Origin of the sequence: Streptomyces sp. JJ36, from assembly GCF_021696945.1 — a bacterium.
Classification (GTDB): Bacteria; Actinomycetota; Actinomycetes; order Streptomycetales; family Streptomycetaceae; genus Streptomyces.
This window is the reverse complement of record NZ_JACYHE010000001.1, coordinates 114535-208301: the sequence shown is the minus strand read 5'-3', so window position 1 is coordinate 208301 and position 93767 is coordinate 114535. Positions and strand designations below refer to the sequence as shown.

87 protein-coding genes, 1 tRNA gene and 2 pseudogenes (1 of these 90 running past the window's edge) are annotated in these 93767 nt (G+C 73.5%); 62 read left to right on the top strand and 28 right to left on the bottom strand.

From position 1 onward, the window contains the following. Window positions 1–97: 97 nt before the first annotated feature. The 3 genes from HOY81_RS00895 to HOY81_RS00885 all read left to right on the top strand — a co-directional run bounded on the left by HOY81_RS00895 (window position 98) and on the right by HOY81_RS00885 (window position 6420). Complete coding sequence (locus HOY81_RS00895) at window positions 98–2215, top strand: NHLP family bacteriocin export ABC transporter peptidase/permease/ATPase subunit (RefSeq protein ID WP_237316922.1); 2118 nt, start codon at window positions 98–100, stop codon at window positions 2213–2215. A gap of 298 nt (window positions 2216–2513) precedes the next feature. After that, window positions 2514–5402 (top strand): NHLP bacteriocin export ABC transporter permease/ATPase subunit, encoded by a 2889-nt coding sequence (locus HOY81_RS00890; RefSeq protein ID WP_237316920.1) that lies wholly within the window; start codon window positions 2514–2516, stop codon window positions 5400–5402. Window positions 5403–5436: 34 nt separating this feature from the next. Further along, a complete protein-coding gene (locus HOY81_RS00885) occupies window positions 5437–6420 on the top strand; it encodes an aldo/keto reductase (protein WP_237316884.1) in 984 nt (327 codons plus the stop codon). 160 nt (window positions 6421–6580) lie between these two features. Here HOY81_RS00885 and HOY81_RS00880 read toward each other — a convergent pair whose 3' ends face one another. Continuing rightward, entirely contained in the window at window positions 6581–7579 is a 999-nt protein-coding gene (locus HOY81_RS00880; RefSeq protein WP_237316883.1) for a TerC family protein, read from the bottom strand. A 121-nt stretch (window positions 7580–7700) separates the two neighbouring features. Then, a complete protein-coding gene (locus HOY81_RS00875) occupies window positions 7701–8222 on the bottom strand; it encodes a universal stress protein (RefSeq protein WP_237316882.1) in 522 nt (173 codons plus the stop codon). A gap of 148 nt (window positions 8223–8370) precedes the next feature. Between HOY81_RS00875 and HOY81_RS00870 the strand changes: the two genes are divergently transcribed. Next, complete coding sequence (locus HOY81_RS00870) at window positions 8371–8715, top strand: helix-turn-helix domain-containing protein (RefSeq protein ID WP_237316880.1); 345 nt, start codon at window positions 8371–8373, stop codon at window positions 8713–8715. A gap of 93 nt (window positions 8716–8808) precedes the next feature. Here HOY81_RS00870 and HOY81_RS00865 read toward each other — a convergent pair whose 3' ends face one another. Then, window positions 8809–10050 carry a glycoside hydrolase family 6 protein gene (locus tag HOY81_RS00865; protein ID WP_237316877.1) on the bottom strand — a complete coding sequence of 414 codons (1242 nt, stop codon included), beginning with the start codon at window positions 10048–10050 and terminating at the stop codon, window positions 8809–8811. A gap of 366 nt (window positions 10051–10416) precedes the next feature. Between HOY81_RS00865 and HOY81_RS00860 the strand changes: the two genes are divergently transcribed. Beyond that, on the top strand, window positions 10417–11628 hold the full coding sequence (locus HOY81_RS00860) for an FAD-dependent monooxygenase (protein WP_237316875.1): 1212 nt from the start codon (window positions 10417–10419) through the stop codon (window positions 11626–11628). A gap of 4 nt (window positions 11629–11632) precedes the next feature. Here the strand turns inward: HOY81_RS00860 and HOY81_RS00855 are convergent, their stop codons facing one another. Then, window positions 11633–12502, bottom strand: coding sequence for a hypothetical protein (locus tag HOY81_RS00855; protein ID WP_237316874.1), 870 nt, complete (start codon window positions 12500–12502; stop codon window positions 11633–11635). A 456-nt stretch (window positions 12503–12958) separates the two neighbouring features. On the opposite strand from HOY81_RS00855, the gene HOY81_RS27230 reads away from it, so the two are divergent. Continuing rightward, window positions 12959–16264: a LuxR C-terminal-related transcriptional regulator gene (locus tag HOY81_RS27230; protein WP_308340937.1), complete on the top strand. Its 3306-nt coding sequence runs from the start codon at window positions 12959–12961 to the stop codon at window positions 16262–16264. 163 nt (window positions 16265–16427) lie between these two features. On the opposite strand, the gene HOY81_RS00840 is transcribed toward HOY81_RS27230, so the two are convergent. After that, complete coding sequence (locus tag HOY81_RS00840) at window positions 16428–16985, bottom strand: hypothetical protein (RefSeq protein WP_237316872.1); 558 nt, start codon at window positions 16983–16985, stop codon at window positions 16428–16430. A 277-nt stretch (window positions 16986–17262) separates the two neighbouring features. On the opposite strand from HOY81_RS00840, the gene HOY81_RS00835 reads away from it, so the two are divergent. From HOY81_RS00835 to HOY81_RS00825, 3 genes are all read left to right on the top strand, one after another. Further along, a complete protein-coding gene (locus HOY81_RS00835) occupies window positions 17263–17697 on the top strand; it encodes a PPC domain-containing DNA-binding protein (RefSeq protein ID WP_237316870.1) in 435 nt (144 codons plus the stop codon). Window positions 17698–17806: 109 nt separating this feature from the next. Then, a complete protein-coding gene (locus tag HOY81_RS00830) occupies window positions 17807–18148 on the top strand; it encodes a hypothetical protein (RefSeq protein ID WP_237316867.1) in 342 nt (113 codons plus the stop codon). Window positions 18149–18490: 342 nt separating this feature from the next. Beyond that, the gene (locus tag HOY81_RS00825; protein WP_237316865.1) at window positions 18491–19528 is read left to right on the top strand and encodes a hypothetical protein; all 1038 of its coding nucleotides are present in this window, start codon (window positions 18491–18493) and stop codon (window positions 19526–19528) included. 267 nt (window positions 19529–19795) lie between these two features. Here HOY81_RS00825 and HOY81_RS00820 read toward each other — a convergent pair whose 3' ends face one another. Next, window positions 19796–20839, bottom strand: a complete 1044-nt coding sequence (locus tag HOY81_RS00820; protein WP_237316863.1) for a DUF6745 domain-containing protein — start codon at window positions 20837–20839, stop codon at window positions 19796–19798. Window positions 20840–20869: 30 nt separating this feature from the next. Continuing rightward, window positions 20870–21196, bottom strand: a complete 327-nt coding sequence (locus HOY81_RS00815; RefSeq protein ID WP_237316861.1) for a hypothetical protein — start codon at window positions 21194–21196, stop codon at window positions 20870–20872. A gap of 176 nt (window positions 21197–21372) precedes the next feature. Between HOY81_RS00815 and HOY81_RS00810 the strand changes: the two genes are divergently transcribed. From HOY81_RS00810 to HOY81_RS00770, 9 genes and pseudogenes are all read left to right on the top strand, one after another. Next, the gene (locus HOY81_RS00810; RefSeq protein ID WP_237316859.1) at window positions 21373–22329 is read left to right on the top strand and encodes an STM4015 family protein; all 957 of its coding nucleotides are present in this window, start codon (window positions 21373–21375) and stop codon (window positions 22327–22329) included. Window positions 22330–22336: 7 nt separating this feature from the next. Beyond that, window positions 22337–23301 (top strand): annotated as a pseudogene (locus HOY81_RS00805) (STM4015 family protein). Further along, window positions 23282–24463, top strand: a complete 1182-nt coding sequence (locus HOY81_RS00800; protein ID WP_237316857.1) for an STM4014 family protein — start codon at window positions 23282–23284, stop codon at window positions 24461–24463. The pseudogene HOY81_RS00805 and the gene HOY81_RS00800 overlap by 20 nt, the downstream one beginning before the upstream one ends. 1 nt (window position 24464) lies before the next feature. Then, entirely contained in the window at window positions 24465–25271 is an 807-nt protein-coding gene (locus HOY81_RS00795; protein WP_237316916.1) for an STM4013/SEN3800 family hydrolase, read from the top strand. Beyond that, the gene (locus HOY81_RS00790) at window positions 25268–26629 is read left to right on the top strand and encodes an STM4012 family radical SAM protein (protein WP_237316855.1); all 1362 of its coding nucleotides are present in this window, start codon (window positions 25268–25270) and stop codon (window positions 26627–26629) included. The genes HOY81_RS00795 and HOY81_RS00790 overlap by 4 nt, the downstream gene beginning before the upstream one ends. An 11-nt stretch (window positions 26630–26640) precedes the next feature. Beyond that, window positions 26641–27510, top strand: coding sequence for an STM4011 family radical SAM protein (locus tag HOY81_RS00785; protein WP_237316853.1), 870 nt, complete (start codon window positions 26641–26643; stop codon window positions 27508–27510). A gap of 116 nt (window positions 27511–27626) precedes the next feature. Then, window positions 27627–28739 carry an endonuclease NucS domain-containing protein gene (locus HOY81_RS00780; protein ID WP_237316851.1) on the top strand — a complete coding sequence of 371 codons (1113 nt, stop codon included), beginning with the start codon at window positions 27627–27629 and terminating at the stop codon, window positions 28737–28739. Between the two features lie 87 nt (window positions 28740–28826). Continuing rightward, complete coding sequence (locus tag HOY81_RS00775; RefSeq protein WP_237316848.1) at window positions 28827–29555, top strand: hypothetical protein; 729 nt, start codon at window positions 28827–28829, stop codon at window positions 29553–29555. Between the two features lie 101 nt (window positions 29556–29656). Further along, on the top strand, window positions 29657–30052 hold the full coding sequence (locus tag HOY81_RS00770) for an EVE domain-containing protein (protein WP_237316846.1): 396 nt from the start codon (window positions 29657–29659) through the stop codon (window positions 30050–30052). A gap of 85 nt (window positions 30053–30137) precedes the next feature. On the opposite strand, the gene HOY81_RS00765 is transcribed toward HOY81_RS00770, so the two are convergent. From HOY81_RS00765 to HOY81_RS00745, 5 genes are all read right to left on the bottom strand, one after another. After that, entirely contained in the window at window positions 30138–30752 is a 615-nt protein-coding gene (locus HOY81_RS00765; RefSeq protein WP_237316843.1) for a dihydrofolate reductase family protein, read from the bottom strand. A 199-nt stretch (window positions 30753–30951) separates the two neighbouring features. Continuing rightward, window positions 30952–31749 carry a carbohydrate ABC transporter permease gene (locus HOY81_RS00760; RefSeq protein WP_237316914.1) on the bottom strand — a complete coding sequence of 266 codons (798 nt, stop codon included), beginning with the start codon at window positions 31747–31749 and terminating at the stop codon, window positions 30952–30954. A gap of 155 nt (window positions 31750–31904) precedes the next feature. Beyond that, window positions 31905–32870: a carbohydrate ABC transporter permease gene (locus tag HOY81_RS00755; protein WP_237316841.1), complete on the bottom strand. Its 966-nt coding sequence runs from the start codon at window positions 32868–32870 to the stop codon at window positions 31905–31907. Then, window positions 32867–34213, bottom strand: coding sequence for an extracellular solute-binding protein (locus HOY81_RS00750; protein ID WP_237316839.1), 1347 nt, complete (start codon window positions 34211–34213; stop codon window positions 32867–32869). The genes HOY81_RS00755 and HOY81_RS00750 overlap by 4 nt, the downstream gene beginning before the upstream one ends. Before the next feature lie 28 nt (window positions 34214–34241). Beyond that, window positions 34242–35771: an alpha-N-arabinofuranosidase gene (locus HOY81_RS00745; RefSeq protein ID WP_237316837.1), complete on the bottom strand. Its 1530-nt coding sequence runs from the start codon at window positions 35769–35771 to the stop codon at window positions 34242–34244. A gap of 398 nt (window positions 35772–36169) precedes the next feature. Here HOY81_RS00745 and HOY81_RS27225 point away from each other — a divergent pair, with 398 nt between their 5' ends. The 5 genes from HOY81_RS27225 to HOY81_RS00725 all read left to right on the top strand — a co-directional run bounded on the left by HOY81_RS27225 (window position 36170) and on the right by HOY81_RS00725 (window position 40437). Next, entirely contained in the window at window positions 36170–36298 is a 129-nt protein-coding gene (locus tag HOY81_RS27225) for a hypothetical protein (protein ID WP_272892164.1), read from the top strand. After that, a complete protein-coding gene (locus tag HOY81_RS00740; protein WP_237316835.1) occupies window positions 36295–36876 on the top strand; it encodes an SRPBCC family protein in 582 nt (193 codons plus the stop codon). The genes HOY81_RS27225 and HOY81_RS00740 overlap by 4 nt, the downstream gene beginning before the upstream one ends. A gap of 213 nt (window positions 36877–37089) precedes the next feature. After that, complete coding sequence (locus HOY81_RS00735; RefSeq protein WP_237316833.1) at window positions 37090–38664, top strand: radical SAM protein; 1575 nt, start codon at window positions 37090–37092, stop codon at window positions 38662–38664. Then, a complete protein-coding gene (locus HOY81_RS00730) occupies window positions 38661–39506 on the top strand; it encodes a class I SAM-dependent methyltransferase (RefSeq protein ID WP_237316831.1) in 846 nt (281 codons plus the stop codon). The genes HOY81_RS00735 and HOY81_RS00730 overlap by 4 nt, the downstream gene beginning before the upstream one ends. A gap of 280 nt (window positions 39507–39786) precedes the next feature. Next, complete coding sequence (locus HOY81_RS00725) at window positions 39787–40437, top strand: DUF1707 domain-containing protein (protein WP_237316829.1); 651 nt, start codon at window positions 39787–39789, stop codon at window positions 40435–40437. 362 nt (window positions 40438–40799) lie between these two features. Here HOY81_RS00725 and HOY81_RS00720 read toward each other — a convergent pair. Together HOY81_RS00720 and HOY81_RS00715 are read right to left on the bottom strand one after the other, a co-directional pair. Then, window positions 40800–40871, bottom strand: a tRNA-Arg gene (locus HOY81_RS00720). Window positions 40872–41015: 144 nt separating this feature from the next. Next, the gene (locus HOY81_RS00715) at window positions 41016–41348 is read right to left on the bottom strand and encodes a hypothetical protein (protein ID WP_237316827.1); all 333 of its coding nucleotides are present in this window, start codon (window positions 41346–41348) and stop codon (window positions 41016–41018) included. Window positions 41349–41484: 136 nt separating this feature from the next. Here HOY81_RS00715 and HOY81_RS00710 point away from each other — a divergent pair, with 136 nt between their 5' ends. From HOY81_RS00710 to HOY81_RS00580, 27 genes and pseudogenes are all read left to right on the top strand, one after another. Then, window positions 41485–42336 carry a DUF5753 domain-containing protein gene (locus HOY81_RS00710; protein ID WP_237316825.1) on the top strand — a complete coding sequence of 284 codons (852 nt, stop codon included), beginning with the start codon at window positions 41485–41487 and terminating at the stop codon, window positions 42334–42336. Between the two features lie 12 nt (window positions 42337–42348). Then, entirely contained in the window at window positions 42349–42549 is a 201-nt protein-coding gene (locus HOY81_RS00705; RefSeq protein ID WP_237316822.1) for a DUF397 domain-containing protein, read from the top strand. Window positions 42550–42695: 146 nt separating this feature from the next. Continuing rightward, on the top strand, window positions 42696–43124 hold the full coding sequence (locus tag HOY81_RS00700) for a nuclear transport factor 2 family protein (protein ID WP_237316820.1): 429 nt from the start codon (window positions 42696–42698) through the stop codon (window positions 43122–43124). Between the two features lie 181 nt (window positions 43125–43305). After that, a pseudogene (locus HOY81_RS00695) lies at window positions 43306–43683 on the top strand (response regulator); the annotation flags it as partial. Between the two features lie 437 nt (window positions 43684–44120). Beyond that, the gene (locus tag HOY81_RS00690) at window positions 44121–45053 is read left to right on the top strand and encodes a DALR anticodon-binding domain-containing protein (protein ID WP_237316818.1); all 933 of its coding nucleotides are present in this window, start codon (window positions 44121–44123) and stop codon (window positions 45051–45053) included. A gap of 18 nt (window positions 45054–45071) precedes the next feature. Continuing rightward, entirely contained in the window at window positions 45072–46463 is a 1392-nt protein-coding gene (gene lysA, locus HOY81_RS00685; RefSeq protein WP_237316816.1) for a diaminopimelate decarboxylase, read from the top strand. Window positions 46464–46608: 145 nt separating this feature from the next. Further along, window positions 46609–47901: a homoserine dehydrogenase gene (locus tag HOY81_RS00680; RefSeq protein WP_237316814.1), complete on the top strand. Its 1293-nt coding sequence runs from the start codon at window positions 46609–46611 to the stop codon at window positions 47899–47901. 44 nt (window positions 47902–47945) lie between these two features. Next, entirely contained in the window at window positions 47946–49058 is a 1113-nt protein-coding gene (thrC, locus tag HOY81_RS00675; RefSeq protein ID WP_237316912.1) for a threonine synthase, read from the top strand. A gap of 590 nt (window positions 49059–49648) precedes the next feature. Next, complete coding sequence (thrB, locus tag HOY81_RS00670; RefSeq protein ID WP_237316812.1) at window positions 49649–50584, top strand: homoserine kinase; 936 nt, start codon at window positions 49649–49651, stop codon at window positions 50582–50584. 382 nt (window positions 50585–50966) lie between these two features. Further along, a complete protein-coding gene (rho, locus tag HOY81_RS00665) occupies window positions 50967–52979 on the top strand; it encodes a transcription termination factor Rho (RefSeq protein ID WP_237316810.1) in 2013 nt (670 codons plus the stop codon). A gap of 323 nt (window positions 52980–53302) precedes the next feature. Further along, the gene (locus HOY81_RS00660; protein ID WP_237316808.1) at window positions 53303–54403 is read left to right on the top strand and encodes an LCP family protein; all 1101 of its coding nucleotides are present in this window, start codon (window positions 53303–53305) and stop codon (window positions 54401–54403) included. Window positions 54404–54591: 188 nt separating this feature from the next. Continuing rightward, window positions 54592–54816 carry a 50S ribosomal protein L31 gene (rpmE, locus tag HOY81_RS00655; protein WP_237316806.1) on the top strand — a complete coding sequence of 75 codons (225 nt, stop codon included), beginning with the start codon at window positions 54592–54594 and terminating at the stop codon, window positions 54814–54816. 154 nt (window positions 54817–54970) lie between these two features. Then, the gene (gene prfA / locus HOY81_RS00650; protein ID WP_237316804.1) at window positions 54971–56041 is read left to right on the top strand and encodes a peptide chain release factor 1; all 1071 of its coding nucleotides are present in this window, start codon (window positions 54971–54973) and stop codon (window positions 56039–56041) included. A 66-nt stretch (window positions 56042–56107) separates the two neighbouring features. Continuing rightward, window positions 56108–56989 (top strand): peptide chain release factor N(5)-glutamine methyltransferase, encoded by an 882-nt coding sequence (gene prmC / locus HOY81_RS00645; protein WP_237316802.1) that lies wholly within the window; start codon window positions 56108–56110, stop codon window positions 56987–56989. Continuing rightward, window positions 56990–57637: an L-threonylcarbamoyladenylate synthase gene (locus tag HOY81_RS00640; RefSeq protein WP_237316800.1), complete on the top strand. Its 648-nt coding sequence runs from the start codon at window positions 56990–56992 to the stop codon at window positions 57635–57637. Next, complete coding sequence (locus HOY81_RS00635) at window positions 57634–58308, top strand: protein-tyrosine-phosphatase (protein ID WP_237316798.1); 675 nt, start codon at window positions 57634–57636, stop codon at window positions 58306–58308. The genes HOY81_RS00640 and HOY81_RS00635 overlap by 4 nt, the downstream gene beginning before the upstream one ends. A 153-nt stretch (window positions 58309–58461) precedes the next feature. Beyond that, complete coding sequence (locus tag HOY81_RS00630; RefSeq protein ID WP_237316796.1) at window positions 58462–59934, top strand: MraY family glycosyltransferase; 1473 nt, start codon at window positions 58462–58464, stop codon at window positions 59932–59934. A gap of 267 nt (window positions 59935–60201) precedes the next feature. Next, a complete protein-coding gene (locus tag HOY81_RS00625) occupies window positions 60202–60648 on the top strand; it encodes a hypothetical protein (RefSeq protein WP_237316794.1) in 447 nt (148 codons plus the stop codon). A gap of 247 nt (window positions 60649–60895) precedes the next feature. Further along, complete coding sequence (gene atpB, locus HOY81_RS00620) at window positions 60896–61705, top strand: F0F1 ATP synthase subunit A (protein WP_237316792.1); 810 nt, start codon at window positions 60896–60898, stop codon at window positions 61703–61705. Window positions 61706–61783: 78 nt separating this feature from the next. Beyond that, the gene (atpE, locus tag HOY81_RS00615) at window positions 61784–62014 is read left to right on the top strand and encodes an ATP synthase F0 subunit C (protein ID WP_237316790.1); all 231 of its coding nucleotides are present in this window, start codon (window positions 61784–61786) and stop codon (window positions 62012–62014) included. A gap of 50 nt (window positions 62015–62064) precedes the next feature. Then, on the top strand, window positions 62065–62604 hold the full coding sequence (locus HOY81_RS00610) for a F0F1 ATP synthase subunit B (protein ID WP_237316909.1): 540 nt from the start codon (window positions 62065–62067) through the stop codon (window positions 62602–62604). A gap of 25 nt (window positions 62605–62629) precedes the next feature. Continuing rightward, entirely contained in the window at window positions 62630–63445 is an 816-nt protein-coding gene (locus tag HOY81_RS00605; protein WP_237316788.1) for a F0F1 ATP synthase subunit delta, read from the top strand. A gap of 100 nt (window positions 63446–63545) precedes the next feature. Continuing rightward, on the top strand, window positions 63546–65117 hold the full coding sequence (gene atpA / locus HOY81_RS00600; RefSeq protein ID WP_237316786.1) for a F0F1 ATP synthase subunit alpha: 1572 nt from the start codon (window positions 63546–63548) through the stop codon (window positions 65115–65117). Between the two features lie 4 nt (window positions 65118–65121). Then, window positions 65122–66063, top strand: coding sequence for a F0F1 ATP synthase subunit gamma (locus HOY81_RS00595; RefSeq protein WP_237316784.1), 942 nt, complete (start codon window positions 65122–65124; stop codon window positions 66061–66063). 2 nt (window positions 66064–66065) lie between these two features. Further along, window positions 66066–67508 (top strand): F0F1 ATP synthase subunit beta, encoded by a 1443-nt coding sequence (gene atpD / locus HOY81_RS00590; RefSeq protein WP_237316782.1) that lies wholly within the window; start codon window positions 66066–66068, stop codon window positions 67506–67508. A gap of 86 nt (window positions 67509–67594) precedes the next feature. Next, complete coding sequence (locus tag HOY81_RS00585; RefSeq protein WP_237316780.1) at window positions 67595–67978, top strand: F0F1 ATP synthase subunit epsilon; 384 nt, start codon at window positions 67595–67597, stop codon at window positions 67976–67978. A gap of 133 nt (window positions 67979–68111) precedes the next feature. After that, the gene (locus HOY81_RS00580) at window positions 68112–68570 is read left to right on the top strand and encodes a DUF2550 domain-containing protein (protein ID WP_237316778.1); all 459 of its coding nucleotides are present in this window, start codon (window positions 68112–68114) and stop codon (window positions 68568–68570) included. A gap of 27 nt (window positions 68571–68597) precedes the next feature. Here HOY81_RS00580 and HOY81_RS00575 read toward each other — a convergent pair whose 3' ends face one another. Together HOY81_RS00575 and HOY81_RS00570 are read right to left on the bottom strand one after the other, a co-directional pair. Further along, on the bottom strand, window positions 68598–69248 hold the full coding sequence (locus HOY81_RS00575) for a response regulator transcription factor (protein ID WP_237316775.1): 651 nt from the start codon (window positions 69246–69248) through the stop codon (window positions 68598–68600). A 28-nt stretch (window positions 69249–69276) separates the two neighbouring features. Continuing rightward, complete coding sequence (locus HOY81_RS00570) at window positions 69277–69942, bottom strand: TetR/AcrR family transcriptional regulator (RefSeq protein WP_237316773.1); 666 nt, start codon at window positions 69940–69942, stop codon at window positions 69277–69279. Between the two features lie 83 nt (window positions 69943–70025). On the opposite strand from HOY81_RS00570, the gene HOY81_RS00565 reads away from it, so the two are divergent. Beyond that, the gene (locus tag HOY81_RS00565) at window positions 70026–70763 is read left to right on the top strand and encodes an SDR family NAD(P)-dependent oxidoreductase (protein ID WP_237316771.1); all 738 of its coding nucleotides are present in this window, start codon (window positions 70026–70028) and stop codon (window positions 70761–70763) included. A 54-nt stretch (window positions 70764–70817) separates the two neighbouring features. On the opposite strand, the gene HOY81_RS00560 is transcribed toward HOY81_RS00565, so the two are convergent. Then, window positions 70818–72053, bottom strand: coding sequence for a sensor histidine kinase (locus HOY81_RS00560; RefSeq protein WP_237316769.1), 1236 nt, complete (start codon window positions 72051–72053; stop codon window positions 70818–70820). Window positions 72054–72160: 107 nt separating this feature from the next. Between HOY81_RS00560 and HOY81_RS00555 the strand changes: the two genes are divergently transcribed. Continuing rightward, a complete protein-coding gene (locus HOY81_RS00555; protein ID WP_237316767.1) occupies window positions 72161–73099 on the top strand; it encodes an ABC transporter ATP-binding protein in 939 nt (312 codons plus the stop codon). Next, complete coding sequence (locus tag HOY81_RS00550; protein ID WP_237316765.1) at window positions 73096–73836, top strand: ABC transporter permease; 741 nt, start codon at window positions 73096–73098, stop codon at window positions 73834–73836. The genes HOY81_RS00555 and HOY81_RS00550 overlap by 4 nt, the downstream gene beginning before the upstream one ends. A gap of 79 nt (window positions 73837–73915) precedes the next feature. Here the strand turns inward: HOY81_RS00550 and HOY81_RS00545 are convergent, their stop codons facing one another. Next, complete coding sequence (locus HOY81_RS00545; RefSeq protein ID WP_237316763.1) at window positions 73916–74125, bottom strand: DUF397 domain-containing protein; 210 nt, start codon at window positions 74123–74125, stop codon at window positions 73916–73918. After that, a complete protein-coding gene (locus tag HOY81_RS00540) occupies window positions 74122–75000 on the bottom strand; it encodes a helix-turn-helix transcriptional regulator (RefSeq protein WP_237316761.1) in 879 nt (292 codons plus the stop codon). The genes HOY81_RS00545 and HOY81_RS00540 overlap by 4 nt, the downstream gene beginning before the upstream one ends. Window positions 75001–75335: 335 nt before the next feature. On the opposite strand from HOY81_RS00540, the gene HOY81_RS00535 reads away from it, so the two are divergent. Beyond that, on the top strand, window positions 75336–75923 hold the full coding sequence (locus tag HOY81_RS00535) for a Uma2 family endonuclease (protein WP_237316759.1): 588 nt from the start codon (window positions 75336–75338) through the stop codon (window positions 75921–75923). Window positions 75924–76020: 97 nt separating this feature from the next. On the opposite strand, the gene HOY81_RS00530 is transcribed toward HOY81_RS00535, so the two are convergent. The 3 genes from HOY81_RS00530 to HOY81_RS00520 form a co-directional block, all read right to left on the bottom strand. Next, window positions 76021–77865, bottom strand: coding sequence for a glycoside hydrolase family 18 chitinase (locus HOY81_RS00530; RefSeq protein WP_237316757.1), 1845 nt, complete (start codon window positions 77863–77865; stop codon window positions 76021–76023). Window positions 77866–78065: 200 nt separating this feature from the next. Then, entirely contained in the window at window positions 78066–78743 is a 678-nt protein-coding gene (locus HOY81_RS00525) for a response regulator transcription factor (protein WP_237316756.1), read from the bottom strand. Beyond that, window positions 78740–80092, bottom strand: a complete 1353-nt coding sequence (locus HOY81_RS00520) for a sensor histidine kinase (protein WP_237316754.1) — start codon at window positions 80090–80092, stop codon at window positions 78740–78742. Before HOY81_RS00520 ends, HOY81_RS00525 begins: the two co-directional genes overlap by 4 nt. Before the next feature lie 173 nt (window positions 80093–80265). Here HOY81_RS00520 and HOY81_RS00515 point away from each other — a divergent pair, with 173 nt between their 5' ends. Next, a complete protein-coding gene (locus HOY81_RS00515; RefSeq protein WP_237316752.1) occupies window positions 80266–80859 on the top strand; it encodes a hypothetical protein in 594 nt (197 codons plus the stop codon). An 85-nt stretch (window positions 80860–80944) separates the two neighbouring features. Continuing rightward, window positions 80945–81613, top strand: coding sequence for a hypothetical protein (locus HOY81_RS00510; protein ID WP_237316750.1), 669 nt, complete (start codon window positions 80945–80947; stop codon window positions 81611–81613). A 187-nt stretch (window positions 81614–81800) separates the two neighbouring features. Here HOY81_RS00510 and HOY81_RS00505 read toward each other — a convergent pair whose 3' ends face one another. Then, complete coding sequence (locus HOY81_RS00505) at window positions 81801–82415, bottom strand: hypothetical protein (RefSeq protein WP_237316748.1); 615 nt, start codon at window positions 82413–82415, stop codon at window positions 81801–81803. Between the two features lie 48 nt (window positions 82416–82463). Then, the gene (locus HOY81_RS00500) at window positions 82464–83051 is read right to left on the bottom strand and encodes a hypothetical protein (RefSeq protein WP_237316746.1); all 588 of its coding nucleotides are present in this window, start codon (window positions 83049–83051) and stop codon (window positions 82464–82466) included. Between the two features lie 212 nt (window positions 83052–83263). Here HOY81_RS00500 and HOY81_RS00495 point away from each other — a divergent pair, with 212 nt between their 5' ends. Then, a complete protein-coding gene (locus HOY81_RS00495) occupies window positions 83264–83716 on the top strand; it encodes an NAD(P)H-dependent oxidoreductase (protein ID WP_237316744.1) in 453 nt (150 codons plus the stop codon). Window positions 83717–84298: 582 nt separating this feature from the next. Here HOY81_RS00495 and HOY81_RS00490 read toward each other — a convergent pair. Further along, window positions 84299–84874, bottom strand: coding sequence for a cob(I)yrinic acid a,c-diamide adenosyltransferase (locus tag HOY81_RS00490; protein ID WP_237316742.1), 576 nt, complete (start codon window positions 84872–84874; stop codon window positions 84299–84301). Window positions 84875–85289: 415 nt separating this feature from the next. On the opposite strand from HOY81_RS00490, the gene HOY81_RS00485 reads away from it, so the two are divergent. From HOY81_RS00485 to HOY81_RS00475, 3 genes are all read left to right on the top strand, one after another. Then, a complete protein-coding gene (locus HOY81_RS00485; protein WP_237316740.1) occupies window positions 85290–86138 on the top strand; it encodes a 3-hydroxyacyl-CoA dehydrogenase family protein in 849 nt (282 codons plus the stop codon). Window positions 86139–86416: 278 nt separating this feature from the next. After that, complete coding sequence (locus tag HOY81_RS00480) at window positions 86417–86737, top strand: STAS domain-containing protein (RefSeq protein WP_237316738.1); 321 nt, start codon at window positions 86417–86419, stop codon at window positions 86735–86737. Between the two features lie 72 nt (window positions 86738–86809). Then, on the top strand, window positions 86810–89662 hold the full coding sequence (locus tag HOY81_RS00475; RefSeq protein ID WP_237316736.1) for an ATP-binding protein: 2853 nt from the start codon (window positions 86810–86812) through the stop codon (window positions 89660–89662). A gap of 278 nt (window positions 89663–89940) precedes the next feature. Here HOY81_RS00475 and nucS read toward each other — a convergent pair whose 3' ends face one another. Beyond that, a complete protein-coding gene (gene nucS, locus HOY81_RS00470; protein ID WP_237316734.1) occupies window positions 89941–90612 on the bottom strand; it encodes an endonuclease NucS in 672 nt (223 codons plus the stop codon). Window positions 90613–90854: 242 nt separating this feature from the next. On the opposite strand from nucS, the gene HOY81_RS00465 reads away from it, so the two are divergent. Then, entirely contained in the window at window positions 90855–91247 is a 393-nt protein-coding gene (locus HOY81_RS00465; RefSeq protein WP_237316732.1) for an SCO5389 family protein, read from the top strand. 31 nt (window positions 91248–91278) lie between these two features. Here the strand turns inward: HOY81_RS00465 and HOY81_RS00460 are convergent, their stop codons facing one another. Then, on the bottom strand, window positions 91279–92316 hold the full coding sequence (locus tag HOY81_RS00460; protein WP_237316730.1) for an LLM class flavin-dependent oxidoreductase: 1038 nt from the start codon (window positions 92314–92316) through the stop codon (window positions 91279–91281). A gap of 306 nt (window positions 92317–92622) precedes the next feature. Between HOY81_RS00460 and HOY81_RS00455 the strand changes: the two genes are divergently transcribed. Next, on the top strand, window positions 92623–92955 hold the full coding sequence (locus HOY81_RS00455) for an ATP/GTP-binding protein (RefSeq protein ID WP_237316728.1): 333 nt from the start codon (window positions 92623–92625) through the stop codon (window positions 92953–92955). Window positions 92956–93001: 46 nt separating this feature from the next. On the opposite strand, the gene HOY81_RS00450 is transcribed toward HOY81_RS00455, so the two are convergent. Then, window positions 93002–93767 carry the 3' portion of an ABC transporter permease gene (locus HOY81_RS00450; protein WP_237316725.1) on the bottom strand. Its footprint extends 200 nt past the window's final position, so 766 of the gene's 966 nt are visible here — the last part of the coding sequence; its start codon lies off the right edge, out of view; its stop codon occupies window positions 93002–93004.

Here is a 93767-nt window from a genome sequence, read left to right as displayed (position 1 = left end):
GGGTGCCCGCGGCGGCCGCCGCCGGGCCGCCCCGCGGGCCCGGGCCGTGCCCCGCGGGCCGCGGCCCCGCACCGTACGGACGCCCACCGTGCTCCAGATGGAGGCCGTGGAGTGCGGCGCGGCCGCGCTCGCCATGGTCCTCGGCCACTACGGCCGCTTCGTGCCGCTGGAGGAACTGCGCATCGCCTGCGGCGTCTCCCGGGACGGCTCCCGCGCCAGCAACCTGCTCAAGGCGGCCCGCAGCCACGGCCTGCGCGCCAAGGGCATGCAGATGGACCTGGCCGCGCTCGCCGAGGTGCGCGCCCCGGCCGTCCTCTTCTGGGAGTTCAACCACTACGTCGTCTACGACGGCATGGGCCGCCGCTTCGGCCGCAAGGGCGTGTGGATCAACGACCCGGACAAGGGCCGCCGGTTCGTGCCCATGGAGGAGTTCGACACCAGCTTCACCGGCGTCGTGCTCACCTTCGAGCCCGAGGCCGGCTTCCGCCGCACCGGCCGCAAGCCCGGCGTGCTGCGCGCCCTGCCGGCCCGGATGCGCGGCACCTCCGGCACCCTGCTCGCCGCGGTCCTCTCCAGCCTGCTGCTGGTGGTCGTCGGCGCCACGGTGCCCGCGCTCAGCCGCACCTACATCGACATGTTCCTGATCGGGGACCAGTCCTCGCTGCTCGGTGTGATCTTCGGGGCGATGGGGGCCTCGCTGGTACTCACCGCGACCCTCACCGCACTCCAGCAGGCCAACCTGCTGCGCGGCCGGATCATCTCCTCCACCCTGGGCAGCGCCCGCTTCCTGCGCCACCTGCTGCGGCTGCCGGTCACCTTCTTCTCCCAGCGGAACCCGGCCGACCTCGTCCAGCGGCTCCAGTCCAACGACACCGTCGCCGAGACGCTCGCCCGGGACCTGGCCGCGGCCGGCGTGGACGCGGTGGTCGTGGTGCTCTACGCGGTGCTGCTGTGGACGTACGACCCGCAACTGACCGTCGTCGGCATCGGCATCGCGCTGCTCAACGTGGTCGCCATGCGCATCGTGATCCGGCTGCGCGCCACCGGCACCCAGAAGCTGCGCGCCGACACCGCCCGGCTCACCAACACCTCCTACAGCGGTCTCCAGCTCATCGAGACCATGAAGGCCACCGGCGGCGAGAACGGCTTCTTCCGCCGCTGGGCCGGGCAGCACGCCGTCACCCTGGACGTGCAGCAGCGACTCGGCGTGCCGAGCGCCTGGCTGGCCGTCGTGGCGCCCACCCTGGCCGCCCTGAACAGCGCGCTGATCCTGCTCATCGGCGGCATGCGGGCCGTGGAGGGACATCTCTCCGTGGGCCTGCTGGTCGCCTTCCAGGCGCTCATCACCTCCTTCACCGCGCCCCTCACCCGGCTCAACGGCGTGGCCGGGCGCATCCAGGACTTCGCCGCCGACGTCGCCCGGCTCAAGGACGTGGAGAACTTCCCCGCCGACCCGCTCTACTCCCGCCGCGAGCCCGCCGCGAGCACCCGCCGTCTCAAGGGGCATGTCGAGCTGGACGGCATCACCTTCGGCTACAGCCCGCTGGACGCGCCGCTGCTCCGGGACTTCTCCCTGAGCGTCGGCCCGGGACGGCAGGTCGCGCTCGTCGGCGGCTCCGGCAGCGGCAAGTCCACCGTCTCCCGCCTGGTCTCCGGGCTGTACGCACCGTGGGAGGGCACCATCCGGATCGACGGCATGCGGCTGGAGGACATCCCGCGCGGCGCGCTGGCCGCCTCCGTCTCCTTCGTCGACCAGGACGTGTTCCTCTTCGAGGGCACGGTCCGGGACAACGTCGCGCTCTGGGACCCGTCCGTCACCGACGAGGCCGTCCGCGCCGCCCTGGAGGACGCGGTCGTGGACGATGTGGTGGCCCGGCGTCCCGGCGGCATCCACAGCCGGGTCGAGCAGGACGGCCGGAACTTCTCCGGCGGCCAGCGGCAGCGTCTGGAGATCGCCCGGGCGCTGGTCCGGCGCCCCAGCATCCTGGTCCTGGACGAGGTGACCAGCGCGCTGGACGCGGCGACCGAGCAGCGCATCATCGACAACCTGCGCCGCCGCGGCTGCGCCTGTGTGGTCATCGCCCACCGGCTGAGCACCGTGCGGGACAGCGACGAGATCGTGGTGCTGGACCGCGGCACGGTCGTGGAACGCGGGCGGCACGAACAGCTCGTGGCGGCGGGCGGCGCCTACGCCGAGCTGGTGAGGGAGCACTGAGGTGACCTTCCCGGAGACCCACCCGGAGCACCTGCCGCACGGCGCCGGGACGCAGCAGCCCGGCGCGCAGGCGCCCGGCCCGGCGCACCCCGGGCCCGCGCACCCCGGCGCGGCCCCCTCCGGTGCGGGGCCGACGGGCGTGGCCCACCCCGGCCCGTCCGCATCCGGCCCGTCCGCCCGTCCGTACGCCGCGAGCACCCCCGCCGGCCCCGCACCCGGCGCCGGTCCGCACGCGGACCCCGCCGACCCGGTCGTCGCCGCGTTCGGCGAACTCGGCGCCGAGGTCGACTGCTCCCATGTGCGCAGCCTCTCCCTGGAGGGCCCGCTGGTGCTCTGGCTGGTGCGGGACGGCGCCCTGGACCTCTTCGCCGTGGACGCCACACTCCTCGGCCACTGGCACTTCCTGGGCCGGCTCGGCCCCGGCACCCTGCTGCTGGGCCCCGTCGAGGGCCCGGAGCACACCCTCGTCGGCCGGCCGCTCCAGGGCTGCCGGCTGCGCCGTGTCGAGCTGTGCGAACTCGCCCCGGCGGCGTACGGCCCGCCCGGCCACGGGCCCGGCGGCCCCGGCGCGGCGGGTGGCCCCGACACCGGGCAGTGGGGCACCGGCCCGTGGGACACCGGGCAGTTCTACGCCGACCAGTGGTACGCGGACCAGTGGTACGCCGACCAGGGCGCGGGCGACCCGTACGGGCAGGCCGGCGCCGCCCGGCTCAGCCCGCTGGAGGACGCCTTCGCCCGCGGCGTCGGGCGCGGGCTGCGGGTGCTCTACCAGGCACCGCTGGACGGCCGCCCCACCGCCGACCGCGCGGACGCCCCCACCGGCGGCGACGAGGACATCGTCTGGATGCAGCTCACCCCCGGCAGCGTGCAGTACGGCGCCGCCTACACCGCGGACGCCGCCGGCACCCTGCTGGTCGACCCCGCCATGTGGCAGGGCATGGTCGACCAGCAGTACCGCCTGCTGCACGCCCTGGACCGCTGGATCGCCCGGGAGGAACGCGCCCACGAGGACCGCACGGCCGCCGGAATCGAGGCCGGCGAGACCGCCCGCAGCCAGGCCGACCAGGCGCTGCTGGCCTCCATCGCGCGCTCCCGCCGGGACCGGCGGCAGGCCGGCGACGACGCCACCTTCGCCGCCTGCCGGCTGGTCGCCGAGGAGGCCCGCATCGCCCTCACCGAACCCGGGCAGGCGGTGGCGGCGGACACCGCCGCCGACCGGATGGACCCGGTGGAGCGGGTCGCGCTCGCCTCCCGGGTCCGTACCCGCGTGGTCCGGCTGAGCGGCCGCTGGTGGCGGGAGAACACCGGGCCCCTGGTCGGCCGCCGGGAGCAGGACGGCGCCCCCGTCGCGCTGCTCTGGCGCCGCGGCCGCTACACGGCCGTCGACCCGGCCACCGGCACCCGGGAGCGCATCGGCAAGGACGACGAGGCCCGCTACGAGCGGCGCGCCGTGATGTTCTACCGCCCCCTGCCCGAGCGGCCGATCGGACTGCTCGCGCTGCTCCGCTTCGGCATCCGCGGCACCCGCGCGGAGCTCCGCAGCCTCGTCCTCGGCGGGCTGGTCGCCGTCGGACTGGGCGCCCTGGTGCCGATCGCCACCGGCAAGGTCCTCGGTGAGTACGTCCCCAACGCCGAGACCGGCCTCATCACGCGGACCGCCCTGGCGCTCGTCGCCACCAGCGTCGTCGCGGCCGCCTTCATGCTGCTCCAGAACATCTCCATCCTGCGCATGGAGGGCCGCATCGAGGCCGGGCTGCAACCCGCTGTCTGGGACCGGCTGCTGCGCCTGCCCACCACCTTCTTCGCGGACCGCTCCACCGGCGAGCTGGCCGGCGCCGCCATGGGCATCAGCGCCATCCGCCGGGTGCTCTCCGGCATCGGCTCGGTCGCGGTGCAGGCGAGCACCGTCGGGACCATGAACCTCGCGCTGCTGCTCTTCTACAGCGTGCCGCTGGCGCTGGTGGCGCTCGCCCTGCTGGTCGTCATCGCGGCCGTCTTCCTCGGACTGGGCCTGTGGCAGCTCCGCTACCAGCGGCGGTTGATCAAGCTCACTCTCCAGCTCAACAACCAGGCGTACCAGACCCTGCGCGGGCTCCCCAAACTGCGGGTCGCGGCCGCCGAGAGCTTCGCGTACGCCGCCTGGGCCCGGGAGTTCGCCCGCACCCGGGAGCTCCAGCAGCGCGTCGGCCGTATCAAGAACGTCATCACGGTGCTCAACGCCGTCTATCTGCCGCTCACCACGCTGGTGATGTTCGTGCTGCTGGCCGGGCCGGCCCGGGGCACCCTGTCCGCCGCCGCCTTCCTCACCTTCAACACCGCGGTGACCATGATGCTCTCCTCCGTCACCCAGCTCACCGGAGCGCTGCTCTCGGCCGCCGCGGTGGTGCCCATGTTCGAGCAGGTCCGGCCGATCTTCCGGGAGACGCCCGAGGTGAGCGCGGGCAGCACCCGGCCCGGCGTGCTCAGCGGCGCCCTCGAGGCGCGCGGGCTGTCCTACCGCTACAGCGAGGACGGCCCCCTGGTCCTCGACGGCGTCGACGTCGCGGTGCGGCCGGGGGAGTTCGTGGCGATCGTCGGGGCCAGCGGCTGCGGCAAGTCGACGCTGCTGCGGCTGCTCATCGGCTTCGACCGGCCGGTGGCCGGCAGCGTCCTCTACGACGGCCAGGACCTCGCGGCGCTCGACCGGTCCGCCGTGCGCCGCCAGTGCGGCGTGGTGCTCCAGAACGCCCAGCCCTTCTCCGGCTCCATCCTGGACTGCATCTGCGGCGCCGAGCAGTTCTCCCTGGAGGAGGCGTGGGAGGCCGCCGCGATGGCCGGGCTGGCCGAGGACATCAAGGCCATGCCGATGGGCATGCACACCATGCTCTCCGACGGCGGCGGCACCGTCTCGGGCGGCCAGCGGCAGCGGCTGATGATCGCCCAGGCGCTCATCCGCAAGCCGCGCATCCTCTTCTTCGACGAGGCCACCAGCGCCCTGGACAACGAGGCGCAGCGGGTGGTCATCGAGTCCACCCGCACCCTGAACGCCACCCGGGTGGTCATCGCCCACCGGCTCTCCACGATCATGGACGCGGACCGGGTGATCGCCATGGCGGACGGCAGGGTCGTCCAGCAGGGGCCGCCGGCCGAGCTGCTCGCCGACACCGGCGGTCTCTTCCACGAACTGGTGCGCCGGCAGCTCCGCTGAAGCGGCCCTCCGGCGGGCCGCCTAGGATCGCCCCATGGAACAACGAGTGCTGGGAAGGACGGGCCGCGAGGTCTCCGTCGTCGGGCTGGGCACCTGGCAGCTCGGCGCCGACTGGGGCACGGTGCGCGAGCAGGACGCGCTCGACGTGCTCGACGCGGCGGTCGAGGCGGGCGTCACCTTCTTCGACACGGCCGACGTCTACGGGGACGGCCGGAGCGAGCAACTGATCGGCCGGTACCTGCGCGAGCGACCCGACAACGATGTCTACGTGGCGACCAAGATGGGCCGCCGGGTGGACCAGCTCCCGGAGAACTACACGCTGGAGAACTTCCGGGCCTGGACCGACCGCTCCCGCGCCAACCTCGGCGTGGACCGGCTGGACCTGGTGCAGCTCCACTGCCCGCCGGACGCCGTCCACTCGTCCGACGCCGTCTTCGACGCCCTGGACACCCTGGTCGACGAGGAGCGCATCGCCGCCTACGGCGTCAGCGTGGAGACCTGCGCCCAGGCGCTCACCGCCCTCGCGCGACCGGGTATGGCGAGCGTGCAGATCATCCTCAACCCGTTCCGGCGCAAACCGCTGGAGGAGGTGCTGCCCGCCGCCGCACGCGAGGGCGTCGGCATCATCGCCCGGGTGCCGCTGGCCTCCGGGCTGCTCTCCGGCAGGTACACCCGGGAGACCGTCTTCGCACCCGACGACCACCGGGCCTTCAACCGCGAGGGCCAGGCGTTCGACCGCGGCGAGACCTTCTCCGGCCTGGACTACGCGACCGGTCTGGAAGCGGCCGCCGAGTTCGTGGAGCTGGCCCCGGAGGGTGCCACGCCCGCACAGACCGCGCTGCGCTGGATCGTCCAGCAGCCCGGCGTCACCTCGGTGATCCCGGGCGCCCGCTCGCCCGAGCAGGCACGGGCGAACGCGGCCGCCGCGGCGCTGCCGCCCCTGCCGCCCGCCACCCTGGACGCGGTGCGCGACCTCTACGACCGGCGCCTGCGGGACCAGGTGCACGCCCACTGGTGACGTACGGGGGCCGGCCCCTCGCATCGTGCCGCGCCCCGGTCCCGGGCCGCTGCGGGGCGGGGCGTCGGCCGGCCCGGCGTACCCCACCGCACGCCGGTGCCGGCTGCGGTGGGCGAGGGCCTCGCCGGGGCGCCTTCCGGGCGCGGGCCCTCGCGTCGTGTCACTCGCGGTGCCGGGCGTGCCCGCCGGGCCCGGTGCCGGCGGCCTGGAGGTCGTCGTCGGCTGCGGGCTGGTCGCGGGTGGCGGCCAGGGACCAGGCGACGGAGACCGTGAGGACGGCGGCGATGACGCCGAGGGTGAGCGGAACGGGGAGCTTGCCGACGGGGGTCTCGGAGAGGATCAGCTTGACGCCTGCGAAGGCGAGGAGGACGGCCAGGCCGTAGTGGAGGTAGGCGAAACGGCGCAGCAGTCCGGCGAGGCAGAAGTACAGGCTGCGCAGCCCCAGGACGGCGAAGGCGTTGGCGGTCCACACCAGGAAGGTGTTGGTGGTGATGGCCAGGACGGCGGCGACGGAGTCGATGGCGAAGATCAGGTCGGTGGCCTCGATGGCGACGAGGACGACGAACAGCATGGTGGCCACCCGTCGTCCGTCGAGGCGGGTGAAGAACGCGTCCCCGTGGAAGCGCGCGTCGGTGGGGACGACCTTCTGCACCAGGCGGACGAGAGGGTTGCGGTCGGGGTGGACCTCCTCGTCCTTCGAGAAGGCCATCTTCCAGGCGGTCCAGATGAGGAACGCGCCGAAGAGGTAGGCGGTGAAGAAGAAGACCCGCAGCAGCTCGGCGCCGACGAAGATGAACACCAGACGGGCGGCCAGCGCTCCGATGACCCCCCAGAAGAGCACCTTGTGCTGGTAGGCGTCGGGCACCGCGAAGAAGGAGAACACCAGCGCGAACACGAAGACGTTGTCGATCGACAGCGCCTTCTCGATCAGGTAGCCGGCGTAGTAGGTGGACGAGACCTCGCCGCCCTGCCAGGCCAGGAGAACGAGGCCGAAGCCCAGCCCGGCGCCGATCCAGACACCGCTCCAGACGGCGGCCTCGCGGAAACCGATGACGTGGTTGTCGCGGTGTGCCAGCAGGTCGACGGCCAGCATCGCCGCGATGGCGAGGGTGAGCACCGCCCACCCCCACAGGGGCACGCTGAAGGACAGGTCGTTCATCTCAGGTCTCTTGTGGCGTCGGTGGGCGGAGTGACGGGCGCCGGTGAGGGCTGCGCCGTCGGAGGGGGCTCCGGCGGGTGGGGCCACGGTGGCGGAGGGGGGCCCGGGCCCGCCGGAGCGGTCAGCGGGCCGCCCCCTGCGGGCGGGGCAGCAGCGGAGCCCACCTCCCGGGGCCGACCGCGTGCACGCGCGGGCCGCCGCGGTGGGAGGCGGCCTCGATCAACGCGTGCGCGTCCAGCCCGTACGGGCTGTGCCGGGCGGCGAACACCTGCGGCGCCCGGTGGCGGGAGGCGAGGTCCAGCAGGAGCCAGGGCGCCGCGAGGCGGGACGCCCGGCGCGTGACGGGGGTGAACACCGCCGGGATGTGGCCCAGGCCGAGCGGTTCGACGCCGGGCAGGACCCGCCCCAGGACCGCACGGACCTCCGGTGCGGAGGGCGCGGGCCGGCGGCCGGGCCGGGCGTGCGGGAGGACCGCGATCAGCAGCAGCGGCGCCTGGCGGAGCAGCGCGCTCCGGGCGGCCGCCTGTGCCACGGCCACGTCGTCCGTCCGGTCGGTGAGCACCGCGGCCACCGGCTGCGGCAGTGCCGCCAGGGGTGCGCGCGGCGAGGCGGGTACGGGGCGTGGGGGGAAGAGGACGGTCACTCCGGCTCACCTGCTCCAGGGGGAGGTTGTGATGTCCTCGATTGTCCGGTTACCGGATAACAGGCGTCAAGGATTACGCGAATATTTTTTCGTGTAACTTTCTTCGCGTTGCTGAGTACGGGCGAAGCCGGCTTCCTACGATGGAGGCATGGGCACCTCACCGGCAGGCAGTGGACAGTGGACGTTCCTCACCAACCACGCGCGGGTGCTCCTGCACGTCGCCCGCGACCCGGACGTGCGCCTCCGTGACGTCGCCGCGCGCATCGGCATCACCGAGCGCGCCGTGCAGCTCATCGTCGCCGACCTGGAAGCCACCGGGTACCTCACCCGGACCCGGGTGGGCCGCCGCAACCGCTACACCGTCGATCCCACCGTCGCCCTGCGTCACCCCTCCGAGGCGGACCATCCCGTCGGGGACCTCCTCGCCGCCTTCCTCCACCGCGAGGAGGTTCCCGACGCGGACGCGGCGAAGCCGGACACGGGTCACGCCTGAAACGGGCCGCCCGGGAGCCCCCGGGCCCCGCCGCCGGCCGCGACGGCCCGCCCTCCGGCCGTGTGACCGCGAGGACGGGCCAGGCCGCACGGCTCAGCGGAAGAGCGGCGGCTCCGCGAACCGCACCAGTTCCCGGGCCTGTTCCGGGAACCACGCGCCGGCCGGCGGATCCACCATGCCGCGCTCCGGGTCCTCGGGTCCCTCGGTGCCGCGCAGGCACTCACCGTCCGACTCGCCGGGAATCTTGATCCACAGCCGGGCGTCGTGCAGCGGGTCTCCGGTGCGGGTCGTCGGCCGCTTCCCGAGTCCGCGGTCCGGCGGGTTGCACCAGTCCTGCGGGTCGCTGTACTCGCCCTCCGGCGGGGTCCACGGCCCCCGGCCGTTGCGGCTGGTGTCCGTCACATAGTGGGCCCGGTCCGCCGGGCCGGCGGTCACCTGCTCCTCCAGCCACGCCCGGGCCTCCGCCCGGTCCGACCACTGGTCCGGGCAGTCGGCCGCGGCGCCGCCCTCCGCCACGTAGGACAGGCAGCCGGAGATCAGCGTGCCGTACCAGGCGAGCTCCGCGTCCGAGCGGTAGTTGGAGGCGTTGAGGTAGAAGCCGCGGGTGTCCTCGACTCCCGCCCGCACCAGACGCGGCACGATGGACCCGACGGCGTGCCAGCCGCTGTGCCCCGCGTCCAGGTAGACGGTGGTACGGGGCAGCGAGCCCAGCCGGTCCACGGCGTACCGGACCTCCTCGTACCGCGCGTCGGTCAGCGTGCCCTCGGCGTCGTCCTGCCCGCAGTCGGAGGGGAGCAGCGCCAGCGAGTCGGGCTCCAGCACGATCAGCGCCCGCCGGTGCCCGATGCCGCGCACCACCTCGTCGATCCACGCCCGGTACTCGGCGGTGTCCGAGGCGCCGCCCGCCGAGTACTGCGCGCAGTCGCGTCCGGGGACGTTGTAGAGCGAGAGCACCGGGAGGGCGTCCTTGCGGTCCGCCTCGCGCACCGTCCGGCGCACGTCCTGCCGGGTCCGGCCGTCGTCGTCCCCGGTGAACCAGACGGCCTGCGGGGTGCGGACCATGCGGAACACGCGCGCGGCGTCCGCGTACTCCCCGTCCCGCAGCAGCGAGCCGATCTGCCGGTATGCGTCCGGGTTGGCCGGGGGCGTGTGGAGGCGGGTGCCGCCGTCCGTCCGGCCGTGCCCGTCCCGTGCGGCACCGGGCGCGGCGTCGCGGGTGGCGTCGGGGGCAGCCCCGGCCGGGGCGGCGGCTCCGGTGAGCAGCGCCAGCACGGCGGCGGTGGCCGCGCCGAACAGGGCGCCCTTCCCGAGTCTGCTCCTGCTGTGTCCGTGCACTCTCTCAGCTCCTGACCTCGTCCGGCGGGCGAAGGGGGCCGGCCGTGCGGCGGGCCCGCGGTGGGTGCGCATGTGCATGGGAGCGCTCCCATCGGCGTGCCGACCCTGCCCCGCCCGGGGCGCGGCGTCAAGACCTCGCGCACGGATCGCCGCGCTGCTCCGCCGGGTTCGCGCCGGCTGTCCGCGGGGCGCGCCCGGGCTGCGCCTGCCCGGTGCCGACCCGGCACGCCGGGTTCACTCAGCCCCGCGCCGTGCATGCTGTCGTGCACCCGGGGGACCCGGCGGCGTCGCATCCCCGTGTGCGGCGTCACCCGCTGTTACGTTGTGCCGGTCCTTGATCACCGTATGACGTCGACGGGGTGCGCTGTGAAGGTCGCATGTGTCGGAGGCGGGCCCGCCGGCCTCTACTTCTCCCTCCTGATGAAGCTCCGGGACCCCGCCCACGAGGTCACCGTCCACGAACGGCGGCCCGCCGGGGCGACCTACGGCTGGGGCGTCACCTACTGGCGCGCCATGCTCGGCTGGCTCCACCGCCACGACCCCGTCTCGGCGCAGACACTCCGCGAGCACTCGGTCTCCTGGGACCGGGGCATCGCCCACATCGGCGACCACACCCTCACCCAGCCCGGCGACGAGGGCTTCGGCATCGGCCGCCACCGGCTCCTGGAGATCCTCGCCGACCGCGCCGCCGGCCTCGGCGTGCGGCTCGAGTACGAAGACGAGATCACCGACCCCGCGCAGCTCCCCGGCGCCGACCTGGTCGTCGCCGCCGACGGCGTGCACAGCGCCCTGCGCCGGCGCCGCGCCGCCCACTTCGGCACCGAGACCACCCTCGGGCGGAACTCCTACGTCTGGCTCGGCACCACCCGGGTCTTCTCCTCCTTCACCTTCGCCTTCACGGAGACGGACCACGGCTGGATCTGGTGCTACGCCTACCCGTTCAGCGAGGAGCACAGCACGCTCGTCTTCGAGTGCGCCCCCTCGACCTGGCGTGGCCTCGGACTGGACCGGGCGCCCGAGGCCGACGGACTCGCCCTGCTGGAGAAGCTCTTCGCCGACACCCTGGCCGGAGAGCCCCTGCTGGCCCGCCCGCCCGGGGACGCGCACGCGGGCGACGCCCCCTGGCAGGCCTTCCGCACCGTCACCAACCGCACCTGGCACCACGGCAACGTGGTGCTCCTCGGCGACGCCGCCCACACCACCCACTACTCCATCGGCGCCGGCACCACCCTCGCCCTGGAGGACGCCGCCGCCCTGGCCGACGCGCTGCACCGCCACTCCGACCCGGCGACCGCCTGCGCGGAGTACGCACGCACCCGGCAGCGCGCCCTGCTCTCCGTGCAGAGCGCCGCCCGCTACAGCGCCCGCTGGTACGAGAACCTGCCGCGCTACATGCGGCTGCCGCCCGAGCAGATGTTCGCGCTGCTCGGGCAGCGCCACTCGCCGCTGCTACCGCACGTCCCGCCGCGGCTCTACCACCGGCTCGACCGGGCCGTCGAGCACCTCGGCCCGCTCCGCCGCGCCAAGCGCCGGCTGGGCCCCCGCGTCGCCGCCGCCCTCCACCGCGGCTCGCGCTGACCGTTCAGGCGCAGCTCATCCCCTCCCGGACGGCCGGCCACGCCTCCGTCCCGTCCGGGGTGCGCACGTACGCCCGCTGCGCCCCGTCCACCAGCCACAACTGCCGGTCGTCCAGCCGGTATCCGGTGTCCCGGGCCGCCGCGGGCAGGCGCACGCTCCCGTCGTACGGGACGGTCAGCATGTCCGGCGGCAGCACGCCCTCCGGGTCCCGCGCGTACAGCTTCCGGTCCGCGCCGGCACCCAGCTCCAGGAAGTGGGCCTGCTCCCAGCCGCAGTGCCCCGAGCCGGCCGAGCTGCTCACCTCCGAGAGCGGCACCCGCTCGCCCCGCCGGTCCGTCCACACCTCCCACCCCTGCTCCTCGGCGTACTCCGGCGCGAACTCGGCCGGATCGCACGACGCCGCGGTCTCCGGCCCCCACCCGGGCCGCCGCGGCCGGTCCTCGGCGACGACGACGGCGACCTTGGTCTCGCCCGCCACGTCGTAGGAGAAGAGCACCCGCCCGGCCTCCCGCCGTTCCACCCGGTAGCCCCGTTCGGGCACCCCGGGCTGCTCGATCTCGAAGTACGCGCGCAGCCCCTCCTCGGGCGTCTCCCCGCCGTCCCCCTCGCTCCAGGGGCCGCTGCGCCCGCCCGACCGCACCGGTCCGTCGCACTCCAGCGCCCGCCCGGCGGCCCCCGCCTCCGCGCGTACGCCCTCCGCGCCGTCCCCCTCGGCGTCCACGGACGGCACCCACAGCGGCCCGCCGTACGGGCGGGCGGGCGCCTCCCCGGTCACCACGAGGTCGTCCGCACCCTGCTTCCCGCACCCGGCCACGGTCGCCGCCACCGCGAGCACCACCGCCACCGCCACGCCCGTTCTGCCGCTCTCGCGCATCTCCCGGTGCTCCTCTCCGCCGCCTGCCGTGGAGGTCGGACGGCCCCGGCCCGCCCGCGGTTCCCGGCCCTGCGGCCACGGGAGCCGGGCGTGCCGGCGGGCGCCGGGCGGGACGGGCCGACGGACGACTGCCGTGCCCCGGGCCGGGCGACCGCGGAGTGCGGCTCCTCCACCTCCTGCCGTCCCGTCCGCGGAACCCACCGCCCGGACACCGGGAGCTGCCGCACCGGCCCGTCCGTCCCATGCGCCCCGGGCACCGGACGGTGCCCGGACGGCGCAGGCGTCCGCGGACCACGGTTGGTGCGGGCGACGCTGCCGGGCCGCGGAAAGGCCCTCTGTCGCGGGGGGTGACGGGCGTGATAGGCAGCGAGCAGACGGAGGAGGGCGAGCACGTCCGTTCCCAGACGGCTCGCTTCGGGGCACGAAGACCGTGGCGACTGCGAGGAGCGGCCTCTCGTGTGCGAACGTGCGTGGGAACGGTGGTGGACGGAGGCGCTGGCCGGCGCCGCGCGGGAACCCGCGCTGCTGCTGGTCGAGGGCGCGGCCGGGATGGGCAAGAGCAGACTGGTGCACCGGCTGCTGACGGTGACTCAGGCGCGTGCCCTGCCGCGGCTGGTGGTCGCCTTCCGGCCCTCCGGCGGGCTGGTGGTGGCCGAGCCCGCGCCGGCCGAGGCCGACGCGCCCGCCGGTGCCGACCGGGCGACCGGAGAACGCCCGGCCCCGGGGCCGCCCGCCGGAGCGGGCCACGGTCCCGCGGCCGCCGGGGCGCCGCCTCCCGCCGCGCACCCCGCGGCACGCTGCTCCCGCCCCCGGCAGCCCGCACACCGGGTACTGGAGTCGGCGCTCGCCGCCGTACGCCCCGCCGTGCTCGTCGCCGAGGACGTGCACCACGCCGACGGGCCGGCCCGCGCTCTCCTGCGCGGCCTGCTGGCGGAGCCCCCGGGGCGGTTCGCCGCCGTGCTGACCTACCGGCCCGAACGGCTCGCCCGCCCCGGCCTGCCGCTGGAGCGCGCCGTGGACTACCCGGCCCGCCTGTCGGTGACGCGCTGCCGGCTGGCACCCCTGACCGAGCCCGCGGTGCGCACCCTGGCCGGCGAGGTGCTGGGCGCGGAACGCTGCCCGCAGGAGTTCGTGGCCCGGCTGGCCCGCCGCACCGGCGGCACCCCGCAGGTCCTCGTCGACCTGCTGCGGATGCTGCGGGACTCCGGCGCGTACCGCGCCCAGTTCACCGCCCGGGACGTCGACGAGGCGGGCGTCCCGGCCCGGCTCGCCGAGGCCGTGCTGGACAAGCTGGCCGCGCTGCCCGCGCCCTACCGGCCCGTCGTCTGGGCGGCCGCGGTGCTGGGGGAGGACGCCGCCGCGTCCGACCTGGCCGCCGTCGCCGGGCTCTGCGCGGAGACCGGCCACGCCGCCCTGGTCGCGGCGCTGGAGAACGCGGCGCTGCGGGAGAACGGCGAGGGCCGGTACGGCTTCGCCGTCCCGCTGGCGGCCCGGGTCGTGTACGCGGAGCTGCCCGGGCCCGTACGCGAACGGCTGCACCGCCGGGCGGCGGCGCTGCTCGCCGGGCGCAAGCCGGTGCCCTGGGCGCGGATCGCCCGGCACTGGCGCGCCGGCGGCCGTACGGAGGACTGGCTGCGCGCCGCCGAGCGGGTGGCCGCCGACGGGGGCGACGCGGGCGCCCGCGCCGCGGGTGGCGAGGACGGCGCCGAGGACGAGGCCGCCGTCGCCCTGCTCGAACAGACCCTCGCCGTCGACGACGTGCCCCCACGGACCCGCGGCCGGCTCGCCCTGACCCTGGCCCGCGGCGCCATGCTGGGCCTGCGCTCGGAGGAGACCGCCCGGGTGCTGCGCCGCATCGTCGACGACCCCACGCTGCCCGCCCCGGTCCGCGGCGAGATACGGCTCGAACTCGGTCTCCTCCTGCACAACCGCAAGCGACGCTTCGCCGAGGGCCGTACGGAGCTGCGCCGCGCCGCCGCGGAACTCGCCGGGCGTCCCGCGCTCGCCGCGACGGCGATGGCGGCCCTGGCCAACCCCTTCTTCCCCGGCCCGCCCCTGGCCGAGAACCTGGGCTGGCTGGCCCGCGCCGAACGGGCGGCCGCCGCCTCCCGGGACGACGTCGCCCGGCTCGCCGTCGCGGCCTGCCGGGCCACCGTCCTGATGAACATCGGCGACCCCGAGGCCTGGCGGCTGGTGGCCGCACTGCCCCGCGACAGCACCGACCGGGCGGGCCGTCAGCAGGTCGCCCGCGGTCTGTGCAACACCGCGAGCGGCGCGGTCTACCTCGGGCACCACCGCCGCGCCGAGGCCCTGCTGACGGAGGGCGTCGCGCTCGCCGCGCGCAGCGGCGCCCCCTTCCTGGAGCGGGTCGGGCGCGGCACCGCGCTCTTCCGCGACTGGCTGACGGGCCGCTGGGAGGGGCTCGCCGACCGCTGCACGGGCCTGGTGGCCGAGGACGGCAGCGCCGGCGACGCCCGCGTGGTGCTGGCGCTGCTGGCACTGGCGAAGGGGGAGTGGGACGCGGCCGGCAACTGGCTGCCGCACGGCGGCACTTCCGCGGGCGGGGGCCGGAACGACGGCCACCCTGCCCGTGGCGACGACCGGGACGAGATCCGGGGTGCCCGGGGCGTCCGGGGTGACGACCAGGGTGGCCGGATCGGCCAGAGCGGCGAGCCGGGCTCCCCGGACGACGGTCACGGCGAGGCGGCCGCGCGGTCCGGCCGTGCGGGCGCGGCCGGGGAAGCGGACGGCGTCCTGCCCGCCCGCCTCCCCCGGGCCGCCGGCACTGGGGACCGCGCGGTGCGCCCGGCGGACGGGACGGCCGCGCCGTCCGGCGGGCGGGCGGCGGCAGCGCAGGCGGCAGGGGCGCGCGAGCCGGCTCGCGCGGGGACCCCCGCGTTCGCGGCGCTCCCGGCGGCCTCGTCCTTCCCGGGCGTCCCGGCGTGCTCGTCGTACGACTCCTGCGAGGCCCCGGTCGCGGCCACCGCGGCGGGCGCCCGTATCCGTCTCCTGTTCGCCCGCGGGCACACCGAGGCCGCCGCCGAGGCCGCCCTCTCGGCCTGGGGCTGGCTCGGTCGCAAGGGCGTGTGGGTCTGGGGCAGCGAGCTGGCCCCCTGGGCGGTGCAGGCCCTCACCGGGGCCGGCCGGACGCGGGAGGCGGCCGAGCTGGTCGCCGGGTTCGCCGGAGGGCTGGACGGCCGGGACGCGCCCTCCGCGGCGGCCGCCCTGCTGTGGTGCCGCGCGCTGCTCGCGGAGGCGGACGGCGACCCGGCGGAGGCGCAGGCACGATTCCGGGAGGCGAGCGCGGCGTACGCCGCGCTGCCGCACCCGTACGCCCGCGCGCTCACCGAAGAGGGCGCGGGGCGCTGCGCGTTCGCGCTGGGCAGCGGCGGTGAGGCGGCGGCCCGCCGCCTCACCGAGTGCGTCGAGCGACTGACCGCGCTGGGCGCCGCCTGGGACGCGGCCCGGGTACGGGCGATGCTGCGCGCCCACCGGCCCGGGACGGAGCGGCGCCGGCCCGGGCGTCCGGCCTACGGGGAGCGCATGTCCCCCCGGGAGAGCGAGGTCGCCGGACTGGCCGCCACCGGGCTCACCAACCGGGAGATCGCGGCCACCCTCCATCTCTCGCCGCGGACGGTCGAGCAGCACATCGCCCGTGCGATGCGGAAGCTCGGGGTCAACTCCCGGCAGGTGCTGGCGGACCGGGTGGCGCACGCCCGTACGACCGGGAGCGACGGTGACGCCCCGGCGCTGACGGGATGACGGCCGGCCGGGGCAGTCGTGCGCCCGGGTGCCCGGGCGCACGGCGGGACGGCAGCGTCCCCGGACGGGACGCCCCTGGCCGGGACGCGTCCGGACGGATCGCCCCCGGCACGACGACGCGGGCCGGTCGCCGCCGCGACCGGCCCGCACCCGGTGTACGGGATCAGCACATGGTCGTCTTCATGACGTTGTAGGCGCTGCCCCAGCTCGCGCACCCGTTGGCGGAGTGCCCGTACCAGTTGTGCCCGAACTCGTGCGCGGCGAGCAGGGCGAAGTCGTTGACCAGGGTGGAGAGCATGATCCGGTCGCCCATGCCCCAGTTGCAGCCGACGACGTAGCCGCCGCCGCAGCCCTGCACGTAGCCGCCGGTGCACTCGACCGGGGTGCCGCTGGAGGACGTCTCGACGCCGCCGCCCCAGAAGTTGGCGCCCTGGCGGATCGGGCTCTCGAGCCCGTTGCAGGAGCTGGTGATGTGGTAGTACCAGGTGGCCTGCGCCTGGGTGCCGCGCTGGTCGGGAGCCTGGGGTGCGGCGGTCGCGCGCTTGCCGGCCTGGTCGCCCTTCAGGTCGCCCTTGAGGGCGGTGCCGTCCACGGCGGCCTGTGCGGCCTGGGCGGCGGGGCGCGCGGTGTCGCTCTCGGCGGCGTTGGCCGTGACCGGGACGGCGATCACCAGAAGGGCGCCGAGGGTGGCGGCGGCCATTCTTCGAATTAGCGCGAGCATGACAACTCTCCTCTTGTGGGGGTACGACGCCGTCCGCACCGGCAGGCCTGCCGCGGACGGGTCGCGCTGGGGCCGGGCTCGACGTGCAAGCCCGTGCGCTGAGTCGCCAGGAACGTACGTCCGTGCGACCGCCCCGGCCATACGGGTCCGCTGATCTACGGATACGCAATAAATCCCGGCCCGCACTCCGGGGCCGTGCGGGATCCGCCCGGCGCCCGTCCCGGGGTGCGGCCGGACCGGACGTTGACCGGCCGCCCTCCCGGGTACTCGCGGCCGCATGAAGTGGCGACAGATGCAGGCCGCCCCGGGGGAGACCTGGGCGGTGGTGCTCGACTCGCACGACGAGGCCATGACCGCGCTCACCGGCTTCGCCCGCGAACACGGCCTGGGGGCCTCGCAGGTCACCGCCGTCGGCGCCTTCGAGCGCGCGGTGGTGGGGTGGTTCGACCGGGAGGCCCGCGACTACCGGCGCATCCCCGTGGAGGAGCAGTGCGAGGTGCTGTCGCTGGTCGGCGACATCGCCGTCGGCGACCAGGGCCCCGTGCCGCACCTGCACGCCGTGCTCGGCCTCTCGGACGGCAGCACGCGCGGCGGCCACCTGCTCGAGGGCCGGGTCTGGCCGACCCTGGAGGTGGTGATCCGGGACAGCCCGCTGGAACTGGCCAAGACCTACCGCCCGGAGGTCGGCCTGGCCCTCATCGATCTGCCCTGACCCGCCCCGCCGCCCGCCCTCCCGGCCCGGGACGTCCGGCCCCTGCGCGGTTCCGCCTCAGGCGGGACCATGGGGAGAGAGGACATACCGGGTGAAAGGGGCGCAGGGGATGACGTGGGCGTCGTGGACGACGGCGGGGGTGTACGCGGGCAAGGGGGGCGTCCGTATCGAGGAGGGAGGCACCGTACGCGGTGATCTCACCGTGCACACCACGTGGACGGGCGACCACGCGGACGTCACGGTGCAGTACAGCGGGGCGTCCGAGTGGTTCACGCTCATCGGGAGCCCGGTGTCGTGCGGCTCCGAGCAGGAGAGCCGGGCTCTGCACCAGGCCGTCGTCGGGGCGGTGCGGGCCGGCGACGACCTGCCCGTGCCGCACAGCACGGACACCCCGCTGCGCGCGAGCACGGTGTCGCGGTCCCAGGGGCGCCGCCCCCGGGACCTGCCCTGATCCGCAGGCCCGGCGGAGAGCTCGCGCCCTCGGCGGTGGCCGGCCACGGAGTCCCGCGGCCGCCTTTCCGGGAGGTCGCGAGGCATACCTGCCGCCGCCACGGGAACGCGGGTGACCGGTCGACGGGAGATCGACGCCCAGGACTGGGCTTGCTGCGCCCGGCGAGGACATCGCGGGGCACACGAACGGCCGTGACGGGCACCCGGAGCGAAACCGGGAGCCCGGGCCCACGCGGCTTCCGGGCCTCTGCCCGAGCAGTCCGCACGCGGCGAGGCGCAGAGCCGACCGTCCGGCGGCCCCGGAACCGCCCGACCGAGAACGTACGGGGAGAAGGAGGCAACCGTGGAGCTTTCGTCACTCGCAGCGCTGTACGCGGAGGAGGAGCCCTTCGCCACCGTGTACCTGGAAGGCCGCTCTCCCGGCGAGGACGCCGCAGACCAGGTACGCCTCCGCTGGGAGAACCTGCGCGGCCGGCTTGCGGCCGACGGCGCCACGGAGGCCGCGCTGGCGGCGATCGACGAGGCGCTCTCCCGGGAGAAGGCCGGCGAGGAGCAGACCGACGGCCGCGTACTCGTCGCCTCCGGCAGCGGCCGCCTCGCCCTCGACGAGCCCTGGGACGCCTCCCTGGGCGCGGGCGACGGAGCCCGGTGGGGTCCGCTTCCCGAGCTCGGGCCCTATGTGCGGCAGGCAGCCGAGGCGGCGCGGGTGCTGCTGGTCGTCGCCGCTCAGGAGGACGCCCAAGTGAGCACGCTCACCGTCACCGCCGACCACCACTATGAGGAACTGGCACAGGTGTCCTTCCAGGGCAGCGCTGCCGAAGGCCCGCACCATCCGCGGGAAGGGGCGCTGAGCCACCGGCAGATCCAGCGGCGCGCGGACGAGGCCGTGAAGCAGAACGCCAAGGACATCGCCGCAGCGCTCACGGACCTGTCCGGCCGGCACGCCCCCGACCTCGTCGTTCTCGCGGGCGAGGTACAGGGGCGGTCCGCACTGCGCTCCCAGCTCCCCGCCGCCCTCCCGGCTCCCGTCGCGGAGACCGACCGCGGGGGAGCCGTCGACGACCGGGCACGGGAAGCGCTGGACGAGGAAGTGCTCCGGCTGGTCACCGAACACGTCGAGCAGCGACTGGCGGACAACGCGTCGCGGCTCCGTGAGGCGCAGGGCCACGACAACGCCGTGGAAGGCGGCGAACAGCTTCTCCAGGCCGCCGGCACAGGGGCTCTCGAGACCCTCGTCCTGGAAGCGGGAACGGCCGCCGACCACGAGGCGCGCCTGCTGCAGGGAGCCGCGCAGTCCGGCACCACACTCGAACTCGTCCCCCACGGAACCGGCCTGAAGAACGGCAGCGCCGGCATCCTCCGCTTCTCCCCCCGGGGCTGAGGCTTTTCGGGCGCCGCCTGGCGCGGCACGGCGCGAACCCCGGCGCCGGCCCCCTCACCCCGGGCGCACCGGACACCGGCCCGGGGCCCCGGGACGAGGGTCAGCCGCTCTCCTCCCGAAGGCAGCCACGGCGGTCCCGGCGCACCGGGTGCCGACCGGCCGAGCTGCGCGACCGCGTGCCGGCCCGCATGCGCCGACCCGCTACGGAGGGGCAGCGGCGGGAGCCGTGCCCTGCCCGGCCGGACGGGAGACCACCGGCCGGCCGGGTCAGGTCTCCCGATCCGGTACGTAGTCGGCCTCCTCCAGCCCGAACGTCCACGCGACGCCCTCCCGTGCGGTCCGGGTCCGCGGCGGCACCCGCAGCCAGTACGTGCGGTGGGTGCCGTCGGGCTCCGGGGTGGAGTTGACCACCTCGACCATCACCAGGGGCTCGTCCCCTTCCAGCTCGATACGCCACAGCACGCCCGCCGCGTCCCGCTGCACGGGCTCGGCCCCGGACTCCTCCAGATAGCGCTCGTAGCCGTAGTGCTCCAGCATGACGCGGCGCAGCTCGGCGTTCTCCTCGGTGCGTATCCGCTGCGGGGAGAGCGTGCCCAGTTCGTCCAGGAAGGCGGCGGGGACGGGCATGCCGCGCCAGGCGTGCAGCGCGAACCCGTCGGGGAAGGCGAGCGCCGGTCCGTCCCCGCGGTCCAGCCGGCCCGCCTCGTCCCGGTGCAGCTCCACCGGGCGTTCGCAGACGACTGCGGCGCGCTCGTACGGCCACCACCAGCCCGCGGCGCGGGCGACCGCGGCGATCCCGTCGAGCTCCCCGGCATCGTCCCGGTCGTCGAAGGCCGCCAGCCACGCACCGTCGTGCTGCCCCAGGACCGCGTCGAGCAGGACCAGCCGGACCGCCTGCTCACCACCCGGCGCCTCGCCCGAGGCCTCCACCACGCCGGTCCGTACGCGCTCCGTCAGCGCGGCCGTGGTGTCCCACAGCGGTGCGCCCGTGAGGGCCCACCGCTCGGCCCAGCCCGCCGGTCCGAGCCGGTCGAGGAGGCGCTGCCGCGCGGCGGCCCAGCGCCGGGTGCGCACCGCGTCGCGGACACTGCGGCCGGCCGAGCCCTCCGCCGCCAGCCGCAGGGCCAGCTCCGCGCCCTCGCGGGGCGAGCCCGCCCAGAGGACGCGCTCCGGCTCCGGCAGCCCCGCCCGCCGGTAGGCCAGGCGCACGCCCCGCTCGGCAGCGGGGCGGTCCGCCGGGCCGGTCGCCGCGATCACCTCGCGCCACCTCGCCGCCGTGTCCGCCTGCGTCGTCTCCGTCGGCATCGTCATCGCGCCGTTCCCCGTCTCCTCGGTGTCTGCTCAGTCCGCCACGACGCGCACCGCGCCGGGCACGTACTCACGCTGCCGCACCACCCGGTACCAGCCCCGGGGCAGCGGTATCGCCGCGTGCTCCTCGTGCACCACCCGCCCGCCGTCCGGGAGATGGAGCCAGGAGGCACCGAACGGCCCGCTCTCCCGCACCAGCGTCCCCGGACCGACGACCGCGTGCGCGTGCCCGGTGACCTCGCCGAGGGCCAGCACCAGCCGCCCCCGCGCGTCCCGTGACTGGCGCGGCAACCGGTCCGTGCCCGGCGGCACGGACGTCTCCGCCACGGGCACCATCAGCACGTCCCCCTGCCGGTACATACACCTCTCCCTTCGCCCTCGGCACCTCGCCGACCGATGTCCAGGACGCTACGCCGGGGGTCTGACAACGCCGTCCGGACCGGCCCCGCAGGGACGCCCGTCGGCGGTGCTGTCAGCGGGACTTGGTAGAACTCTCCGCACGAGCAGCGCCCGTCCACCCCAGGAGACCCACGCCCATGTCCCACGTCGCGCACCTGCAGGAACTGCACGGCCTCCCGGCCCACGACTTCCCCGAGCCCGGCGCGGACCGGGAGCTGCCGGAGGCGGGCGCCGTGGCCTGGAGGCTGGCCGTCGACCCCTACGGAGACTCCTCGGAGGAGAAGTTCGGCGAGCTCTGGGACCGCTTCCTGGACTCCGTGGACCTCACCGCTGTCCGCGCCCTCGTCGTGGGGCAGTGGGGCGAGCCGTACGACGACGACTCCAGCGGCGTCGTGCAGCGGCTCGTGGACGCCCGGGACCGGCTCACCTCCCTCCGGGCGGTGTTCGTCGGGGACCTGGAGAGGGAGGAGGCGGAGATCTCCTGGATCGAGCAGTCCGATGTCACACCCGTCCTGGAGGCCTATCCGCTGCTGGAGGAGTTCGGGATCCGCGGCGGCACCGGACTGCGTTTCCCGGCGGTCCGGCACCGGCACCTGCGCACGCTCCGCTTCGAGGCCGGCGGCCTGCCCGGCGAGGTCGTGCGGGGCGTCGCCGCCAGCGAGCTCCCCGCGCTGGAGCACCTCGACATGTGGCTCGGCGTCGAGGAGTACGAGGGCGACGCGTCGGTGGCCGACCTGGCGCCGATCCTGTCCGGCGGCCGCTTCCCGGCACTGCGCCACCTCGGCCTGCGCAACAGCGAGATCCAGGACGAGATAGCCGCCGCCGTCGCCGCGGCGCCGGTCGTCGCTCAGCTCACCTCGCTCGGCCTCTCCCTCGGCGTGCTCACCGACGAGGGCGCGACGGCGCTGCTCGGCGGCCAGCCGCTCACCCACCTGACCCGGCTGGACCTGCACCACAACTTCGTCACCGAGCCGGTGAGCGAGCGGATCCGGGCGGCGCTGGAGCCGTCCGGCGTCGAGGTCGACCTGTCCGAACCCGGCGAGACGTGGGAGGACGACGGCGTGGTCCACCGTTTCACCGCCGTCGCGGAGTGAGGCCGTCATGCTCATCACTCGGCATCTGCAGAGCTTGCACGGGTTGCCCGTCCACACCCTCACGCCCCCGGCGCGAGGCCGCTCCCGGCCGCGGACGCGGTGGCCTGGCGGCTGGACTGCTTCGGTGCCGGAGACCTGCCCTTCGCGCAGGTGTGGCGGAGCTTCACGGACCGGGTGCCGAGCACGGAGGTGCGTGCACTGGTCCTCGGGCCCTGGTGGGACGAGGAGTACTGCGGCCTCCGTCCGGCACTGGAGCTGATGGTGGCCGACGCCGGACGCTTCCCGGAGCTGCGTGCCCTGTTCCTCGCCGACGTCACCGTCGAGGAGTGCGAGATCTCCTGGTTGCAGCTCACCGACGTCACCCCCGTCCTGGAGGCCTTTCCCCGGCTGGAGGAGTTCGGCGTCCGCGGCGGCGACCCCCGGGGCCTGGGGGAGGAGCCCCTCTCGCTGCGCCCGGTGCGCCACGAGGCGCTGCGCGTGCTGCGCTTCGAGTCCGGTGGCCTGCCCGGGCAGGTCGTACGGGCGGTCGGCGCCTGCGAACTGCCCGCGCTGGAGCACCTGGAACTGTGGCTCGGCGTGTCGCAGTACGGCGGCGACGCGTCGGTGGCCGACCTGGCGCCGATCCTGTCCGGCGGCCGCTTCCCGGCACTGCGCCACCTCGGCCTGCAGGACAGCGAGGTGCAGGACGAGATCGCGGCCGCGGTCGCCTCGGCGCCCGTCGTGGCCCGGTTGGCCTCGCTGAGCCTGTCCATGGGCACCCTCACCGACACCGGCGCCGAGGCCCTCCTCCAGGGCCAGCCCCTGCACCATCTCGAGCGGCTCGACCTGCGCCACCACTTCCTGAGCGACGCCACGGCCGACCGGGTCCGTGCCGCCGTCGGCTCCGGCGGGACGGAGGTGGACCTGTCGGAGCAGCAGACACCGCACCGCTGGGGGGAGGAGGAGTGGCGCTATGTCGCTGTCTCCGAGTAGCTCCCGGGCCCGGCGCCCCGGGAGCGGCCTCAGGTTCGCCGTCGTCGGCAACCCGGAGAACCGCCGGACGACGCTGTTCGCCGACGCCGTCCGCGCGGCCGGCCACCCGGCCCCGCGGGTGCTGGCGTGGCGGGACGTGCTGCACGGCCGGTACGCCTTCGCCCCGGGCGAGTGCGTACGGATCGACTCACCCGGGGAGAACGCCGAGGTCGACCGGCTGCTGCGGGGCACCGACGATCCGTCCCGGGTCGAGGGAACGGCCCTGTGGTACCGGCGTTTCACCGCCGCGGTCCGCGAGGTGACGGGCGCGGCACACCGCGCGGGCGCCGTGCCCTTCGCCGATCCGGACGAGGTCGCGGTGATGTTCGACAAGCGCCGCTGCCACGCCCGGCTCGCCGCCGCGGGCGTCCCGGTGCCCCCGGCGCTGACGGGCCCGGTCGGCGGCTGGGAGGATCTCCGGGCCCAGCTCACGGGCGCCCGGATCCCGCGGGCGTTCGTGAAGCCCGCGCACGGTTCGTCGGCCTCCGGTGTCGTGGCGCTGACCCTCGCCGGCCCCGGCCGGGTGAAGGCCACGACCTCCGTGGAGACCACGTCCGACGGCCGCCTGTACAACTCCCTCCGGGTACGGCACCACACGTCGGAACGCGAGGTCGCCGCCCTGGTCGACGCCCTGGCCCCGGACGGGCTTCACGTCGAGCGGTGGCTGCCCAAGGCGTCGCAGCGCGGCCGGGCCGCCGACCTGCGGGTGGTGGTGGTCGCCGGACGCGCCACGCATGCCGTCGTCCGCACCAGCCGGCACCCGATGACCAACCTGCACCTCGGCGGCGCCCGCGGCGACCTGGACACGGCCCGTGCGGCGGTCCGGGCCGCCGGCGGCCGCTTCGAGGACGCACTGGAGACGGCCGAGCGGGCGGCCGCGTGCTTCCCCGGCACCCTGTGTGCCGGCGTGGACATCCTGCCGGCCACGGGGTGGCGCCGCTTCACCGTCGGCGAGGTGAACGCCTTCGGGGACCTGCTGCCCCGGCTGACCGGCCTGCCCGGCAGCGGAGCCGAGGGCCGGGACACCTACGCCGCGCAGGTCGCCGCCGCACCGGCCGCCGTACGGGCGGGCCGCGCCGGCCCGCACACCGCGAGGGAGCACGCTCATGACGCCACCGCCTGACATGAACGAGGTCGTCGGCAGCCACGACCTCCTCCTGGTCACCCTGGACACGCTCCGCTACGACGTGGCGCAGGAACTGGCGGCGGCCGGCCGCCTCCCGAACCTGGCCCGGCATCTGCCCGGCGGCGCCTGGGAGCGCCGGCACGCACCCGGCAGCTTCACCTACGCCTCCCACCAGGCGATCTTCGCCGGCTTCCTGCCGACACCCGCCACCCCCGGCCCGCATCCGCGGCTCTTCGCCGCCACCTTCGCGGGCAGCGAGACCACCGCGGACGGCACCTTCGTCCACGACACACCCGACCTGGTGTCGGGTCTGGCCGCCGCCGGCTACCGCACCGTCTGCATCGGCGGCGTGGGCTTCTTCAGCAAGCGGGGGCCGCTGGGCTCGGTCCTGCCCGGTCTGTTCCAGGAGAGCCACTGGGAGCCGGAGTTCGGGGTGTCCTCCCCGACCTCCTGCGAGGCACAGGTGACCCGCGCCGAGCAGATCGTCGCCGGTCTCCCCCGGGAGCAGCGGCTGTTCCTCTTCGTGAACGTGTCGGCCCTGCACCAGCCCAACTGGTTCCATCTGCCCGGCGCCACCCGTGAGACGGGCGACACCCGGGACACCCACGCCGCGGCCCTGGAGTACGTGGACCGGCACCTGGGACGGCTCTTCGCCGCCGCCCGCAGCCGGCGCCCGTGCTTCGCCGTCGTCTGCTCCGACCACGGCACCGCATACGGCGAGGACGGCTACACCGGTCACCGCATCGGCCACGACGTCGTCTGGACCGTGCCCTACGCCCACTTCTTCCTCGACGAGGCCCGATGACCCGCACCGCAACGCCGGCCCCGCCCGCCGTCCGCCCGTACCAGCACTACGTCTACGCCTATCCGCACAAGACCGCGTACCGCCCGCTGCGCCCGGAGCAGGCGTCGCTGCGCGCGCTGTGGGCGGAGGAGCCGAAGGACTCGCTCTCGCTCTACTTCCACATACCCTTCTGCGAGGTGCGCTGCGGCTTCTGCAACCTCTTCACCCGGATCGGCGCGCCCGGCGGCCTGGCCACCGCCTACCTGGACGCGCTGGAACGCCAGGCGGTCGCGGTGCGCGAGGCCCTGGGCGACGGAGCGCGGTTCGCGGCCGCGGCGTTCGGCGGCGGCACCCCGACGTTCCTCGAGGCTGCGGAGCTGGAACGACTGTGCGACCTCGCCGAGCACGGCCTCGGAGCCGACCTGACCGGCATCCCGTTCTCCGTGGAGGCCTCGCCCGCCACGGCGACCGCCGACCGGCTGGCCGTGCTCGCCGGGCGCGGCACCACCCGGCTCAGCCTGGGCGTGCAGAGCTTCGTCGACGCCGAGGCACGCACCGCCGTACGCCCACAGCGCCGGACGGACGTCGAGGCGGCCCTCGCCCGGGTCCGCGACGCCGGCATCCCCGTCCTCAACATCGACCTGATCTACGGCATCGAGGGCCAGACGGAGGAGTCGTGGCGCCGGTCCCTCGACGCCGCCCTCGCCTGGCAGCCGGAGGAGCTGTATCTCTACCCCCTCTACGTCCGCCCGCTCACCGGTCTCGGCCGGCGCCACGGCACGTCCCCCGGCGGCGACGCCGCGTGGGACGCACAGCGCCTGCGGCTGTACCGGCACGGCCGCGACCACCTGCTCGCCCGGGGCTACGAGCAGGTCTCCATGCGCATGTTCCGCCGCGCGGACGCCCCCGCCACCGGCGGCGAGGACTACGCGTGCCAGACCGACGGCATGGTCGGCCTCGGCTGCGGCGCCCGCTCGTACACCTCCGCCCTCCACTACTCCTTCGACTACGCCGTGGACATGCACCGCATCCGCGGGATCATCGACGCCTACACCGCCCGCGGGACCGGCGACTTCCGCCACGCGGACTTCGGCTGGTGGATGAGCGCGGAGGAGGCCCGGCGGCGCCACCTCCTGCAGTCCCTGCTCCAGGCCGAGGGCCTGCGGGTCGCGGACTACACGACCCGCTTCGGCACCGCGCCCGGCGACGACTTCGCCGCCGAGCTGGCCCGGTTCCGTGCACGGGGCTGGCTGGACGACTCAGCCGCCCCGGAGCTCCTGCGGCTCACTCCCGAGGGCCTGGCCCACTCCGACGCGCTGGGCCCCGAGCTGTTCTCCGCCGCCGTGCGGCAGCGCATGGCCGCCTACGAACCGAAGTGACGGGCGGCCGCATGGATCTCACGCTCCTCTACCGGGGCCCGCTCGCCTCGTGCGACTACGACTGCCCGTACTGCCCGTTCGCCAAGCGCCGGGACAGCCGGGCCCGGCTCGCCGCGGACCGCGCCGCGCTGGAACGCTTCGCCGGCTGGGCGACCGCACAGCGGGACGACCGGCTCTCCCTGCTGTTCACCCCGTGGGGAGAGGGCCTGGTGCGTTCCTGGTACCGGCGCACCCTCGCGGAGCTGAGCCGGCTCCCGCACCTCGACCGGGTCGCCATCCAGACCAACCTGAGCTGCCGCCTGGACTGGCTGGACACCGCCGACCTGGACACCCTCGCCCTGTGGTGCACCTTCCACCCCGGCCAGACGCCGTACGACCGCTTCCTGGCCAAGTGCCGCGACCTCGCCGCCCGCGGCGTCCGGTACAGCGTGGGCGTCGTCGGCCTGCCCGGGCACCTGGACCACGCCCGCCGCCTCCGCGCCGACCTCCCCACCCACGTCTACCTCTGGGTCAACGCCGCCGAGGGGCACACCTACACCGACGCCGAGGCGGAGCAGTGGACGGCACTCGACCCGCTCTTCCCCTACAGCCGGCACCCGCACCGCAGCGCGGGACTGCCCTGCCGGACGGGGGAGTCCGTCCTCTCGGTGAACGGCGAGGGCACCGTGCGCCGCTGCCACTTCGTCCCGGAGGAGCTGGGCAACCTCTACGACGGTTCCTACCGGCATGCCCTGCGCCCGCGCCCCTGCCCCCTCGCCGCCTGCGACTGCCACATCGGCTACGTCCACCTGGAGACCCTGCCGCTGTACGACGTCTTCGCCGGCGGCGTCCTGGAACGCATCCCGGCAACGCTGCCCCCCGGCCGGCGCCCGCCGGCCTGACGCCCCCGATCGCCCCCTGGCCCCGCCGGCGCTTCTCCTCACGTACGTGCCGCACCTCCCGCGCCGCGTGCCCTACGCTGATCGCCCGGTTCGTCGTAGCGAGGGGGGCGTGTGAGGTGCCGCTGGAATTCGGCCTGTGGCGGGTGGACGACAAGCCGGTGCGTGTCGCCACGCAGCCGATGCCACTGGAGTCGAAACTGGAGGAGCTCATCGTTGCCGACCCCGGGATTCTGGGACGTCCACTGCTTCTGATCGGCCGGCAGGTGCAGACGCTCCATGGCAAGATGATCGACCTGCTGGGCATGGACGCCGAAGGCGGACTGCACGTACTCGAGCTGAAACGAGACCGCACTCCCCGCGAGGTCGTCGCCCAGCTGCTGGACTACGGCTCCTGGGTTCAGGACCTCACCAACGAGCAGGTGCGGGACGTCTACGCGTCCTACGCTCGTGGCCGCGGAGCGGCAGCGGAGCTGGACGAAGCGTTCGCGGCGCAGTTCGGCAGCAGCCCACCGGAGGCGCTGAACAGCACCCACACTCTCACCGTCGTCGCCAGCGAGATCGACGCGGCGACCGAACGGATCGTCACCTACCTGGCGTCCGGGTACCAGGTGCCCGTCAACGTCCTCTTCTTCCGCTACTTCGAGGACGAGGGCCGCTCCTACCTGGCACGTACCTGGCTCCTGGACGAGACCGAAGCGGCGCTCCCGCCCGCGGGGCCGAAGCAACGGGGAAAGCAGGAGCCGTGGAACGGCACCGACTGGTACGTCTCCTTCGGCGAGGAGGACGGCGGCCGGAGCTGGGAGGACGCACGGCGCTACGGCTTCGTGTCAGCCGGCGGCGGCGACTGGTTCTCCCGCACGATCCGCGCGCTGCCCCTCGGCGCCCGGGTGTTCACGCACATTCCCAAGGCCGGATACGTGGGCGTGGGCACGGTGTCCGGGGAGCCTCGCCCGTTCGCGGAGGCCCTGCTGGAGGTTGACGGTGAAGACCGGCAGATGACCGGTCTCCCCCTGAACGGCAACTACGAGTCCGGGAACGGCGAAGAGGGCGGAGGGGACCGCCGGGAGTGGGTCGTCCCCGTGGAATGGGAGCGCGCTGTGCCACGCACGGAATCCTTCTGGCGCACGGGGTTGTTCGCGAATCAGAACTCCGCCTGCAAGCTCCGTGCCCGCTTCACGATCGACGAGGTCACACGCCACTTCGGCATCGGCAGCACCGAGGAGTCATGAAGGGCCCCTGCCGCAACTTGCCCAGCGCCTCCGGCAATTGTGTGCGTTCTCTTGGTTCTCAGGCGGCAATGGTGCACGCTTCTCGTCATGGAAGCGTCCGATGTCGTCCTCGCACGGCTGCGTCCGCTCGTCGCTGCGCACCGCTGCTGTAGCCAAGCCCCCGTACGCTTCCGTCCGGATACCTGGCGGCCGTGGCTGGAAGAACACCGGCTCACAGCTGTGCTGGAATGTGGGTCTCCTGGTCGGCGGCCCTCCGAGCGCTTGTTGAGCCGCGAGGATCTTGCCGGCCTGCGCGACGCAGTGGGTACCGACACCGACGGTCTGCGCGAACTCTTCACCGCTGTCATGATCTGGGGCTCCGGCACGACGAACGGACGGGGCCCGAGGAACACCGAAAAGGCGCTCAGTGACGCCCAACTCAGCCCCACCCTGTTACGCACGTACGGGATGGTGCGGGCGGGTGACCTGGTCGGCGCCTACCGCTCCTTCCGCATTGCAGGGGTCGGTTTCCCGTTCTTCACCAAGTGGTTCGCTGCTGTGGACGACGGATCGGCCGGGGACCGGGCGTTGATATTGGACAGTCGCGTCTTCGCGACCCTCAATGAGCTCGGCTGGATGAGTTGGCAGTCGGCCGGTACACCGAACCGCGCCATGCGCTATGCCGTCTATGTGCACCAGATGAATCTCTGGGCGCGCGCCCTCGACGTGGACCCTCCATGGCTGGAGTGGCTCCTCTTCAAGCTGAACGGCATGCGGTGCATCGGCTGCTGTCTCGGTGTTACCGACGGGCCGGACCCGGTGGCCATCCCCCGGTAGGAAGGTTGAGCGACAGTTCGCGGCTGTCCTTGCGGGACGTGCGATCCATCGGCAGCGCAAGCTACGTTCGCCGGGGCGTAGACGGCGGTGATGGGGGAAATGTGGACTGGATCTACATCCTTGACCCGAACAAGGACACGATGGACGGGGAGCCCTCTGACAAGGAGACGCTCCGCAGGCTCGCCCATCAGAGGCCGGAACTCGATCTCTGGCTCAGCCGGCGCAACCGCATGAGTAGGGGGGACCGGCTGTGGTTCTTCTTCAGCGCTCCGGAGTCGGCCGTTGCGGCCGTGGCGGAGGTCGAAGGGGCTCCGTACGAGGATCCCGATGACCCGGACTTCTCCTATCGGGTCGAGGTGATTCTGCTGCCGGAGGCGACGGATGCGCTGTATCGGAACCCGGTGGGCCGGGAGGACCTGCAACTCGGTCAGGTGCGGTCGGTGCAGAAGGTGAAAGCGCAGGCGCTGCCGGTGTTGCGGGAGCGCGCAGGTCTGTGAGGGGTTGCGCGATCGGACTCGAGCCGCTGCCGGAGGCACTGGTCCGACGGTGCGCGGCCCGGTGCGGCGTTCCGCGGCGACCTCGTCAGAGCACGTCGTAGGTGAGGTGCGTGGCGGTCGAGGTCGGGGTCACGCTCCGCTGCACCAGCGTGCGCTGCGCCCCGCCGGTGAACAGCGGCGTCCCGGAGCCCAGCACGACCGGTGCGAGGTGCAGCGTCAGCGTGTCGACCAGCCCGGCGTCGAGCGCCGAGCCGATCGTGGCGCCGCCTCCCATGAGGACGACGTCGAGGTCCCTGCCGCTCTGCGCGGAGGCCGCCTCGGCACGCTCGCGCGCTGCAGTGACGGCGTCCCGGAGGCCGGTGGTGACGAAGGTCCAGTCGAGGTCGGTGAGTCGCACCGACTCCGGCGGCGCGCTGGTCACGACGACGAACGCGGGTTTGCCGACCTCGCCGGCGCCGTAGCCGGACGTGTCGTCCCAGCCGTGCGGCCCGTCGACGATGTCGAAGAGCCGGCGGCCGAGGACGACGGCGCCTGAGCGGGCGGTCGCCTCGCGCAGGACGCGGCGGTCGTCGGGGTCGTCGGAGAACGCCCAGGTGTGCAGCGCCTCTCCGCCGGTGCCCAGCCCGTTGTCCGGTCCGGGGCCGGGTCCGGTGACGAACCCGTCGAGGGAGACCGAGATGTCCGCGATGATGCGTGTCATGTCAGTACAGACGCGGCCGGCCGCCGGAAATCATCGCTCCCGCACCCTCACGGCGTAACGGCCCGCCGCCCGCGCCGGGCCCCTGCTGCGGTTCTCCCGCCGCCTGTACGCACTGACCCGGCCGCACCGGCAGGCGTTCCTCCTCCTGCGCGTCCCCGGCCGGGCGACCGTGGACGCGCGGGGTTCGCCGGGCGCCTGGCTACTGCCCCGCGAGCCCGGTGTGCGCGACACCGCGCACGATCTGGCGCTGGAAGAGCATGAAGACCACCAGCAGCGGCAGCGCCGCGATCGTCAGTGACGCCATGATCTGCGCGTACCGCACACCGAAGCCGGACTGGACGTTCACCAGGCCCACCGGCAGCGTCATGCCGCTGGGGTCGGTGGTCACCAGGAACGGCCAGAGGAAGTTGTTCCAGGTGGTGATGAAGGTGAAGATGCCGACCGCCGCCAGCACCGGCCGGGACAGCGGCAGCACGATGGTGAAGAAGACCCTCCAGCGCCCGGCGCCGTCCACGAAGGCGGCCTCCTCCAGCTCCCGCGGCACGCCGTCGAAGAACTTCACCAGGATGAAGACCATGGCGGGCACCGCGACCTGGGGCAGGATGACTCCCCAGTAGGTGTCGACGAGCCCGAGCTGCACCATCTCCACGAACAGCGGGGCGATCAGCACCTGCGGCGGCACCATGATCCCGGCCAGCACGATCCCGTACAGCACCTTGCGTCCGCGGAAGGCGGTGCGGGCGAAGCCGTACGCGGCCATCGCGCAGAGCAGCACCGTCAGCAGCGTCGTCATGACGGAGACGTAGACCGAGTTCAGCATCCAGCGCGGCAGGTCCCCGGAGGCCCACACCTTCGAGTAGGCCTCGAAGGTGAGCGTGGAGCCGATCCACTCCAGGGGGGTCTGTGTGGTCTCGGCCTCCGGCTTGAGCGAGGTGGCGACCCCCCACGCCAGCGGCAGCACCCAGGCCGCCGCCAGCAGCAGGGCCAGCCCCAGCAGGGCGAGCCGGCCGGGCGTCCAGCGTTGCCGCCGGGCTCCGGCCCGCCCGCCGCCGGGCGTACGGGAGAGCCCGGCGAGCGGGCGCCGCGCCGCCGGGCCGGCACCGGGGGAGGACGCGGATGGCCCGGGCGTGCGGGAGGACAGGGGCGGGGCGCTCACGTGGCGGCCTCCTCAGCTCTGCGCCGGGACAGCCAGGGCTGCACCAGGGAGACGATCAGGATGAGGGCGAAGAAGACGTACGAGACGGCGGAGGCGTAGCCGATGCGGTAGCCGGTGAAGCCCTGCTGGTAGACGTACTGCAGGAGCACCCGGGTGGAGTCGTCCGGGCCGCCGCCGGTGAGCAGGTAGACCTGGTCGAAGATCTTCAGGGAGTTCAGCACCTGGAGCACCACCACCACGAAGGTGGTCCGGCGCAGCATCGGCAGCGTGATGTGCCACAGCCGCTTCCAGGCGCCGGCGCCGTCGAGTTCGGCCGCCTCGTAGAGGTGCTGGGGGATGGACTGGAGCGCGGCCAGGTAGAGCAGGAAGTTGAAGCCGACCGTCCACCAGACGGTGGTGGCGACGATGGACAGCATCGCGTACCGCTCGTCGGTCAGCCAGCCGATGCCCGGGTGCAGGCCGACGGAGGCCAGGAGCTGGTCCGCGAGCCCGAACTCCGGGGTGTAGATCATGTAGAGGAAGAGCATGCAGACCACGCCCGAGGGCAGCAGGAAGGGCGCGAACCAGCTCAGCCGCCAGAGCCACTGCACCACCCGCAGTTCGTTGGCGAGCAGCGCCAGCCCCAGCCCGAGCAGCACCAGCGGCACGGTGGAGAGCACCGTGAACCAGACGGTGTTCCACAGCGACGCCCACATGCCGGGATCGCCCAGCGCCTCGGCGTAGTTGGCGAACCCGACGAAGGAGGCGTCGCCGCCGGTGATGTTCTCGTCGGTGAAGCTCATCCCGATGCCGGAGAGGAGCGGCCAGATCATGAAGAGCGCGTAGACGAGGAGGAAGGGCGCGACGAACGCCAGGCCGTGCTCGGTCCAGCGGCGGCGGACGCCCGTGGCGACGGGGGTGCGGGCCGGGTCCGCCCCGGGGCGTCCGGAGGCCGGCCCGGCGGGTGGGGCGATCGCGGTCATGACGCGGCTCCCGGAAGCGGGTTGGGGGTGTCGAGGAGCGTCCGCAGGCGCTTCTTCGCCTCGGCGACCGCGTTCCGCGGGCTGCGGGCCCCGGTGAGCACTCCGGAGAACACGGCGCCGAGCTCGATCCACATGCGGGACGCGGAGCCGGTGAACCAGGCGGGCGCGTCCAGCGCCACGTGGTCGATGACGTCCCGGTAGGCGGACTGCGGCTCCAGCTCCAGATAGGCCGGGTCGTCCAGCACGGGCGTGTACGCGGGGACATGGCCGCCCTCGGCCCAGTCCACCGAGTGCTTCAGCAGCCAGGCCACCAGGGTGTGGGCGGCCCGGTCCCCGGGCCCGCCGCGGTCGCGCTGGTGCGGCAGGACGAAGGCGTGGCAGTCGGCCTGTGCGGCGGGCGTGCCGAACAGCGTCGGCACCGGCGTCATGGAGAACGGTATGCCGGAGGTGGTGAAGGTGCTGATCTCCCACTCGCCGTTCAGGTGGAACCCGATGTCGCCGTTCCCGAAGAGGCCGACGGACGAGACGTAGTCGGCGCGCCGCATCCACAGGCCCTCCTCCCCGAGGGAGGCCATGAACTCCAGCACCCGCAGCGCCTTCTCCTCGTCCAGTGCCAGCCGCGCGCCGTCCGCGGAGAGGACCCGGGCGCCGGTCTGCGCGTAGAACGTGGAGAACAGCCGCCAGGGCGTGATGCAGTCCGGGCCCAGGGTCTCGGTGACGAGGCCCGGCCGCCCGGTGACCTCCTTCGCCGCCCGCAGCGCGTCGGCGAACTCCTCCGGGCTGCGGAGCGGCTTCAGGGTGCCGTCGTCCGCCAGCAGCCCGGCCTGCTCGCAGATCTCCGTCTGGTAGTAGAGGACGACCGGGTGGGTGTCGAGCGGTACGGCGTACTGTCGCCCCGCCACCTGACCGCGCCGCCAGATGTCCGGCGGGAAGTCGGACGCCCGCACACCGAGTTCGGCCAGCAGGCCGAGATCGAACGGGTCGAGCAGCGTCCCGGGCCCGAAGCCCGCCAGCCGGGCCAGGTGCAGCACGGCCAGCTCCGGGGCCCGGCCGCCCGCGCCGGCCATGCCCAGCTTGGTGTAGTACGGGGCACCCCACTTGAGCACGGTGTCCTCCAGCGCGATGCCGGGATGCGCGGCCCGGAAGTCCGCCAGCATGGCGGTCATGGTGACGCCGTCGCCGCCGCCGAAGAGGTGCCAGAAGCGCAGCCGGGTCGCGTCGGAGGCGACGGTGTCGTACGGCGCGGAGCAGCCGGACGTCAGCGGGCCCAGGGTTCCGGTGGCGGCCAGCGCGCCGAGACCGCCGGTCAGCGCTCTGCGCCGGGTCAGGGGTGGTCGTTGCATAGCGGCTCGTCCCTCCACGGGTGCGGGGTCAGGCCAGGCGCAGCATGGTCCAGGACAGCGGTTCGAGCCCGGCTTCGAGCGCGCCGCCGGCGAGGGCGGCGCCCCTGCCGGGGCGGGGGCCGACCCGTTCGGGCTCGGCGAGGGTGTTGCGGGCGTCCGGGTCGGCGTCGGTGAGCACGCTGTGCTCCACCACGCGGGTCACCCCGAGGCCGCCGCCGAGCGCGACGTGCAGCGGCAGGGTCCCGGTGCGGCTGCGGTTCACCGCGAAGACGGTGACCTCCCCGGTGCCCGGGTCCCGTACGGCGGTGGCGTGCAGCAGCGGCACCTCCCCGTACCGCGCCGTCGGGTACGTCGGGGAGTCGACGCGCACGTCCAGCACCTGGCCGCGGCCGTGCCGGGCGGCCTGTGCGAAGGGGAAGAAGGTGGTCTGCCGCCAGGCGGGGCCGCCGGGCTCGGTCATGATCGGCGCGATGACGTTGACGAGCTGGGCGAGGCAGGCGGCCCGGACCCGGTCCGCGTGCCGGAGCAGGGCGATCAGCAGGGAGCCGAAGACCACGGCGTCGGTGACCGTGTAGGAGTCCTCCAGCAGTCGCGGTGCCTCCGGCCAGTCCGGGGAGCCGGCCTGGAAGGAGGCCTCGAAGCGGGACTGGTACCACACGTTCCACTCGTCGAAGGAGAGCTGGATCCGCTTCGCCGACTTCCGCGTCGCGCCGACGTGGTCGCAGGTGGCGACGACGTTCTCGATGAAGGACTCCATGTCGACGGCGGAGGCCAGGAAGGAGTCGCGGTCGCCGTCCAGCTCCTCGTAGTAGGCGTGCAGCGAGATGTGGTCCACCAGGTCGTACGTCTCGGTGAGCACCTCGGCCTCCCAGGCGCCGAAGGCCGGCATGGCCTGCCCCGAGGAGCCGCAGGCCACCAGCTCCAGCCCCGGGTCGAGCTGCCGCATCGCGCGTGCCGTCTCCGCCGCCAGCCGCCCGTACTCGGCGGCGGTCTTGTGCCCGGTCTGCCACGGGCCGTCCAGCTCGTTGCCCAGGCACCACATGCGGATGCCGAAGGGCTCCCGGTCGCCGTGGGCGATGCGCAGGTCGGACAGGGCGGTGCCGCCGGGATGGTTGGCGTACTCCAGCAGCTCCACGGCCTCCGCCACGCCGCGCGTCCCCAGGTTGACGGCGAGCATGGGCTCCGCCTGCGGCCCGAGCTTCCGCAGGAAGCCGGCGTACTCGCTCAGCCCGAAGCGGTTGGTCTCGGTGGACCGCCACGCCTTGTCCAGCCGGCGAGGGCGCTCCTCGACCGGCCCGACGGAGTCCTCCCAGCGGTAGCCGGAGACGAAGTTGCCGCCCGGGTAACGGATGGCGGTGACGCCGAGCTCGCGGACCAGCTCCAGCACGTCGGTGCGTAACCCGGACGTGTCGGCCGCCGGATGACCCGGCTCGAAGACGCCGGTGTAGACGCAGCGGCCCAGATGCTCGACGAAGGAGCCGAAGAGCCGGGGGTGCACGTCGCCGACGGTGAACGCCGGGTCGAGCGTGAACCGGGCGGGGCGGAGCGGGGCGGTCATGAGCGTCCTCTCGCGGGTGAGGTGAGGGAGCGGAAACCAGCGGAGCGGGAAGCGCGGTGCGGGGTCGGCATGAGGCGGACTCCTGCGTTCGATATCTCGAATCACAACCGTAACTTCGAACAGCAACGGCAACGTAGAGTGCCGTCCACGCGCCGTCAACAATGCGCGCAGAAATTCCGAACAGCGTTCGAGATGCCGGCCAGGTGCCGTGCTCCGGGAGCCCTCGCCCGGCCGGCACACCGGCGACGAGCCCGATCGACGGCCGCGACGCGTTCGCGGAGCCGTGCGAACGGCCGCCGACACGGGCGGCGCACCGCCGGCGCGGTCACCGTCCGGTCCACGGCCGGCGTCTAGCGTCGAGGCATGGACCACACCAGCCACACCGGAGGTGACCCGTCATGATGTGCGCCGGGTGGAACGGCATCGTGCTCACGGAGGCCGCGCGGACGGCCCTGGTGGGCGGGAACCTCCCGCCGGGACCGAGCGACGTGGCGGTCGGGGACGTCGCGCCGCGGGAGAGCCGGTGAGCGCCGCACGGGGTCTGCGGGGCGTGACACGGGCCGCAGGCGCGGGCGGCGCACTGGCCGGCCTCTACCTGGGGCTGGTGACCGGAGCCGTCCCCGTCGACATCGGCGTGGGCCGCCGGACGCGGCCGCTGGGCCCGCAGACCCTGGACGTCGCCGCTGCCAGGGAGACGGTCTTCGACGTGGTGGCCCGGCCGTATCTGGGACGCACGCCGCGGGCGATGCGCGAGAAGCTGCGGGTCCTGGAGCGTGGCAGCGACATGGTGCTGGCCGCGCACCACACCCCGGTCGCCGGCGGGCGGTTGCGGGCGGTGACGGTGGAGACGGTCCGCTTCACCCGGCCCGGGCGGATCGACTTCCGGCTGGTGCGCGGCCCGGTGCCGCAGGTCACCGAGTCCTTCGTCCTGGAGGAGTCGGAGGCGGGGACGCGGCTGGTGTACGAGGGCGAGCTGGGCACCGACCTGTGGCGGCTCGGGGAGTGGTGGGGCGCGGCGGTGGCCGCCCGCTGGGAGACCACGGTCGCCGCCTCGCTGGACTCGGTCAAGGCGGAGGCCGAGCACCGTGCGGCCCCGCGCGGGTGAACACGCGGCCGGTTCGGTGAGCGCGCACACAGTGCGGGCCGCCCCGGCCCCGTAGCGTCCCCGGCAGGGTGCTCCGCGTCCCGGCCGGCCCGGACGAGTGAGCCGATGACCGCCGGAGTGCGGCCCCACCGAGTGGGCCCGCACCCTGTGAGGGCCGCCCCGGACCGCGGTGCCCGGAAGCGAGGCGACCGCCCCGTCGAGAGGAGCACGGCGATGAACCAGACCCCGGCGCCACAGCGCAAGGCGGACCGCGACGAGGTGTTCGTGGAGTTCACCAAGTCGATCTGCCCGCTGTGCAAGACACCTGTGGACGGGCAGGTCAACATCCGGGAGAACAAGGTCTACCTGCGGAAACGCTGCCGCGAGCACGGTGCGTTCGAGGCCCTGGTCTACGGGGACGCCGAGGAGTACCTGTCCTCGGCGCGCTTCAACAAGCCCGGGACCGTTCCGCTCACCTTCCAGACCGAGGTGCGGGACGGCTGCCCCAGCGACTGCGGGCTGTGCCCGGAGCACAAGCAGCACGCCTGCCTGGGCATCATCGAGGTCAACACCGGCTGCAACCTGGACTGCCCGATCTGCTTCGCCGACTCCGGCCACCAGGAGCAGGGCTACGCGATCACCCACGCGCAGTGTGAGCGGATGCTGGACACCTTCGTGGCCTCCGAGGGCGAGGCCGAGGTGGTGATGTTCTCCGGCGGTGAGCCCACCCTCCACCAGCACATCCTGGACTTCATCGACCTCGCCCAGGCCCGCCCCATCCGGAACGTCACGCTGAACACCAACGGCATCCGCCTGGCCACCGACCACGACTTCGTCGCCGCACTCGGCACACGCAACCGGACGCCGGGCAGGTCGGTGAACGTCTACCTGCAGTTCGACGGTTTCGACGAGCGTACCCACCGGGAGATCCGCGGACGGGACCTGCGCAGGTTCAAGCAGCGGGCGCTGGACCACTGCGCGGAGGCCGGGCTGACCGTCACCCTGGTGGCCGCCGTCGAGCGCGGCCTGAACGAACACGAACTGGGCGCGATCATCGAGTACGGCATCGACCACCCCGCCGTCCGCTCGGTGGCCTTCCAGCCGGTCACCCACTCCGGCCGGCATGTGCCCTTCGACCCGCTGAACCGGCTCACCAACCCCGACGTGATCAGCCTCATCAACGCGCAGCGTCCGCAGTGGTTCCGGAAGGGCGACTTCTTCCCCGTCCCCTGCTGCTTCCCGACCTGCCGTTCCGTCACCTATCTCCTGGTGGACGGCGAACCGGGCAACCGCACGGTCGTTCCCATCCCGCGGCTGCTGAACGTCGAGGACCACCTCGACTACGTCACCAACCGGGTCATGCCTGACGACGGCGTCCGCGAGGCGCTGGAGAAGCTGTGGTCCGCCTCCGCGTTCATGGGCACGGAGACGACCGAGGAGCAGTTGCGCGCCGCCGCCGAGGCCCTGGACTGCGCGGACGCCTGCGGCATCGACCTGCCCCGGGCGGTGCGGGAGCTGGACGAGAAGGCGTTCATGATCGTCGTGCAGGATTTTCAGGACCCCTACACCCTCAACGTCAAGCAGCTCATGAAGTGCTGTGTCGAGGAGATCACCCCGGACGGGCGGCTGATCCCGTTCTGCGCGTACAACTCCGCCGGCTACCGCGAGCAGGTCCGCGCCGAGATGTCCGGCGTGCCCGTCGCCGACGTCGCCCCCAACGCCCTGCCGCTCGCCGGCCGGCTCACCAGCACCCCGTACGGCTCCAAGACCGCACGCCCGCACGACTCCGCCGAGGAGGGGAGACGATGACCGGCCGGGACACGCCGCCGTCCGGGCCGTCCGGCCCGCCCGCGCCCTCCGGCCCGCCCGGCGACGCACTCAAGGCCTGCTGCGCCGCCGCGTACTCCTCCGACGCCGTCGACCTCCTCCTGGGAGGCACCTACCACCCCGGCGGCACCGCCCTGACCCGGCGCCTCGCCGACCACCTTGCCCTGGGGACGGGCCGCCGCGTGCTCGATGTGGCCTCCGGCCGCGGCACCACCGCGCTGCTCCTCGCCGACGCCTACGGTGTTCGCGTCGACGGAGTGGACTACGCGCCCGCCAACACCGCCCTCGCCCAGGGTGCCGCCGAGGCCGCCGGGCTCGCCGAGAGGGTCGTGTTCACGACCGGGGACGCCGAACACCTGCCCTACCCGGACACCGTGTTCGACGCGGCGGTGTGCGAGTGCGCCCTGTGCACCTTCCCCGACACCTCCCGCGCGGCCGCCGAGTTCGCCCGCGTCCTGCGCCCCGGCGGCCGCCTCGGCCTCACCGACGTCACCGCCGACCCCGACCGGCTCCCGCCCGGACTGACCGGACCGGCCGCACGGATCGCCTGCATCGCCGGCGCCCGCCCGCGGGAGGAGTACGCCGGGATCCTGGCCGCGGCCGGGCTGCGTACGGTGCGCACCGAGCGGCACGACCAGGCCGTGGCCCGCATGATCGACCAGATCGAGGCCCGGCTGAACCTGCTGCGCATGACCGCCGCGGGGCGGCTTGCCGAGGCGGGGGTGGACCTGGACGCCGCCCCCGCGGTGCTGGCCGCGGCCCGCGCCGCCGTCACCGACGGCACCCTCGGCTACGCCCTGCTGATCGCCGAGAAGCCGGCCTGACGCCCCCTGCCGCTAACTCGCCCGTACGTCAGCGCCCTCACCTACCCGGCCGGTCGTCCGTCCTGGCGCCACAGGGGAAAGGCAGAGCGACCGGCAGGAGAGGCCCGGCACCGGCGAGCCGGACGACGTCCGTGACCGTGCTGGTCATTCCGGCCGGTTCGCGACGCACCGCAGATGACGGTGGGCCAGGACGCGTTATAGCGTGCGTCGTCCGGTCTCGCGGTCGGCCACATCGCGGGGGACGACGTTCGACGAGTCGAGGGGAATCATGTCGGGAGAGATGTCACCCAGCGGGAAACGTCCTGCCTCCGGCTCGTCGCCCGAGCGGCGGGCCTCTCATGCGGACCGGGACCGGGCTGTCGACGTGCTGCGCATCGCGGCGGGGGACGGCTTGCTGACCGCCGCCGAGCTGGACGAACGCGTGGAGAGTGCCCTCTCGGCACGGACCGTCGGCGAGCTCACCGCGCTCACCGCCGACCTGCCGCCCGTGTCGACGTCGACCGGCGCGGCCGTCACGGAGGTCAAGGACGTCCTCCGTATCGAGGGGACGCACAGCGGCCCGGTCCAGCGTGGCGGGCCCTGGGTCGTGCCGCGCCGACTGGAGTTGGCGACCGCGTGGTGTGAGGTGACGCTCGACTTCACTCAGGCAGTCATCACACAGGACACCGTGCAGATCGACCTGGACATGCAGGGCAAGACCCTTACGCTGATCACCAAGCCGGGCATCGTGGTCGACGCCGGTGCCCTGAACCTGGTCCACAGCAAGGCCAAGATCCGTCAGGCATCGGGCCCCGGGACGCCGGTCACGCTCCGCGTGGAGCTGCTCGGCCGGAAGACGCACGGCCGCGTCGTGGTGCGGCCTGCGCGGCGGACGTTCCGGCAGTGGCTGCAGCGCAAGCCCCCCTCCGCGCCTGCTGTCGGCCGGCCCTGAGAAATCCAGTGCGCCATCGAGGTCACCCTGCCGGAAGCATCCCGCCGAGGTGCCCGAGCACGCCCGGCCCGGGTGCGCCGGCGGTCCGGGCCGTGCTCAGCCGTATGCCACGCCCGCACTGGACGAGCAGCTTCGCATACCGTGGACGGCCCAATCCCCGCGGTCGGCCGTCGGACGGGTTCACCGAGCAGCGTTGACGAGCGGGCTGCCGGAAGCCGCATGACACAGCGCGCGGCGGCAGCGACCGATCACCGTCAACCCGCCGCTCTCGCGGTACGCTCCCGCGTCCGGCTGCGCACACGACAAACGCCCCGTGCCAGCGTCCAGGCTGGTCACAGGGCGTTTCGGCACTTCAGCGGAAGTACCCCCGGCAGGATTCGAACCTGCGCACACGGCTCCGGAGGCCGTTGCTCTATCCCCTGAGCTACGGGGGCGTGTCACGCTCTCTCGCGCTGACAGGAAGAACACTACCAGGTGTGCGGGCGTGGTCCCGAATCGGTTTCCCGGGGGGTCCGCGTCGGGCGTGATCATGCGGGCGCAGCGTGCCCGGCGCGGACCGGTCGCAGGTCAGGGCGGGGTCAGCCGTGCCCTCCGGGGGAGGTGAGGGTGTCCGGCCAGACCAGGTGGACGTCGGTGGCGCGGCCGAGGGCGAGGAGGGTGGCGGCGCTGTCGGGGGAGCGGGCGGAGAGGTGGATGTGGCCCCGCACGGTCGTGACCTGTGCCGTGCCGTCGCGGTGGGCGAGCCCCCAGGCGGCGATCTCCGGCCCGGGCTCGCCGTGCGGGGTGGTCTCCCGTTCCTCGATCAGGGCGAACAGGCGGGGGGCGGTGGCCCTGATCAGCGCGCGCACCTTCTCGTCCTGGACGTCCGAGGTGTCCGGCCCGGCTGCCGGCTCCGGGGATACCGTTGCCATGTGCAGTCTCCCAACTACAGAGGGGTTGCTGTCGGGTTCGAGCGTAGCTGCGGGAGTGATAGGTCTATCAGTGCTTCGAGGTAAGGGTTATCTATAACCACCCGTGTGAGTTACATGGGCGTGGCTGGAGGGTCAGATGGCGACGGGAGCGCCGCCGACGTTGCGGCAGCGGCGGCTCGGGGTGGAGCTGCGGAAGCTCCGTGAGCGGGCGGGGTCGAGCTCCACCGCGGCGGCAGCCCAGATCGGCGTGCAGCAGGCGCGGATGAGCATGATCGAGGCGGGACGCTACGCGGTCAGCGCGGAACGGGTGCGTGCGCTGGCGCACTGCTACGCCTGCGACGACCCGGAGTACGTGGAGGCGCTGGCAGCTCTCACCGGCGGGCGCACGCGGGGCTGGTGGGACGCGTACCGGGAGCTGCTTCCGGCCTCACTGGTGGAGGTAGCGGAGTTCGAGCACGAGGCGCGGGCGCTCCGCGTGGCCGTGCTCGTCACCATGCCGGGGCTGGTGCAGACGCTGGAGCACGCCCGCGCCTCCTACCGGCAGAACGTGCCGGCGTTGCGCCCGGACGAGATCGAGCACCGGGTGTCCTTCCGCGTCAAGCGGCAGAGTGTGCTCCACGGTGATCCGCCGCTGCCGTACACGGCGATCATTCACGAAGCCGCGCTGCGTATGGGCATCGGCGGGCCCGAGGTGGTGCGCGAGCAGCTTCGGCATCTGATCGCCGTGGGCGAGCACGGCAACGTGTCGGTTCTGGTTATCCCCTTCGAGCGGGCCGAGTTCCCCGCCTCGGGCCAGCCGATCAGCTACGCCGAGGGTGCGGTGCCCTCACTGGACACGGTCTTGCTCGACTCGGATCACGGCTGCGAGGTTCTTGACGCGGCGGCGCAACTGGAGCGCTACCGGTCGGTGCTGGACCGGATGCAGGACTGCGCGCTGTCGGCGGCGAGAAGCCGCGACTTCATCCACCGGATCGCCAAGAGTCTGTGAAAGGAACCGCTCGTGGACGTCGATGCCTGGCAGAAGTCCTCGTACAGCAATGAAGGGGCGAACTGCGTGAACGTCGCCGCTGCGCCCGGGGGCGGGATACGGGTGCGGGAGAGCGACGCGCCGGAGGCGGTGCTGGAGGTGGGGCGTACGGCGCTGCGCGGGCTGCTGGCGGCGGTGAAGCGCGGGGACGTGCCGGGGGCCGGGCGGGGCTGAGCCCCGGAGGAGGCCGGGGGATGCCGGGGCCCGGAGGGGCCGGCGGTGACCGGCATCGGCGGTGGGCGAGTAATCAAGTTTGACTTGCGAGGGAGCCGGGCATAGTGTGCCGAGCAGTTAGTCAAATTTGATGAGATGGGGACGGGATGACGGTACTGCCGGAGACCGGGTACGTGGCCACGGACGAGGACCGGGCGAGCCTGGAGGCGTGGTTCGCGGAGTACGACGCGCGGAGCGCGAAGCGGGAGGTGGAGCGCATGGCCGAGATGGCCGTGTTCCCGCTGAACCTGATCAGTGACGACTCCGCGGGGAACGGGCGCGCGGCGCAGTGGAGCCGGGAGCAGTTCGTCGCGACGATGACGCAGGTGATGGGGGAGGGGGACGAGGAGCTCGCGTTCGAGTCGACCCGGACGCCGGTGTTCCTGTCGCCCGCGATGGCCGTGGTGTTCACCGACTCGGTGATGACCCTGGGCGGAGAGACGCAGCGGCTGCGCTACGCCGACATCCTGATCAGGCGGGAGGGCGCGTGGGCGTTCCAGACGATGATCCAGGGAGGGTGGGGAGACAACCTGTGACTTCGGCCCGGGGCGCGGACGTCGCCGGGGGCGCGGTGTGCTGAGGCGGCGCCGTGGGAGTAGGGCCCGGAGGTTACGGCCTCCGGGGGAGGGTGGCGCGAGTGCGCCGAGAACGTCCCGGTAGGGGCCGGAAACAGGCAAAACCCGGACGTGGCCGCTCCGGCCCGCCTACGCTCGAAGGGTGCAGGGCGTGAGCGGGCGGGTGCTTGTCGTCGACGACAACAAGGTCATCCGGCACCTGATCAAGGTCAATCTCGAGCTGGAGGGCTTCGAGGTCGTGACCGCGGACGACGGTGCCGAATGCCTGGAGATCATCCATCGCGTCAGACCGGACGTGATCACGCTGGACGTCGTCATGCCCCGGCTCGACGGGCTCCGTACGGTGGACCGGCTGCGCGCCGACCCCCGGACGCGGGACATCCCGGTGGCCCTGGTCTCGGCCTGCACACCGGACGAGATCGAGGCCCGGCAGCCGGCGGAGGCGGCCGCGGTGGAGGCCATAGTGGCGAAGCCGTTCGAGCCGGCGGCGCTGGTGCGGACGGTGCGGCGGCTGGTACGGGACGGGCGCCGGCAGGGCACGCGCGGACCGGGCCGGGGAGCGCCCCACGGCGTGGCTCCGCAGGGGCGGAGGCACGGCCGCAGCACGGCGGGCGGGACGCAGCACGCCGCGGGCCGCGGTACGGGAGCCGGCGCGGGCCGGGGCACCGGCGGCGTGCCCGGAGTGCCGGGCGCCCCCGGGGCGGTCGGCGGCACGGGACAGTCCGGGGCCCGTGGTGCGGGCGAGGCCAGGGAGTCCCCGGGGCTCCCGGGAGCGGCCGCGCAGCCCGAGGCCGCCGACGGGGAGCAGTGGGGCGCGGGCTCGTCCGCCGCATGCTCCTGAGGTGTGCCCGAGCGCCCCGCATCGCAACGCCCACCCGGCGTACGCACCGGCGCGCGGCGTCCCACCCCGCGAAACCGGTTCGCGCGGAACCACCCCGTCTCCCATACCCTGGCCTGGTGACACCCGCACAGCTCTCCCGCACCGTGCTGCACTCGCTGCACGGTGCGGTCGCCGACGCCGGACGGCGGGTGACGCTCCCGGAGCGGGTGGTGATCGAGTCGCCGCCGCGGCGCGGGAGCGGGGACTACGCCACCGGGGCCGTGCTCCGGGCGGCCCGGGCCGCCCGGCTGGACGCGGAGCCGCTTGCGCGGCGGCTCGCGCGGGGGCTGGCGGAACGGCCGGGGATCGCGCACGTGGAGGTCTCCGGCCCCGGCTTCCTGAACGTCACGCTGGACGGCGCCGGGCGCGCCGCGCTCGTACGTGAGCTGGCGGGCGGCTCCGCCGGGGGTGCCGAGCACACCGGGAACGCCGGTCCCTCTCGCGGGCACGACGCCACTCCGGGCGCCGACCCCGGCGCGTACGGCGCCGCTGCGCGCACTGTGCCCGGAGCGCCGAGCGCCCCCGACCCGTACCCCGCCGCCACCGGCGACGCCCCCGCGCGGGACGCCGCCGCGTGGGCGGCGGCCACCGGTGAGGACCCGGCCGCGCTGCTGGTCCGTACGGACGCGAGTGCGCTGTTCCGGGTCCAGTACGCCCACTCCCGCGCCCGTGCGCTGCTGCACAACGGCGCCGCGCTCGGCCTGCGCCCCGAGCCCGGGGCGGGCGGCCACGGCTACGCGGGTCCGGCCGAGCGCCGGCTGCTCGCGCTGCTCGCCGACACCGCCCGCGTCGCGGGCGCCGGCGACCCGGGGCGGCTGGCCCGGCATCTGGACGCCGCGGCCGGTGCCCTCCGCGACCTGCACGACGACCGCCACGAGGGGTGTCTGCCCCGCGGTGACGAGAAACCCGGGGCCGCCCACCGCGCCCGGCTGGCCCTCGCCGAGGCCGCCGGGACGGTGCTGGCAGGCGGCCTGTCCCAGCTCGGCGTCACCGCACCCGCACACCTCTGAGGGGAAACCGCACCAGTCATGAGCCGTTCCGCACACCCCGCCGGGCCCCGGCACGCCGACGTGCTGCCCGAGGGCCACTACACCGCGCCCCCCGCCGACCTCAACGCGCTCGACCCGCGCATCTGGGCCCGTACGGTCCGGCGCGACGCCACCGGCGCCGTCACCGTCGCCGGGCGGGACGTGCGCGATCTCGCCGCCGAGTTCGGCACCCCCGCCTACTTCCTCGACGAGTCCGACTTCCGTGCCCGCTGCCGCGACTGGCGGGACGCCTTCGGGCCGGGCGCCGACGTCTTCTACGCCGGCAAGGCGTTCCTCTCCCGCGCCGTGGTGCGCTGGCTGCACGAGGAGGGCCTCAACCTCGACGTGTGCTCCGCGGGCGAGCTGTCCACCGCGCTGGACGCCGGCATGCCGCCGGAGCGGATCGCGCTGCACGGCAACAACAAGTCCGCCGCGGAGATCGAGCAGGCGGTCGAGGCCGGGGTGGGCCGGATCGTGCTGGACTCGTTCCAGGAGATCGTGCGGGTGGCGCACCTCGCCGAGCGGCTGGGCCGCCGCCAGCCGGTGCAGATCCGGGTGACGGTGGGCGTGGAGGCGCACACCCACGAGTTCATCGCCACCGCCCACGAGGACCAGAAGTTCGGCCTGGCGCTGGCCGGCGGCCAGGCCGCGGAGGCGGTGCGGCGGGTGCTGCGGCTGGAGAGCCTGGAGCTGGTCGGCATCCACTCGCACATCGGCTCGCAGATCTTCGACACCTCCGGTTTCGAGGTGGCGGCGCACCGGGTGGTCGGGCTGCTGCGGGAGGTCCGGGACGAGCACGGCGTCGAGCTGCCGGAGATCGACCTGGGCGGCGGCCTGGGCATCGCCTACACCTCCGAGGACGACCCGGCCGAGCCGCAGGTGATCGCCAAGGCGTTGCACGACATCGTCACCCGGGAGTGTGAGTCCGCGGGGCTGGCGGTGCCGCGGCTGTCGGTGGAGCCGGGCCGGGCGATCGCCGGGCCGACGGCCTTCACCCTCTACGAGGTCGGCACGGTCAAGCAGCTCGACGGGCTGCGGACGTACGTCAGCGTGGACGGCGGGATGTCGGACAACATCCGCACCGCGCTCTACGACGCCGACTACACCGTGGCGCTGGTGTCCCGCTCCTCGGACGCGCCGCCCATGCTCTCCCGGGTGGTCGGCAAGCACTGCGAGAGCGGCGACATCGTCGTACGGGACGCCTTCCTGCCGTCCGACCTGGAGCCGGGCGACCTGGTGGCGGTGCCCGCGACCGGGGCCTACTGCCGCTCGATGGCCAGCAACTACAACCACGCGCTGCGGCCGCCGGTGGTCGCGCTGCGGGACGGCGAGGCGCGGGTGATCCTCCGGCGGGAGACGGAGGAGGACCTGCTGCGGCTGGACGTCGGCTGACCGGCCGGCGGCGGCTGCCGGGCGGGCCGCCGTACCACCCGTGCCGTTGGGCGAGATGAACGTCTCACATACTGGACGAAGCAGGGATTATCCCCACCGGTACGTGAGACTGAGGGCACCACGATTGACAAGTGAGCGAGGTCGAATGATGCGTACGCGTCCGCTGAAGGTGGCGCTGCTGGGCTGTGGAGTCGTCGGCTCAGAGGTGGCACGCATCATGACGACGCACGCGGAGGACCTCGCCGCCCGGATCGGCGCCCCGGTCGAGCTGGCCGGGATCGCCGTACGCCGCCCGGACCGGGTCCGCGAGGGGGTGGACCCGGCGCTGGTCACCACCGACGCCGCGGGCCTGGCGGCCCGGGAGGACGTCGACGTGGTGGTCGAGGTGATCGGTGGCATCGAGCCCGCCCGCGGCCTGATCACCCGCGCCTTCGAGAACGGCGCCAGCGTGGTCACGGCCAACAAGGCGCTGCTCGCCGAGGACGGGCCGACGCTGCACGAGGCCGCCGAGAAGCACGGCGGGGACCTCTTCTACGAGGCGGCGGTCGCCGCCGCGATCCCGCTGGTGCGGCCGCTGCGCGAGTCCCTGGCCGGGGACAAGGTCAACCGGGTGCTCGGCATCGTCAACGGCACCACCAACTTCATCCTGGACCGCATGGAGTCCACCGGCGCCGGCTACGGCGAGGCGCTGGACGAGGCCATGGCGCTCGGCTACGCGGAGGCCGACCCGACGGCCGACGTGGAGGGCTTTGACGCGGCCGCCAAGGCCGCCATCCTCGCCGGGCTGGCCTTCCACACCCGGGTCCGCCTGGACGACGTGCACCGGGAGGGCCTGACCGAGATCACGGCCGGGGACATCGCCTCCGCGAAACGCATGGGCTGCACGGTCAAACTGCTGGCGATCTGCGAGCGGTCCGCCGACGGCCGTTCCGTCACGGCCCGGGTCCACCCGGCCATGATCCCGCTGAGCCACCCGCTGGCCTCGGTGCGGGAGGCCTACAACGCGGTCTTCGTGGAGTCCGACGCGGCCGGGCAGCTGATGTTCTACGGCCCCGGCGCGGGCGGCTCGCCGACGGCCTCCGCCGTGCTCGGCGACCTGGTGGCCGCCTGCCGCAACAAGGTCAACGGCGCCCGCGGTCCGGGGGAGTCCGCCTACACGCAGCTCCCGGTCTCCCCGATGGGCGACGTGGTCACGCGCTACCACATCAGCCTGGACGTGGCCGACAAGCCCGGCGTCCTCGCCCAGGTCGCCACCGTCTTCGCCGAGCACGATGTCTCCATCGACACCGTCCGGCAGCAGGGGAAGGACGGCGAGGCCTGGCTCGTCGTCGTCACCCACCGCGCCCCCGACGCCGCGCTCACCGCGACCGTCGAGGCGCTGCGCAATCTGGACACCGTCCGCGGCGTCGCGAGCATCATGCGGGTCGAAGGGGAGTAAGAGGAACAATGGCCATCATGGACAGTACGTCTTCCGCGTCCGGCATGCCCGGTGCGCGCGCCGGGGCCCCCGCGGCCGGCGGCCCGGCCGGGCGGCAGTGGCGGGGTGTGATCGAGGAGTACCGCGAGCGGCTGCCGGTGGAGCCCGGCACCGAGGTGGTGACCCTGCGCGAGGGCGGCACGCCCCTGGTGCCCGCCCGGGTGCTCTCCGCGGCCACCGGCTGCGACGTCCACCTCAAGGTCGAGGGCGCCAACCCCACCGGCTCCTTCAAGGACCGGGGCATGACGATGGCCATCACGCACGCCAAGGAGCAGGGCGCGCAGGCGGTCATCTGCGCCTCCACGGGCAACACCAGTGCCTCCGCGGCCGCCTACGCGGTGCGCGCGGGCATGGTGTGCGCGGTGCTGGTGCCGCAGGGCAAGATCGCGCTCGGCAAGATGGGGCAGGCGCTGGTGCACGGCGCCAAGATCCTCCAGGTGGACGGCAACTTCGACGACTGCCTCACCCTGGCCCGCGGGCTCTCCGAGAAGTACCCGGTCGCACTGGTGAACTCGGTGAACCCGTCCCGGATCGAGGGTCAGAAGACGGCCGCCTTCGAGGTCGTCGACATGCTCGGGGACGCCCCCGACATCCACGTGCTGCCGGTGGGGAACGCCGGCAACATCACCGCCTACTGGAAGGGGTACCGGGAGTACGCGGACCGCGCGACCGGCGGCCCCGCCACCCGCACCCCGCACATGTGGGGCTTCCAGGCCGCGGGCGCGGCGCCGCTGGTGCACGGCGAGCCGGTGAAGGACCCGTCCACCATCGCCACCGCGATTCGCATCGGCAACCCCGCCTCCTGGGAGCAGGCCGAGCGGGCCAAGGAGGAGTCCGGCGGCCTCATCGACTCCGTGACCGACCGTCAGATCCTGCGTGCCTACCGGCTGTTGGCGGCCCAGGAGGGCGTCTTCGTGGAGCCGGCCTCGGCCGCCTCGGTGGCGGGCCTGCTCCAGGCCGCCGAGCAGGGCACGGTGGCCCCGGGGCAGCGGATCGTCTGCACGGTCACCGGCAACGGCCTCAAGGACCCGGACTGGGCCGTCGCGGGCGCCCCGCAGCCGGTCACGGTCCCGGTCGACGCGGACGCGGCCGCCGAGCGGCTCGGCCTGCGCGGCTGAGCCGGGCGGGTGGCCGGGTTCCGGGAACACCCGCGCGGGTGACCGGGCCCCGGGACGCTGCCCGGGGCCGTACGGACGCCGGAGGGGGCGGCGGCAACCGGGGGCCCGGCCGGGCGGCGCCGGGGTGTCCGGGCCCGCGGTGCTCCGGTGCGGTCCGGGCCGACTCGGAGCCCTGCGATCCCGGCCCCCTGCCACGCCCGGCGGGGCCGCAGCACTCCGCGGCGGCGGGCGCACGGGGCTCCGGGACCGCACGGTCCCGGGGGTGCGCGGGGCCGCCGGTGCGGCCCGGACCCGCAGGTCACGCCCCGGGCGGCGGGCGCCCACGCGGTCCTGGCGCACGTGGGTGACACGACACGCTTCGTGCGCCTCCCGTGCGCCCTATGTCCCCGGGGAACCTTCCTTCGATAGGCTGGCATTCACCCCGGTCCCACGTTCGTGCGACGGCAGCACCGATATGCGTCCCGTCGCGCGGGGCGTCGGGACAGCGACCGGTCCGGCTGGCCCCCGCGGTCCCAGGGGAGTCGTCCCGTCCCCACGTCCCACACCTCTGCACGTCACCACAGCGAGTCAACGAGGAGAGTCATCGAGAGATGGCCGGTCCCGCGTTCCGCGCAGCCGCAGTCCGGGTGCGCACCCCCGCCACCAGCGCCAATCTGGGCCCCGGGTACGACACCCTGGGCCTCGCCCTGGGGCTCTACGACGACGTGGTGGTCCGCGTCGCCGACTCCGGTCTGCACATCGACATCGCCGGGGAGGGCGCCGACACGCTGCCGCGGGACGAGGACCACCTGCTCGTACGCTCCCTGCGCACCGCCTTCGACCTGCTCGGCGGGCAGCCGCGCGGCCTGGAGGTGGTGTGCGCGAACCGCATCCCGCACGGTCGCGGCCTCGGCTCCTCCTCCGCCGCCATCTGCGCCGGCATCATGGCCGCCCGCGCGGTGACCACCGGCGGCGAGGCCCGGCTCGACGAGACGGCGATGCTGGAGCTGGCCACCGAGATCGAGGGCCACCCGGACAACGTCGCGGCCTGTCTGCTGGGCGGCTTCACGCTGGCCTGGACGGAGGCGGGCGCCGCCCGCGCGGTCAGGATGGAGCCCGCCGCGTCCGTCGTTCCGGTGGTCTTCGTGCCGGCCCAGCCGGTGCTGACCCGGACCGCGCGCGGGCTGATCCCGCGCACCGTGCCGCACGTCGACGCCGCGTTCAGCGCCGGCCGCGCCGCGCTGCTGGTGGAGGCGCTCACCCGGCGCCCGGAGCTGCTGCTCGCCGCCACCGAGGACCGGCTGCACCAGGAGTACCGCGCGCCCGCGATGGAGGAGAGCGCGGCCCTGGTCGCCCGGCTGCGCGCGGACGGCGTCCCGGCGGTCATCTCGGGGGCGGGGCCCACCGTCCTGGCGCTGGCCGAGGAGGGTGCGGCCGACAAGGTCGCCCGGCTGGCCGGGGAGGGCTGGGCGGCCAACCGGCTCGCGGTCGACCGGACCGGTGCCGGGGTGCTGCCCCTGACCGCGGGTGGCGGCGCCGCACAGTGACATCCGATCGCCGGTATTCGAGAGGGGGAATGTTTGTTGGATCCGGTAGTGTTAACCTCAAGTGAGCACTCGCAGTCGCCTGGGTCGCGCCGAAGGCCCGTAGAGTGCAGTGCCCGGTGTCCCTGTCAGGGACCACCCTCTCTTCCGGGAGCCTCCCACACTGCCTGAGCATCCTGCCGAGCAGTGCCGTGCACGCTCCGGAATCGGTGTGACGGACCCAGGTCACCGCGTCATGCCGGACCTTTGTGAATTGATCTCACCGCCAGACGTACAGGCGGGACCACCGCCCCGGCCCGGTCTCCTTCCGACGGGACCGCGCCGGACAGCACGACCGGTCGCCGAGCCAGACAGGCCGACGCCCGCTCCAGGGAAGGACCCCTTCGTGAGCGACACCACCGATCTGATGGGCGCGAACGCCGACAGCAGCGGCGGCGCTGCTGCCGAGGCGCCCGCCACGGACGCTCCTGCAGCCCCCAAGCGCCGGCGCTCCGGCACCGGGCTCGAGGGCATGGTCCTGGCCGAGCTCCAGCAGGTTGCCTCCGGCCTCGGCATCAGGGGCACCGCGCGGATGCGCAAGAGCCAGCTGATCGAGGTCATCAGGGAGAAGCAGGCGGGCGGCGGAGCCGCCGCGCCCGCGGACGAGGGCAAGAAGGCCTCGTCCGCCGACACCGCCGAGGGCCAGGCCGAGGCCAAGCCGAAGCGCCGCGCGACCTCGCGTGCGCGGACGGGCGAGGCGCAGGCCGAGGCGGCGGACCAGAGCACCGCCCAGCAGCAGATCGACATCCCCGGCCAGCCCGCCGACGAGCGCCGCAGCCGCCGCGCCAAGGGGGAGGGCAAGGCGGAGGCCGCCGCGGACACCGCGGAGGGCCGCGAGCCGTCGTCGCAGGACGCCAAGGGCGCCGGCGGCAAGGACGGCAAGGACGCCAAGGACGCCAAGGACCGCGACGGCAGGAACGCCGGCGCCCGGGACGGCGGCAAGGACGCCGGCCAGGCGAAGGAGAAGGGCGACGGCGGCAAGGGCGCCGAGTCCAAGGGCGACGGCGGCGGCAAGCCGGACCGCCCCTCCAAGCGCGAGCGTCAGCGGGACCGCCGCGGCAAGAACGACGGCGGCGGCCAGCAGCAGGGCGGCGGGGGCAACCGCCGGGACGACTTCGACGACGAGGGCGGCGGCCGGCGCGGCCGCCGGGGCCGCTACCGCGACCGCCGCGGGCGGCGTGGCGGCCGCGAGGACTTCGAGCCGCAGATCTCCGAGGACGACGTCCTGATCCCGGTCGCCGGCATCCTCGACATCCTCGACAATTACGCCTTCGTGCGGACCTCCGGCTACCTGCCGGGCCCGAACGACGTGTACGTGTCGCTGGCCCAGGTCCGGAAGAACGGCCTGCGTAAGGGCGACCACGTCACCGGCGCGGTGCGCCAGCCCCGCGAGGGCGAGCGGCGGGAGAAGTTCAACGCGCTCGTCCGGCTGGACTCCGTCAACGGGATGGCCCCCGAAGGCGGCAAGGGCCGGGCCGAGTTCCAGAAGCTCACCCCGCTCTACCCGCAGGAGAGACTGCGGCTGGAGAACGACCCGGGCGCCCTGACGACCCGGATCATCGACCTGGTCTCGCCCATCGGCAAGGGGCAGCGCGGCCTGATCGTCGCCCCGCCGAAGACCGGCAAGACCATGATCATGCAGGCGGTCGCCAACGCGATCACGCGCAACAACCCCGAGTGCCACCTCATGGTCGTCCTCGTGGACGAGCGTCCCGAGGAGGTCACCGACATGCAGCGGTCGGTCAAGGGCGAGGTCATCTCCTCGACCTTCGACCGCCCGGCCGAGGACCACACCACGGTCGCGGAGCTCTCCATCGAGCGCGCCAAGCGGCTGGTGGAGCTGGGCCACGACGTCGTGGTGCTGCTGGACTCCATCACCCGGCTCGGGCGCGCGTACAACCTCGCCGCGCCGGCCTCGGGCCGCATCCTGTCCGGCGGTGTGGACTCGACGGCCCTCTACCCGCCGAAGCGCTTCTTCGGCGCCGCGCGGAACATCGAGGACGGCGGTTCGCTGACCATCCTCGCCACCGCGCTGGTGGAGACCGGGTCCCGCATGGACGAGGTGATCTTCGAGGAGTTCAAGGGCACCGGCAACATGGAGCTCAAGCTCGACCGGAAGCTCTCGGACAAGCGGATCTTCCCGGCCATCGACGTGGACGCCTCCGGCACCCGGAAGGAGGAGATCCTGATGGGCGGCGAGGAGCTGTCCGTCGTCTGGAAGCTCCGCCGGGTCCTGCACGCGCTGGACCAGCAGCAGGCCGTCGAGCTGCTGCTGGACAAGATGAAGCAGACCAAGTCCAACGCCGAGTTCCTCATGCAGATCCAGAAGACGACGCCGACGCCGAACGGCAACGACTGAGCGCCTCGTCTTCACCCGTTCGGCGGAACATCCGCAGGGCCGTCCCACCGCACCGGTGGGGCGGCCCTCGCCGTACGTCCGTGGACGCCCATCCGGCGTAGGCGCCCCGGCCCGCCGCCCCGGAATCCCGCCGCGCGCGGGAGCGTCGCCGCGGCGAGAACGGGGAACACGGGCTGTTCCGGGCAGCGCCGGACGGCTGTCCGGCCGGCAGCACAGCCGAGGCGGCCGCCGGTCGCCGCTCCCGTGACCTGTGGCGCAACCCTTGAGCAGAGCATCACATGGAAGGAGCGGAAGGACCGGGCCGACGAAAGGGGACCGGCGGCATGGCGAGAGACGGCGGCGGATTCGGCCGGGTGGCGTACGGGGGGCGACTCCGCCACCGGCGCGCACTGATCGTGGCCGTCTGGTCACTGGTCGCCGTGCTGCTGATCGCCGGCGCCGGGCTCGGCTTCGTCTACTACCGGCTGAACGGCAACATCGCCGGCGTCGACATCAACTCCGTGCTCGGCACCGACCGCCCCGCCGACATGCCGAACGGCTCGCTGGACCTCCTGGTCCTCGGCTCCGACTCCCGGGCCGGCCAGAACGCCCCGTACGGCGACGACGACGGCACCGCGCGGTCCGACACCGCCATGATCGTGCACATCCACGAGGACCACGAGCGGGCCACCGTGGTCTCCATCCCCCGCGACACCCTGGTCCGCCGCCCGGAGTGCCGGAAGCCCGGCGGGGGCACGGTCCCCGCCGAGCGGAACGCGATGTTCAACAGCGCCTACCAGGCCGGCGGCCCCGCCTGCGCCGTGAAGACCGTGGAGCGGCTCACCGGCGTCCGCATGGACCACTACGTCGAGATCGACTTCTCCGGCTTCCGGAAGCTCGTCGACACCCTCGGTGGCGTGGAGGTCACGGTCAACAAGCCGATCGACGACCCGGACAGCCATCTGCACCTCTCGCCGGGCACCCACACCCTCGACGGCGAGCAGGCCCTCGGCCTGGTCCGCACCCGGCACGCCGTCGGCGACGGCAGCGACCTGGGCCGCATACAGCTCCAGCAGGTCTTCCTCCGGGCCCTGCTCGACAAGATCGACGACCTGGGGCTCTTCAGCAACCCGAAGCAGCTCTACGACCTCGCCGACACCGCCACCGCCGCGCTGACCACCGACTCCGAACTGGACTCGGTCGCCGACCTGGTCGGCATCGCCCGGCTGCTCCGCGGCGTCGGCCCGGACGAGCTGCGCCTGCTCACCATGCCGGTGCGCTACGACCCGCAGAACCCGAACCGGGTGGTGCCCATGGAACACAAGGCACAGCAGGTCTGGACGGCGCTCAGGGAGGACCGCCGGGTGCCGCGCTCGGCGACCGAGGGCACCGCCACGGACCGCAGCGGCATCGGCGACGCGGTGGAGCAGCCCGGCTCCGGTTAGGGCGTCCTCCCGGGCAGGACGCCGGGGAGGAAGACCGGGTGGACGACGGGGGACGACCGGGGGAATAACCGGCCCCCGACCCCGGTTTTGGGCGGTACGGCCAGTAGTGGCAAACTGGTACGTCGGCCCCGGTTCACGCGTCGCAGACCGCGTCGCGACCCGGCGCCCTCCCGAACCTAGGAGTGACCTTGAAGCGCGACATCCACCCGGAGTACGGCGAGACCCAGGTGAGCTGCACCTGCGGCAACTCGTTCACCACCCGTAGCACCATGCCCGGCGGGACCATCCGGGCCGACATCTGCTCGGCCTGCCACCCCTTCTACACGGGCAAGCAGAAGATCCTCGACACCGGTGGCCGCGTGGCCCGCTTCGAGGCCCGCTTCGGCAAGGGCGCCGGTTCCGGCAAGAAGTAGCGACCCGAGGAGCGCCGGTCCTCGGCCGCCCGCCCGGGCGGCCGGACCGGCGCTTTTTGTCGCCACACGCACCCGACACCCCCGTCCCGTCCGGCCTTCGGCGTCCTGGACGCCGCCACGCTGTACGCGCCTTCTACGACAAAGGACCACCACGATGTTCGAGGCGGTCGAGGAACTGATCGGCGAGCACGCCGACCTCGAGAAGCAGCTCGCCGACCCGGCGATCCACGCCGACCAGGCGCACGCCCGCAGGCTGAACAAGCGCTACGCCGAACTCACCCCGATCGTGGGCGCCTACCGCGACTGGAAGCGCACCGGGGACGACCTCGGGACCGCCCGCGAGCTCGCCGCCGACGACCCCGACTTCGCCGCCGAGATCAAGGACCTGGAGGCGCGCCGGGAGGAGCTCACCGAGCGGCTGCGGATGCTGCTCGTGCCGCGCGACCCCAGCGACGACAAGGACGTCATCCTGGAGATCAAGGCCGGCGAGGGCGGCGACGAGTCCGCGCTCTTCGCCGGCGACCTGCTCCGGATGTATCTGCGGTACGCCGAGCGCACCGGCTGGCGCACCGAGCTGATCCAGTCCACCGAGTCCGACCTCGGCGGCTACAAGGACGTGCAGATCGCCGTGAAGAGCAAGGGCGCCCCGGAGCCCGGCCAGGGCGTGTGGGCGCGGATGAAGTACGAGGGCGGGGTGCACCGCGTGCAGCGGGTGCCGGCCACCGAGTCCCAGGGCCGTATCCACACCTCGGCGGCCGGCGTGCTGGTGCTGCCCGAGGCCGAGGAGGTGGACGTGGAGGTCAGCCCGAACGACCTGCGGATCGACGTCTACCGTTCCTCCGGGCCCGGCGGCCAGTCCGTCAACACCACGGACTCCGCCGTCCGCATCACCCACGAGCCCACCGGCATCGTGGTGTCCTGCCAGAACGAGAAGAGCCAGCTCCAGAACAAGGAGCAGGCGCTGCGCATCCTCCGGGCCCGGCTGCTGGCCGCCGCCCAGGAGGAGGCCGAGCGGGAGGCCTCGGACGCCCGCCGCAGCCAGGTCCGTACGGTCGACCGCTCGGAGCGGGTCCGCACGTACAACTTCCCGGAGAACCGCATCTCGGACCACCGGGTCGGCTTCAAGGCCTACAACCTGGACCAGGTGCTCGACGGGGAACTGGATCCGGTGATCCAGGCCTGTGTGGACGCCGACTCCGCTGCCAAGCTGGCAGCCTCGCAGTAGCCGCTCGACAACGCACGACACGTGCGCACCCCGCGCGCGTACGGAACGGGTGGAGGACTCAAGGACGTGCAGCCATCCCCCGGGGGACGCACCCCCCAGTCCCGACCGGTGCTGCTCGCCGAGGTGGCGCAGGCCACCCAGCGACTGGCCGACGCCGGTGTGCCCTCCCCGCGCTTCGACGCGGAGGAGCTGGCCGCCTTCGTGCACGGCGTGAAGCGCGGCGAACTCCACCGCGTCGCCGACGCCGACTTCGACGCCCGCTACTGGGAGGCCGTCGCCCGCCGCGAGGCCCGGGAGCCGCTCCAGCACATCACCGGCCGTGCCTTCTTCCGCTATCTCGAACTCCAGGTCGGCCCCGGGGTCTTCGTGCCGCGCCCGGAGACCGAGTCGGTCGTCGGCTGGGCGATAGACGCGGTCCGGGCGATGGACGTCGCCGAGCCGCTGATCGTCGACCTGTGCACCGGCTCCGGCGCGATCGCCCTGGCCCTGGCCCAGGAGGTGCCCCGCTCCCGGGTGCACGCCGTCGAGCTGGACGAGGCCGCGTACGGGTGGGCGCGCAAGAACGTGGAGGGCAGCCGGGTCGTGCTGCACCACGGCGACGCGCTGCGCGCGCTCCCCGAGCTGGACGGCCAGGTCGACCTCGTCATCTCCAACCCGCCCTACATCCCCCTCACCGAGTGGGAGTATGTGGCTCCGGAAGCCCGCGACCACGACCCCCAGCTCGCGTTGTTCTCCGGGGAGGACGGTCTCGACGTCATCCGCGGACTGGAGCGCACGGCGCACCGGCTGCTGCGGCCCGGAGGAGTCGTGGTCGTCGAGCACGCCGACACCCAGGGCGGCCAGGTGCCGTGGATCTTCGCCGAGGACCGCGGATGGTCGGACGCCGCCGATCACCCCGACCTGAACAACCGCCCACGATTCGCCACAGCCCGCAGGGAGGTGCCGTAGATGGCACGCCGTTACGACTGCTCCGACGCCACCGACCGCAGGACCGGGCTGCGCGAGGCCGCCGCCGCCGTGCGCCGCCGAGAGCTGGTCGTGCTGCCCACGGACACCGTGTACGGCGTCGGCGCCGACGCGTTCAGCGCCGAGGCCGTCGCCGACCTGCTGGAGGCCAAGGGCCGCGGGCGCGGCATGCCGTCCCCGGTGCTGGTCGGCTCGCCCAACACCCTGCACGGGCTGGTCACCGACTTCTCCGAGACCGCCTGGGAGCTGGTGGACGCCTTCTGGCCGGGCGCGCTCACCCTGGTCGCCCGGCACCAGCCGTCGCTCACCTGGGACCTGGGCGAGACCGGCGGCACGGTCGCGGTACGGATGCCGCTGCACCCGGTGGCGCTGGAGCTGCTGACCGACTTCGGGCCGATGGCGGTCTCCTCGGCCAACCTCACCGGCCACCCGGCGCCGCAGGACTGCGACGCAGCCCAGGAGATGCTCGGCGACTCCGTCTCGGTCTATCTCGACGGCGGGCCGACCGCGGACACCGCCCCCTCCTCGATCGTCGACGTCACCGGGCCGGTCCCGGTGCTGCTGCGCGCCGGGGCGCTGGACGCCGAGGAGCTGCGCAAGGTCGTGCCCGACCTCGAGGTGGGCAGTTGACGCCCCCGCCCGCAGGGCGTGGCATACCGGCTCAGCCGCCGGGCCCCGGAGCACCGGCGGACCCCGGGGTCTTCCGGATCCTGCACGTCTCCACCGGCAACGTCTGCCGCTCGCCCATCACCGAGCGGCTGACCCGTCACGCCCTGGCGGACCGGCTCGGCGGTGCCCGCAGCGGCGGCATCGTGGTGGAGAGCGCCGGGACCTGGGGGCACGAGGGTGCTCCCATGGAGGAGCACGCCGCCGCCGTGCTGCTGGAGCACGGCGCCGACCCGGACGGCTTCCTCGGCCGGGAACTGCTGGACGAGCACGTGATCCGCGCCGACCTGGTGCTCACCGCCACCCGGGACCACCGCGCCCAGGTGATCTCCATGGGGCACTCGGCGGGGCTCCGCACCTTCACGCTCAAGGAGTTCACCCGGCTGGTCCGGGCCATAGACCCGGCCACCCTGCCCGCGCCCGGCACCACCGCCGGAGTGGTCGAGCGGGCCCGCGCGCTGGTGCAGGCCGCGGCCGCGCTGCGCGGCTGGCTGCTCGCCCCCAGCCCGGAGGCGGACGAGATCTACGACCCGTACGGCGCGCCGATCCCGTACTTCCGCAGTGTCGGGGACGAGATCAGCCAGGCGCTGGACCCGGTGGTCACCGCCCTCACCGGGGCGCGGGCGCGGGCGTGACGCGTCTGCCGCCACGGAGTCCGGCAGGGCCCGTACGGGCGGCGCGTACGGGCACACGGACGGCGGGCGCGGAGCGGAGGCGAAACCGTACGGGCGGGGGACGCGTCGTAAGGTGTGGGGTCTGGAGCAGCCGGCGAGACGACTGGGGAGCCCGTGCGTGAGTATCTGCTGACCCTCTGCGTCACGGCGGCGGTCACCTATCTGCTGACCGGCCCGGTGCGGAAGTTCGCCATCGCGGCCGGCGCCATGCCGGAGATCCGTGCCCGTGACGTGCACCGCGAGCCGACCCCCCGGCTGGGCGGCATCGCGATGTTCGGGGGGCTGTGCGCCGGGCTGGTCGTCGCCTCGCAGCTCACCAACATCGGGGAGGTCTTCACCCTTTCCGATGAACCGCGGGCCCTGCTCTCCGGCGCCGGACTGATCTGGCTGCTCGGCGTGCTGGACGACAAGTGGGGCGTGGACGCCCTGGTCAAGCTGGGCGGGCAGATGATCGCCGCGGGCGTCATGGTGCTCCAGGGCCTCACCATCCTCTGGCTCCCGGTGCCCGGTGTGGGCAATGTCGCACTGACCCCCCTGCAGGGCACCCTGCTCACCGTGGCGCTGGTGGTGATCACCATCAACGCGGTGAACTTCGTGGACGGCCTGGACGGGCTGGCCTCCGGGATGGTCGGCATCGCCGCCGCCGCGTTCTTCGTCTACGCCTACCGGATGTGGTACGGCCACGGCATCGAGGAGGCCGCGCCCGCCGCGCTGTTCGCCGCGGTGCTGGTGGGCGTCTGCCTCGGGTTCCTGCCGCACAACAGCCACCCCGCGCGGATCTTCATGGGCGACTCCGGGTCCATGCTGATCGGTCTGGTGCTGGCGGCCGCGGCCGTGTCCATCACCGGGCAGGTCGACCCCGACCGGATCACCAACCACGAGGGCTCGATCCGCTCCGGCGTCTACGCGATGGTGCCGGTCTACATGCCGCTGCTGCTCCCCCTGACGATCATCGCGGTGCCGGTCGCGGACCTGGTGCTGGCCGTCGTCCGCCGTACCTGGAAGGGACAGTCGCCCTTCGCGGCCGACCGCGGCCATCTGCACCACCGGCTGCTGGAGATCGGGCACTCGCACAGTCGCGCGGTGCTGATCATGTACTTCTGGTCGGCGCTGATCGCGTTCAGCGCGGTGGCCTTCTCCGTGCAGTCCTCCAGCCTGGTGATCGTGCTGGTGATGATGGTGTTCAGCGCCGTCGGGCTGGTGGTGCTGCTGCTGCCGCGCTTCCGTCCGCGGGTGCCGCGCTGGGCCCAGCCGCTGGTGCCCCCGCGCTATCGCCGCCGCAGGGCGGCGGCGTCCGGCAGGGACGGGGCGGACGGTGACGCGGCAGAGGGTGACGCCGTAGCGGACGACGCGGCGGGAGGCTCCGACGAGGAGCCCGCGGCAGCCGGCGCGGCCGCCCGGGAGGCCGGCGAGGGGACAGGTGACGAAGCCGGTGAGGAGGCCGCCGAGCCGTCGCGGCTGCGGGACGCGGCCCCGGCACCGGACGGCGGTGAGCGCGAGCCGGCCTTCGCGGGACTGAACGGCTCCACGGCGCTCGGCGAACGGTCCCGCTTCGCCCTCCGCCGGCGCCCCGACGACGGCGGCTGACGGTCGCAGGGGCGGCCAACCGCCGTCGGCAGACGGCTCGCTGCCGCGTCAGCAAGATGAGCGTTGGTGCACTCACTTGTGTGACGGGCAGCACACCAAGTAGGTAAAGACCTCATCAAATAGTTTGTGATACCGTTCACGAGAACCCGGTGACCAGCCCGAAGGACCGTAGTGCGACGGTTCTCCGGCCGGAGGAACGCGCCTCCAGAAGCCGGGGATACGCTCGTCAGCGACGACAGACGCCCCCGACTCCCCGGAGTAACCCCCATGCAGTCGAACGACGCTCGCATGTTGCTGCGCTGCGCCGTCCCGACCGCCCTCGCGGGCGGTGTGGGCATGGCCGTCGGCGGCGTGCTCGCCGGTGGCGAGGGGGTGATCGGCGCCGCAGCCGGAGCAGCGGTCGTGATCCTCTTCATGGGGATGGGCCTGGCCGGTCTGCAGAAGACCGCCGAGTCCCTCCCGCATCTCTTCCAGGCGATGGGCCTGGTGCTCTACACCACCCAGATCCTGCTGCTCGCCGTCGTGCTCGCGGTGTTCCGGGACACCACGCTCTTCGACACCCGGGCTTTCGCGTTCACCCTTCTCGGTGCCACCCTCGTGTGGATCGCGGCTCAGGCCCGGGCGCACATGAAGGCGAAGATCCTCTACGTCCAGCCGGAGTCGCAGACCGGCGACGGGCAGGCGAAGGCCGCCGCCACGGGAGCGCGTTCGTGACGCCCGGGGCCGGGGTAAAGGCGGGTTCAAGCAACTGCTATCGTCCCTTCCCAACTGCGGCGCAGCAGGTGCGTGCGGCCCAGGCCCCGCCGGTGACGTCGTCGACGGCCGGTCACGGAAGGCCCAGCCCGCTGAGCAGCCGCCGTCACCAACATTCGCAAGTCCAGTCCAGTGCCGCTCCGTGGCCGTGTGCCACGCCGACACATCGAGGTAGCCGTATCCATGCGCCACGCAGAAGGAGCTCGCGGTGAGTGCTGAAACGACGCTTGCCTTCGAGACCGATTGCCACATCTTTGACGGTTGCGGCTTCCCGGCTCCGGGGCTCCACTCCTTCGTCCACGAACCGCTCTTCACGGCGGGCGGGATCGAGTTCAACAAGGTCATGCTGCTGGCCCTGCTGGGTTCGATCGCGATCGTCGGCTTCTTCTGGGCCGCGTTCGGCAACCCGAAGGTGGTGCCCGGCAAGCTCCAGATGGTCGGTGAGGCCGGCTACGACTTCGTCCGCCGCGGCGTCGTCTACGAGACCATCGGCAAGAAGGAGGGGGAGAAGTACGTCCCCCTGATGGTCGCCCTCTTCTTCTTCGTGTGGATCATGAACCTCTGGTCGGTGATCCCGCTCGCCCAGTTCCCGGTGACCTCGGTGATCGCCTACCCGATGGTGCTGGCTCTCGTCGTCTACGTCACCTGGGTCTCGCTCACGTTCAGGCGGCACGGCTTCGTGGGCGCCTTCAAGAACTTCACCGGCTACGACAAGTCGCTGGGCCCGGTGCTGCCGCTGGCCATGCTGATCGAGTTCTTCTCGAACCTGCTGGTCCGGCCGTTCACCCACGCGGTCCGGCTCTTCGCCAACATGTTCGCCGGCCACGTGCTGCTGGTGCTCTTCACCATCGCGAGCTGGTACCTGCTGAACGGCATCGGCATCGCCTACGCCGGCGTCTCGTTCCTCATGACCATCGTCATGACGGCCTTCGAGCTCTTCATCCAGGCCATCCAGGCGTACGTCTTCGTGCTCCTGGCGTGCAGCTACATCCAGGGCGCGCTCGCCGAGCACCACTGAGCCCCGGATAACCGCCCAGCCCCACAGATGTCCGGTGGCCAACCCCCACCGGCCAGTTCACAGCAAAGGAATGCAGACATGATGAACCTCGCTGCTGAGGTCACCGGTTCGCTCGGTTCGATCGGCTACGGCCTCGCCGCCATCGGCCCCGGCATCGGCGTCGGCATCGTCTTCGGCAACGGCACCCAGGCGCTGGCCCGCCAGCCCGAGGCCGCCGGTCTGATCCGCCAGAACCAGATCCTCGGCTTCGCCTTCTGTGAGGCCCTGGCGCTGATCGGTCTGGTCATGCCGTTCGTCTACGGCAAGTGACCGGGGCTCGCTGACAGCCCGTTCCGACGAAAGGCACTGATGTGAACGCCATGACGCACCTGGCGCAGGAGGGGGAGGAACTCAACCCTCTCGTGCCGCCGGTACCAGAGCTGGTCATCGGCACGCTCGCCTTCGCCATCGTCTTCTTCTTCCTCTGGAAGAAGCTCATCCCGAACATCAACCGGGTTCTGGAGGAGCGCCGCGAGGCCATCGAAGGCGGCATGGAGAAGGCCGAGGCGGCCAAGGTCGAGGCGCAGCAGACCCTCGACCAGTACAAGGCCCAGCTCGCCGAGGCCCGGCACGAGGCGGCCCGGCTGCGGAACGAGGCCGAGCAGCGCGGTGCCGAGCTGATCGCCGAGATGCGGGCCGAGGGCCAGCGGCAGCGTGAGGAGATCATCGCCGCCGGTCACGCCCAGATCGAGGCGGACCGCAAGGCCGCCGCGCAGTCGCTGCGTCAGGACGTGGGGACGCTCGCCACGGACCTGGCCGGCAAGCTCGTCGGCGAGTCCCTGGAGGACCACGCCCGGCAGAGCCGCACCATCGACCGGTTCCTCGACGAGCTCGAGGAGAAGGCCGAGGCGGCACGATGAGCGCGCGAGCCGGGGAGTGTGACCGATGAATGGAGCGAGCCGCGAGGCACAGGCTGCCGCGCGCGAGCGGCTGACCGCCCTGACCGACAGCACGTCGGTCGACGCGGCGGCCCTCGCCGACGAGCTGGCCGCCGTCACCGCGCTGCTCGACCGTGAGGTGTCGCTGCGCCGGGTCCTCACCGACCCGGCGCAGCCCGGCGAGGCCAAGGCCGAGCTGGTCGGGCGGCTGCTGGGCGAGCAGGTCGGCGGGGCGGCCGTGGACCTGGTGTCCGGGATGGTCCGCTCCCGCTGGTCCTCCTCGCGCGACCTGGTCGACACGATCGAGGAGCTGGCGGACACCGCCGACCTCGTCGCGGCCGAGCGCGAGGGTTCGCTGGAGGACACCGAGGACGAGATCTTCCGGTTCGGCCGGACGGTCGCCTCCTCACCCGGGCTGCGGGCCGCGCTGACCAGCCGGACCGCCCCCGCCTCGGCCAAGGCGCGGCTTCTGCAGGAGCTGCTCGGCAGCCGGGCGCGGCCGGCCACGGAGCGGCTGATCACCCGCCTCGTGACCCGTCCGCGAGGACGTAGCCTGGAGAGCGGGCTGGAAGCCCTCTCCAAGCTCGCGGCGGAGCGCCGGGACCGTTCGGTCGCGGTGGTCACCTCCGCCGTGCCGCTCAGCGACCGGCAGCGGGAGCGCCTCGGCGCCGCGCTGGCCGCGCTGTACGGACGCCAGGTGCACCTCAACCTGGACGTGGACCCGGAGATCCTCGGCGGGATCACGGTCCGCATCGGCGACGAGGTGATCAACGGTTCCCTCGCGGACCGCCTGGACGAGGCGAAGCGCCGGGTGGCCGGCTGACGGCACGGCCGTACACCAACTCAACAAGCACCACTAGCGGCCCGAGTTGGGCCGTAAATGACAAGACTTACGGGCCCAACAAGGAGAGCAGGGAACCCAGATGGCGGAGCTCACGATCCGGCCGGATGAGATCCGGGACGCGCTGGAGAACTTTGTCCAGTCGTACACGCCGGACGCGGCCTCGCGCGAAGAGGTCGGGACGGTCAGCGTTGCCGGTGACGGCATCGCGAAGGTCGAGGGACTGCCCTCGGCCATGGCGAACGAGCTGCTGAAGTTCGAGGACGGCACCCTCGGCCTCGCCCTCAACCTTGAGGAGCGCGAGGTCGGCGCGGTCATCCTCGGTGAGTTCAGCGGCATCGAGGAGGGCCAGCAGGTGCACCGCACCGGCGAGGTGCTCTCGGTCCCGGTGGGCGAGGGCTACCTCGGCCGCGTCGTGGACCCCCTGGGCAACCCGGTGGACGGCCTCGGCGAGATCGAGACCGAATCCCGTCGCGCCCTCGAGCTGCAGGCCCCCTCGGTCATGCAGCGCAAGTCGGTGCACGAGCCGATGGAGACGGGCTACAAGGCCGTCGACGCGATGACCCCGGTCGGCCGCGGTCAGCGCCAGCTGATCATCGGCGACCGCCAGACGGGCAAGACCGCCCTCGGCGTGGACACGATCATCAACCAGCGCGACAACTGGCGCTCCGGCGACCCGGAGAAGCAGGTCCGCTGCATCTACGTCGCCGTCGGCCAGAAGGGCTCCACCATCGCGTCCGTGCGCGGCGCGCTGGAGGAGGCCGGCGCCCTGGAGTACACCACCATCGTGGCCGCCCCGGCGTCCGACCCGGCGGGCTTCAAGTACCTGGCGCCCTACACCGGCTCGGCCATCGGCCAGCACTGGATGTACCAGGGCAAGCACGTCCTGATCGTCTTCGACGACCTCTCCAAGCAGGCCGACGCCTACCGCGCCGTCTCCCTGCTGCTGCGCCGTCCGCCGGGCCGCGAGGCCTACCCGGGCGACGTCTTCTACCTGCACTCCCGTCTCCTGGAGCGCTGTGCCAAGCTCTCCGACGACATGGGCAAGGGCTCGATGACCGGTCTCCCGATCGTCGAGACCAAGGCGAACGACGTCTCGGCGTTCATCCCGACCAACGTCATCTCCATCACCGACGGCCAGTGCTTCCTGGAGTCGGACCTCTTCAACGCCGGCCAGCGCCCGGCGCTGAACGTCGGTATCTCGGTCTCCCGTGTCGGCGGCTCGGCCCAGCACAAGGCGATGAAGCAGGTCTCCGGCCGGCTGAAGCTGGACCTCGCCCAGTACCGCGAGCTGGAGGCGTTCGCCGCCTTCGGCTCCGACCTGGACGACGCCTCCAAGGCCGCCCTGGAGCGCGGTCAGCGGATGATGGAGCTGGTCAAGCAGGAGCAGTACGCCCCGTACCCGACGGAGAACCAGATCGTCTCCATCTGGGCCGGCTCGAACGGCAGGATGGACGACGTGCCGGTGGCCGACATCCGCCGCTTCGAGCGCGAGCTGCTCGACTACCTGCACCGTGAGCACAAGGGCCTGATGACCGGCATCCGCGAGGGCGGGAAGATGTCGGACGACACCATCCAGGCCCTCAGCGACGCCGTGGACTCCTTCAAGAAGACGTTCGAGACCGCGGACGGCAAGCTCCTGGGCGAGGGCTGAGCACATGGGCGCCCAGCTGAGGGTCTACAAGCGGCGGATCAGGTCCGTCCAGTCGACCAAGAAGATCACCAAGGCGATGGAGATGATCGCCGCCTCGCGCATCGTCAAGGCGCAGCGCCAGGTGGCGGCCTCCACGCCGTACGCGACCGAGCTCACCCGTGCGGTGACCGCGGTGGCGCAGGGATCGGAGAGCAAGCACGCCCTGACCACCGAGTCCGAGAACCCCACCCGGGCCGCGGTCCTGCTGGTCACCAGCGACCGCGGTCTGGCCGGCGGCTACTCCTCCAACGCGATCAAGACCGCGGAGGCGCTGAGCCGCCGGCTGACGGAGGAGGGCAAGGAGGTCGACACCTACATCGTCGGCCGCAAGGGCGTCTCCTACTACGGCTTCCGTGAGCGCCCCGTCGCCCAGTCCTGGACGGGCTTCTCGGACAGCCCCCGCTACGAGCACGCCAAGATGGTGGCCGAGCCGCTCATCGAGGCGATCACCGCGGAGGCCGGCGCCGAGGGCTCGGTGGACGAGCTGCACCTGGTCTACACCGAGTTCGTGTCGATGATGACGCAGACGCCGGTCGACCGGCGCATGCTGCCGCTCACCCTCGACGCGGCCGGTGCGGAGCCCGGGGAGGGCGAGGCGACGGAGGCGAAGGGTCACGAGATCCTGCCGCTGTACGACTTCGAGCCCTCCGCGGAGGACGTGCTCGACGCGCTGCTCCCGCGCTATGTCGAGAGCCGCATCTACAACGCCCTGCTCCAGGCGGCCGCCTCCGAGCACGCCGCGCGGCGCCGGGCGATGAAGTCGGCGACCGACAACGCCGAAGAGCTCATCAAGTCGCTCACGCGGCTTGCCAACGCGGCCCGACAGGCCGACATCACCCAGGAAATCAGCGAGATCGTCGGTGGTGCCAGCGCGCTGGCCGACGCTTCTGCGGGGAGTGACAGGTAACTATGACCACCACTGTTGAGACCGCGACGGCGACGGGCCGCGTCGCGCGGGTCATCGGCCCGGTCGTCGACGTGGAGTTCCCCGTCGACGCGATGCCGGAGATCTACAACGCCCTCACCGTCGAGGTCGCGGACCCGTCCGAGGACGGCAAGAAGAAGACCCTCACCCTCGAGGTCGCCCAGCACCTCGGTGAGGGCCTGGTCCGCGCCATCGGCATGGAGCCGACCGACGGCCTGGTCCGCCAGGCCGTGGTGACCGACACCGGCGAGGGCATCACCGTGCCCGTCGGCGACGTCACCAAGGGCCGGGTGTTCAACACCCTCGGCCGCATCCTGAACGAGCCGGAGGCCGAGTCCGAGGTCACCGAGCGCTGGCCGATCCACCGCAAGGCCCCGGCCTTCGACCAGCTCGAGTCCAAGACCGAGATGTTCGAGACCGGCCTCAAGGTCGTCGACCTGCTGACCCCGTACGTCAAGGGCGGCAAGATCGGTCTGTTCGGTGGCGCGGGCGTCGGCAAGACCGTGCTCATCCAGGAAATGATCATGCGTGTGGCCAAGCTGCACGAGGGCGTCTCCGTGTTCGCCGGCGTCGGCGAGCGCACCCGTGAGGGCAACGACCTCATCGAGGAGATGGCCGAGTCCGGCGTGCTCCCGCAGACCGCGCTGGTCTTCGGGCAGATGGACGAGCCGCCGGGCACCCGTCTCCGGGTCGCCCTGGCCGGTCTGACCATGGCGGAGTACTTCCGCGATGTGCAGAAGCAGGACGTGCTGTTCTTCATCGACAACATCTTCCGCTTCACCCAGGCCGGCTCCGAGGTCTCCACGCTGCTCGGCCGGATGCCCTCCGCGGTGGGCTACCAGCCGAACCTGGCGGACGAGATGGGTGTGCTCCAGGAGCGCATCACCTCGACCCGTGGTCACTCCATCACCTCCATGCAGGCGATCTACGTGCCCGCGGACGACCTCACCGACCCGGCTCCGGCGACCACCTTCGCCCACCTGGACGCCACCACGGTGCTCTCCCGCCCGATCTCCGAGAAGGGCATCTACCCGGCGGTGGACCCCCTGGACTCCACCTCCCGGATCCTGGACCCGCGCTACATCTCGCAGGAGCACTACGACTGCGCCTCCCGCGTCAAGGGGATCCTGCAGAAGTACAAGGACCTCCAGGACATCATCGCCATTCTCGGTATCGACGAGCTCGGCGAGGAGGACAAGCTCACCGTCCACCGCGCCCGCCGTATCGAGCGCTTCCTGTCGCAGAACACCCACGCGGCGAAGCAGTTCACCGGTCTGGACGGGTCGGACGTGCCGCTGGACGAGTCGATCGCCGCGTTCAACGCGATCGCGGACGGCGACTTCGACCACTTCCCGGAGCAGGCGTTCTTCATGTGCGGTGGCCTCGACGACCTGAAGGCGAAGGCCAAGGAGCTCGGCGTCTCCTGACGCCCGGCTGCGGCGGGGGCGGGTCCTCACTCCCGTCCCCGCCCGCACCCTCTAGACTTTTCCCATCCCAGTGAAGAGGAGCCACTGTGGCTGAGCTGCACGTCGAGTTGGTCGCTGCCGACCGCAGGGTGTGGTCCGGCAAGGCCGGCCTGGTCGTCGCGCGGACCTCGTCGGGTGATATCGGCGTCATGCCCGGCCACCAGCCGCTGCTCGGCGTGCTGGAGACCGGCTCGGTGACGATCCGCACCACGGGCGAGAGCGGCGAGGGCACGGTCGTGGCGGCCGTGCACGGCGGCTTCATCTCGTTCTCGGACGACAAGCTCTCGCTGCTCGCCGAGATCGCGGAGCTGGCCGACGAGATCGATGTCGAGCGTGCCGAGCGTGCGCTCGAACGGGCCAAGGCGGAGGCCGACGATTCCGCCGAGCGGCGCGCCGCGGTGCGCCTGCGCGCGGTGGCGGGCGCCCACTGACGCAGGCGTCCGCGGATACGACCCTCAGCCGCGGGCCGCACTGGAGCTCTCCAGGGCGGCCCGCGGCTGAAGCCATACCGGGTGCGGTCACGGGCCGCACCCCGACGGAGACGATGCGAGGAGGTCGGTGAAGATGGTCCTCGCACTGCTGCTGTGCGGCGCTGTCCTGGTGCTGGTCCTGGTGGGCCTGTTCGTCTTCGGGCTGCGCCGCAGACTCATCCAGCGCTCCGGCGGCACCTTCGACTGTTCCCTCCGCTGGAACGTCCCTGCGGACGAGCCCGGCACGGACGGCGGCGGCAAGGGCTGGGTCTACGGCGTCGCCCGCTACAACGGCGACCAGGTCAACTGGTTCCGTGTCTTCTCCTACTCCCCGCGGCCACGCCGCACCCTGGAACGGGGCGGCATCGAGGTGCTGGCCCGCCGCCGCCCCACCGGTGAGGAGGAGCTGGCGCTCCTCTCCGACCAGGTGATCCTGGCCTGCACGGTCCCCCGCGGCACCCGCGTCGAACTGGCGATGAGCGAGGACGCGCTCACCGGCTTCCTCGCCTGGCTGGAGGCGGCGCCCCCCGGCCAGCGCGTCAACGTGGCCTGACGCTGACGGCTCCTTCCGGCGTCGGCCTCATCCCGGGGAGACGAAGCCGGACTCGTAGGCGAGGATGACGGCCTGCGTACGGTCCCGTGCGCCCAGCTTCGCCAGCACGGCACTGACGTGGGACTTCACGGTCTCCGCCCCGACCACCAGCTCGTCCGCGATCTCCGCGTTCGACAGTCCCCGCGCCATCCGGCGCAGCACCTCCCGCTCCCGCTCCGTCAACGACGCCCGGTCCAGCACCGACCGTGCGGCGGGTGAGCCGTACGTGCGTGCCAGGTCCCGCACCGCCGCCGGGAAGAGCAGCGAGTCGCCCTCCGCGACCAGCCGCACCGCGTGCACGATCTCCGCGGGCCGCGACCGCTTCAGCAGGAACCCGTCGGCCCCGGCCCGGAGCGCGTCGTACACGTACGCGTCGTTCTCGAACGTCGTCACCACCAGGATCTTCGGCGGATCGTCCACCAGCCGCAGCACGGCACGGGTGGCCTCGATCCCGTCCTGCAGCGGCATGCGTACGTCCATGGCCACCACGTCCGGTCGCAGCCGCCGCACCAGCGGCACCACCGCAGCGCCGTCGGCGGCCTCCCCCGCGACCTCGATGCCGGGCTGCGCCTCCAGCACGGCGCGCAGGCCGGCCCGTACCAGCGGCTCGTCGTCGACGAGGAGCACGGAGACGGTCACCGGGCCAGCCTAGGCACTGTCCGGCGGATCATGTGGCCGTGCCGGCACCACGTTGGTTCTCGCGGGCCGTACTCCGCCCGGTTGCGAGGCGTTCCTGCCTCTGGGGCCTCGGCAGAACCGCCAGTGCGGTGTCTGCAACGTCCCGCAGCGTCTCCGGGGCCAGGCCGGCCTTGCCTACCGCCTCGATACCGCGGACCACCGTCAGCAGCAGTGCCGCCAACCGCTCCGGGTCCGCAGCGCCATCGATGTCGCCGTGGCGCTGGGCGGCGCTGATCTCCGTCCGCAGCAGGGCCAGCAGTGCCGTCATCGTCTCGGCCGACCGGCCCGCGACCGTCGGATCGTACTGGGCCAGTTCCGCCGCACCCTTGGCCAACAGGCACCCGCGACGCTCGGTGTCGGAAGCGGTGTTCTCCGCCATGAGGTGTACGTATCCCGACAGCCGGGCCAGGGCCTCTGCGTCCGGGCCGCCCGTCAGCCGCCCTTCGGCCACCTCGACGACTGCGGTGCACCAGTCGTCGAACACACGGTGGAACAGCTTGCCCTTGTCGCCGAACGCGCCGTACAGGCTGCCCTTGCCCAGGCCGGTCGCTCGGGCGATGTCGTCCATCCGGGTGCCTGCATAGCCGGTCGCCCAGAACCGTTCCCGGGCCCGCTCCAGGACGTGGCGTTCGTCGAATGCGCGTGGTCTCGGCATGGGCTCAGCCTATCCATTCTTGACTCGATCGTCCAATACCGCCTACGTTATGGACGATCCATTCCACAACTGAGGGGTTCGACATGCCAGGCGTGCTGCAGGAGAAGGTGGCCGTGATCACCGGAGGGAGCAGCGGGATCGGGCTGGCCCTCGCCCACCGCTTCGTCCGGGAGGGCGCACGGGTCTTCGTGACCGGCCGGGACATCGACCGGCTCGAAGCGGCAGCCAAGGAGCTGGGCCCTGCGGCCACCGGCGTACGATCCGACGTCTCGGTCCTGGCCGACCTGGACGCGCTCTACGCGCGAGTCCGCGAGGAGGCCGGGCGCATCGACGTGCTGGTGGCCAACGCGGGAATCGTCGCGGACGCCGCCCTCGGCGCCCACACCGAGGCGAACGTCGACCTGACGCTCGCCGTCAACGTCAAGGGCCCACTCTTCACCGTGCAGAAGGCGCTTCCGCTCCTGGCGGAGAACGCCTCCGTCCTGGTCATCGGCTCGAGCAACAGTGTGCGCCCCCATGAGCAACTCGAGGTGTACAGCGCCTCAAAGGCGGCGTTGAGCAATCTCGTGCACAACTGGGCCCGGCAGTCACGAGAGCGCCGGTTCCGGGTCAACGTCCTCAGCCCGGGACCCACGCGGACCCCTGCCCTGCTGCGCGCCGCGGGGCCGGACGCCGACCAGTTCGCCGAGGCCGTCGTGCCCCTGGGGCGGCTGGCCGACGCCGGGGAGATCGCCGAGGCCGCCCTCTTCCTGGCTTCGGACGCCTCGTCATTCGTCACCGGCGCCGAACTCTTCGCCGACGGCGGCTACACCCGGGCCTGAACGACGGCCGGTGGTGCGCACGCGGTTCCCACGACGAGACCCGCCGGACATGGTCTATGGCGGGTCGAGCGGGAGCTCGACGTGCACCCGCCACGCTCCGGCGACCCGTCCCGCGTCGGCGCGGCCGCCGAGCAGCGCGGCGCGTTCCCGTACGCCCCGCAGCCCGTTGCCCGAACCGCCCGTGTCGGGCCCGTGGCCCTCCGGCGCCAGCGGATTGCGTACGTCCAGCTCCACCCGGCCGTCGCCCACCGCCACCCGGGCCCGGACCGTCACCGGAACCGTGCCCGCGTGCCGCAGCGCGTTCGTCAGGGCCTCCTGGAGCATGCGGTGCCCCTCCCGCGAGACCGGCCCCGGCACCCGCCCCACGGGCCCCGTGACCTCCAGGTCCACCTCCGCCCCCGCAGCACGGGCCGCCTCGACCAAGCGGCCCGAGTCCTCCAGCGACGGCCGCCGCCCGGCCTCCTCCCGCCCCGGCCGACGCAGCACCCGCAGCACCCGGTCCAGGTCCTCCAGGGCCTCCCGGCCCGTCTCCTCGATCGCCGTCAGCGCCCGGTCCGTGAACTCCGGGCTGCCCGCCGTCCGCGCCGCGCCGGCCTGCACCACCGTGACGGTGAGCGCGTGCCCGACGGAGTCGTGCAGTTCCCGTGCGAGGGCGTCGCGTTCCAGCAGCCGCTCCGTCAGCTCCTCCAGTTCCTCGACCCGTTCGGCCGCGGACGGTCCGAGCAGCCGGCGGGCCGCACCGGCCGTCAGCGCCCCCAGACCCGCCATCGCGTAGAGCAGGGCCAGCACGGGGAGGGGCGCCAGCAGGGCGAACCCCCAGTGGTGCCCCGGGACCCGGAGCACGGACGCCGCGTCGCTCTCCCGGCCGAGCCCCGCATCGAGCAGCTCCAGCGAGAGCGCCGGAAGCTGCAGCGACAGCACCGCGGCGAGCAGACCCGTCTCCAGCCGCAGCACCATCCACAGCGCGGTGCGGCCGCGGTCCCGCCACGAGGCGGAGGGACGGGCCACGATTGCGGACCGGCCCTCCGGGCCGCCGCCGCGAGCATGCGGCCCCGGCAGCAGCAGCAACCGCGCCTGATGCCCTTCCGCCGGCCGCATCGCCGGGAACACCGCCGCCCCCAGCACCAGCGGAACCGGCACCAGCGCCACCAGCAGCCAGTGGCCGGCGGTGTCCCCGTCCAGCCCGGGGTAGACGGCGCCGCACACGAAGGCGATCACCGCGCCCGCCAGCAGGTGCAGCCAGCGGGTGTACGTGACCGCACGGGTCAGCGGTCGCAGCACTCCACGCATGCCGTCATCGTGGCAGGCCACGGCGTTGGGCGGCTCCCCCGTGCGGGGGAGGCGGTTCCCCGGCGCGGGGGAGGCGACGCTGCCCCTCCGCGGACCACGCTTGCGGCATGACCTCCATCGAGATCCGTGAACTCACCAAGGACTACCGGGACACCCGGGCCGTGGACGGGCTCACCTTCACCGTGGAGCCGGGCAGGGTCACCGGGTTCCTGGGCCCCAACGGCGCCGGCAAGTCCACCACGATGCGACTGGTGCTCGGCCTCGACCGGCCCACCGCGGGCGCCGCCACGGTCGGCGGACGGCCGTACGCCGACCACCCGGAGCCGCTGCGGCATGTCGGCGCGCTGCTCGACGCGCAGGCCGCACACGGCTCCCGCACCGCCCGCGGCCACCTGCTGGCGCTGGCGGTGAGCAACCGCATCCCGGCCGGCCGCGTGGACGAGGTGCTCGCGGAGGCCGGGCTGGAGTCCGTCGCGCACCGCCGCGTCCGCACGTACTCGCTGGGGATGCGGCAGCGGCTCGGCATCGCCGCGGCGCTGCTCGGGGACCCTCCGGTGCTGCTGTTCGACGAGCCCTCCAACGGCCTCGACCCCGAGGGCATCGTCTGGATCCGTGAGCTGATGCGGCGCATGGCCCGGGAGGGCCGTACCGTGCTCGTCTCCAGCCACCTGATGAACGAGACCGCCTCCTTCGCCGACCATCTGGTGGTCCTCGGGCAGGGGCGGCTGCTGGCCGACACCGGCATGCGGAACTTCCTGCACCAGCGCGTACGGCCCCGCGTGCGGCTGCGCACGCTGGACGAGAAGCTGCTGCACTCCGTCCTCACCGAGCACGGCTACCGGGCCCGCAGGGGAGACGACGGGCGGTGGACCGTGGAGGACGCCCGGGTGGAGGACATCGGCCCGGTCACCGCCCGGGCCGGCGTACCGGTGCTGGAACTCTCCGCCGAGGAAGGCACCTTGGAAGAGGCCTACCTGGCGCTGACCGCCGGGGCGACCCGGTACGCGTCCCGCCCGGCAGCCGCCGCGCGCAACGAGGAGGGATGACGATGGGGTTCGCACCCGTGCTCCACTCCGAGTGGATCAAGACCCGGACGCTGCGCGGCACCGCGGTGTCCCTGGCAAGCGTCTTCGGCGTCACCGTGGGCGTCACCGTGCTGGTGATGGCGACCGTCGGCCGGGCGGAGGCGGACGGCTCCGAGGACCTGCTCTTCGGCGCCTTCTACGCCGTCAACTTCGGCCAGGTCGCGGCCCTCTCCTTCGGCACCCTCGCCTTCTCCTCCGAGTACGTGCACGGCGCGCTGCGCGTCTCGCTGACCGCGGTGCCGTCCCGGACCCGCTTCTACGCCGCCAAGGCCCTGGTGGTCGGCGTGCTCGGCAGCGCCGTCGGCGTCGTCACCGGCTTCACCGTCTTCCTCGTCGGGCAGGCCTTCCTGGGCCGGTACGCCCTGAGCCTCGGCGATCCCGGAGCGGTACGCGCCTGTGTGGGCGCCGGGGTCTACCTCGGACTGATGGCGCTGTTCGCCGCCGGGCTGGCGGCGGTGCTGCGGAGCGGGATGGCCGTGCTGAGCATCCTCATCCCGTTCATCCTGATCGTGTCGTTCGTCGTCGGCGACATCGCGACGGGCGTCGCGGCCTACTTCCCCGACCGCGCCGGTCAGCAGGTGCTGCATGGGGACCCGACCGGGACCCTGGGCCCCTGGGCGGGTCTCGCGGTGACGGCGGCATGGGCGGCCGCTGCGCTGCTCGCGGGCTGGTGGTGCGTACGCCGCCGCGACGCCTGACGCGACGCGTCCTCGGACGGGTGCCGCGGAGCCGTCGCCGCGGCCCCCGCCGGGCCGCTTTGCGGGCCGAGCGTGCTCCTCAGCGGGAGGCCGCGTAGGCGACGAAGTCGGCCCAGGCGGCGGCCGTCAGCGACACCTGCGGACCGGGCACGTTCTTGGAGTCGCGGACGTGCACGGTGCCGCGGAACGCGGCGACCTCGACGCAGTCGTTGTTGTCGCTCCCGCTGTAACTGCTCCTGTACCACTGCAGCTCGGAGGTGTCTTTTCCGGCGGAGGGCTTGCCAGTCATGTGTCTCCCAGCGCTTTCTGGACGAAGGCCAGCGACTCTCGGGGAGCGAGAGCCTGAGACCGGATAATCCCATACCGGAGATCGAGCGTCTGGACCTCCCTCGGGTCAGACGTCATGCGGGTGGTGAGTTGAGCCTCGGAGTACCCAAGGGTCATGCCGTCTGCCAGCTTCATCAACTGCAGTTGCCCGCCCATGCCCGCATGGTCCTCAAGCGTCGTCGGCATCACTTGGACCTCGACGTGACGCTGTCGGCCAAGCATCAGCAGATGCTCGAGTTGTCGTCGTAGCACGGCGCGTCCGCCGATCGGCCGCAGCAGGGTGACCTCCTCCAGCACGAACGTCAGTGTGGGCTTCGGAGCCCTCGAGAAGATCTCCTGTCGCGCCAGGCGGGCGGCCACATAGCGCTCGAGGTCCTCCTCCGAGTACGCCGGACGCCGCATCTCGAACAACGCCCGTGCGTACTCCTCGGTCTGCAAGAGCCCGTGGATGTTGTGGTTGACGTACGCTCCCAACTCGACGGCCTCGGCCTCCAGCTTGGCCAGGTCCCGCACCTTCTTCGGGTAGCGGGCCTCCGCCACGTCCCCCTGGAAGGCCGAGAGCTTCCCCTCCGCACGGAGCACCTCGTCCGCGCTGTCCAGGAACTCCGGCTTGGGGGCGCGTCTGCCGCGCTCCACGGAGGAGACCATCTCGCCGCTGTAGCCGATCGCCGCCCCGAGCTCCGCCTGCCGGAGCCCGGCGGCCTCCCGCCACAGCTTGATCTGCCTGCCGACGACCCGCAGCACCGTGGCCGAGTCGTCGTCCAGGCCGTCGTCCCACCGGGGGCCGTCCGCCCCGTCCGTCGTGTGCTCAGCCCCGCCACTGCCGTCTGCACCCATGCGCCCACCTCCGTCGTGCCGTACCAACGCCGCTCGCCCGCGGAGTGTCACGGGGGACAGGACGTACCGGTCCGGACCTGAGCCGGACACCCACGCTCCGTACGAGAGGCGGTACTTCACAGGATGCGACAAGGACGGACACGCTGGGTGACAGATGACGGGGAAGTCACTCGAACGAGGGCTCCCCACTCGTACTTGTGAACGGTGGACCGGCTCGTTCCCCCGGGGTGGCGGGGCCGGGGCCCGTGCACGGCCCGTGACCAGCCGCCCCCGGCTAGATCGAGACCACGGTCTGCGGCAGCGGACTCCGCCGCTCAGAGGAAGGAGAAGGCGGCATGACGATCGCGCCGGACCATGCCGCGCGGGACGCGCTCCAGTACCGGGCGATGCGGGATGCCGTCGAGCGGATACAGGACAGTGTGCCGGGAAAGCTGGAGATCACCAAGGAGGGAATCGTCCATGACATGACGTCGTCGGGGGGACCGCACGAGCTGACCGCGGCCCGCGTCAGCCGCCGGCTGGAGAAGGTGATGCCGGAGGGCCTGCTGGCACACACCGGGACGCCGGACGTGGAGGACGCTCACGAAGGCGTGCTGCGGCACCCCGACGTCATGGTGATCGCCGAGGCGGACATGGAGGTCGAGGGGGCCTTCGACGCCCGCACGCTGCTCGCCGCGATCGAGGTCGTCTCCCGGTCCAACCCGGACAACGACTGGGCGGGCAAGATGCGGGACTACCCACTGCTGGGGGTCCCGGTCTACGTGATCTTCGATCCGCGGACGGGGGAGGGCGCCGTGCTGTCCGACATCCACCCGACCCCGTCGGGCCCCCGGTATGCGACCCGGAAGGACTTCGTGTACGGCGAGGACGTCACCATCGGGGAGTGGACGATCTCCACCGAGGACCTGCCGCGGTACACGTGAAGGGCCGGGGCGCGCGGGAGGCGGTCCCGCGGGCCCCGGCCCGGTCGTCGGTGCACGGTTGCCGGTGCGCGTCAGCGCCGGCGTGGGCCGGTGCGGGTCAGCCGAGCCCGCCGTCGATCGCGCTCACCAGTTCGCCGTTGGCGGTGTCGCCGCTGAACTCCCAGAAGAACGCGCCGCCGAGGCCCTGCTGCTTGGCGTAGGACATCTTGCCGCGGATCGTGCTCGGGGTGTCGTAGCTCCACCAGTCGTTGCCGCAGTGCGCGTACGCGGTGCCGGCCACCGTGCCGGTGGACGGGCAGCTGTTCTTGAGGACCTTGTAGTCCTCGATGCCGGCCTCGTAGGTGCCGGGTGCCGCGCCGGTGGCGGTACCGCCGGGGGCGCTCTGCGTGACGCCGGTCCAGCCGCGGCCGTAGAAGCCGATGCCGAGCAGCAGCTTGTCCGCGGGCACGCCCTTGGCCTTGAGCTTCTGGATCGCCGCGTCGGAGTTGAAGCCGTCCTGCGGGATGCCGTCGTAGCCGTACAGCGGCGAGTGCGGGGCGGTGGGACCGTCGGCGTCGAAGGCGCCGAAGAAGTCGTACGTCATGACGTTGTACCAGTCGGCGTACTGGGCGCCGCCCGCGTAGTCCGCCTTGTCGATCTTCCCGCCGTCGGAGGCGTCGGCGGTGATGGCGGCGGTGACGAGCTGGTCGCCGAACTTCTGGCGGAACACCCGCATCATCTCGCGCATCACGCCGGGGCCGCTGGAGTCACAGCTCTTGCCACAGGCGTTGGGGTACTCCCAGTCCAGGTCGATGCCGTCGAAGAGGCCCTGCCAGCGCGGGTCGTTGACCAGGTTGTAGCAGGACTCGGCGAAGGCGTCCGGGTTCTGCATGGCCTCGCCGAAGTTGCCGGACCAGGTCCAGCCGCCGAACGACCACAGCACCTTGATGTGCGGGTACATCTCCTTGAGCTTCAGGAGCTGGTTGAAGTTGCCCCGCAGCGGCTGGTCCCAGGTGTCGGCCTCGCCGTCCACGCTCTGCGCGGCGGTGTACGCCTTGTCGATCGCGGCGTAGGAGTCGCCCATCGCGCACTGCCCGCTCGCGGTGACGTTCCCGAACGAGTAGTTGATGTGCGTGATCTTCTCCGCGGACCCGCTGGTGACCAGGTTCTTCACGTGGTAGTTGCGGTCGTAGACGCCCCACTCGGTGAAGTAGCCGAGCTTGATGTGGTCGCCGGGCGGCGGCTCGGTGCCGTCGCCGGTGGTGGTGGCCTCCACGGTGGCGCTGGCCGGGCCGATCTGCCCGGTGGTGTCCTCGGCCGTGACCGAGTACGCGTACGTGGTGCCCGCGTTCAGCCCGGTGTCCTGGTAGGAGGTGCCGGACGCGGTGCCGACCTCGGTGCCGTTGCGGAAGACGTGGTAGCGGGAGACGCCGTTGTCGTCGCTGGCGGCCGACCAGTCGAGCGTGACCGAGGTGTCCGTGACGGAGCCCGCGGTCAGCCCGGTGGGCGCGGACGGCGGCTCGTCGCCGGGGTCGCCGCCGCCGGAACCGTCACAGGGCTCGCCGTTGAGCGTGCAGTTGCTCGGCTCCCCGGTGCCGGTGCCGCTGAAGCCGATGGTCGTGCTGGCGCCGGGGGTGAGGGTCGCGTTCCAGTTCGCCGGGGTGGCGGTGTAGTGGTTGCCGTCCCGGGTGATGGTGCCGTTCCAGTGCGAGCCGACGGTGGTGCCCGAGGGGAAGTCCCACTCGAGCGTCCAGTCGTCGATGGTGGTGTCCCCGGTGTTCTTCACGGTCCACTGACCGCCGAACCCGGTCTCCCACTCGGAGGTCTTGACGAAGGTGGCCGTGGCCTCCTCCGCCGCCTGCGCGGGAGTGGCCAGCCCGACGAGCAGTCCGAGGGGGGTCAGCAAGGCCGCGGCGAGAGCCGTGGCTCTGAGCCGGTAGCGTCGTGCGGTTCCTGATCTCAAGGGGGTCTCCTCGAGTTGAGGTCGGTGTACCCGGAGGGGGGTCGGGTCGGGATCTGCGCCGCCTCGCAAGCGTGTGTGGGCACGCTCACCGCAGTCACCGGGAGAGTAGAGAGGTCTGGACCAGTGGTCAATAGGTATGGACCACATGCGAGTTCGGGGGTGGACCGCCAGATGCCGGCCCACCCCCGCGGCGCGGACCCTCAGGGCCGTACGCCCCACTCCTGGGCCAGCACCGCCGCCTGCGTACGGCTGCGCAGGTCCAGCTTGCCGAGCAGCCTGCTCACATGGGTCTTCACGGTGGCCTCGGCCATCGCCAGACGGCCGGCGATCTCCGCGTTCGACAGCCCCTCGCCGAGACAGCCCAGCACCTCGTGCTCGCGCCGGGTGAGCCCGTCCAGCGCCGCCGGCCGCTCCGACGGGTCCCGGCGCGCCCCGGGACGGGCGAACTCCGCGATCAGCCGCCGGGTCACGGCCGGCGCGATCATCCCCTCGCCGCGCGCCACCGCGCGCACCGCCTCCACGACCGCGGCCGCCTCGCTGTCCTTGAGCAGAAAGCCGGCGGCCCCCGCCCGCAACGCCCCGAACACGTACGCGTCCAGGTCGAAGGTGGTGAGCACCAGGACGTCGGCCCAGCCCTCCGCGGTGATCCGCTCGGTGGCCGAGACCCCGTCCAGTCGCGGCATCTGCACATCCATCAGCACCACGTCAGGACGCAGGTCGCGGGCGAGCCGCACCGCCTCCTCGCCGTCCGCCGCCTCCCCGGCGACCTCGATGCCGCCCGCCCCGCGCAGGATCAGCACCAGCCCCGCCCGTACCGCCTGCTGGTCCTCGGCGACCACGACCCGTACCGGCTCCGGCGCTCCGGATGCCTCGTTCACTCCACGCCCCCCGATGTCCCGCTCGCGTCCCCGGCCGTCCCCGCCGTCTCTGACGTCCCCGCCGTCCCGGAGGCCCCGGCGGCCGCCCCGGGACCGCCGGTGCCGCGGCCGTACCACCGCTCCCGGCCCTCCCGGCCCTCGCCCGGTCCGTCCACGGGCAGTTCGGCCCGTACCTCCCACACCTTCCGGCCCGCCCCCTCGGCGCCGCCGTCCGGGACCGGGCCCGCCGCGAGCGTGCCGCCGAGCAGCTCCGCCCGCTCCCGCATGCCGATCAGCCCGGCCCCGGACCCCGGCGCCCGCGGCCCCGTGCCGCCCGCGCCGTCCAGCGGACTGGTGACCCGCACCAGCAGCGGACCCCGGTCGCCGTCCCGGCGCCACAGCCGCACCGCGATGGTGCCCCCGGCCGCGTGCTTGAGCGCGTTGGTGACCGACTCCTGCACCACCCGGTAGGCCGCGAGCTCCACCGGCGCCGGCAGCGCCGACCCGTCGCGTTCGTCCTCCAGGGCGAACGCGAACTGCCCACCGGCGCCGGCCCGGGCCCGCTCCAGCAGCGCGTCCAGGCCGTCCAGGGTGGGGGAGGCCCCGGGCTCGCCGGCGCCCTCGGTGTCGCGCAGCAGACCGATCAGCCGGCGCATCTCCGTCAGGCCCTGCACGCTGTTCTCCCGGATGACGCCGAGCGCGTCCCGGGTCGCCGCGGCGTCGTCCTCCCGGAGCGAGAGCGCTGCCGTGGAGTGGATCGCGATGGCCGAGAGATGGTTCGCCACCAGGTCGTGCAGTTCGCGGGCCATCCGGGCACGCTCGGCGGTCACCGCCTGGGCGCGGTCCATCTCGGCCAGCAGCGCGGTCTGCTCCGCGCGCAGCCGCTCGGCCGCCGCGGTGTCCCGGTGGTTCCGCACGATCACCCCGGTCGAGGCCGGCATGACCGACACCAGCGCGGCGATCAGCCCGACGAAGAGCCCGCCGGCGAGCTGCCAGAGGGCCAGCGCGCCGACGGTGAGCGTCACCGAGAGCAGCACCGAGGCGGGCAGCAGCCGCCGGGCAAGCCGCTGCGGCCCGTACAGCACGGCCGCGTACACCACATCGGTGAACATCAACACGGTGACCAGCAGCGATCCGGCCGCCAGGTCCGCCGCCAGCGCCGCCGTCCCCAGCGCCAGCGACCACGGCTGGCCGGTGCGGCGCAGCAGCTCCGCGCCGGCCATCGCCGTCAGCGGCAGCAGGCTGAGCGCACCCGGCCGGTCCGGCCCGAAGGTGCTGAACAGGCCGAGGCTCCACAGCAGCACACCGCCCACCAGGCCGACGACGGCGATCAGCACGTCGTCTCGGTGCGGGCGGCGTGGGCGGGACATGGGTCCATCACAGCACGGCGGGCGCGGCCGCGGCCTCCGCGCAGGGGCGGAGACCGGGGGTACATCGAAGGATGCAGCGCGGGATCGTCGCTGGTGACGACGCGGACGGCGGCCCCCGGCCGCCACGCTGAGGGGTACGGACACCCACCCCGCGGCAGCGAAGGAGCGCCACCGTGCTGGTCACCCTGATCATCGCCTGCGAGATCGCCTTCTGGGTGCTGCTCGCGCTCGGACTCTCCCTGCGCTACCTGGCGCGGATGCCGCGCGCCGGGGCCGCCGTGCTGCTCTGCGAGCCGTTCCTGGAACTGGTGCTGCTCGCCGTCACCGCGATCGACCTGAAGGACGGCGCCGCGCCGGACTGGAAGCACGGTCTCGCCGCCGTGTACATCGGGTTCACCGTCACCCACGGTCACTACCTGATCCGCTGGGCCGACGGACACTTCGCCCACCGCTTCGCGGGCGGTCCGCCGCCGGTGAAGCCGCCGCGCCACGGGATGGCCCGCGCGGTCCACGAGTGGAAGATGACCGGCCGCGCCGTGCTCGCCGCCGCCATCGCCGCGGGGCTGCTGCAGGCCGCCGTCTGGTTCGTCGACGACCCCGGCCAGAGCACCTCGCTGCGGGCCTGGCAGGCGAAGATGGGCATCGTCGCCGTGGTCAGCGTGATCGTCGCGCTGAGCTACACCGTCTGGCCCAAGCAGCCGTCCGGGGACGCGGACCGCGACGCCGGCGCCCCCGTCCGGGAGCGGGCCGGCGGGCGTCTCCGCTGACCCGCCGCGGCGCGCCCGGAGCGGCGGGCCCCGGGAGTGGGTGCGGTCGTGTGAGGACCGGGCGGGCCGGGGTACCGCGGGTGTCATGAACGACCGAGAACGCGAGGCGCGTGACCGCGAGGCCCGCGAGCAGCGCGCGGCGGACCGGGCCCGCGAGGCGCCGGAGGCCGCGCGGGCCGCGGAGGCCCGGGCCCGCGGGGACCGGGAGATACGCGAGGCCCAGGAGACGCGCGAGGCCACCGAGGAACGGGCCGCCCGGGAACTGCGCACGGCGTACCAGCAGCGGGAAGGCGGCACCGAGCCGGACGAGCGCCGCCGCAGCGCGGAGCGGGCCGCCGAGGCCGAGGAGCGCCGGGCGCAGAGCCGGCCCTTCACGTACCCGTACGAGGAGCGGCGGGCCGGGGTCCGTCCCCGGCGGCACATCAGCCGTGAGGAGGCGGACGCCGGCATGACGCCGGGGATGCCCGGCGGCGAGGGCGCCACCGGCGGCGGCCAGCCCGGCGGCACGGGCGTGGGGGTGCCGCCCGGCCGTGCCGGGATGACTCCCGAGGAGTACGCGGACACCGTCGGCTGGGCCGAACCGGCCGAGCCCGGCGACGTGGCCCGTGCCGGTCGCCCGGCCGGCGAGCCGGGCGCGGAGCGCGAGCGCCGGGCCGGTCGCGAGGGTGAGCGGGACGCCGAGCGTGGCACCGGGCGTGCGGAGGACGAGGCCCGCGAAGGCCGGGACCGCGGCGACGGCCCCGGCACCCGGTGAGCGCGCAGGCGGGCGCCGGACCGCCGCGACACGGCAGCGGGCGTACGGCGGAAGCCGCGGGCCGGCGCCCCCGGGCATGGCGCTCCGGCCCCGGGCCCCGCAGAAAGGGCGGCGCCCCGGTCCGCACGCCGGGGGAGCGCGGGGACCGGGACGCCTGTGGGGGGTGCCGGGCGCGGGGTACGGCGGCTCAGCCGCAGTGCTGGGCCCGCTCCTGGTCGGTCATCGGGCGGGTGTGCTGGGTCTTGGTGCTCGGCGCGTCGGGCATCGGACCCGTCGCCTGGAAATCGACGTACCAGTAGTAGTGACCGTAGTAGCGGTCCGGGAAGTGCAGTTCGTACGTACCGTTGACGCGCTGCATCTGCGCCTCGCGCGTCACCCAGCCGACATGGCCGGGCCGGACGTCGATGTAGGTCGTCTCCGACTCGGTGTGCGAGCTGGACCAGGTGTGCTCATAGCTGGTCTCGACGGTCACCTTGAACACCTCGGCGAAGCCGTACTCGGCGCTCAGCGAGACGCCGATGCTGTTGGTCTCGCCGGTGGTGTCGGACCAGCCGACGGCCGAACGCTGGTTGTCCGGGGTGCAGTTGTAGACGGCGTCGCCGACCTGGTGCGACGGGCCCATGAAGACCTCGGGTGGGCCGTCCGGGTGGAAGACGCACACGTCGGTGCCGTTGTCGCACTTCATCAGCAGCTCGCGGGCGGTGGGCGTGTCCGCGGCCTGGGCGCTGGTCGGGGCCAGGGCGGCGCCGCCCAGGGTGGCCAGGGCGGCGGCGAGGACGCCGGCACGTATGCGGTTGCGCATGGGGGCCTCCGGCAGTGGGGGGTTGGGGGAGTGGGACGGGGCCGGCGGCTAGCTGAAGCCGATGGACTCCGTGCGGTCGTTCATGAACGTGCCGATGTCCGGGGTGTTCTCCTTGAACGGGCCGTCCCGGTCGCCGCCGAGATCCGGCTCGGGGTAGAGCCAGAGCCAGCAGTTGGCCCACGGCTGGACGGAGGAGATGCGGTCCTTCCACCAGTCGTCCAGGTCGTACTGGAAGTTGACCCAGCCGTCCTTCACGCACGGCTCGGCGCCGTAGATGGTGAGCGAGGCGCCGCCGTAGCCGTCGTGCTCGAAGAAGGTGCCCTGGATGACCTCGGCGGCCGCCGAGGACTGGCGGAACTCCGGGTTCCGGGCCGCGGTGTGCGGGGACTTCGGCGCGTCGTCGATCCGGCCGCCGGTGGCGGCCTCGACGGCGGCGGTGAAGGTCGCGAAGCAGCGTTGCTCGCCGGTCTCCCGGTCGGCGATGCAGTGCGGGGTCTGCGGGCCGGGCTGTGCGGCCGGTGCCGGGGATGCCTGTGCGGGGGATGCCTGTGCGGGGGCCGCGGCACCGCCGGCGGCGAGCAGGGCGCAGGCGGCCGCAAGGGGGGCGAAGCGCCGGACGGGTCTGTGCGCTGACACGGTGCAACTCCTGTTCTCCTGTGGGGGTGAGAGCGCTATCAGGCCTGCTCGTTCACGGTGCGGCCAAACCCGAAGCCCGGAATTGACCGGAATCCACGCGCGTTGCCCCTGCTCGCCTCCGGCGCGGTGCCCGGGAATGTGAGGGGCCGCGAGGCCCCCGGTGCGGGGGTGGCGGCTTGCGTTCGCCGGGGGCCGGCGGCAGGCTCGGAGCCGTGCCCACGCTGCTGATCGTCCACCACACGCCGTCCCCGAACCTGGAGGCGATGTTCGACGCCGTCGTCTCCGGCGCCACCACCGACGAGATCGAGGGTGTCGAGGTGATGCGCCGGCCCGCGCTCTGCGCGACGGCGAGCGACGTGCTCGCCGCCGACGGGTATCTGCTGGGGACGCCGGCCAACCTCGGCTCCATGTCGGGCGCCCTCAAGCACTTCTTCGACCAGGTCTACTACCCGTGCCGGGACGCCACCCGCGGCCGCCCGTACGGGTACTACGTGCACGGCGGCAGCGACGTCACCGGGGCCGTGCGCGGCATCGAGTCGATCACCACGGGGCTCGGCTGGGAGCAGGCGGCCGCCACCGTCACGGTGACGGGGACACCGGCCAAGGAGGACCTGGAGTCCTGCTGGGAGCTGGGCGCCACGGTGGCGGCGGGCCTCATCGGCTGACCGGCCTCACGGCCGGACCGGCCGGGGACGGCACCGGCTCCCCGGTACGGCACCGGCCGCGTCCGGCGGCGTACCGGGGGCGTCGGCGCAGTCGCCTTCGCCGGCCCGGTCACCGCCCTGGTGGGCTGCCGGCGTACCGAGGCGAGCACCCGCCGCTCCCGCTCCGGGGCGTCGACGGGTTGCCCGCCCGTCCACTTGGCCGCCGCGCCCCGGTCCGCGGTGGCCAGTCGCCGCGCGGACAGCTCGGCCGGCGGATGCAGCGCGGCGTACGCGTCCCCCGGGTCGCCCGGCGCGCCGGACGGTGCGACCTGGGCGGACGGTGCGGCCGCGGAAGGCGGGGCGGACGGTGCGGCCGCGGAAGGCGGTGCGGCCGGTGCGCCGGCCGGGGCCGCCCCGGCGAGACCGGTGCCCAGGCCGGCGCCGAGCACGGTCAGGGCGGCCAGCGCGGTCAGTAGGGTCGCCGCGGAACCGCACCGTTCGCGGAGACCGCGCGATCCGGCGGCCGGGGGAGGGGCGTCGACGAGCATGGAACGCAGTGTGACGAACGCGTCGCCCTCCGTCAAAAAGGGCTGGTGGTGCGGCTCAGCGGTTCTCGCCGGGCACCCAGAGCACGTCTCCGCCGGCGTCCTTGTTCGCGCTGCGGGCCAGGATGAAGAGCAGGTCGGAGAGGCGGTTCAGATAGGTGGCGGTGAGCGGGTTCATGGTGTCCCCGTGCTCCTCCAGCGCGGCCCAGGTGGAGCGTTCCGCACGGCGCACCACGGTGCACGCCTGGTGCAGCAGGGCCGCCCCGGGGGTGCCGCCGGGCAGGATGAAGCTGCGCAGTTTCTCCAGGTCCGCGAGGAAGAGGTCGCAGTCCGCCTCCAGCTTGTCGATGTAGCTCTGCTCCACCCGCAGCGGCGGGAACTCCGGCTTCTCCACGACCGGCGTCGCCAGGTCCGCGCCCACGTCGAAGAGGTCGTTCTGCACGCGGGTGAGGACGGCCGCCAGCGCGTCGGGGAGCTGCCCGAGGGAGAGCGCGACGCCGATCGCGGCGTTGGCCTCGTTGGCGTCGGCGTACGCGGCGATGCGCAGATCCGTCTTGGCCGTACGGCTCATGTCGCCCAGCGCCGTGGTGCCGTCGTCTCCGGTACGGGTGTAGATGCGCGTCAGGTTGACCATGCGGGCAGGGTAACCCTCCGGGGCCGCGGCGGCCCGGGGCGCGGGAACCGGGCCGGGTGCGGCCGGGAGGCCGGGCCGTGGTGCGGCCGTGCACGGCACGACCGCGAAGCGGGTCGCCGGTGGGGTGCTGCACGGCGGCTCCCGCCCAACTGCGCCGGGCGGCCCGTCGGCTGAGCGCCCACGCGGGCCCCGTGCCGCCCCGAAGGGGAATGCGCATCAAGGCTCACGGATCGGACACCATCCGTGTGATGTCCGCCATGTGAGACGTGACGCGTGTCTCTTCGCTCCCAACCGCCCGCCGGGAAGCGCTAAGGTCCGCCCAACGGCCTCACGAAGTCCCACGGACCCGCACGGGTCCCCACCCGGGTCCCCACGGGTCCTCAAGAACGCTCAGGAACACGGAAGGGTGCGTGTCGTGGCGAAGAAGCTCGCCGTCATCGGAGCCGGTCTCATGGGATCCGGCATCGCGCAGGTCTCGGCCCAGGCGGGCTGGGAGGTGGTCCTGCGCGACGTGACCGACGAGGCGCTGCGCCGCGGCACGGACGGCATCAAGGCGTCGTACGAGAAGTTCGTCGGCAAGGGCAAGCTGGAGGAGAGCGCGGCCGAGGCCGCCCTCTCCCGCATCACCGCGACGACCGACATGGACGCCGCCGCCGACGCGGACGTCGTCGTCGAGGCCGTCTTCGAGCGGCTCGACGTCAAGCAGGAGATCTTCCGCACCCTCGACGGTCTGGTGCAGGACGAGGCCGTCCTCGCCTCCAACACCTCGGCCATCCCGATCACCAAGATCGCCGCCGCCACCGGCCGGCCGGAGCGCGTGGTGGGCACCCACTTCTTCTCGCCGGTTCCGATGATGGCCCTGTGCGAACTGGTACGCGGCCTCAAGACCAGCGACGCGACGCTGGCCGCCGCCCGTGAGTTCGCCGAGTCCGTCGGCAAGACCTGCATCGTCGTCAACCGTGACGTCGCCGGCTTTGTCACCACCCGGCTCATCTCCGCGCTGGTGGTCGAGGCGGCCAAGCTCCAGGAGTCGGGCGTCGCCACCGCCGAGGACATCGACACCGCGTGCAAGCTCGGCTTCGGGCACGCCATGGGCCCGCTCGCCACCGCGGACCTGACCGGCATCGACATCCTGCTGCACGCCACGGAGAACATCTACACCGAGTCGCAGGACGAGAAGTTCGCCCCGCCGGAGCAGATGCGGCGCATGGTGGACGCGGGCGACATCGGCCGCAAGAGCGGCCAGGGCTTCTACACCTACTGAACGCGCGCACGGAAACGGAGGCGCGCGCCGCGCCGGCGCCCGCACGGCGCGCGCTCCCGGAGACGGTGCACACACGGGGCATGACCGGGGCCCCGGGACACGGGGAACACCTCGCCGAATGCTCACCCGCCAGGGTGAATTGCGTATCGGTTCGGGCACGGACGGCAACGTGACCGGCTGCCGGCTGGTCAGTTGTGATGAGACATAGACGCGACACAGCGGCGTCACCGAGGCGTCAAGGTTCAGCGCACGACAGCGACCACAACCGGGGAGCGGTTATGCACATCAAGGGCGACCACGCCGAGCTGGTCGTCGGGGGTCGCCTCGACGTCCGCAGCGCAGCGGACGCCCGTACGGCCCTGCACACCGCCGTGGACTCCGGCGAGGGCGATCTCGTGCTGGACCTGGCCCAGCTCGAGTCCTGGGACGCCACCGGGCTCGGCGTCATCATGGGCGCCCACCGCCGCGCCGGGCGGTGCGGCCGCAGGCTGGTACTGCGGGACGTACCGCCGCAGATGCAGCGGCTGCTGGTGGCCACCCGGCTGCACCGGATCCTCGCGATGGAGACCTCGCAGGTGCCGATCCTCACCAAGCCGTGACGGACACGCCCGCACACGGACCGCCGGGCTCAGGGATACTGTGCCCTTCACAGCGTCATGGGGGCGGAGGCCATGGTTCAGCACGACAGTGATCAGCCCGGTGGAGACCGCGGAAACGAACAGGACAGCGGGGCCCTGTCCCGCACGGTCCGGCTCATATCCGGCGACTACCTGCTGACCGTCAACCCGGTCGACGGCAGCGAGATCGAACCCTGCCCGCCGACCGAGCGCCCCGGGCCGCCGCAGCGGCGGGACGTGCCCCTCGACCCCGCGGCACCCGCGGACCCCGGCACCCCCGGAGAACCCGGCCCGCCCTTCCTCGAGCGCGACGAGGAGCGCGAACGGCTCACCCGGCTCCTCGAACGCGGACGCTCCGTCCGGCTCACCGGCCCGCCCGGTGCCGGCCGCAGCGCCCTGCTGGACGCCGTGGCCCGGGACGTCGCCGGCCTGGCGCCCGACGGCGTCGTACGGCTCAGCGGTTACCGCCGCACCCCGGACGACGTCCTCCAGGACCTCTTCGCCGCCGTGTACGACGCCCCCGGGCAGCGACCCGACCGCCACGGGCTGCGGGAGGCCCTCGCCTCCGTCGGGGCCGTGGTCCTCCTCGACGACGCCGAGTTCGGCGGCGACGCCCTCGAGGAGCTGCTGGCCACCACCCCCGAGTGCGCTTACGTGGTCACCGCCACCCCGGACGTCGCCGCGCCCGCGCCCCGCTCGCACCTGGAGGAGCTCTTCCTCTCCGGGCTCAGCCGCACCGGCTCCCTGGAACTGCTGGAACGGCTGACCGGCCGGCCGCTCGACGACACGGAGGCGGACTGGGCCGCCGACCTCTGGTTCCGCACCGAGGGGCGGCCGCTCGCCCTCGTGCAGGGCGGGGCGGTGCTGCGCCTCCGCGAGGACGGGAGCTCCGGGGTTCCCGGGTCCGCCGGGGAGGCCGGGCAGACCGCAGAAGCCGGGCACACCGGAGAGGCCGGGGAGACCGCCCCGGCCGCGGATGCCGGGGACGCCCTGCCCGGCGGCTCCGGTGCGCTGCCGGCCGTCGAGGAGGCGCCGGCGTTCCTCGTCACCGGGCTCTCCGAGGCCGCCCGGGAGGCTCTGCGCCTGGCCCTCGCCCTCGGCGGGGAACTGCCGCACCGCAGCCAGCTCCCCGCCCTGCTCGGCGCGGGGCGCGCCGAGCAGGTGCCGGCCGAACTCGCCGCATCCGGGCTGGTCACCGCCGCCGGCGGGCACCACCGGCTGGCCGCCGGGGTCGCCGAGGCGGTGGACGCGGCGGGCTTCACCGCGAACACCCGGGGCCCCGGGGAATCCGGGAGGACGCACGAGGACGGCGCGGGAGCCGCGGAGGACGCCGCGGACCGCGCGCACAAGGCCGCCCGGCACTACGGCTGGTGGGTCGCCCACCGCTCGGTGACAGCGGAACAGGTCGCCGGCGAGGCGGACGCCGTGCTCGGCACGCTCGCCGCCGCACGCCGCAGCGGCCACGCCGCAGCCGCGGTGCACCTCGCCCGCGCGGCCGCACCGGTACTGGCGGCCGGCCGGCGCTGGGGCGCCTGGGAACGGCTGCTGCGCGGGGGCCAGGAGGCCGCGCGCACGGCCGGCGAGGTCGCGGAGGAGGCGTACTTCCACCACGAACTCGGCGTGCTGGCGCTCTGCGCGGGGAACCCCGAGCGGGCCCGCGCCGAACTGGAGGCCTCCATCGGGCTGCGCGGCATCCTCGCCGACAAGCGCGGCACGGTCGCCGGGAGGCGGGCGCTCGCCCTGGTGACGGACCGCCTGGCGGCCGAGGGGAGCGGCGGGAGCGCCGCGGCGGCCGGTGCTTCCGGGGCCGCAGAGCCAGGGGATCGCAAGGACGCGGCCGGCACGCCCTCCGCCGGTGTGCCCGGGGACGGCACGGGCGCGGCGCCGGGCGGCCCACCCGGGAGGTCCGGCACCGGTACGGCCGACGGGCACGGCGCCGGGCGCCCGGGCCTGCCCGTACGCACCAGGAAGCACGAACCCGGACCGGCCGGTGCGGTGCCGGGAGCCGGCACCGGGGTACCGGCCCACGGCGGCGGTTCCGAGGCGGAGACGGTACAGCGGCCCCTGGTGGACGGAACGCCCGCCACCACGGCGTCCACGGCGGCCTCCGCGCGGCGATCGCCGGAGCAGGCGACGGCCGACGCCCTCGACAAGGCCGCCGCCATGGACGAGAGCATCGCCGCCATGCGGGCTTCCGGGTCCGGCGCCGGGAGCCTCGGCTACGGCACGGGCGAGCGGAAGGGGCGGCTCGCCCTGCGCGGCACCCGCAGGAACATGGTCGCCGCGGGGAGCGGCGCCGTGCTGGCCATCGTGCTCGGCACCGCGCTGACCCTGGGGAACGCCTCCGACGAAGCCCCGTCCGACACCGTGCAGCCCGACCATTCGACCTCGCAGCCGGACGACTACGACGGGCTGCCCGCGGACGACACCGGTGAGGAGAACGACGACGGCGGGACCGCGGGCGACTACGCCTCGCCCTCGGCCGGTACCCCCGGCCCGACCAGCGAGGCGCCCTCCCCGACGACGTCCTCGGAGCGCCCCTCCCAGAGCGGGGAGGAGTCCACGCCGAGCGACGACGAGGACACGGGGAGCCCGTCCGGCTCCGGCGGAGGGTCCTCCAACGGGACCTCCGGGTCCGGCGGTGGCGGTGGCCAGCCCACGGACGAGCCGACCGACGAAGAGACGGAGACCGAGGAGCCCACGGAGTCCCCGGACCCCACGGAGTCGCCCGACCCGACGCTGGAGCCGACTCCGACCGAGTCCGGAGGGCAGGCCGGGGGCGGTGGCGGCGGGTCCACGCCGCCACCGTCGAACACGGCGAGCGGACCCGCGCCCAGTACCACGGCGAGCGGGAGCACCAGCTCCTCCCCCGAGGCCGGGGACTCGGCCACGCCGACGACCGTGTGACGGTGCGCGGGGGCCGGCGCGGCGCTCGGCGGTTCCGCCGGACCCGCGCCGCGGGGTCCAGCCCGGTCGCGGGGTGAGGGACTCCCGGCGGGAGACGGTGGGCGCCTGTGCCGGGCGTCCGCGCCGCCGCTGCCGCCCGGGTTCCCGGGCCCGGCCACGGGGTTGCGTGCCGTCGCGGCGGGACAAGGAGCGCCGGCGGCGGTACGGGACGCCTGTCGCGGCGGGCCGGAGTGCGGTCCGGGCACACGGGCCCGCGGGGCCCGGGGCGCCCCCGGCGGTCAGAAGAGGCGGAGCTTGTCGTCCTCGATGCCGCGGAGGGCGTCGTAGTCGAGGGTCACACAGGAGATGTCCCGGTCCGTCGCGAGCACCCGCGCCTGCGGCTTGATCTCCTGGGCGGCGAACACGCCCTTCACCGGGGCCAGATGCGGGTCCCGGTTGAGCAGCTCCAGGTAGCGGGTGAGCTGCTCGACCCCGTCGATCTCGCCCCGGCGCTTGATCTCCACCGCCACCGTGGTGCCGTCCGCGTCCCGGCCCAGGATGTCCACCGGGCCGATGGCCGTGGGGTATTCACGCCGAATCAGCGTCCACCCCTCGCCCAGCGTCTCCATCCGGTCGGCCAGCAGCTCCTGGAGGTGCGCCTCCACCCCGTCCTTGATCAGGCCGGGGTCCACGCCCAGCTCGTGCGAGGAGTCGTGCAGCACCTCCTCCATCGTGATGATGAGCTTCTCGCCCGCCTTGTTCACGACCGTCCACACGGGTGTCCCGTCGTCCTCGCTCTCCTTGAGGGTGCAGGGCGGGGACATCCAGTTGAGGGGCTTGTAGGCGCGGTCGTCCGCATGGATGGACACCGAGCCGTCCGCCTTCACCAGGACGAGCCGCGGAGCGGAGGGAAGGTGCGCGGTGAGCCGTCCGGCGTAGTCGACGGAGCAACGGGCGATGACGAGACGCATGGTCGCTCACGCTACTGGACGGCGGCCGTTCCTCGCGATGCGCCCCCGGTCGGGGCGGTTTCGCGGATGGCTTGTTGTGTACGCATTCGTCTGGTGCAGGCGTAGACCCAGGCTTACGCTACGCAGCGGGGGCGTCGCCGTGCGGAACCGCCCGGCGACCGGCCCGACCGGTCGCGTCGCGGCAGATTCCCCTGTCCCGTCCGTAAGGCCCCGGGGCTCCCGGGGTCGCGAGAGGAGAACTCATGTCGCTCGACGTCTCACCGGCCCTGCTCGCACAGGCCGAGCGAGGCGAGGTCGATGAAGCGGCTTTCGTCGACTGCGTCCGTACCTCCCTGCCGTACGCATGGGAGATGGTCAGCTCGCTGGTGGCGCAACTGAAGGTGGACGGCGGTGAGTTCGCCGACAACCAGACGCCTCCGCCGGACGAGCAGGCCCGCGGCCAGCTTCTCCGCGCCCTGGCGAGCGATGCGATACGCGGCGCGCTGGAACGTCACTTCGGTGTCCGGCTCGCCTTCCAGAACTGTCACCGGGTGGCCGTCTTCCCGCTGGACCCGGCGGTGGACGACCGGCTCACCCGGTTCCGCTCGACCCGCGGGCAGCTCCTCAACCAGTCGCCGGAGCTGCGCGACTGCTGAGTCGCCGCCCGCGGCGCCGTGCTGCCGCTGTTCACCGGAGCAGCGGCAGCACCTCCGCGCCCAGCCGTTGCACGTTCGCCTCGGTGGCGGCCAGATCGCCGCTGCCCTCCGCGAGCAGGGCGAAACGGCTGATTCCGGTCACCTTCCGGGTGGTCGCCAGCCGGTCCGCGCACTGCCGCGGGGTCCCCACCGGGTGCAGCCCGCACAGCAGCTCCGTGTAGGCGACCGGATCCCGCGATGTACGGGGTCTGCCGTCCACCGTGCGGTGCGCCTCCAGCCCTTGACGCAGCCAGCCCGGCATGGCCTTGGTGAGCGTCTCCCGCGCCTCCGCGCCGGTATCGGCGATCTGCACCACTCCCGCGGAGACATGCTGCGCGGCGGTCTCCGCGACGGCCTCCGGGGCGTGCCCCGCCGCCCGGGCCTCGCGCCGCCAGAGCGCGGTGAACTCCGCCTTCTCCGTGTCCCCGCAGTGCATGCCGAGCAGCATCGGCAGCCGGTGCCGGGCGGCGAGCCGCACCGTACCGGGGGAAGTGCACGCCACCAGCACCGGGGGCGCCGCCGGCGGCCCGCTCAGCGCCTCGTCGGGGCGGGGCACCACGGCGACCTCGCGGAAGCGGTGCCGCTCGCCGTCGGCACCCACCGCCGGCTCCCGCAGCCAGCGCAGCAGCAGCTCCAGCGCCTCCGGGAAGCCGGTCTCGTACGCCGCGGCGCCGCCGCCGAAGACCTCCAGATCGATCCAGGGCCCGCCGCGGCCCACGCCGAGGGTGAAGCGGCCGCCGGAGGTGAGGTGCAGCAGGGCCGTCTGCTCGCCGAGCGCCACCGGGTGGGCGTTGGGCAGCACGCTCACCGCGGTGCCGACGCCGATCCGCCGGGTGCGGCCGAGCAACTGCGCGGCGAGGGTCACCGCGGACGGGCACACGCCATACGGCACGAAATGGTGCTCGGCGACCCAGACGTCGTCCAGGCCGGCGCGCTCGGCCTCCTCCGCGGTCCGCACCGCCCGGTGCAGCGCCTCCCCCGACCCCTGACCCGGGAACCGGGCCGCCAGTACGAACGCTCCGACACGCATCGCTCTCCGCCTCCTCGCGGACCCGCCCGGCTCTCCCCATCCGGCAACAACGCCTGACACGTGCCAAAGGCACGGCCTGGCGGGAGAATCCTCCCGCGGAACCGGGAGAGCTGCGTACCTGCCCTCGCCTCCGGGCGCTGGGGTCCGGCGTCGACGCTTCTCGGTGCTGCGCTCGCTCGTTCCTCGCTCGCTTGACCTCGTCACTCTCGACGCCGGCGCGCCCTTCGGCTCGGCTCCCGGGTCAGTACGCTGGTGGGGCGGCTTTCGCCGCGCGTCCACCGCTTCCGCCCTGAACCGAGGTGACCCGTGTCCCCGCGCCGTAACCGCCCGCGCGGCGGTGCCCGATCCGCCCGTCGCTCCGGTGCCCCGGCGGACCCCGGCGAGCGCTACGGACTGGAGCGCACCGCCGAGTGGCGGGGCGAGGAGTGGGCGGTGCGGCAGGTCACCGGGGGCGCGGCGGTGAAGCACTATCGCTGCCCGGGATGCGACCAGGAGATCCCGCCCGGCGTGCCGCACCTGGTGGCCTGGCCGCGGGAGGGCGGCGGGGACGACCGGCGGCACTGGCACCGGGCGTGCTGGAACGCGCGGGACCGCCGGAGCGCGCGGCTCCAGCGGTCCCGTAACGCCCCCCGCTACTGACCGGGGGCAGATCCGGTCCGGACCTGTGCGGCCCGGACCGTGGAGATCAGACGTCGCGCTTGGCGAGCAGCGCCTGGGCGCCCGCCAGCGCCGCGGCCGTGACGAGCGCCAGCAGGCCGAGCAGCGGCCAGCCGGTGGCGTCCCCCTCGCCCTGCATCGGCATGTGGAAGAGCGAGGCCAGGCCGTTCAGCGGGGAGTACTCCAGCAGTGCCTCCTGCACGTCGCGCAGGCTCTCACCCTGCATGAACAGGGCCAGCACCAGCGGGAGCAGCACCACGCCCATCATGGTGGTGATGGCGCCCGCCGAGTGCCGCAGCATGGCGCCGACGGCGAGCGAGAGCAGGCCCAGCAGGGCGACGTACAGGCCGGCACCGACGGTCGCCCCCAGCCACTCGCCGCCGGTGGCGACGAGCTCCCCGTCCTGGACGGACTCGCGCAGGTTCTCCGGGACGTACTGGTCCGGTCCCACCGTCTGGCCGCCGAGCAGCGCGGAGTTGATCAGCGCGGTGAGCGAGCAGGCCGCCGTGGTCATCACGAAGGCCAGTCCGAAGAAGATCAGGCCCTTGGCGAGCAGCACCCGGCCGCGGCGCGGGCAGGCCGTCATCGTCGTGCGGATCATGCCGGTGCCGTACTCGGAGGTGATCACCAGCACGCCGAGGGTGATGATGGCGAGCTGCCCGAGCATCAGGCCGAAGAGGCCGCCGCCGAGCAGCGGCATGTCCACGTACCCGTCGTCGTCGCCGCTGAGGCCCAGGGCGGTGAGGAAGCCGATGCCGACCACGAGCAGGAACATGATGCCGAGCGTCCAGACC

Excerpts from the sequence above, each read along its gene's own strand:
- HOY81_RS00895 (WP_237316922.1), top strand. The coding sequence starts at position 98 with ATGGAGGCCGTGGAGTGCGGCGCGGCCGCGCTCGCCATGGTCCTCGGC.
- HOY81_RS00885 (WP_237316884.1), top strand. The coding sequence starts at position 5,437 with ATGGAACAACGAGTGCTGGGAAGGACGGGCCGCGAGGTCTCCGTCGTC.
- HOY81_RS00880 (WP_237316883.1), bottom strand. The coding sequence starts at position 7,579 with ATGAACGACCTGTCCTTCAGCGTGCCCCTGTGGGGGTGGGCGGTGCTC.
- HOY81_RS00870 (WP_237316880.1), top strand. The coding sequence starts at position 8,371 with ATGGGCACCTCACCGGCAGGCAGTGGACAGTGGACGTTCCTCACCAAC.
- HOY81_RS00855 (WP_237316874.1), bottom strand. The coding sequence starts at position 12,502 with ATGCGCGAGAGCGGCAGAACGGGCGTGGCGGTGGCGGTGGTGCTCGCG.
- HOY81_RS00840 (WP_237316872.1), bottom strand. The coding sequence starts at position 16,985 with ATGCTCGCGCTAATTCGAAGAATGGCCGCCGCCACCCTCGGCGCCCTT.
- HOY81_RS00835 (WP_237316870.1), top strand. The coding sequence starts at position 17,263 with ATGAAGTGGCGACAGATGCAGGCCGCCCCGGGGGAGACCTGGGCGGTG.
- HOY81_RS00830 (WP_237316867.1), top strand. The coding sequence starts at position 17,807 with ATGACGTGGGCGTCGTGGACGACGGCGGGGGTGTACGCGGGCAAGGGG.
- HOY81_RS00820 (WP_237316863.1), bottom strand. The coding sequence starts at position 20,839 with ATGACGATGCCGACGGAGACGACGCAGGCGGACACGGCGGCGAGGTGG.
- HOY81_RS00815 (WP_237316861.1), bottom strand. The coding sequence starts at position 21,196 with ATGTACCGGCAGGGGGACGTGCTGATGGTGCCCGTGGCGGAGACGTCC.
- HOY81_RS00810 (WP_237316859.1), top strand. The coding sequence starts at position 21,373 with ATGTCCCACGTCGCGCACCTGCAGGAACTGCACGGCCTCCCGGCCCAC.
- HOY81_RS00800 (WP_237316857.1), top strand. The coding sequence starts at position 23,282 with ATGTCGCTGTCTCCGAGTAGCTCCCGGGCCCGGCGCCCCGGGAGCGGC.
- HOY81_RS00795 (WP_237316916.1), top strand. The coding sequence starts at position 24,465 with ATGAACGAGGTCGTCGGCAGCCACGACCTCCTCCTGGTCACCCTGGAC.
- HOY81_RS00790 (WP_237316855.1), top strand. The coding sequence starts at position 25,268 with ATGACCCGCACCGCAACGCCGGCCCCGCCCGCCGTCCGCCCGTACCAG.
- HOY81_RS00785 (WP_237316853.1), top strand. The coding sequence starts at position 26,641 with ATGGATCTCACGCTCCTCTACCGGGGCCCGCTCGCCTCGTGCGACTAC.
- HOY81_RS00775 (WP_237316848.1), top strand. The coding sequence starts at position 28,827 with ATGGAAGCGTCCGATGTCGTCCTCGCACGGCTGCGTCCGCTCGTCGCT.
- HOY81_RS00765 (WP_237316843.1), bottom strand. The coding sequence starts at position 30,752 with ATGACACGCATCATCGCGGACATCTCGGTCTCCCTCGACGGGTTCGTC.
- HOY81_RS00755 (WP_237316841.1), bottom strand. The coding sequence starts at position 32,870 with ATGACCGCGATCGCCCCACCCGCCGGGCCGGCCTCCGGACGCCCCGGG.
- HOY81_RS00750 (WP_237316839.1), bottom strand. The coding sequence starts at position 34,213 with ATGCAACGACCACCCCTGACCCGGCGCAGAGCGCTGACCGGCGGTCTC.
- HOY81_RS00745 (WP_237316837.1), bottom strand. The coding sequence starts at position 35,771 with ATGACCGCCCCGCTCCGCCCCGCCCGGTTCACGCTCGACCCGGCGTTC.
- HOY81_RS27225 (WP_272892164.1), top strand. The coding sequence starts at position 36,170 with ATGATGTGCGCCGGGTGGAACGGCATCGTGCTCACGGAGGCCGCGCGG.
- HOY81_RS00735 (WP_237316833.1), top strand. The coding sequence starts at position 37,090 with ATGAACCAGACCCCGGCGCCACAGCGCAAGGCGGACCGCGACGAGGTG.
- HOY81_RS00730 (WP_237316831.1), top strand. The coding sequence starts at position 38,661 with ATGACCGGCCGGGACACGCCGCCGTCCGGGCCGTCCGGCCCGCCCGCG.
- HOY81_RS00725 (WP_237316829.1), top strand. The coding sequence starts at position 39,787 with ATGTCACCCAGCGGGAAACGTCCTGCCTCCGGCTCGTCGCCCGAGCGG.
- HOY81_RS00715 (WP_237316827.1), bottom strand. The coding sequence starts at position 41,348 with ATGGCAACGGTATCCCCGGAGCCGGCAGCCGGGCCGGACACCTCGGAC.
- HOY81_RS00710 (WP_237316825.1), top strand. The coding sequence starts at position 41,485 with ATGGCGACGGGAGCGCCGCCGACGTTGCGGCAGCGGCGGCTCGGGGTG.
- HOY81_RS00700 (WP_237316820.1), top strand. The coding sequence starts at position 42,696 with ATGACGGTACTGCCGGAGACCGGGTACGTGGCCACGGACGAGGACCGG.
- lysA (WP_237316816.1), top strand. The coding sequence starts at position 45,072 with ATGAGCCGTTCCGCACACCCCGCCGGGCCCCGGCACGCCGACGTGCTG.
- HOY81_RS00680 (WP_237316814.1), top strand. The coding sequence starts at position 46,609 with ATGATGCGTACGCGTCCGCTGAAGGTGGCGCTGCTGGGCTGTGGAGTC.
- thrC (WP_237316912.1), top strand. The coding sequence starts at position 47,946 with ATGCCCGGTGCGCGCGCCGGGGCCCCCGCGGCCGGCGGCCCGGCCGGG.
- thrB (WP_237316812.1), top strand. The coding sequence starts at position 49,649 with ATGGCCGGTCCCGCGTTCCGCGCAGCCGCAGTCCGGGTGCGCACCCCC.
- HOY81_RS00660 (WP_237316808.1), top strand. The coding sequence starts at position 53,303 with ATGGCGAGAGACGGCGGCGGATTCGGCCGGGTGGCGTACGGGGGGCGA.
- prfA (WP_237316804.1), top strand. The coding sequence starts at position 54,971 with ATGTTCGAGGCGGTCGAGGAACTGATCGGCGAGCACGCCGACCTCGAG.
- HOY81_RS00640 (WP_237316800.1), top strand. The coding sequence starts at position 56,990 with ATGGCACGCCGTTACGACTGCTCCGACGCCACCGACCGCAGGACCGGG.
- HOY81_RS00625 (WP_237316794.1), top strand. The coding sequence starts at position 60,202 with ATGCAGTCGAACGACGCTCGCATGTTGCTGCGCTGCGCCGTCCCGACC.
- atpE (WP_237316790.1), top strand. The coding sequence starts at position 61,784 with ATGATGAACCTCGCTGCTGAGGTCACCGGTTCGCTCGGTTCGATCGGC.
- HOY81_RS00610 (WP_237316909.1), top strand. The coding sequence starts at position 62,065 with ATGACGCACCTGGCGCAGGAGGGGGAGGAACTCAACCCTCTCGTGCCG.
- HOY81_RS00605 (WP_237316788.1), top strand. The coding sequence starts at position 62,630 with ATGAATGGAGCGAGCCGCGAGGCACAGGCTGCCGCGCGCGAGCGGCTG.
- atpA (WP_237316786.1), top strand. The coding sequence starts at position 63,546 with ATGGCGGAGCTCACGATCCGGCCGGATGAGATCCGGGACGCGCTGGAG.
- HOY81_RS00595 (WP_237316784.1), top strand. The coding sequence starts at position 65,122 with ATGGGCGCCCAGCTGAGGGTCTACAAGCGGCGGATCAGGTCCGTCCAG.
- atpD (WP_237316782.1), top strand. The coding sequence starts at position 66,066 with ATGACCACCACTGTTGAGACCGCGACGGCGACGGGCCGCGTCGCGCGG.
- HOY81_RS00580 (WP_237316778.1), top strand. The coding sequence starts at position 68,112 with ATGGTCCTCGCACTGCTGCTGTGCGGCGCTGTCCTGGTGCTGGTCCTG.
- HOY81_RS00570 (WP_237316773.1), bottom strand. The coding sequence starts at position 69,942 with ATGCCGAGACCACGCGCATTCGACGAACGCCACGTCCTGGAGCGGGCC.
- HOY81_RS00565 (WP_237316771.1), top strand. The coding sequence starts at position 70,026 with ATGCCAGGCGTGCTGCAGGAGAAGGTGGCCGTGATCACCGGAGGGAGC.
- HOY81_RS00560 (WP_237316769.1), bottom strand. The coding sequence starts at position 72,053 with ATGCGTGGAGTGCTGCGACCGCTGACCCGTGCGGTCACGTACACCCGC.
- HOY81_RS00555 (WP_237316767.1), top strand. The coding sequence starts at position 72,161 with ATGACCTCCATCGAGATCCGTGAACTCACCAAGGACTACCGGGACACC.
- HOY81_RS00550 (WP_237316765.1), top strand. The coding sequence starts at position 73,096 with ATGACGATGGGGTTCGCACCCGTGCTCCACTCCGAGTGGATCAAGACC.
- HOY81_RS00545 (WP_237316763.1), bottom strand. The coding sequence starts at position 74,125 with ATGACTGGCAAGCCCTCCGCCGGAAAAGACACCTCCGAGCTGCAGTGG.
- HOY81_RS00540 (WP_237316761.1), bottom strand. The coding sequence starts at position 75,000 with ATGGGTGCAGACGGCAGTGGCGGGGCTGAGCACACGACGGACGGGGCG.
- HOY81_RS00535 (WP_237316759.1), top strand. The coding sequence starts at position 75,336 with ATGACGATCGCGCCGGACCATGCCGCGCGGGACGCGCTCCAGTACCGG.
- HOY81_RS00520 (WP_237316754.1), bottom strand. The coding sequence starts at position 80,092 with ATGTCCCGCCCACGCCGCCCGCACCGAGACGACGTGCTGATCGCCGTC.
- HOY81_RS00510 (WP_237316750.1), top strand. The coding sequence starts at position 80,945 with ATGAACGACCGAGAACGCGAGGCGCGTGACCGCGAGGCCCGCGAGCAG.
- HOY81_RS00505 (WP_237316748.1), bottom strand. The coding sequence starts at position 82,415 with ATGCGCAACCGCATACGTGCCGGCGTCCTCGCCGCCGCCCTGGCCACC.
- HOY81_RS00490 (WP_237316742.1), bottom strand. The coding sequence starts at position 84,874 with ATGGTCAACCTGACGCGCATCTACACCCGTACCGGAGACGACGGCACC.
- HOY81_RS00480 (WP_237316738.1), top strand. The coding sequence starts at position 86,417 with ATGCACATCAAGGGCGACCACGCCGAGCTGGTCGTCGGGGGTCGCCTC.
- HOY81_RS00475 (WP_237316736.1), top strand. The coding sequence starts at position 86,810 with ATGGTTCAGCACGACAGTGATCAGCCCGGTGGAGACCGCGGAAACGAA.
- nucS (WP_237316734.1), bottom strand. The coding sequence starts at position 90,612 with ATGCGTCTCGTCATCGCCCGTTGCTCCGTCGACTACGCCGGACGGCTC.
- HOY81_RS00465 (WP_237316732.1), top strand. The coding sequence starts at position 90,855 with ATGTCGCTCGACGTCTCACCGGCCCTGCTCGCACAGGCCGAGCGAGGC.
- HOY81_RS00460 (WP_237316730.1), bottom strand. The coding sequence starts at position 92,316 with ATGCGTGTCGGAGCGTTCGTACTGGCGGCCCGGTTCCCGGGTCAGGGG.